Origin of the sequence: Plantactinospora soyae (assembly GCF_014874095.1) — a bacterium.
Classification (GTDB): Bacteria; Actinomycetota; Actinomycetes; order Mycobacteriales; family Micromonosporaceae; genus Plantactinospora; species Plantactinospora soyae.
On record NZ_JADBEB010000001.1, the window covers coordinates 7,689,371 to 7,802,447 of the forward strand.

A 113,077-nucleotide genomic window follows, 5' to 3' on the forward strand; every position below is an offset into this window, starting at 1 on the left:
GGGGAGACCGGTGTGCTGACCGTACGCACCGGGCGGAAGGACGATCGGATCGTGGTCGAGGTCACCGACACCGGACCCGGAATTCCGGCCGACGTCCGTTCGCGGATCTTCGAGCCGTTCTTCACGACGAAGCCGATCGGCGACGGCACCGGGCTCGGACTGGACATCTCGTACCGCATCGTGGTCAACAAGCATCACGGGGACATCCGGGTCGACTCCGAGCCGGGCCGTACCAGTTTCCGGGTCAGCCTGCCGATAGCCGGTCTCCGGGCCGAAACCCCGGACGGTACGCCGGGCTGAGCCGGCCTCGGTCGCCGCCGACGCCGAACGGCGGGTCCGCTCGTCGAGCGTGAGGTCAGCCGGTCCAGCGGAAGTCAGCCGGTCCAGCGGAAGTCAGCTGGTCGAGCGGAAGTCAGCTGGTCGAGCGGAAGTCAGCTGGTCGAGCGGAGCCGACGGCCGGTGCCGGTGCCGTCCGATCGCATGGCCGCGACAAGATCCTCGCGGGCACGGGCCACCCGGGACCGGATGGTGCCGACCGGGCAGTCGCAGACCTCGGCCGCCTCGGCGTAGCTCAGGCCGGCCACCTGGGTCGCGACGAACGCCTCCCGGCGATCGCGCGGCAGGTCCGCCAACAGCCGGGCGAGCTCGACTGCGCCCTCGAACCCGGTGCTCTCCCTGGCGAGTTCGGCGTCGGCGGCGAGTTGCCAGTCCGGCAACGACGCCACCCGGGGCCGCCGCATGGACATCCGGATGTGATCCGCGCAGGCCCGCCGGGCGATCGCCAGCAGCCAGGTCTTCGCGGCCGACCTGGCGGCGAAGCCGGGCAGGCCGCGCATCGCGCGCAGGTACGTCTCCTGGGTCAGATCCTCCGCCTCCCCGGCACCCACGAGGTGCGAGACGAACCGGTGCACATCGTGCTGGGTCGCCCGGATGAAAGCCGCCGCTGCCGACCGGTCGCCGGCCTTGGCGGCCAGTGCCCAGAGGGTGATCTCGTCGTTCTCGACGCCGGGGGAAGGCATGTCCCCCAAGCTACCTGGGCCGGCCGCCGGCACGAATACCCCCGGTGGGCATGTAAACGGCGAAACAACCGGTACCCCGCCGGGAACCAGGACCGGCCCGGGGCCGACTATGTCAGTGTGGGCTGCGAACAATATCGAGAAGCCTTGTCGGCACGGTTGGACGGCGAGGACCAGCCGGGCGAGCGGGCCGGGGCAGATCGCCATCTCGCCGGCTGCGCGGAGTGCCGAATCTGGCTGGACCGCGCGACGGCACTCAACCGGCTGGCCCGGACCAGCGTCGTCCCGCCGCCCATGGCGGTCGACGAGGACCTCCTCGCGGCCGCGCCGGGCCCGGGCCGGGCACGCCTCGCCGGTACGCTCCGGATCGCGCTCGGCGTCGTCGGCGTCGCCCAGTTCCTCCTCGGCGCGGCACAGATCGCCGGGATCGGTGATACCGGTCATCCGCACGGCCTCGATGTCGTCCTCGGCGGCGGCCCCAACCATCTGTGGCACGAGTCGGCCGCCTGGAACGTCGCACTCGGCGCCGGATTCACCTGGATCGCGATCCGCCGTACCCGGCCGGTGGGCCTGGTTCCGACGCTCACCGCGTTCGTCGCCGTACTCACCCTGCTCTCCACCAACGACGCGATAGCCGGACGGGTCGACCTCGGCCGGATCTTGAGTCACGGGCTGATCCTCGCCGGCTATCTCCTCATCCTCGGCCTGTCCCGACCGACCTTCGAATCGGACGGGCCGCCCACCTGGCAGGAACGGCGGAGCGGATCGGCGTGGCGGGCCACCTTCGAGGAGGACGAGGTCCCCGCGCCGCCACGGCTGCGGCTGGTCCGGAGTCGGCCGCGTACGGCGCAGGCCCGCAGCCACCGCCGGGCCGCCTGACGACCAACAGGCCTCCTTGCCGCCTGACGCCTGACGGGCCGCCTGATGCGCCCAACGGGCCGACCCGGAATCAGCGGACCCGCGTCCCCGGATCCGGAGGTCGGCGACGTGGATCAACTCGTGGCGACGAGCCAGCCGGCGCTGGCGATGCCGATCGTCAGGACACCGAGCCGGAGTACCCGGTCGGACAGGCGCCGGGCCAGCCTGCCGCCGAGGTGCCCACCGGCAAGGCTGGTGCTCGCGAGCACCAGCACGGCCGCCCAGTGCACCGGACCGAAGACCGCGAACGCGACGGCGGCCAGCGTATTGATCAGCAGTGACAGCCAGCCCTTGATCGCGTTGACCTCCTGCAAGGCCTGGTTGAGTACGGTGGCGAGCACCGCGAACAGCAGGACGCCGAGACCGGCACCGAAGTAGGCGCCGTACGCCCCGGCGACGAGAATGCCGGCGTACGCCCAGAGCGGGCGGGCCCCCTCGGCACCGGTACGGGCCCGCAGCAGCCGGGACAGCTTCGGCTGTACGACGATCAGGACGCAGCCCCCGACCAGCAGGAACGGTACGGCCCGGGTGAACGCGTCGGGCGGCAGCAGAAGCAGCAGCGCCGCCCCCATCCCCGCCCCGACCAGCGCGATGAGCCCGCCGAGCACGGCGAGCCGGCGCTGACCCACCAACTCCCGCCGGTACGCCACCGCCGTGCCGAGGTAGCCGGGAAGCAGCCCGACCGTGTTCGTGACGTTGGCGGCCAGCGGTGGCAGGCCCAGCCACAGCAACGCGGGGAAGGAGAGCAGCGAACCGCCCCCGGCCACGGCGTTGATCGTGCCCGCGACGAATCCGGCGACCGCGATCACCACGATCTCGGCCGGTGTCATGCCGTCTCCCCGCTCCGCTCGCCGGCGTCATGACCCGGCAGAGCGGCGCCATGACCCGGCAGAGCGGCGTCATGACCCGGCAGAGCGGCGTCATGACCGGGCAGACCGTACCGGCCGGTTTCCCTGGGCCGGGGCGGACCGGGGTGGCCCACGGGGCGCCACGCGGAGTCACGACCACCATTCATCGGCGGTTGTCGCCTTTCTCGTCAAACTTCCTGCTGCAATCCCGGCGGTTGGTCGCGACGGGCGGAGGGGTCGGCCCGGGACTGGTGGGGCAGCCGTCGGGCCGCCAACCGGACCCTGGCGGTCGCGACTTCCCGCCGCACGGCGAGTTCCCCCGCGCGTGCGCCTCCTTGATCAGTTTGACCGGCCCGAAAATCGGAGTGGACGGTGCCCCACGTTGACCGAGTCGCACGGCACACCGCCCCCGAGAGCCGGGGACTGGAGCAGGTCTTCATGCTGCCGCCGCGCGTCGGCGCCAACCGGTGTGGCCGGGTACTGGGACCGGCTCGGGAACCTTGGCGAGGTCGCCCGAGACGGTGCGCGCGGCGATCCTCCGTACCGGCAGCGGCGTCACCGACCACCCGGACCGCTCGGGGCGCTCGGGGCGGTGACGGGGCGGGCCCGGCGCGGCAACGGCGGCTCCTGCGGACGGGGCGGATCCGCAATTGGATCGAGCCGGATCGGACGACCCCGGTGGCGGTCTCGACGCGCAGATCTGGCACGCCGACCTGCGACGGGGGCGCAGCAACGCATTCCGAGCTGGCGCGCGGCGGGCGGCGTACCCGGTATCAGGCTGCCGGACCGGGCCCGGTCTCGATCGTCGTCGCGGGCAGCGGCGTGGAGGTGGACACGGTCGGCGCCGTCAGTCCGACGGCCGCCGGAGGGCGTCAGTGCGCCGGGTTCACCGTGTGCGGACGCTTGCCCAGCTGCCGCCAGTCGGACTCGGCGACCTGGATGTCGTAGTGCTTCGCCGCCGCGAGAATGTTCGCGAACGCCTGGTCGCGCTCGGCGTCGCTGACACCGTGGGTCTGGTCGAACCGGGCCAGGGCGTTTCGCACATGCGAGGCGTCGGTGAGCGGTTCCTTCCGCTTGTCCGGGAAGGCGAAGGCGCTGTCCGGCAACTCCCGGGACTGCTTACTGCTGATCGCGCCGTGCTGGTCGATCGGCTTCCAGGTGGTCTTCATCCGGTTCCTCCTCGCTCGTCGCTCCCGAACCGGTTCCTCCGGACCGAAATTCCTCCTACCCCGTGCCGCCTCCTCCTACCCGGTGTCGCCGGGGATAACCGGGCTGCCCGCCGTAGACGGCCAGCCCAACTCGGGAGCCGGCCAGCCCAACTCGGAAACCGGCCGGCCCGACCCCGCCCCGCGCGGCACCGCCACCCCGGTCGGAAGTTGGTCACCGTCGACGAACGGCATCCGGCGAAACTGCTGCACAACGATGCATTGACATTATTAGTTAACTTTCCTAATGTTTCAGCCACTCAGCCACATCGATCCCGACCCGCCCCGCCGGCAGAGGCGCCGGAACCTGCTCACCCCCGGCACCGCGCGCCTCGCCAGCACACCCCCGGGTCCGCTCGCCCACGCCGATGGGCGGGCGATCGCACACGGGTCGGATCGATCCACTGAGGTGCCAGCGACAGAAGGGATCGTTGATGTCATCCACCATGAGCGCCGAGCAGGCCCACCCGCCGGGACGTCGCCGCGGCGTCCGCTCCATGCTGTCCGTCGGGGCGCTCGCGCTCGCCACCGCCGCGGCCGGGACCACTCTCGCGATCGCCCCGGAATCCCCCGCCGAGGCCGTCGTGCTGCCCAACAACTTCAAGAGCGTCGGCTACATGCCGAGTTGGGCCGGCGACGTCAACACCGTCCAGTACGGCAAGCTGACCCACATCAACTACGCCTTCGTCCTGCCGAACGCGAACGGCACGCTGCGGGCGGTGGAGAACCCGAGCAAGCTCTCGGCACTGGTGTCCCGGGCCCACGGCAGCAACGTCAAGGTGTCGATCGCGATCGGTGGCTGGAACGACGGCGACGACTCGGCATTCGAGGCGCTGGCCGGCAACGCGTCGAGCCGGACCACGTTCGTGAACAGCGTGATCAGCTTCGTCAGCCAGTACAACCTGGACGGCGTCGACATGGACTGGGAGTACCCGGACCCGGGCACCTCGGCCAACAACTACACCGCGCTGATGCAGCAGTTGAGCGGCCAGTTGCGCAGTCGCGGCAAGCTGCTGACCGCAGCCGTCGTCTCCGAGGGCGGCACCGTGAACGGCGTGCAGCCGGCGGTCTTCGGCTACGTCGACTGGCTCAACATCATGGCGTACGACGGCGGCAGCCCGCACGCCAACTACGACTGGTCGATCAACAGCGTCAACATCTGGAAGTCCCGTGGCCTGCCGGCCAGCAAGGCCGTGCTGGGCGTACCGTTCTACAGCCGGCCCGGGTACTACACCTACTCCGCGCTGGTCGCGATGGACCCGGCGAACGCCAACCGGGACTGCACCACCGCCGGTGGGGCGCAACAGTGCTACAACGGCATCCCGACGGTGAAGCGTAAGACGCAGTGGGCCCTGGCCAACGCCGGCGGCATGATGAACTGGGAGCTGTCCCAGGACACCAACAACGCCACCTCGCTGGTCAGCGCCATCTACGACACGGTGATGGGCGGCACCACGCCACCGCCGACCGGCGGCCGGACCGGGCAGATCACCGGTATCGGCGGCAAGTGCGTCGACGTGGCGTCGGCCTCCAGCGCCAACGGCGCGGCGGTCCAGCTCTTCGCCTGCAACGGCAGCAACGCCCAGCAGTGGACGGTCGGCGCCGACAGCACGCTCCGGGCCCTCGGCAAGTGCGCCGACATCACCGCCGCTGCCACCACCAACGGCGCCAAGGTGCAGCTCTACGACTGCAACGGCACCGGAGCGCAGGTCTGGCAGGCGCAGAGCAACGGCACGTTGCGCAACCCGACCTCGAACAAGTGCCTGGACGCCAGCAACAACAGTTCTGCCGACGGCACCCGGCTGCAGATCTGGGACTGCTTCGGCGGCGCCAACCAGGTCTGGCGGCTACCAGCCTGATCCAGGCACCCGCACCCGGCCCGGCCGCCACAAGCGGCCGGGCCGGACTGCGTTCAACCCCTCCTGGGTACGACGAACACCTGCCTCTACGTCACGGATTCGACGTCCGGCAGCATCGCGGGGTCGGTGGCGGCGTCGTGCAGGCGCCTGCGGATGGCGGCCCTGCCCCGCTGGTACGCGGCGGGGTCGTCGTGTAGCAGCGAGACGGCGTTCGCGGTTTCCATGAACGCGATCAGCTCGAAGGCGAGTTGGTTGGCGTCGGTGTCGTCGACGAGTTCCCCGAGCTGGCGGGCGTCTTCGACGGTACGCGCCACCAGGCGGATCCAGTCCCGGCTGGCGGCGGCGACGGCGTCCCGTACCCGGCCCGGACGAGCGTCGAACTCGGCGGTGACCGTGAAGAAGAAGCATCCGCCGGGGAAGACCCGCCGCTGCGAGTAGCTCAGCCAGTTCTCGCACAGCCGCCACACCCGACCCAGGCCCGGCGGTACGGCCAACGCGGGCCGGACGACCTCGTCGAGGTAGATGCCCGCCGCTACTCGGATCGTGGCGAGTTGGAGCTCCTCCTTCGAGCCGAAGTAGCCGAACAGTCCGCTCTTGCTCACGCCGAGGTCGGTGGCCAACCGTCCGATCGACAGTCCCTCCAGACCGTCCATGGAGGCGATGTCCGCCGCCCGGCGCAGGACCACGTTCCGCGCCCGCTCATCTCGTGGTCGGCCCGCCATCCCGCTCCTTCCAGGTACGAACGTTCGGACAATGGTATGCCTCGGGCGGGAAAATCGCGCCTGGTAGGGTAATTTACAGCACGAACGTTCGTGCATTGAAGGGCGGGATCATGTTGAGAAGCGCGTGGGCGCCCGGACCAAGCACCGGCAGCGACGGCCCGATGCTGGTCAGCGTCACGGACTTTCAGGCCGACAGGCTGCGCGACCTGCCCGGGATCTTTCGGGCCGGGCTCAGGCTGCGGCGAGCCTGGCCGCAGCTGGCCGGCGCGGTGGGGATGTGGCTCTGGGCCGAACCCTTGGAGCGTAGGTGCGGTTCGGTGTCGATCTGGCAGGACGAAGAAGCCCTACGCGGGTTCGTGGCGTGGCCAGAGCACGTCAGAATCATGCGGCGGTACCGGAGCCGGGGACAGATCCGAGCCACCAGCTGGTTGGCCGCCCGATCCGATCCTGCCGCCATCTGGGCCCAGGCCCGCCCGTACCTCTCCGGCAAGGAACTCTGGCGCACAGCGCAGGTGGGTGAGGCTTGTCGTCCCCCGGATGGGCATCATGGGACGAGCCTGCGCGAATAGGTAGGGCACCCGTCCGCCTGGATGGCGGTCTGTGTGACGACGGATCTGGTCAGCGAGCCGGCAGGCTCCGGACGAACGCGCGCCACGCCTTCGGATCGAACCCGAGGGCCGGGCCCTGTCGATCCTTGCTGTCCCGGACGCCGACCACGCCGGGCAGGTTGTCGGCGACCTCCACACAGTCGCCGCCGTTGTTGCCGCTCCGCGTGCTCTTGCGCCAGATGGCGCCGGTCAGGTCCATGACGTCGCTACCTTCTTGATCAGTTCAAGCGATTGGTCCACCGGAAGCGCATAGCCTTTGATCCGCTCCCACCTACCGGCGAGGGTAGCAATCTCGTCGGCTCCGTCGACAATTCGCGCGGCGAGCTGGTTGTCCGCGTGGCCGACGCGCCGGTTGTCCGGCAGGTCCGCCAGGATGAACGGCCCGCCATATCCCGGGTACATCCCGACACCGGTCGGGACCACCTGAAGTTGGACGTTAGGCATCTGTGCGCAGGTCAGGATGCGTGCGAGTTGCTCGGACATCATCGACGCGGCCTCCTCCGCGCCCCTCTCGATCACCGCCTGATCGAGAACGGCAGTGATCAGCGGCGGGCGCTCCTTGGTGAGGATGGACTGTCGCTCAAGCCGGGCCGCGACAAGCTGGTCCACCTCGTCCGGTGTAAGCCGCTCCCCGGCCAGCGTCGCCCGCGCGTACGTCTCGGTCTGCAAGAGTCCTGGCACGTACGCCGGCCCGAACCAGCGGAGCGCGATCGCACGCCGTTCGATCTCCAGCCAGTCGCGGAACCACACGGGCGCCGTTCCGTCCCTGACCAACTCTTCCCACATCTCGACGAGCAGCCCGCCCGCGCCGAGCTCGTCGTCGACCGCCCGAAGGTAGTCCGCCTTGATGGGCTTGGCCCCGGTCTCCACCGCGCTCACATACGTGTCGGAGAAATGGATCCGTTCGCCGAGAGCCGTCTGCGTCAGGCCGGCAGCCACTCGGCGTCGCTTCATTTCGCGCAGCAGAAACTCCAAAGGTGACATTCCCACGATTCCCCCAGTTCCTCGGATCGGGCAGCACGATCCCCGGCGGTCCTCGGACTCCCCTGATGTGTCGTTCTCGCTACCGACCATAGGGCCTGTTCGTCCAGGGTGGAAGGTAGGCGCACCCGCTCGGAATCCGACAGGGACAAGGCTCGTTAATGGACGGGCGGGTGCTGTCGGCGGGGGCGACGCCAGGCTTATCGAACAGATCATGGCGTCGTCCCCGCTTCCATTTCGGCGACAGGAGACGACATGCGACGACCACGTCAGACCAAGCCGTACCATCGGCGCTATTGGCGCTATCTGTGGCGGTACTGCCGATGCGGGTACCGCTGGCGCTGCCCGGACTCGGTCGAGCGGGTGCCGATGCCCTACGAACCCACGGTGCCGCCACTCGACCGCCCCGCCCATCAGAAGATCGTCCGCGCGGCGGCGCCGGTGCCGACGAGGCCGGAGGCCCTGGCCCCGTTGGTGCCGGTGATGCCGGATGCTCCGGTTCCGCCGGGGCGCATCCGGCCGACCAATCGGCGCACCGGCGCGTACTCCTCGGGCCGGAATGCGCTGCTGACGAGCGCGCCAGCAAACCGGGCGCGGCATGCCGAGCGCGGCCAGGGCTGAGCGCGCCGTGCCCGGGGTCGGCACCACGCCTTGCCGGCCGGCGGACACGGGCACCGTGCTGCGGAAGTCGGCGTCGGATCTGGCCGCATCATGACGCTCCGCCCCTTCGCGCGATTCCGAGCGCACACCCATACCCGTCCGCTTTTCCTCTGTCGCGCCTGCGGCGGCCCCTGGCCGTGTCAGCCCGCGCGCCTGGCACTGTTGGCCATCTATCGCGAGGACCCGGCCGGCCTACGGAACTGCCTGACCGGGCGACTGATGATCGCCTTAGCCGACCAGCCCGGGACCGACCCGACCGCTCTGAGAGCCCGCTTTCTCGGGTGGATACCACCGGATCCCTGAAAGCCCGGCACATAAAAGCCCGCCCCGGTCTCACCCGGCCCGGGGCGGGTTGGGCCAGGTCGGTGAGCTGAGGCTCCACGTCAGCGACTGCATGCTGCCGCCGTACGCCGTTGCCGCTGGCGGCTATACACGAAGAGGTGCAGACCGTCGTTGTCCTCATGGCACTGTCGTTCGGGCGTACGTTCCTGGACCAGGAACTCCCGACCGGGGCGGTACACGTCGTCCCCGATCCAGACGTCAAACGGCACCGGGACCGGGAACTGGCCGGGCAGGTCGAGCGGATCCTCGCGACCGGTCGAGACGTGGTCGTCGACGCCCCTTCGCACGGCGGCCGACGCGCCGTCATGCTGGTCGCGGCGGACCGTGGCGCGCGGGTGGTCGGCTACTGGGCCCGGCCGCCGAAGGTCGGCATGCCCGGGCTCCTCGAGCTGCAACCGGAGTACAGCCAGCTGACCCGGCGACCACGCCGGGCCGACGGGTTCGACCTGCTCTACGAGGTGGTGGACCCGGACCGTGAGTACCACCTCAGGGAACTCTGAGGCGGTCCGACGACGGACCCGGTCACTTCTTGAGAATCGTGTACATCGCCGGAGTGTGGTTCGGCTTCGCCGCCGAAGACCCACTCGAGGTGCCCTTCCCGAGCGCCGAGGCTCTCGGCGGTGGACGACGGCAGCGTGGCGACGCCGAGCGCCTCGGCGTTGAAGGTGTCGCCTTGCAGGACGTACGAGCGGAGCACGACCTGCAGCGGCAGCTTCGAGCCGTCGTTGATGTACAGCATCGCGTTGAAGAAGTTGTTCCAGTACTGGACCGCGTAGAACATCCTGACCACCGCGATGACGGCCTTCGACAGCGGCAACACGATCCGCAGCAGGATGCGCGGATCACCCGCGCCGTCGAGGCGCGCCGCCTCGTGGAGCTCGTCCGGGATGCCCTGGAAGAAGGCCCGTACGACCGACTGGTTTACGCTCCAGCACTATGACCGGTTCGGCGGGAGGTACCCCCCGCCGATCGCGCAGGCGGACATCGAGATCCCCATCAGCGGCACGTTCTGACCTCGCCGACCTGATGCCCCACAGGCGCTCGCCGGGCCGGGTCCTGGTCGTCACGCTGCTCGTCGTAACGGCCGGGTGCCTGGCCTGGCGGGTCGCCGTCCTCGCGGGCCTGGAGGCCCACTTCGGCAGCGGCTTCGACGAGCAGCGCTTCAACCGGCTGCAGCAGGAGTACGACCGCCGCGAGGACGCCTTCGCCCAGGCCGACGCCCGGATGCGGAAGCTGATCGCGGAACACCCCCGCGCCGAACGCATCGACTGGAGCCGGTACCGGACCTGCGTCCGCGAGCCCGGCCGCCCCTCCGACACGTGCACGACGACGCCCCCGCGCGACCAGAAGGTGTACGACGCCCTCTGGGGCGTCAGCGTGATCCTCTACCAGCCCAAGGACGGGGGCCGCACGTTCTACCGCTTCTACCACGAGGACCCCCCGCGCTACACGATCATGCGCGCCCCCGAGGACACCGCGGAGGAGGCCGAGGAGTACGCGGACGCCCACGGCTTCCGCTCCACCCGCCCCCTCGGGCCCGGCTGGACGGTCCTCGGCCCGATCGACGACATCGGCCGCGAGGAGAAGCAGTTCCCGTAGGAGGGCTCGCGGAACGCTTCGCCGATGCAGCAGGGAAGCAGCAGGCACGAGAGGAGACCCCCACCCACGCCACACCCGCGACCTGCACGTTCAGGATGAACACACCTCGCTGGGCGTGCTCCGGACACACGCCGACGAGCCGACCGGTCAGCCGAGTCGGAAGTCGATGACCCGGATCGGGGACGGGGTGCTGCCGCTGGACGCCCGCTGGTACATGATCGACAGAATCGCGTCGCTCTCCACCCGGGTCCGGTCCACCACGATCTCGCCGAAGGCATTCAGGCCGGCGCCGTCGAAGCGTACGGTCCAGTCGGTGTAACCGCTGGCCTTGCTGGCGGTGACGATCCGGCCGTACGGCAGCACGACGTAGGCGTTGTCGGCGGCGTCGAGCACGAGTTGGGACCGGCCCATGGCGTTCAGCGCGACCGGGATCTCGACCTTTCGCCAGACTCCCGAGGAGTTGCGGAGCAGGTGGAAGGCCCTGCCGTTGGCGCGGCGCGCGGACGCGTACGAGGTGACGCAGGAGGTGAACCGGCCGGGCACGTAGCTGATGATCACGTGCGGGTTGCCCGCCGAGTCGACGTCCTGGCTCTCCTGGTTGATCAGGGCGTAGTTCGGCGGCAGCGGATCGATCACGAGTCCCGGGCTGGCGATCGAGACCAGGCTTCCCGAGCCGGTGCTGCCGACGACGGTCCCGGCGTTGTTGCGCCAGGTCCGGCCCTGGTCGTCGCTGTAGACGTATCCGGTGTCGTGGTTGGTGAGGCCGCCGCTGTTGCAGGTGACCGCCGAGTTGCCCTCCCGCCAGGTGAACGCGGCGTGCAGCCGACCACCCGGGCCGTAGGTGAGCCCGTGCAGGTACATGTTCCGGGTGGTGCTGGTGGCGCCGTTGGCGGCGTACGACCCGGTCGCCGACTGCCAGCGGCCGAGCCGGCGCCAGGTCGAGCCGTCGTACTCGGCGAGTTCGTTCGTGCCGTTGCCGGAACGGCCGGTGCGGTAGCTGAGCTGTAGCCGGTTACCGGGGGCGAGACGGAACTGCGGGTACGTCATGGCGCCCAGCCCGATGCCGTCGAGGCTGCGTTGCACCGCGCCGAACCGGCTGGCTACCCAGGTGCGCGAGCCCGGCGAGGAGGCGAGTCCGGCCTCGGACTTGAGGTAGTGGATGTCGGTGTCGTGGGTGTCCATCGCGATGTGCAGCCGGCCGTCCCCGGGAGAGATGCCCAGGGAGATGGAGTTGTGCGAGTCGTTCGTCGTCAACTGGTGCGACAGCCGGAGGGTCTGCCACGCTCCGGACGGGAGCTGGCGGCGGGCGATCACCGCGTGCCGGGTCGACGTGTACCAGGCGGCGTACTGGTATCCGGCGTGGCTGACCAGCCCGTCGGCGTAGGAGGCGTTGTTCACCAGGCCGTCGTACGAGACGAAGTAGAGCGCCGTGGCGTCGAGCTGGGTGTCGCCCAGCCGGGTGACCGGCGGAGCCGCCGCCAACGCCCGGCCCGGCGCGATCATTGTTCCGGCGACCACCGCGAGGGTGACGGACACGGCCAGCACGGCCCGGCGGGACGACGGGGCGGACATGGGAACTCCCTCGCGCCGGGCGCCCAGACGAGGGCGGACGCCATCAAATGAATGGATTCAAAGTACATCCACATCTGTCAATCTGGAAGTCGTCGACGCTGCCCTGCCGTTCTCCGGGACCGTCCGTTCGGCGTGGCCCTGCTGATCCGGCCGGCCCTGGCGTCAGGCCGCCCCCGCACGCTGGTTCGCGACAAGGGTCAGCAGGGCGGCATGCGTCTGCTCGTCGGCGGCGATGACGAGACCGCCCGCACCGGTGTCCAGCGGCTGGCCGTCGATCCCGGTCACCACGCAGCCGGCTGCCTGGCAGAGCGCGATGCCCGCCGCGAAGTGGACGCTGTCGTGCTGGTGTCCGTCGGTGACGTAGGCGGCACGTCGGCCGGCAGCGACCCAGGCCACCGCCAGGGTGGTGGAGACGACGCGTGGACGGAACTGCTCCACGAACCCCTTGTCGGCAAGTAACCGGGCGGCCTGGAAGCCCGGTTCGTTGGGGAACGGCGGATCGAGATTGACGTCCACCAGCCTCGACCCGGCCGACGGGACGAGCCGCTCGTCCACGCCCTCGCGCCGCACGTTCGAGCCGGCGCCGTCGGTCCAGAACACCTCGTTGCTGAACGGGTCCGCCGAGGCCGCCACGACGACCTGCGTTCCGGTTCGCAGGGCCACGTTGACCGATACCAGCATGTTGCGTACGGCGTAGTTCAGCGTTCCGCACAACGGGTCGACCAACCACATGCGTCCGTTTCCGCCGGTCCCCGTGCGTCCGCTCTCCTCACCCACCACGACGTCGTCCGGCCGGGCGGCGCGCAGGACGTCGAGGATGGCCCGCTCCGCCTCGATGTCGGCCGTCGTGGCGAAGTCCCCGCCCGACTTGTCGAAGCGGGTCAGCGATGTCCCGTAGTGGGAGCGCACAATGGCAGCCCCTGCCTCTGCCGCCTCGATGACCAGATCCCGGTCGTTGATCGCCATGAGACGTACGATATGCCGGGCGGCACCGGGCACGCACCGCCGGTGAACCCAACCGGCGTCAGTCGGGCGCCCCGGACACCGCCTTGATCAGGAAACGGCAGGGGTCTGCGACCTCGTGACGGACTCCGTGGTCGTCTATGTACTGGTAGCGGTCCAGGTAGCGGCAGTCGGCATCCCGGTATCCGAGCCGACGGTAGAGCGCCGCCGCCCGCGGAATGTGATCGTCGACGCCCATTCCGAGCCAGTGCCGGCCGCGCCGTACCGCGAGCCGCTCGGCCACCCGGATGATCGCTGTTCCGATGCCCTGAGACCGTCGGGCGGGAACAACGGCCAACCCGTTGATCTCCGGACAGTCGGGGAACCGGTCGCGGACCTCCGCCTCCTTGGCCCCCTGCCACAGGACCTCGCCCGAGCCGACCGGAACATCACCGGAGTAGGCGATCAGGAACGTGCTGAGACCCTCGCTCTGACGGCGGTAGCGGGCGTCGTGGTAGTGGTTCCGCCCGGTGGGGACGTGCCGCTCCAGTACGACGACATCCCGCTGTGTGCATTGTCTGACGATCGTCTGCGGAGGTTCCTCGCCCACGCCCGACCACGGTAGCGAAAGCCCGCTCCCCGCACCATCCGACCGTGGCCGGCGTTGTTCGTCGAGCGGGCTTCCGTCGCGTCACCTGGAGTCGAAGGGCTTCCGTCGCGTCACCTGGACTCGATCTGGCCCAGGCGATCGGTGTCCTGCCCCAGTTCGGCGCTCGCCGTGGCCCAACTGGTGTCCGCGGGGTAGAGCGCGCTGCGCAGGAAGGCCCACGAGAGCCGTTGGACCAGGGCGATCCGCTCGGGGCTCTCGTCCGTCGTCTCCGTGACGGTGTACCCGGAGACTCCACCCAATGAGTGTTCCGCCCCGAACAGGGTGAGCAGGCTCTTGGTGCCGGGGCTCAGGAAATAGGCATCCGTGAACCAGTCCGGCCCTCGTACGGTCAGGGCGGACTGGTCCTTGTCCCCCGCGACCACCAGGGCCGGCGTGGTCATCTCCGCGAAGCCCGGGTTCATGAAGGAGAAGTGTTCGGCGGCGAACGGTGTCAGGTCGGCGCCGCCCGTGCCCGGCACGGCAAGCAGCACCCCGGCCTTGACCCGTGGGTCGGACATGTCCTCACCCACCAGGCCCTCGGCGTCGAGGACCCGCGCGCCCAGCAGCATGCTCGCGGTCTGGCCACCCCAGGAGTGCCCGGCCGTGGCGATGCGGCTGCGGTCCAGCCGTCCGGCGAGGCCGGGAACAGCCGCTTCGATGAGGTCCAACTGGTCGAGGGTGCGGGTCAGATCCTGGACCCGGAAACGCCAGATCTCCGGATAGCGGGAGTCGTCAGGCGTGACGTTCAGCGTCCGCGAGTCGAGGTGGGTCGGCTGGATGACCACGAAGCCTCGGCCAGCCCAGAAGTCGACCAGCGGTGCGTAGCCGTCCAGCGACGAGCCGAAGCCGTGGGAGAAGACGAGAACGGGCAGATCGTCGCCGGTCGCCGGCGCGGAGACCCGTACCCGCAGGTCCTCGCCGCGGCCCGGCGCGGGCAGCAGCACCGGACGGACCGAGACGACGACTTCGTCGGGATGGTTCATGGGTGTTTCTCCTTGGAGAGGTGGTCCGAGGTAGGGGGCGTGGCCTGGCCACGGAGCGCGCGCTCTGGCATCATGAACAAGCGGAGCAGCGTTCCGTTAAGAACATACGGAACCGTGTTCCGCTTAGCAAGGTGAGTGACGGAGGTAACAACGCAGTGGCTGACCTCGGCAGCGGATCAGAACCGTCAGCCCCCCGGAAGCGGGCCGACGCCCGGCGCAACGAAGAGACGCTGCTGGAGGCGGCCGCGGCGACCTTCATCGCCGCCGGCGTCGACGCGCCCGTGCGCGACATCGCGGCCAAAGCTGGCGTCGGCGTCGGCACGATCTACCGCCACTTCCCCACCCGGGCCGACCTCATCGTCGCCGTCTACCGACACCAGGTCGAGGCATGCGTCGAGGCCGGCCCCGCCCTGCTGGCGAGCAGCAACTCACCACACGCCGCCCTGGCCCGGTGGATCGATCTCTTCGTCGACTTCCTGGTCACCAAGCACGGCCTCGCCGAGGCGTTGCAGTCCGACGACGCCACCTTCGTGACCCTGCACGCCTACTTCCTCGACCGCCTTCTGCCGGTCTGCGCCGAACTCCTCGACGCCGCCGTCGCGGCCGGCGAGGTCCGCCCCGACGTCGAGGCCTTCGAACTGATGCTCGCCGTCGGCAACCTCTGCATCGGCGCCAACAAGGATCCCCGGTACGACGTCCGTCGCGTGGTCGCACTCCTCCTCGCCGGACTACGCCTCATCCCACACCACTGACCGCAGCCCCGGAACCGCCGCAGTCGGATCTGAATCGCAGCCGGTACGGAGACCCTTACCACCCACCATCTCCGAGCCGGAATGGAACGCGTCGGTTTCAGGTAATGGGAGATCAGCTCCCCTTTCCCGCTCGTCGGTGCGCGTCGCTTCCCTCGCGGTAGAAGACGTAGCCCCCGTGGTGCAGTACGTCTCCGTCGAACGTCCCGTCGGCGCTGAACCCGGTGTCGTCGACGTACTCGATGCGAGTTCCGATGACCCGGTAGGAACCCGTGTAGGCGCTCTGTCGCTCTCCCCGGGCCTCGTCGTAGCGGCCGTTCGCGAGCAGCTCCTGCCGGATGTGCCCGTCGGCCGTCACCCACATTCCGACGTACGGGTGCGGCGAGGCGTCTCCGGCTCCGGTCGGCGGCGTACCCGTTGGCGGTGTGGGCGGCGTCGCCGTCGCGGATGGCGGCGGCGTCGCCGTCGCGGATGGCGGCGGCTCCTGCCCGGCGTCGTCGGGAGCCGCGGGTCTGCCGGGGTCGGGTCCCACGGCGCACGCGGCAAGGCCTCCGGCGAGGAGCACGGCGACGCTGACCACCGTTCCGAGGCGGGCCGTCACGAGACGGTCCCGCGCGAGTCGTCCCGGTGTCCGGGGCGGGTCGCCGCCAGCGAGCCGAGCAGCCGCAGCGCGTCCGCGGTCGGAGTGCCCTCCTGGGCGTGGTAGACGATCAGCTGCTGCCCCGGGGCGGAGCGGACGTCGAAGGTCTGCATGCGGAGGGTGAGCTCGCCGACCTCGGGATGCAGCAGGACCTTCGACGCATGGGACTTGCCCCGCGCGTCGCGTCGGCGCCACAGGTCGGCGAACTCGCGGCTGGTCCCGGCCGTCCGCAGCACTTCCTGGATCCGCGGATCGAGCGGCCGGGCGCCCTCGAGAAAACGGAATCCGGCGACCGCGTTGGCCGCGGCCGTTTCCCAGTCGGCGTGGAACGCGCGGACCGACGGGTCGAGGAACATCGCGAGCAGCAGGTTCGCGCCGGGTTCGAGGTGGTTGAAAACCGCACGGCCCAACGTGTTCGCGGCCAGGACGTCGTAGGCCCGGCCCAGGATCAGGGCCGGAGTGCGGTCCCACAGTTCGGCCATCGCCAGCAGTTGGGCGTCGGCCTGCTCGATGCCGCCCTCGCGGCGCGGAAGCGGAGTCATTCCCGCGAGCCGGTACAGGTGCAGCCGACCGTCGTCGTCCAGCAGTAGTGCCTCGCTCAGGGCCTCCAGGACCTGCGGCGACGGCCGCCGCTCACGGCCCTGCTCCAGCCGCAGGTAGTAGTCGACGCTGATCCGGGCCAGCATCGCGACCTCCTCGCGGCGCAGACCGGGTACGCGTCGCCGCCCGTCCTCGGACAGCCCGACGTCGAGCGGCGTCAGCTGTGCCCGCCGGCCCCGTAGGTAGTCGCCCAGCATTGAAGTCGCCATATCGGTCAGGTTAGGTGCCCGGTACGCCGGTAGCCTGGTCCCACTGCTCCCAGGTCCGTTTGAATTCGCACTCGGATTCGTCGCGGAAGACGCCTTGACCTCAAGCATGGTTGACGTCCTACATTGATCTTTATGAACGCGACATACCTCGATGAGGCCACCCGTGAGGCCGAGATCGAAGCGATCAAGCGGGTGGTGGCCACGGTCGAACACGCACAGAACAATGAGCTCCCCGACGAGTTCCTCAGCCTGTTCCGGGACGATGCGATCTGGACGACGGGTGGCGGCAAACGGCTCTTCGGCCTCGAGGCGATCTCGACCTTCACCCACCAGGTGCTTCCCGGCGGAATGCAGGACTCGACGGTCACCTTTGAGCTGGAACACGTCCTGTTCATCCGCTCCGACGTCGCGGCCGTCAAGCTGCGTCAGGTGTACCACACGCCCGACGGGCCGGACGTGGGCTCTCCGCTATGGATCATGGCGAAGGAAGACGGGCAATGGCGCCTGACCGCCAGCCAGAACATCGGCGTACCCGACGACGAGTTGTCCCCAACGACGACGAGCCGACCCATTTTCGGCCCCGGCAGATAAAACTGGACGTCGTAGCCGGATCGGCCGGGGTCAGGGGCGGCGGGCCGAGGTCTGCTCCCGGACCACGAACCGGATCGACTTCGCCTCGGTCATGCAGGCCCGCATCGGCCCGACCAGCTCGCGGTGCTCGGGGCTGCGCTCCCAGGCCTCGAAGTGTCCCAGCGAGACCCACTCGCTGGTGATCAGCCACTGTTCCGGATCGGTCGGGGAGGCACACACCTGATCGACCAGGTGTCCGTCGACGCCCTCGGCGACCTGGTAGCGAATCCGTTCGTACGCCTGAAGAAACGCGTCGGCGCGCTCGCGCGGCACCCGGATCAGGAACACCACCCGCGCCTTGGCCGTCTCGGTCAGGTTCTCTGCCATCTGGACACCTCCACCGGGCCGCGCCGCAGCGCCACGGCACTGTTGAAACCATCGAATCCGCGTGCGCACACCAGCGCGGTGTCCACCCGCCGGGGCCTGGACTCCCGGACGAAGTTCAACTCGCAGCCGGGCGCCGGGCGATCCGGGCCGGCGGTCGGTGGCAGCATGCCGTGCCGCATCGCCAACAGCGCGGTGGCGACGTCCAGCGCCGCTCCGCCCTGGTGGGCCCGACCCGTCAACGGCTTCTGCGTGGTGACCGGTGGCTGCCGCTGCCCGAACACCGTACGCAGCACGTCCGCCTCGCTCCGGTCGTACCGGGGCACGCCGAGCGCGTCCGGAAAGACGACGTCCACCTCGGCAGGATCGATGTCGGCCCGGGTCAGGGCGAGCCGGATCGCCCGCCCGTACTGGGTCCCGTCGACATCGGCACCGCCGCCCACGTCGCCGCCGTGCGAGGCGGCACCGCGCTGCTCGGTGTGTCGGGCGTCGTGGGTGGCGCCCCAACCGGCCACCTCGGCGTAGATGGTGTCCGCGCCCCTGGCCACGGCGTGGTCCAGATCCTCGACCACGAAGATCGCACCGCCCTCGCCGGGGACGTACCCGCTGGCCGCCACGTCGAACGGCCGGTACGCCCGATCCGGTTCGGGACAGACGCTGAGCAGCCCACCACGGAGCTGACAGGTCAGCGCGTACGGGCTCAGTGGACACTCCGTACCGCCCGCGAGCACCACCGGCGTACCCCGTCGGATCAGCCGGGCGGCGTGTGCCAGGCTGTCCAGCCCACCGGCGGTCTCCGCGGCGAGCACTCCGCACGGGCCCTTGAACTGGTGCCGGATGGAGAGCTGGCCGACGCTCGCCGCGTAGAACCAGGCGATCGACTGGTACGCCCCCACCGTGCGGGTGGTCCCCCGCCAGAGTCGCTGGAGTTCACGCTGACCGAACAGGTTGCCGCCGGAGGAACTGGCCAGGGTGACGGCGTACCCGTAGGGATCGTCGGCCACCTCCGGCAGGCCGGCGTCGGCGAGCGCGAGCCGGGTGGCGGCGAACCCGAGGTGGGTCCACCGGTCGGTCTGCACCACCTGGCGGTTGTCGGCGTGGTGCAGCGCGTCGAAGTCGGCCACCTCCCCCGCCAGTTGGACGGGGTAGCGGTCCGGATCGAACAGCGTGATCCGCCCGATCCGGTTCTGCCCGGCGAGTACGCACTTCCAGTGCGCGTCCGCGCCGATTCCGCTCGGCGCGACAACGCCGATCCCGGTGATCACGACCCGGCCGGTCATCGCGGCGACCCGCCGAACCGGCGCAAGACCATCGCCGACTGGAACCCGCCGAAGCCGCTGCCCACCGAGAGCGCCACCCGCACCGGCACCTCCCGGGCCACGTTCGGGATGTAGTCCAGGTCGCACTCCTCGTCCCGGTTGGCCCAGTTCGCCGTCGGCGGCACCACCCCGAACTCGATGGCCAGCGCACAGGCCGCCATCTCGATCGCGCCGATCGCGCCGAGCGAATGCCCGACCATCGACTTGATCGAACTGATCGGAACCTGGTACGCCGCGCTGCCCAGCGCCCGCTTGAAGGCCGCCGTCTCGTGCCGGTCGTTCTGCCGGGTGCCCGAACCGTGTGCGCTGATGTACGACACGTCCGCCGGATCGCACCGGGCCTGCGCCATCGCATCGTCGATCGCCAGGGCCATCTCGACGCCGTCGGGACGCAGGCCGGTCATGTGGTAGCCGTTGCTCCGGTTGGCGTACCCGGCGGCCTCGCAGTAGACCCGGGCGCCGCGCCGCCGCGCGTGTTCGGCCTCCTCCAGGACGAGCACGGCGGCGCCCTCGGCGAGCACGAACCCGTGCCGGTCCCGGTCGAACGGCCGGGAGGCGTGCCCCGGGTCGTCGTTGTCCGGGGTGGTCGCCTTGATCGCGTCGAACGAGGCGACCGTGACCGGTGAGATCGGGCTGTCCGAGGCGCCGGCGAGCATCACGTCGGCCTCGCCGTCCTCGATCAACTGCTGGCCGTAGCCGATCGCGTCGATCCCGGACGTACAACCGGTGGAAATCACCTGGGCCGGGCCGTACAGCCCGTGTCGGCAGGCGACGTCGGCGGCGAGGCTGCTCGGCATCAGTGCCTGGTAGAGATACGGTCCGGCCCGGTCCGGGTCGACCAGCCAGTCCGTGCCGGAGTCGCTGACTGCCACGTACTCCCGCTCCAGCAGCATGGTGCCGCCGACCGCGGAGCCGAGCGCCACCCCGGCGCGCTCCCGCATCGAGTCGGACAGCTCCAGGCCGCTGTCCGCCAGCGCCTCGATCGAGGCGGCCAGGGCAAACTGGACGTACCGGTCGGAGCGCTGTTGTTCCGCGTCGCTGAGGCCCGCGCGGACCGGGTCGAAGTCGCACTCCGCCGCGATCTGCGAGCGGAACGGCGACGGGTCGAAGAAACTGATCCGCCGGGTAGCCGTCCGGCCGGCGGTGATGGTGTCCCAGAAGCTTCGCCGGGTGACCCCGCCCGGCGCGACCACTCCGATTCCGGTCACCACGGTCCGCCGCCCGGTCACGGCGCGGCCTCGGTCCGGCCGCCGAGGACCCCGGCCTCCGGCCGGCCGCCGAAGGTCGCCGCCTCCGCCGCCGACTCGGTGTCGACGTGCCCGAGTTCCGGCCGAGGCGCGAGCGGGCCGAGCTGGAAGACCACCTCTGCGGGCTCGTCCGCCACGTTGCGCAGCCGGTGCCGGACATTCACCGGTACGTAGAGCGCCTCTCCGGTACGTACCGGCACCGGCTCGCCGTCGAGGTCGACGATCAGTTCGCCACGGGCGACGTACAGGAACTCCTCGCTGTAGGGGTGGTAGTGCTCGGCGATGCGCTCACCCGGGGCGAGGTTCGCCACGCCCATGAAGCCGGAGGTGCTGCCGACGGTACGCGGCCCGAGCAGCACCCGGATCTCGCCGCCACGGCGACGGTCCGGCGCGATGTCCCGGGCGGCCGTCAGCCGGCGGTCGTGCTCACTCATCGCCGACCCCGACCGTCGCGGCAGCCGTGCCGACCGGTCCGTTGGCCGGTGATCCGGCGGACGTGCCGGCCGCCGGCTCCTGCGGGGTGGTGGAGGCGAGTTCGGCGGCGATCCGCTCGATCTTGTCCCGGATGATGTCCAGTTGCACCCGGCTGTTGGCGTTGATCCGCTCCGTCATCTGGGCGGTGGTCACCGGGGCGGTCGGGCGCATCTCGAAGTCCTGGGTCCAGGTCATCCGGGTACCACCCGGCACCTCGTCGTACCGCCAGTGGATCCGCATGTACTCGAAGGGCCCGGTCTCGACCCGGTGGGCGTGCACCTCGCGGCGCACCGGATCGGCGGTGCGCTCGCTGATCCAGCTCCAGATCACGCCGTTCTCGTCCGGGTACATGGTCAGCCGGAACTGGACGGTGTTCCCATGTTGCTCGAGAATCTGCACCGACTGGTACTCGGTGAACAGGCCGGTCCAGGTCCCGACGTCGTTGGTCCGGTCCCAGACCAGTTTCGGCGGAGCCGCGATCACCACACTGTTCTCGGTGTGACCGGGCCGGCCGTCGGCACCGGCGGGGCGTCCGTCCTGGGTCCCGGCCGCTGTAGCGCCCGCGTCGGCCGACGCGGCCGCCGGGGTGGACTGCCGCGCGACGAGGTCGGAGATCTCCGCGATGCTGAGCGCTCCCGACTCCTCGGGAAGCTGTACCCGGTAGCGGTCCGCGACCACCGCCTGTAGCTCCAGCAGCGCCAACGAGTCCATCCCGAGTTCCTCCAGCGAGGCCGTCGGCGCCGCGGTCGCCGCCTCGGCGTCCAGGCCGCAGTGCCGGACCAGGATCGCGATGATCTCCGCCGCGGTCGCCGACGACGGCGCGCTGGGCTCCGCCACGCTCCGGACCGGCTCCCCTCCGGTGCGGGACGGTCCGGCCAACGCCGGGTCCTCGTGTCTCACGGTCATCTGGTCCTCCTCGAAAGATGCGCCGAACTGGCCGGAACGGGGTCCTTCGGCGAATCGGGTACGCCGAGCAGCCGGTCGACCAGTCCGGTCGAGTACCGCCCCTTGCGGAATCCCGCGTCGTCGAGGACCCGTCGGATGAACGGGATGGTGGTGTGTACGCCGGGACCGTCGACCTCGAACTCGTGCAGCGCCCGTTCCATCCGGCTGAGCGCCAGGTCCCGGTCCGGCGCCCAGACCACGACCTTGGCGAGCAGCGAGTCGTAGTACGGGCCGACCAGGTAGCCCGGATATCCGTGGGTGTCGGTCCGGGTGCCCGGTCCACTCGGCGGTGTGAACCTGGTCAGCCGGCCGGGGGTGGGTAGGAAGTTGCGGTCCGGATCCTCGGTGTTGACCCGGCACTCGATCGCGACACCGTGGAGTCGTACGTCCTGCTGGCGCAGCCGCAGCGGTACGCCCCCGGCGATGTGCAACTGCTCGTGCACCAGGTCGACCCCTGTGATCATCTCCGTCACCGGGTGCTCGACCTGGATGCGACAGTTGATCTCGATGAACTGGAAGCGCTCCGCCTCGTCGACCAGGAACTCGAAGGTCCCGGCCCCGGTGTAACCCGCCCGCAGCGCGCCGCGCAGGGCGGTCTCGGCGAGCGCGTCGAGGGTCGCGCCCGACAATGCCGGCGCCGGTCCCTCCTCGACGAGTTTCTGGTGCCGCCGCTGCACCGAACAGTCCCGGGTGCCGAGGTGCACCCCGTTGCCGTACCCGTCGCAGAGCACCTGGACCTCGACGTGCCGGGCCGGGCTGAGAAAGCGCTCGACGTAGACCCGGTCGTCGCCGAACGCGGCCTGCGCGACGACCCGGGTCCGGTCGTACGCCGAGGCGAGGTCGTCGGCGGAGCGGACCACCGACATGCCCCGGCCGCCGCCACCGGCCGCACACTTGATGATCACCGGGTAGCCGATCTCCTCGGCCACCGCCCTGGCCGCAGCGACCGTGTCGAGGGTTCCCAGGCTGCCCGGCGGAAGCGGAAGCCCGGCCTCGCCCATCAACGCCCGCGCCCTCGACTTGTCGCCCAGCGCCACCATCACCTCCGGCCGGGGACCGATGAAGACCAGCCCGTTGTCGGCGCAGATCTCGGCGAAGTCGGCGTCCTCGGACAGGAAGCCGTAGCCCGGGTGTACGGCCTGGGCCCCGGTCTTGCGGGCCGCCTCGATGATGGCGGCGGCGTTCAGGTAGCTCTGCCGCGCGTCCGGTGGCCCGATGCAGACCGCCTCGTCGGCCAGGCGTACGACGGCGGAGTCGCGGTCCGCGACCGAGTACACCGCGACGGACCGTACGCCCAGTTCGCGGCAGGCCCGGGCGACCCGGAGCGCTATCTCGCCACGATTGGCGATCAGGATCTTCTCGAACACGTCGGCACCGTCCTTGCGCTCACGCGGGTACCAGAGCGATCAGCGGTTGTCCGAACTCGACCGGCTCGCCGTCGTGCACGAGTACCTCGACGACCCGGCCGACCTGGTCGGCGACCACCTCGTTCATCAGCTTCATCGCCTCGACGATGCAGACCACCTGACCGGGCTCCACCTTGTCGCCGACCTCGACGAACGGTGCGCCACCGGGCTCGGCCGCCTGGTAGTAGGTACCGACCATCGGAGCGAGGACGGTTCGGCGACCATCGGTGCCGATGGCCGCCCCGGTGACCGCCGGTACGGCGAACGGAGCGGCGTTGGGCGCGCTGCCGCCCGGCGTTCCGGCACCGGTCCCGGGACCGCTGTTTGCCTCACCGCCGTGCCATTCGATCTCCAGCAGGGCGTCGCCGCTGCGCAGGCGGATCCGGCGCAACGGCCCGGCGGTCCGCGCCACCAGCCGGCCCGCCTGCCGGCACAACTCGGCGAGTTCCGCCGATCCACCGACCGGCTCCGACTTCCCGGTCGGCTCCACGAAGCCACCAGCCGACTCCGACTCCGGCTCCGGCTCCGGCTCCGGCTCCACCGATCCACCGACCGGCTCCGGCTCCGGCTCCCGGGTCAGCTCCACCGATCCACCGACCGACCCCGGCTCCCGGGTCAGCTCCATCGACCTACCGACCGGCACCGCCAACTTCGACTCTCCGATCGCCGCTGCCCTGGTCATCGGGGCTCCGTTCCGGCCGGGACGACGCTGGCCGCCGCTCCGTACCGGCGGAAGCGCTGGCGCCGCCGCCGGATCAGCTCCTCGGTGGGCACATCGAGCAGCGGTGTCAGGTTGTCCACCAGGGCTCGGCGGAGCAGCGCCGCCGCCCCGGTCGGGTCCCGGTGTGCACCGTCGGCGGGCTCGGCGACGATCGCGTCGGCGACACCGAGCCGGAGCAGGTCCGGCGCGGTGAGCCGGAGCGCGTCGGCGGCCCGGGGCACGGCCGCTCGGTCCTGCCAGAGGATCGCGGCGCAGCCCTCCGGGCTGATCACCGAGTAGACGGCGTTCCGCAGCATCAGTACCCGGTCGGCCACGGCCAGCGCGAGTGCGCCCCCGCTGCCGCCCTCACCGATGATCACTGCGACGACCGGAGTACGCAGACCGGTCATCGCCAGGATGCTCTGGGCGATGGCGCCGGCCTGGCCCTGCTGCTCGGCCTCGACTCCCGGGTACGCACCCGGTGTGTCGATCAGGGTGATCACCGGCAGTCCCAGCCCGGCGGCCAACCGCATGACCCGCAGCGCCTTGCGGTAACCGGCCGGGCTGGCCATGCCGAAGTTGCGGGCCCGCAGTTCGCGTGGATGGTGCCCCTTCTGGTGTCCGATCACGCCCACGTACCGGTCGCCGAGCCGGGCCAGGCCCGCGACTATCGCCGCGCAGTCGACACCCAGCCGGTCGCCGTGCAGTTCGACGAAGCCGTCGAAGGCGGTGGCCAGATAGTCCAGCGTGGTCGGCCGCCCGGCGTGCCGGGCCGAACGGACGATCCGCCAGGCGTCGGGTCGGCTGTCCGGGTCGGGGACGTCGATCCGGCTCTGCCGGCGGAGGCGCTCACCACCCGTTCCGGCCGGCAGCTCGGCTTCGGCCCCGGCCGGACGCCCGCCCGGGCCGGCGACGCCGCCAGCCGGGCGGGCGGTGCCGGCACCGGTCGGGCGGTGCCCCAGTTCTCCACCCGTGACCTCCGGGCGCTGTGTGGCGGCGAGCAGCCAGCCCAGCCGGGCCCGCAGGACGCTCCGCTCCAGCACCATGTCGACCTGGCCGTGCCGGAGCAGGAAGCCGGTGGTCTGGAAGTCTTCCGGCAGTGTCTGCCGGATCGTCTGGCGGATCACCCGGGGGCCGGCGAACCCGAGCCGGGACCCGTTCTCCGCCAGCACGATGTCCGTGCAGGTCGCGAACGACGCTGCCACACCGCCGTAGGTGGGATCGGTGATCAGACTGACGGTGAGCAGCCCGGCCTCGCGCAGCGCGGCGATCGCCTGGCTGATCGTGGCCATCTGCATCAGCGCCAGTACACCCTCCTGCATCCGCGCTCCGCCGGACGCGGTGACCAGGAGCAGCGGAAGCCGGCCGGTCAGGGCACACTCCGCGGCCCGGGTGATCAGCTCACCGGTGGCCGATCCGAGGCTGCCGCCGAGAAACCGGAAGTCCATGACGGCGAGTACGAGCCGATGGCCGCCGATGCTCGCCGTGCCGCAGAGCACCGCCTCGGCCAGTCCGGTCTCCGCACGCGCGGCGGCCAGCCGCTGCGGGTACGGCATCGAGTCGACGAATCCGATCGGGTCGACCTGCACCGCCACCTCGGGCAGTTGGTCGAACGTCCCCCGGTCGACGAGTTGACGGATCCGCTCCGGCGCCTCCAGTCGACGGTGGTCGCCACATTCGGGGCACACGTCGAGGTTGCGCCGCAGGCGTTTCCGGTACAGCAGTGCGCGGCAGGACCGGCAGCGGGTCCAGGGCTGCTGGTCGAGATCGGCGAAGACACTCCGGCGGATGGCGGCCCCGCTCGCCGTTCGCCCGGTCATCGCCGGCCCTGCGCGGAGTCGGCCGACGCGTCCCAGCGGTAGAAGCAGCGTGCCATGGCGTCCGCCGGCACCCGCCAGGTCGCCAGGTACGGCGAGATGTGCGGGGCCAGGCGCTCGCTCACCCGGACGAACTCCGGATGCCGGCGCGCACCTTCGACGGCGGCCCCACCGGGACTGTCGGTCTCGACAAGGTGGACATAGAGATCGTGCAACCGGTAGAGCGAGCGGTGCCGCACGCCCACCAGCCGGGGTAGTTCGGTCCGGTCCGACTCGGCGAAGATCTGTGCCACCTGCTGCTCCGCGGCCGGAACAACCTTCGCGACGATCAGCGAGCGATCCATGGGGTGGCCTCCCTGGGCGATTCCCGCGCTCCGCGTTCGGTGACACTGGGTTCCGGGCCGCGAACGGGTCTGCTCCCCCGACCACTCCCCCGACCGTCACCTAGTCCAATGACTGGTGACCACCCTGCCGAGGCGGTGTCAACGGATTGTCACCCGATCACGTACCACCGGAACCCGGTTCGGTGACGCTCCGGTGACGGTGATCGGGCAGAATGCGCGATCCGGACAGCGCCCCGTACCCCCGAGCGCTCCGTCGCGAACCCGAGCAGAGCCACTTATACCCAGCTCAGGGCAGGTGTGACCTGACCGGACGGGTACGTCGGAATGTCGACCAGCCGATTGACCCAGCGTGACGGTGATTGATAACCTTCGTCACGCTTTGCGGCGTCAGCCGCCGGCTGACGGAGGCGGCGTCCAGAGCACCGTCGGCGTACCGGAGTGCTGGACGGGGCCACCATCGGTGGCAGGGCGGACTTCGGGACACGGGTTCCGGGTGCAGGAGGGTGGGCCGTGACCTCGAAGGAGAGCGAGCCGCACGACGGGGTACGCCGGCCGCCGGCCCAACCGCCCGCTCAGACGATCCAACTGCTGCTCCTGGACGGGTTCAACCTGCTGCACGACGGGGCACCAATCGTCGTACCGCGTGGACTGCAACGGATCATCGCGCTGATCGGCCTGCGTCCGGGTGCGACCCGGGCCCACCTGGCCGGTCTGCTGTGGCCGGACACCGCGGAGGAACGGGCGATGTCGTCCCTGCGTACGGCGCTGTGGCGACTGCGGCAGGAGGGCAGCTGTCCGGTACTGACCGCCGGCGACACCGTCCGGCTCGACCCGGTGGTGATGCTGGACATCGACGACCTCGTTCGGGCCGCCGAGCGGGTCCGGGACGGTGCGGACCCCCGCTGGGCCGCGAAGATCCTCACCGCCGGCCGACACGACCTGCTACCCGGCTGGTACGACGAATGGGTCCTGCCCGAACGCGAGCGGCTGCGCCAGTTGCGGCTGCACATGCTGGAGGAGATCGCCCGTGGCCACCTGCGGGCCGGGCAGCACGGCGAGGCGCTGCAGGCGGCCCTCGAGGCGGTACGGGCCGAGCCGCTCCGGGAGACACCGCACCGGCTGATCGTCGAGACCCACCTCGCCGAGGGCAACGCCTACGAGGCGCTGCAGGCGTTCTACGTCTATCGTGACCTGCTGCTGCGGGAGCTCCAACTGGAGCCGTCCGAGGCGATGTGCGGCCTGCTCAGTGATCTTCTCGCCCCGATACCCAGGCCGACGATCACGCACGCGCCACGCCCGAAGCCCCAGTCCTCGCGCCCCGGGCCGTACGCCGGGCGGTCGGCCCTGCCGGCGATGCCGGGACCGCGCTGATCACCACGGAACGAGACCGGCCCGCTCCTGGGGCCCGATCCGTCCGACCTGCGTGATCCGTCTCCGTCGGCCGAGGGCAGCCCTGTCGATCCGTCGGCGTGCTTCCGTGCGGGCGACGGACCCCATCGTGGCGCCACCGGCGTCACCGGGGCGTCAACCGGGGCGGCGGACGCATGCGTACCGGTTGACATCCCCTTGACGTCGCGGGCGGCATGGTGACCGGGCCCGGGACGTGCGGTCGCACCGCCGGCCGAGCCGGCCGGGACCTGTCCGGTCGCCTGGGCCAACCGGGCCGACCCGTACCAGCCAGTGGGGAGACGACATGAATCGTGTGCTGATCGTGGGCAGGATCGTTCCGGGGACCGAGGAGGCGATCGCGAAGATCTTCACCGAGTCCGACGAGACGGACCTGCACACCGTCACGGGGGTACGACACCGCTCGCTCTACCAGCTGGGCGACCTGTGCCTGCATCTGATGGAGACGGAGGAGTTCTCGCCGGCCCGGATGGAGCAGGCGAACCGGCATCCGCTCTTCGCCAGCGTCACCGAACGGCTCTCGGCGTACATCTCGCCGTACTCGCCGAACTGGCAGTCCCCCCGCGACGCCATGGCCCGGTGCTTCTATCAGTGGGACGGTCCCGGATCGGCGACCGGCACCCCACGTTGACAGCGGAAGAGGGTCCGATGCCCGGCAGACCGTTACACGTGATCGTCATCGGGGCCGGCACCGGCGGCATGTGCCTGGCGCACGGCCTGCGACGCGCCGGCATCAGCGTCGCGGTCTACGAGCGGTACCGGACCCGCAGCGACGGGCTGCTCGGCTACCGGGTCGGGATCAACCCGACCGGTTGCCGGGCCCTGCGGGAGTGCCTGCCGCCGGAGTTGTTCACCACCTTCCTCGCAACCTGCGCCCGGGCGCCCCGGTTCTTCAACGTGCTGACCGGGCAACTGCACCGGACGGCGTCCTTCGCGCTGCGCCCCGATGCGGACCCGACGAGCATCGACCAGTCGGTCTCCCGGATGACCCTGCGCCAGATCCTGCTCACCGACATGGACGACGTGGTCCACTTCGGTAAGACCTTCACCTCTTACGAGCAGCACGACGACGGCACCGTCACCGCCCACTTCGGCGACGGCACCTCGGCGACCGGCGACCTGCTCGTCGCGGCCGACGGCACCCACTCGGCGGTACGCCGGCAGTATCTGCCGCACGCCGAGGTCAAGGACGCCGGAAGCATCAACATCGCCAGCAAGATTCCGCTCACCGAGTACACCCGGAGCCTGCTCTCCGACGAGATCCGGGGCGGAATCTCGCTGATCTTCGGTGCCGGGGGGCTGATGGGCGTCCTGCACGTGATGGAGTTCAAGTGGGACCAGCGCGGCTCGGTCAAGCCTGGCGTCGGGGTGACCGACGCGAGCCTGATCGGAAGCTGGCCGGGGCTGCTCTACGACAACACGCGGGACTGCATCAACCTGATCATCTGGAGCGCAGCGGACCGGTTTCCCGAGGACGTGATGGAGCTGCGGGGTGAGCGGCTCGCCAAGGTCGCGCTCGACCTGACCCGGAACTGGCACCCCACGCTGCGCGAGCTGCTCCGGCACAGCGATCCGGGCAGCGTCATCCCGATCAAGGTCGCCACCTCCGTACCGGTGGAGCCGTGGAAGAGCAGCAACATCACGCTGCTGGGCGACGCGATCCACACCATGACCCCCGGGCGGGGGGTCGGGGCCAACACCGCACTGCGGGACGCGGCACTGCTCCGCCGGCACCTGGTCGCGGCGGTGGCCGACGCCGGCCCCCTGGTCACGGCGGTCGCGGACTACGAGACCGAGATGATCCGGTATGGCTTCGCCCGGGTCGCCGACTCGCTGCGTACCAACGGCACCAACGGGGACGATCCGATCTACAAGCCGATCATCGGCCGGTTCGCGATGCTGGCCGCCCGGGGCTACTTCAGTGTGACCAGCAGGCTGCCTCCGCTGCGCCGGAAGTTCGTCGACGAGCTCTACAACTACCGGGGCGCGGAGAGCTGAGGTACCGCCGCGAGGGCCGCACCGGGCGACCGGAAGCGGGTCACCGCGCCGGCGCGCCTCGGGTCGGGACGGCGAGTTCCTCGATCACGCCGGTCAGGCCCTCGGTGCCGTGGCCCCGGTCGATGCGTCGCCGCACCGCCTCGTGCAGGTGGACGAGCTGCGTGTGGTGCAGACCGGCCGCCGACCGCAGTCGCGACAACTGCTCCAGTACCGGGGCGTGCTCGACCAGGCTGGCGGGGCCCCGGGGATAGCGGCGTTCGCGGACCTCGCGGGCCGTTTCGGCGGTCGCCCGCGAGACATGACTCAACTGCCGGCCGGCGAACGTGGCGAAGGCGTCCAGCGCGGTGTTGTCGGCGCCGCCCACCAGCGCCAACGCGTTCAGGTAGGCCAACTCGGCCTCGTACCAGAGGCCGAGCAGCGCCAGGTCGTACCGGCAGGCCTGACCCGCGTCCGGCCCGAGATGGTGGGTCGTGCCGAGCTGTTCCAGGGTCCGGCGATGGGCGACGAACGCCCGCTCGGAACCACTGTAGAGAAGGGTGGCCTCCGGGCCGCCGAGTTGCTCGGGGCCGGCCTGGACGACACCGTCGAGGTAGTCGGCCCCGACCCGCCGCGCCCAGTCGGCCACCTGCTCCGCCCGGTCCGGCGCCCCGGTGGTCAGGTTGACCACCACCCGGCCCGGTACGGCGTCCGCGACGGTGCCCAGCACCGCCTGCACCGCGTCGTAGTCGGTCAGGCTGAGCAGGACCAACTCGCCGGCGGCCACGGCGTCGGCGGGCGTGCCGGCCAGGACCGCTCCCTCTGCCACCAGGTCCCGGGCCTTGTCGGGGGTACGGTTCCAGACCGTCACCGGATGGCCCCGGACGAGCAGGACGTGGGCCAGTGCGCTGCCCATGGCGCCCAGACCGAGCACGCTGACGGAAGTGTCCATCGTCGACTCCGCTCTACCCAGTATCGTTCCGGACCGACTCGTAACGTATCAGGTAGGCTTCCATCGTGGAAGCCGGACAGTCTCCCCCGCCGCCGCGTGGCGGCCGGCCACGCGATCCGCAGATCGACCAGGCGGTGCTGGACGCCACGTCGGCCCTGCTCGACGAGGTCGGCTACGTCCATTTGACGTTCGAGGAGGTCGCCCGCCGGGCCGGCACCACCAAACCGGCGATCTACCGCCGCTGGCCGGGCCGTCCTCGGCTGGTACTCGCGGCACTGGCGGTACGGCTGGGCGCCGTACGTACCGCCGACACCGGCTGCACGCTCTGCGACCTGCACGAGGGCATCACCCTCTTCGTCGCGCTCTTCGACCGCATCCGGCCGGAGGTGCTGGGACCGTTGCTCGCCGACTGCGCACCGGAGCCGGCACTACGCCAGACGTTCATGACCACCCTGTTCGAGCCGCCCCGGGTCGCCGTGGCCCGGATGATCGACCGTGCGACCGCGCGCGGGGATCTGCGTACCGATCTCGACCGCGATCTCGTCCTGGACATGCTCGGATCGCTGGTGCACTACCGCGCCCTGTTCGGCCACGCGGCGACCGGCGACGCCGACGTCGGCAGGGCGGTCGAGGCGCTGCTGCGCGGCGTCGCCACCGACTATCCGGCGCTGGTCGAGCAGAGCCGCCGGATGACCGCGACCGCCCAGTCCCACGGCGGGCACTGACGGCCGGGCCCCGTCAGGCCAGGGTGGGCGTACTGTCCCGGACGACCACCTCGCCGCGGACCCGCCGCAGTCGGGGTCGCTCGGCCCGGGGCTGCATCACGAGTTCGAGCGCCGCCGCCCCGACCTCCTCCAGCGGCAGCCGGACGGTGGTGAGCGACGGCGTCACGTCCCGGAGCGTGACGATGTCGTCGAAGCCGGCCACCGCCATGCCGCCGGGCAGCGGTACGCCGTGGTCGCGCAACGCCGAGATCGCGCCGACCGCCATTACGTCGTTGACGGCGAACACACAGGTGGCGTCGAGATCCCGGGCGAGAAGGTCGCCCATCGTGGCGTAACCGCCGTCCCGGGTGAAGTCGCCGTGCACCACGTGCCCCTTCGGCAGGGTGATCCCGGCGGCGGTCAGCCCGGCCTGGAATCCGGCGAGCCGGTCCCGGGCGGTGAGCAGCGCCCGAGGTCCGGCGAGTACGGCGAACCGCCGGTGCCCCAACTCGACGAGTCTGCGCGCGAGCATCCGGGCGCCCTCGCGGTTCTCCATCAGCACCGTGTCCAGTGGCAGGACGTTCTGGCTCACCAGCGCGACCCGGGCACCGGTCTCCTCGATGATCCGCAGTTCGGCCCCGAGCCGGTCCCGCAGCGTACGGTCGGCGAACCGGCTGCCGGCCAGGATGACGGCCCGGGGACGCTGACTGCGCAGGGTGGCCAGGTAGTCGAGTTCGCGTTCGGCCCGCCCCGTCGTGCTGTACATCATCACGATGCTGCGGTGCTGCTCGGCTGCGCGCATCACACCGGCGGCGATGGACGAGAAGAACGGGTCGGCGATGTCGTGCACCAACAGCCCCACCACGTTGGTGTGGCCCCGGGCCATCGCCTGGGCCTGGGCGTTGGTGGAGTAGTTCAACGCGGCGGCGGCGGCGAGCACCCGGTCCGTCAGATCCGCCCGGACCTGCCGGGTGCCGCTGCCGTTGAGCACCCGGGAGGCGGTCGCCACCGACACACCGGCCTCGTGGGCGACATCCATCAGCGTGATCGTTCCGGATGAGCGCTTGGTCATGTTGGCGGCCCCCACGAGCTGATTCGGTGGCGACGTACGAGCAGGCCGCACGCCTGGCATCCGCACCTTAATGCCCACCAGTCGGCCTGTGGTGCTCGGCGAGCCGATCCGGCGGGGCGGGACCGGGGCGGAATCCGGATCGACGTCGGCGTGCGAGTCGTGCCGAGGGCGACGGTTGCCCGGCGGGCCGGCAGACCGTACAGTCGCATTATTGTATCGATCGACACAGAAATGGGGTACGCCGTGGGACCACTCGCCGGCAAGGTCGCGTTGGTGACGGGAGGGAGCCGTGGCATCGGTGCCGCGATCGCCCGCCAACTGGCAGGAGACGGTGCCGACGTGGCGCTGACGTACCTGCGTGCGGAGCATCGGGCCGCGCAGGTGGTGCGGGAGATCGCCGCGCTGGGCCGGCGTGGCCTGGCCATCGCCGCCGACAGCGCCGACCCGGAGGCCGTGACCTCGGCGGTCGACCGTACCGCGGCGGAACTCGGCGGGCTCGACATCCTGGTCAACAACGCGGGGACGTTCCAGTACGGGCCGATCGAGGAGACCACGGTGCAGGACCTCGACCACACGCTCGGGGTACACGTGCGCGGGGTCTACCTGACGATCAGGGCGGCGGTGCCGCACATGGGCGAGGGCGGACGGGTCATCAGCATCGGCAGCTGCTTCGTCGAGCGGGTTCCGTACCCCGGGGTCAGCCTCTACGCGATGAGCAAGAGCGCCCTCGTCGGCCTGACCCGTGGCCTCGCCCGCGACCTCGGCGGCCGGGGCATCACGGTGAACGTCGTACATCCGGGGTCCACCGACACCGAGATGAACCCGGCCGACGGCGAGACCGCCGAGACCGAACGCGGCTTCATCGCCCTCGGCCGGTACGCCGAGCCCGCCGAGATCGCCGCGACGGTGAGCCACCTCGCCGGGCCCGGCGGTCGGTACATCACCGGAACGTCGATCAGTGTGGACGGCGGTTTCGCGGCGTGAGCGGGCACAGCGCGCGGATCGGCGCTTCCGGCCGCCACCGGCACCACTCCGACCGTGCGGCGGGCACCCGCCTGGCGGGCGGCGGCCAGCGACAGCGAGCCGGTTCCGGGGACAGCGGGACATCGTGGCCTGGCTCCTGCTGATCATCGCTGGCCTGCTCGAGATCGTCTGGGCGCTGGCGCTCAAGCAGGCCGAGGGGTTCACCCGGCTCTGGCCGAGCCTGCTCGCCGGCGGGACGGCGCTGCTGAGCTTCGGGCTGCTCTCGCTGGCGTTGCGGGACCTGCCGGTCGGAACGGCGTACGCGGTCTGGGTGGGTGTCGGGGCGGTCGGGGTCACCATCGCCGGTATCGTCGCCCTCGGCGAGAGCCTCTCCCCGCAGCGTCTGCTGTTCGTCGCCCTGATCGCGGTCGGCATCATCGGGTTGAAGGCCTTCGAGACCTGACCAGGTGGGGTGCGGTGGGTGGAAGGCGGTGGCCGTTGACCAGGCGAGGGCGTCCCCGGACGTTCGACCGCGCGGTCGCGCTGGAGCGGGCCATGGAGGTCTTCTGGCAGCGCGGGTACGAGGGCGCCTCGATGACGGACCTCACCGCCGCGATGGGCATCGGCTCGCCCAGCCTGTACGCCGCGTTCGGCAGCAAGGAGGCACTGTTCCGGGAGGCGGTGGCCCTGTACGACGAGGTCGACGGGCGGATCCCCCGGCAACTGCTCCGGGACGCGCCGACCGCGCGGGCCGGCCTCGACGCGCTGCTGCGCCACTACGCGCAGGCGTACGTGGATCCGGCCCGGCCGACCGGCTGCATGGTGGCACTCGCCGCCACCACGATCAGCGCCGAGAACGACCAGGTCCGGGCCTTCCTCGCCGAGTGCCGCCAGGCCGACGTCGCCAACCTGGAGCGGCGGCTCGACCGGGGTGTCTCGGAGGGCGACGTGCCGAGCGGCACCGATACCGGCACGGTGGCCGAGTTCTTCTACGCCGTGTCGCTCGGGATGGCGCTGCGGGCCCGCGACGGCGCATCGGGGCAGACGCTGCGGCGCATCGCCGAGGCCACGCTCGCCGCCTGGGACGCGGTGCTGGAGTCGGCGACCCCGGCCGACTGAGTCCGGCGCGGCGGCTGCCGCGATCCGGGGACCACCGGATCGGCCGGCTGCCGTCGACTCGGCCGCCGGAACCGTGACGGACCCCGTGCGCACCGTGCTGACCTGCACCGAAAGTGTTTCAGCGGTTGCCGGATCTTGACGTCGCCGAGGGAAAGCGGTTAGCTCGGAAAGCGGTTACCGTCCTCCTCCGTCAACCCGATCAGTCCACTGGAGACAGTCAGCCCACTGCCCTGACGATCCGTCGGGTCGGCCCCCAGCGTCGTCCGGCCGACTTCGGGACAATGGTGGCCTCACCCACGACCGGCGCCGCGTCCAGTTCCGGAGGTGTACTCGCCGCACCCGCCTTCCCCCCGGCCGAGAGCCCTCGCACCCGTCCATCCCCGTGAAAGGCACGATCGCTGTCATGACCTCCGTAAACAGCACGGCCGGCAAGCTCGGCGTCACCCACGAGCACGGACGTCAGATCGTCGTCAGCGCCGCCGGAGTGGACATCGCCACCTACGTGTACGACCCGCCGGTGCCGGACTACGAGTCGCCCAAGCCGTACCTGCACCCGCTGCGGACGTTGAGCGGGGCACTCGTCTCGGCGTACCGGCCCAACGACCACCGGTGGCACAAGGGCATCCAGATGACGATCTCCCACCTGTCGGGGCAGAACTTCTGGGGCGGGCACTCGTACGTACGCGACCAGGGCTACACCCCGCTGGACAACATCGGCCGGATGCGGCACGACTGTTTCGATCTGGTCGAGGTCACCGACACCGAGCTGACCCTGCGGGAGTCACTGACCTGGATCACCTCGACCGACGAGCACTGGGTCGCGGAGCGCCGGGAGCTGCGGATCCACGGCATAGACGCCGACCGGGGCAGCTGGATGCTCGACTTCGACACCGAGCTGCGCAACATCCGCGGCGCGGAACTGCGCTTCGGCAGTCCGACGACACACGGTCGCCCGAACGCCGGGTACACCGGTTTCTTCTGGCGGGGGCCACGCGGCTGGACCGGCGGTCAGATCATCACCGCCGACGGCGGCGGCGGGCCGGAGAGCATGGGTCGGGAATCGCCGTGGCTGGCGTACACCGGGGAGCACGACGAGGTCGACGGCGGCGGCACGGTGCTGGTCTTCGCCGGCAGCACCAGCGCCCCGGTGCCGATCAAGTGGTTCGTCCGCAACGACCCGTTCCCCGCGGTGAACCCGTCGCCGGCCTTCGACGAGGAGGTGGTGCTCGCGCCCGAGGAGACCTTCCGGCTCGCCCACCGGGTCGTCTTCGCCGACCGTGTCTGGGACCGCGCGGAGATCGAGTCGTTCGCCGCGGAGCACCCGCGGTGACCGGCGGCGGCGCGGCGGCCACCGGCCCGGACGGAATGCCGCCCTTCCCCGGCGCGGTCGGGATCAGCGGGCTCCAGGTCTACCCCTGGCAGACCGACGACGGCCTGCACGGCGGCTCGCCCCACGTCCACCTCTGCTGCGCGGAGTGCTACGTCGTGGTCGCCGGCCGGGGCCGGCTCCAGACGCTGACGCCGCAGGGCTTCGACGAGTCGACGCTGACCCAGGGCGACGTGGTCTGGTTCACCCCTGGCACCATCCACCGCGCCGTGAACGACGACGGCGCACTCCAGGTCGTCGTGGTGATGCAGAACAGCGGGCTGCCGGAGGCCGGCGACGCCGTACTCACCGTGCCGCCGGCACACCTGGTGGACCTGCCGACGTACCGGCGCGCGGTCGCGCTGACCGGGCCGGACGGCTCCGGACCGCCGTCCGCCGAGCGGGCCCGGGCCCGCCGCGACCTCGCGATCGAGGGATTCACCGAACTCCGTCGCAGGTTCCAGGCCGGGGACACCGCCGCGCTCGACGAGTTCTACGCGGCGGCCACCGCCCTGGCGGGTCCGCAACTGGACGCCTGGCAGGCCCGCTGGGAGGAGGGGCCGGTGGCCGTCAGCCGGCAGACCGGGCAGCAGATCGACGCCCTCCGGCGTGGCGACCACCGCCACCTGGCCGCCGCCGCCGTCTCCCGGATACCCCGACCGGACCAGACGACCCTGGGCATGTGCGGCTTCCTCACCGCGTACGACCCCTCCCGTGCCGAACGCGGATAGCCCCGTCCGGCAACCGTCGAAGGAGCCCCTGTGGAACCCATCCGTGCCGCGATCGTCGGAACCGGAAACGTCGCCCGACTCCACGCCGAGTCCCTGCGCGAGCTGGGCGAGGACGTACGCCTGGTCGGTGCCGTCGACGTCGACGGCGACCGGCTGACGACGTTCTGCGACCGGCACGACGTACCGGCCCGGCACCGGGACCTGGCCAGCCTGCTGGAGAAGGACCGGCCCGACCTGGTGCACATCTGCACCCCGCCCGGCACCCATTACGACCTGGCGCTGGCCTGCCTGGAAGCCGGCAGCAACGTGCTGGTCGAGAAGCCGCCGACGCTGAGCCTGGCCGAACTCGACAACCTGATCGAGGCCGAGCGTAGGCACGGGGCGGCGCTGGCCACCGTCTTCCAGCACCGGTTCGGCACCGGCGCGCTACGGCTGCGCGCGATGCTCGACTCCGGGGTGCTGGGTCGACCACTGGTGGCGATCTGTCACACCACCTGGTTCCGGAACCAGGCCTACTTCGACGTCGAGTGGCGGGGCCGCTGGGACACCGAGGGTGGCGGGCCGACCATGGGACACGGCATCCACCAGATGGACCTGCTCTGCGCGATCCTCGGCGACTGGACCGAGGTCTCCGCGCTCGCCCGGCAGCAGGCCCGGCGGATGGAGACCGAGGACCTGAGCATGGCCCACGTCAGCTTCGCCAACGGTGCGGTGGCCAGCGTCGTGAACAGCTTGCTCTCGATCCGCGAGGAGAGCTACCTGCGCTTCGACTTCGAGCGGGCCACGGTCGAACTGACCCACCTGTACGGCTACGGCGACGACGACTGGCGGATCACCCCCGCGCCGGAGTACGCCGACGAGGTGATGGCGGCCTGGCAGGCCGGTTCCTCCGGGGTACCCAGCGCGCACCGCGCACAGTTCGCCGAGGTGCTGCGCAGCCTCCGGATGGGCACTCCGGCACCGGTGACCTCCGCGGAGAGCCGGCGCACGATGGCACTCGTCGCCGGGGTCTACGCCTCGGCGTTCACCCGCGCCCCCGTCCGGCCGGCCGAACTCTCCACCGACTCACCGTTCTACCGGAAGATGGAAGGCAACGGACCCCGATGGTGAACATCCCAGTCCCGGCTGTCGCCGTACCGGCGCCGGCCCCCGCCCCCGCCGCACTGCCCACCGGGGCGGGTTCCGGGGTGACGGCGACGCGGCCCAGCGGCGGGCTGACCGTCAGCCACGACGTCGGTCGTTCGGTACGGGTCGGCTGGCACGGGGCGGAACTCTTCGAGTACGTCTACACGCCGCAGGAACCCCGCGCCGAGTCCCCCCGCCCCTACCTCCATCCGATCCGGACCCTCGCCGGGAACGTGGTCAGCCTGTACCGCCCGCACAACCACCTGTGGCACAAGGGACTGTGCTTCGGGATCTCCAACTTCGGGCCGTACAACTTCTGGGGCGGATCGACGTACGTCCGGGGTCACGGCTACCGGTCGCTCGACAACATCGGGCTCGTCGCGCACGTCGACTTTCCGGCGCTGCACCGCGACACCGACGCCGTACGCCTGGTCGAACGGCTCCGCTGGGTTGGTCCGGACGGCGATCCGGTGGTCTCCGAGCGGCGTCGGCTGGCCGTGTCCGTGTGGGCGAACCTGAGCGCCTGGCGACTCCAGTTCGAGACCGTGCTCCGCAACGACACCGACCAGGTGATCACGGTCGGCAGCCCGACCACCCAGGGGCGGGAGAACGCCGGGTACGGCGGACTGTTCTGGCACGGCCCACGATCGTTCATCGGCGGACAGGTGGTGACCCCGGACGGCCCCGGCGCCGACGAGCTGATGGGTTGGCGCGGCCCGTGGATGGGCTTCGTCGGCCGGCACGACGGCCTGGGACCGCCCGCCGCACTCGCCTCCACCCTGGTCTTCCGGGACGACCAGGCGTTCCTCGGCGTTCCGACCCGCTGGTTCGTCCGCACCGAGCCGTACGCCTGCCTCGGCCCAGCCCCGTTCTTCGACCGGGAGTACGCCTTCGCGCCCGGTACCGAACTACGGCTGCGCTACGACGTCGTCATCGCCGACGGCGAGCGGGACGTGGCCGGATGTGCCCGGCTGGCCGACCGGGCCGGGCTGACCGACCTGTTGACCGGCGAACCCCTCGACCAACGAAGCTGAGGAGAACAGTGGCGGACAACCAGACCTCCCACCGCGTCGACGGCGAGCAGGGCTGGTCGTTGGCGGCGGCCATGCTGCCGTTCCCGGCCGAACTCCGACCCGGCGTACCGGTACAGGACGCCCCGGCACAGGTGTGGCGGGACATCCTGGCCGAGGTGGCGGCCGAGGGTTTCACCGAGGTCGACCTGACCGACTCGTGGGTCCGGGCCGGCGACCTCTCCCCGGCCCGGCTGACCGAACTGGGTGCGGCGGTCCGGGCGGCCGGGCTGCGGGCCGAGGCGATCTCGGTGATCCGGCGCAGCGTCATCGACCCGGTGGCGGGGGCGGAGAACCTCGACTACAGCCACCGGTCGGTCGACGCTGCGGCGGCACTCGGCTGCTCCGTGCTCAGCGTCGGCCTGCACCGTCCGCTCACCGCGCGGCAGCGCGAGGTGCTCTGGTTCTGGACCGTGGACGGGCCGCGCGACGCGGACGATCCGGAGACCCGCCTGTTGGCCGCCTCCCGGCTACGCGAGCTGGGCCGGCACGCGGCCGAGGTCGGCGTCGCGCTCTCCCTGGAGATGTACGAGGACACGCTGCTCGGTACCGCCGACTCCGCCGTCCGGCTGGTCGAGGAGATCGGGCATCCGAACGTCGGACTCAATCCCGACCTCGGCAACCTGGTCCGGCTGCACCGGCCGATCGAGCCGATCGAGGTGATGCTCGACAAGTGCCTGCCGCTGACGAACTACTGGCACGTCAAGAACTACCACCGGTTCGAGGACGGTACGACCGGAGCGGTGCTCAGCACACCGACCTCGATGGAGCTGGGCGTCATCAACTACCGCCAGGCGGTCCGCTCCGCCGTCGCGTACGGCTTCACCGGGGCGTTCTGCCTGGAGCAGTACGGTGGGGACGGGCTCGGCGTGATGTCCACGAACCGCCGCTACCTCACGTCGATCCTGCCCCCGAAGGAGGCACGGTGACCCGGCCCGGACCACTGCACACAGAGGACAGTCGATGAGCGCCCCGCCGTCGCCCGACGACCCGACTTCGCCGACGGTGGCCGTACTCGGACTGGGCGCGATGGGGCTGCCGATGGCACTCCGGCTCGGCACCGAACTGCCGGTACGGGCCTTCGACATCGCCGCCGAGCGCCGTGAACTCGCCGCCCTGGGCGGTGCGGTCGGGTCGGGAAGCCCGGCACTGGCCTGCCGGACGGCCGACGTGGCGGTGCTCGCCGTACGGGACGAGGCCCAGCTCCGGACGGCACTGTTCGGCGACGACGGCGCGATCCACACCCTGCGGGCGGGTGCCGTGGTGGTGCTGACCAGCACGGTCGGCCCCGAGGCGGCGCGCACGGTCGCGGCGGCGCTGGCCGAACGGGAGATCGACCTGATCGACGCACCGGTCAGCGGTGGACCGGTCCGGGCCGGCACCGGCGACCTACTGATCATGGTCGGCGCCACGGACCGGGCGCTCGCACGGGGGCGCCGGGTGCTCGACCTGCTCGCCTCCACCGTCCACGTCGTCGGCCCGCGCCCCGGTGACGGTCAGACCATGAAGACGGTGAACCAACTGCTCTGCGGCATCCACACCGCCGCCGCGGCCGAGGCGTTGGCACTGGCCCGCGCGCTCGGCCTCGATCTCGACACCGTGGTCGAGGTGCTCGGCTCGGGCGCGGCGGCCTCGTTCATGCTCGCGGATCGAGGCCCACGGATGGCCCGGGCGTACACTGGCGAGGTCGAGTTGCGGTCCCGGTTGGACGTGATCAGCAAGGACATGCACATCGTGGGCCGGGTCGCCTCGGCGGCGGGGGTGCCGACACCGGTCGCGGCCGCCGCCACCCAGCTCTACACCCTGGCGATGCGCCAGGGCATGGCGGCCGAGGACGATTCGACGCTCGTCACGCTGCTGGCGCCGGAAGCCGGGACAGCCGGGTCGGTACGGCCCGACGAGCCGACCGGAGGAGCTGGCCGATGACCCGACTGTACGACGATCCCGCCTCGTTCACCGAGGACATGCTCGCCGGCTTCCTCGACCTGCACCGTCGCTACGTCCGAGGCGTTGACGGCGGAGTGGTCCGGGCCGGGGCGACCCGCACCGGAAAGGTCGCGGTGGTGGTCGGCGGCGGATCCGGGCACTATCCGGCGTTCTGTGGTGTGGTCGGTCCCGGCTTCGCCGACGGCGCGGTGGTGGGCAATATCTTCACCTCCCCCTCGGCGCAGCAGGCGTACGAGGTGGCCCGGGCCGCCGACAACGGCGGCGGGGTGCTGTTCCTCTTCGGCAACTACGCCGGGGACGTGATGAACTTCGGGCTGGCCCAGCAGCGGCTGCGGGCCGAGGGGATCGACACCCGGACGGTGCTGGTCACCGACGACATCGCCAGCGCCGTTCCGGCGGAGGCGGACAAGCGCCGTGGCATCGCCGGTGACTTCGTGGTGTTCAAGACCGCCGCCGCGGCGGCCGAGGCCGGTTACCCGTTGGCCGAGGTCGAGCGGGTGGCTCGGGCCACCAACGAGCGGACCCGGTCGCTCGGCGTCGCGTTCGCCGGCTGCACCCTGCCGGGTCAGGATCATCCGCTGTTCACCGTGCCGGCCGGCACCATGGGACTCGGGCTGGGCATCCATGGCGAGCCCGGGGTCTCCTCCGACGACCTGCCCAGCGCCGCGGAACTCGCCCGGGTGCTGGTCGGGGGCGTACTCGCCGAACGGCCGGAGGGCGCCGGACCCCGGGTCGCCGTCATCCTCAACGGTCTCGGCGCCACGAAGTACGAGGAACTCTTCGTCGTCTGGAAGACGGTCGCCGAGGAACTTGCCCGGGCCGGGCTGGAGGTGGTCGATCCCGAGGTGGGCGAACTGGTCACCAGCCTCGACATGGCCGGCTGCTCGCTGACGCTCTGCTGGCTGGACGACGAGCTGGCGGACCTCTGGTGCGCGCCGGCCGACACTCCGGCGTACCGGAAGAACCCGCACCGGGTCGCGGACGTCGCCGACGGGATCGATCGGGCCGTGCCGGGCGCCACCGACGGCGGGCAGGTCTCCGACTCCGCGAACCGCGATCGGAACTCCGGCGCCGCGAACGGCGGGCAGGATTCCGACTCCGGAACCGGCGTACCGAAAACGGTCCGGAGCAGTCCGGACTCGCGGGAGTACGGTCGGGCGGTCGCCGAGGTGCTGGCGGAGGTCGCCGAGGCGATCGCGGCCGCCGAGGATGAACTCGGTCGGCTCGACGCGGTGGCCGGGGACGGTGACCACGGGCGCGGCATGCTGCGCGGGGTGCGGGCCGCCGTCGACGCCGCGCGGGCGAGCGTCGACAGTGGTCACGGCGTCGCGTCGGTGCTCGGCGCGGCCGGAGACGCCTGGGCGGGCCGGGCCGGTGGCACGTCGGGAGTGTTGTGGGGCGCCGCCCTCCGCTCGGCCGGCGGACAGCTGGGCGACGAACGGAGCCCGCTCGGTACGACCGACGTCCGGGCCGCGGTCTGGGCCGCGATCGAAACCGTGCAGGGACTCGGCGGTGCCGAGCCTGGCGACAAGACGCTGCTCGACGCGCTGGTGCCGTTCCACGACGCCCTCGACAGCGCGGCCGGGTCGGGCACCCCGGTCGGGGCGGCGTGGCAACAGGCGGCCCGGGTGGCGCAACAGGCGGCGGACGACACCGCCGGGCTGCGGCCCAGGATCGGCCGGGCCCGTCCGCTGGCCGACCGGAGCGTCGGCACCCCGGACCCCGGCGCCGTGTCGCTGGCGCTCTGCCTCCGCACCGTCGCGACGGCATTCGCGCGGCACGCCCACAACGCCCCGGAAGTCTCCCTCGTGGACGAGGGGTCGGACCGGTGACCGGCGACCGGCTGCGCATCGTCGTCGGCTGCGACGACGCGGGGCTGCACTACAAGGAGATCCTGCGAGCCGATCTGGAGGCGGACGACCGGGTCGCCTCGGTCGAGGACGTCGGCGTGGGCCGGGGCGACGCGACGGCGTACCCGCACGTGGCGGTGGCCGCCGCCCGGCTGGTCGCGCAGGGCCGGGCGGACCGGGCACTGCTGATCTGCGGTACCGGCCTCGGGATGGCGATCGCGGCCAACAAGGTGCCGGGAGTCCGAGCGGTCACCGCGCACGACGGCTTCTCGGTGGAACGCGCCGTGCTCAGCAACGACGCCCAGGTGCTGGCGATGGGGCAGCGGGTGATCGGGCTGGAGCTGGCCCGTCGCCTGGCCCGGGAGTGGCTGGGTTACCGCTTCGACGCCTCGTCGGCGTCCGCCGCCAAGGTCGCCGCGATCACCTCGTACGAGACGGTGGTCCCGACCGACGACGGCACCGGGACCGGCTGCGACTGACCGTACCCGTCGCAGTCGTGGCGTCCGGGTTGGTGCCGGACGCCTCGGTCAGGAGGCTGATCGTGGCGGCCTCGGCGTGCACCTCGATGCTCTGCGGGGCCGGTGGTCCGGCCAGCGGACTGCGCGAGTCACCGCGCCGGTCGTACGTCAGCACCGTGTACCGGTCGGCGAGCTGCCGGGCCAGGCCGGCGTACCTTCCGCGTCGTACAGTGCGCCGCAGATCAGCAGCAGGATCGGACCCCGGCCACGTACCTCGTAGTGCAGCCGCGCTCCGGGCACCTACAGCAGTTGTGTCCGGGCCTCCGCGTCGCCGGCCGTCATCGCTTCACCCGGTATCCGAGGTGGGCGACCCGCTCGCCGGTCGCCATGGTGATCCCCGGAGCCCCGGCGAGGTCGTCGAAGAGTCGGATCCCGCCACCGAGCAGGACCGGAGCCAGGTCGATGTCGAACTCGTCGACCAGGCCCGCCGCGAGATACTGGCGGATGAGGTTCGCGCCGCCCGAGATCCTGACGTCCTTGTCCCCGGCCGCCGCCCTGGCCTGGGCGAGAGCGCTTCCGATGCCGTCGGTGACGAAGGTGAAGGTGGTTCCGCCCTTTCTGATCCAGGGCTCCCTTGAGTGGTTGGTGACCACGAAGACCGGCCCCCGGAACGGCGCGTCCTCCGGCCAGGCGACCTCTCCCTCGTCGAACATCCGCCGCCCCATCACGTTGGCCCCGATCCGCTCGAACGTCCGCCGGACCCGGTCGTCGTCGGGTCCGGTCTCGCCAGCGCCACCGGCGAGGTGCAGCCGCTCCTTGAAGGTCGCCGTCCGGAAGACCCAGTCGTGGATTCGGGCGGCGCCGTCCCCCATCGGATTGTCCGGCCGGGCGTTCGGCCCGGCGATGTAACCGTCGAGCGACATACCTACCGTGAAGAACACCTTTGTCATCGTTCTCTCCTGCCTGTTCCGATGCTTCCACCAGCCAGACGGAGCCGTCGGCCGCCGCTCTACATCCAACGAGCGTCCGGCGGAGAATTTCTCGGTGGATCGGCCGAGCCGAGCCTTCGACTCCGACGATCAAGGCCGGACGGCACCACCGGCGGCGGCCGAGCACGATGGCCCGGCGCCGGGCCCGCCCTAACCGACCGGGTGTCGCGGCACGACGTCGGACGAGGCCGGGTCGACGTCGGGCGAAGCCGACACGATGTCGGACGAAGCCGACACGACGTCAGACGAAGCCGGGTCGAGCTCGGCGAGCACCTGCTCGACCTCGGCGCTGGACGGCATCGCGGCGGAGCAGGCGAGCCGGGACGCCACGATCGCGCCGGCCGCGTTGGCGAAGCGTACGACCCGGGCCAGCGGCCAGCCGGCGAGCAGCCCGTGACAGAGCGCGCCGCCGAAGGCGTCCCCGGCGCCGAGGCCGTTCACCACCTCAATCTCCACCGGCGGCACCTCGACCAGTTCGTCGGCGGTCCGGGCGAGCACCCCGTCCGGTCCCCGCTTCACCACGGCCAGTCGTACGCCCCGGGCCAGCAGCGCCTCGGCTGCGGCGTGCGGTTCACGTTCCCCCACGGCGGTGGCGCACTCGTCGAGATTGCCGACCGCGACGGTGGCGTACCGCAGCGCCGAGTCGTACGCGGCCTTGGCGTCCTGGCGGGAGGGCCAGAACGCCGCCCGGTAGTCGAGGTCGAAGACGGTGTTCTCGGCGCGTCCCCGGACCCCCAGCGCGGCGAAGTGCGCGTCCCGGCTCGGCAGCTCACACAGTCCGGTGCCGGTGAACCAGAAGACCCCGGCGGCGCGGATGGCGGCCAGGTCCAGTTCCTCTGGATGGATCTCCAGGTCCGGTGCCTTCGGATAGCGGTAGAAGTAGATCGGAAAGTCGTCCGGCGGGAAGATCTCACAGAAGGTGATCGGGGTGGGCAGGCCGGGAACCGCCGTTACCCACCGGTCGTCCACGCCGAAGTCGCCGAGCGCCCGGTGCACGTACTCGCCGAACGGGTCGGCTCCGGTCCGGGTGATCAGGGCGACCCGTCGACCGTGTCGGGCCGCCGCCACGGCGACGTTGGTGGCGCTGCCGCCCAGGAACTTGCCGAACGTCTCCACCTCGGGCAGGCGGGTGCGGGTCTGGAGTGGATAGACGTCGACACCCACCCGACCCATGGTGATCACCTCGAACGGGGTCACCGAATCATGTAACCCCGGTGCGTCCCGACCGGTCAAGATTGGACGGGACGCACCAGGGTCACGAATCAGCGGTGCATCAGTGCGAAGACTCCCCCGCCGAGGTACCCGCACTGGTACCTGACCTGCCGGACCACAGCGGAGGTGAGTTCCGCCCGCCTCCCGGCGGCCAACTCGTCGTCAGGACTGGCGTCGAGGCAGCGCCGGAACCGCAGGCGAGGGTTATCCATCCCACTGGGTGTCCCAGTTGCCGGCGGTCAGCGAGCCCTTGCCGACCACCAGCAGGGTGTCCGCCGCCAGATCGCGTAACCCGCCGACCTGCTGGTCGACGTGCACCCGGTCGACCACGGCACCGGTGGCGTCGACCAGCGACAGCGTGCCCGGCCGCACGGCGGCGAGAACGTACCCCGCTCCCGTTGGGACCACCCCGTCGGCGGTCGCGCGTCCGAGGTCGACCCGCCAACGCGGCTGGCCGGTCGCCGCGTCGAGCGCGACGACGCCGCCACCGACCTCCCGGACCCACACCGTCGGACCGCACGGGTACGGCGACGTGACGACCAACGCCCGGTCATGCCGGAAGAACTCGCCCGCCTCATCCGCACCGGGGCGGATCTGCCACACCGTCCGCTCCCCGCACCGGATCAGGAACCGGTCCTCGCCGACCGCGGCGAACGCCGGCCCACTGTCGACGGCGCAGATCGGCTCAGGCACCGCCCAGCGGGTGATCTCGGCACCGTCCCGTACGTCGAGTAGCCGCACCGAGTTGTCGTCGTGCCCTCCGGTCAGTACCTGCGGCCCATCGCCCACCCTGGCCGGCAGCACCGTGCGTACCCGATCCGGGCTCTTCCAGCGCGGCGTGCCGTCCCACCGGTCGAAGGCCCGCAGAGCGGTGTAGCCGCGCCAGCCGCCCACCAGGACGACGTCTCCGACCACCACCACCTGGGCGGTCCACCGGGGCAGTGCGGCACTCCACCGCACCTCGCCGCTGTGCAGGTCGAGACAGCGCAGTTCGTCGCGGTCCTGGCTGATGACCCAGCACTGGGTGCCGTCGACCACTACGTCCCGGGGCCAGGTGCCGATCGGTACTTCCCACCGCGCGACGCCGTCGGTCGGGTCCAGGTCGACCAGCCGGGTGTGGCGCTCGTGCACCAGCAGGTGCCCCGGCACGATCGCGAGGGCGCTCGCCGACCCCCGCTGGTGCAGCGGCCGACGCCACAGCGTCCGGAAACCCCGACCCGGCGTCACAGTGTCCGGAAACCCTGCCCCGACGTCACCGGGCCGAACTCACTTGGCGAAGATCTGCGACTCGTCACGGAATGCCTTGAACTCCAGGGCGTTGCCGGCCGGGTCGCGGAAGAACATCGTCCACTGCTCCCCCGGCTCCCCGGCGAACCGGAGGTACGGCTCGATCACGAACTCCGCACCGCCGGCCCGGATCCGATCGGCCAGGGCGTGGAAGTCGTCGATGGGAAGGATGAGCCCGAAGTGCGGCACCGGTACGTCGTGCCCGTCGACCGGATTGCGCCCCGCGTCCGCCTGCCGAGCCGCCGGTACGACATGGGTCACCAACTGGTGGCCGTAGAAGTTCCAGTCCACCCAGACGTCCGCCGACCGGCCCTCGGCGAGCCCGAGCACGCCGCCGTAGAAGGCCCGGGCCCGCTCCAGGTCGTCGACCGGGATCGCAAGGTGGAACCCGGGACGGTTGGTCACGGTCATCATGTGCTCCTTTCGCCGGCACGTCCGCCCGGACGCGCCACCATCCAAGCATGATCTTGTCCGAGCAGAGCGGTGAGGAAGGGCCCCCGCCTATCGTTTTCTGTATAAGAAGGGCCCCTTCCTTGCACCCTCGACGATCTGGAAGCGGATCGGGGTGCCGGGGGCGGCCTGGGCGGCCAGGGGTAGGTCGTCGGGGTGCAGCACGCCGATCACGGGGTAGCCGCCCACGGTCGGATGGTCGGCCAGGAAGATGACCGGGGTGCCGGCGGCGGGCACCTGGACGGCGCCGAGCACCACCCCCTCGCTGCGCAGTTCCCCGCCGATCCGCCGGGGCAGCGCGGGCCCCTCCAGGCGCATCCCCACCCGGTTGCTCAGCATGGACACCCGGTATCCGGCGCCGGTGAGGATCCCCGGCGCGTCGTCGGTGAACCAGTCGGCGCGCGGACCCAGCGTGACCCGCAGGGTCGTCTCCTCGGTCAGCGTCCCGGTCGGGGCGACGTCGACCGGGGCGGGCGGGCCGGCGACCTCACCGAGCGGCAGCCGGTCGCCGACCGCGAGCGGGGACGGCCCGAGTCCCGAGAGCAGGTCGGTCGACCGGCTGCCGAGTACCGCCGCGACCGCGATCCCGCCGGAGAAGGCGACGTAGCTGCGGAGACCGCGCTTCGCGGTGGCCACGTCGACCCGCGCGCCCGCCGGCACCGACACCGGTGCCGACCAGCCCACCGGCCGGCCGTTGACGGTCACCGGCGCCCACGCCCCGGTGACCGCGACGGTGGCGGCCTGGCCGACCCGGAGCGAGACACCGGTGATCGTCGTCTCGATCGTCGCCGCGTCGGCGGGGTTGCCGACCAGCCGGTTCGCCAGCAGGTGCGCCGGCCGGTCGAGCGCTCCCGACCGGGGTACGCCGAGGTGGGCATGGCCGGGTCGGCCGAGGTCCTGCACGGTGCTGAGCGCGCCGGACCGGACCACCTCGACGAACCGTCCGGTACTCATCGGCCGACGTCCCGGAACCGGACCCGGGTACCGGGGGTGAGCAGGGCGACCGGGTCCCGGTCCGGATCGAAGAGCACCAGGTCGGTCCGGCCGAGCAGCTGCCAGCCGCCCGGCGAGTCCCGTGGGTAGATCCCGGCGTAGCCGCCGGCGAGCGCGACCGACCCGGCCGGCACCCGGGTCCGGGGCACCGCCCGCCGGGGCAGGTGGTAGCGCTCGGGCAGTCCGGTGAGGTAACCGAAGCCGGGCGCGAAGCCGCAGAAGGCGACCCGGTACTCGGGAGCGCTGTGGATCCGCCCGACCTCCTCCTCGGGTACCTGCCAGGCCCGGGCGACCTCGGCGAGGTCGGCACCGTCGTACCGGACCGGCACCTCGACCAGCGGGCCGTCCGGCGGGCGGACCGACGTCGGCCGCCAGGCGGTGAGCTGCGCCGCCAGGCCCGCCGGATCGTCGAGCCCGTCGACCAGCACGGTGAGTTCCCCGGGTACGACGTCCTCGACGCCGGGCAGTTCCCCACGTTCCCGCCGCCGGTCGAGCTCGGCGACCAGCGCGTGGGTGTGCGCCGGCTCCGGCAGCTCGACCAGCAACGCGCGCAGGCCCACCGGGATGATCCGCACCGCCGCCCGCCCCTCGTCGACGCGGCTCACAGCCCGAGGTACGAGCGCCGTACCTCGTCGGACTCGGCGAGTTCGTCGGCCGGGCCGGACATCACCACCTCGCCGGTCTGGAGCACGTACGCCCGGTCGGCCAGTTCCAGCGCCGCCCGCAGGTTCTGCTCGACCAGCAGCATGGTGGTACCGGCACGACGGATCTCGGCGAGCACCTCGAAGATCATCTTGGTGAACTTCGGCGAGATGCCGAGCGACGGTTCGTCGAGCATCAGCAGCTTCGGCCGACTCATCAGTGCCCGGCCCAGCGCCACCATCTGCTGTTCGCCCCCGGAGAGCGTGCCGGCGCGCTGCCCGGACCGCTCGGCCAGGATCGGGAAGAGTTCGTACACCCGGGACAGGTCGGCCTCCCGCTCCGGCGTGCTGCGGTGGTACCCGCCGAGCAGCAGGTTCTGCAGCACGGTCTGGTGCCCGAACAGCCGCCGCCCCTCCGGCACCAGTACCGCACCCAGCCGGGCGATCCGGTACGCCGGCAACCTGCTGATGTCGGAGTCGAGGAAGGTCACCGTGCCGCGTACCGGTCGGTGCAGTCCGGAGACGGCCGCGAGCAGCGTGCTCTTGCCGGCCCCGTTCGCGCCGACCAGCGCCACCAGCTCGCCGGGTTCGACCCGCAGGTCGACGCCGCGCAGCGCGACGACCCCGGCGTAGTCCACATGGAGATCGCTCACGGTCAGCATCTACAGGGCCTTTCCGAGGTACGCCTCGACCACGGTCGGATCGTGCGCGACCTGCTCCGGCGCGCCCTCACTGATCTTCTCCCCGTAGTGCAGCACTACCAGCCGATCGCAGAGCGGCATGATGACCTCCATTACGTGTTCCACCATCAGGATGGTGACGCCGCCACGGTTGATGGTGCGGACGATCTCCACCGCCTCGCGCGCCTCGGTGGGTGTCAGTCCGGAGAGGACCTCGTCGAGCAGCAGCAGCTTCGGTTCGGTGGCGAGCGCCCGCCCCATCTCCAACCGCTTCTTCCAGGCCGCGGTGAGCGACGCGGCCGGCGAGTCCAGCACGGGCACCAGGCCGGCCAGTTCGGCGACCTCCCGGGCCCGCCGCCGGGCGTCCCGCAACCGGGGATGTCGGACGAAGGATGCCGTGGTCAGGTTGTCCAGCACGGTCATCGAGCCGAAGACCCGCATCAGCTGGAAGGTACGGCCGACCCCGGCCCGGGCCGCCGCGTGCGGCGGCCAGCCGGTGACGTCCCGGCCGTCGAAGTACAACCGGCCGGCGGTGGGGCGCTGGGCGCCGGCCACCATCGAGAAGAGCGTGCTCTTGCCGGCGCCGTTGGGTCCGATCAGGCCCATGATGGCGCCCTGCTCGACCTCGAAACTGACGTCGCGGTTGGCCCACAGCCCGCCGAACCGGCAGGACAGGTTGTCGACCTTCAACAGGCTGCTCGTCATGCCGGTCCTCCGGTGCGCTCCGTACCGGCCTGAGGCACACGCCCGGGCCCGCCGATCCGCTCGCTCATGCCTTCACCTCAGCAGACTCGGCCGGGCCAGGGTCGGTTTCCGCCCGGGACGTCCGGCCCAGGCGTCGGGCGATCGGCCCCCACAACCGTTGCAGAATGGCCAGCAGGCCGCCCGGCTCGGTGATCGACACCAGGACGATCAGCGCGCCGTAGAGCAGCAGGTCGACCGAGCGCCCACTTCCGGAGAACTCCTGCCGGGTGACGTCCTGGACGAAGACCAGCACCCAGGCGCCGAGCAGCGGCCCCCAGAACCGGCCGACCCCGCCGAGCACGGCCATCAGGGTGAACGACACCGAGAGGTCCAGGCCGAGTCCCGAGGGCGGGTCGACGAAGAGGACGTACATCACGTAGAAGCCACCGGCCAGCGCGGTGATCGCCCCGGACAGGGCCGCGGCCGCCAGCTTGTACCGGTGTACGTCGATCCCGACCGCCGCCGCGGCGGCCTGGTCGTCGCGGATGGCGCGTACGTAGTTTCCGGCCCGGCCGCGCAGGAACAGCCAGACCGCGAGCGCGGCCAGGCAGAAGAAGGCGAGCGCCACGTAGTAGTACGGCCGCTTGTCCAGCAGCGAGAACTGGAGGTTGGCCAGGGACGGCTCGACCACCGGCAACTCCCAGCCGTTCGCCTGTCCGAGGCCGGGCAGGTTGGTGACCAGGATGAAGACGATCTCGGCAACGGCGATGGTGGCGATCGAGTAGTAGTGGTGCCGCAGCCGGAAGCACGGCCAGCCGACGGCGGCGGCGAACAACGCGGCCAGCGGCAGCGAGAGTGCGATCGCCAGCCAGGGCGACCAGCCGTCGCGGACCAGCAGCGCGGTGGTGTAGGCGCCGGTGCCGAAGTACAGCGCGTGACCGAAGGAGACCTGACCGGCGTACCCGCCGAGCAGGTTCCAGCCGGTGGCCGCGATGCCGAAGGTCAACGCCAGGATGCCGATGTTGTGCGCCGCCGAGTCGGCGAAGACCAGCGGGTACGCGGCCAGCGCCGCCACGATCACCACGGCGGTGGTCCAGGACGGCAGCCGCCGTACCGGAAGTGCGCGGAGCCGGGCCGGCGACGGCTGGCACTGTACGGTCGGCGCGCTCATCGTCCTACCTCTCGTGATTGGCTCATCAAGATCCGCCCGAGGAACCCCTGGCCTCAGCCACGGGCAGGAAAGGGCGGTCAGGCGTGGTGGTGGTTTTCGGCATGTCGTCGTCTCCGTGTGAGCGGAACTGTCGGATGTGGCTGGGATGCTTTCGGATGTGGACGAGACGGTGCGGTACACCTACCGGTTGCGCCCCGGCGCGACCGCGGGAGCCGCGCTGCTCCACGAGTGGGGGCGGGGTCGCTGGTTTGTGGAACGAGGCCGTCCACCAGCAGCGGTCCTGTCGCAAGCCGACCTTCGGCAAGCTGTCGAAGCTGCTGACCGAGGCACGGGCCCGCTCGTCGTGGCTGCGCGACGGGTCCCAGGTCGCCCAGCAGCAGACGCTGCGCACCTACGCTCTCGCCTTCCAGCACTCTTTCCGGGTGAAGGGACGGGGCCGGCCGAGACCAAAGCGGCGTAAGGACACCTTGCCCAGCCTTGAATACACCACACGCGGCTTCTCGATCCGCGACCACCGACTGCGGCTGCCCGGCGGCGTCAGCATTCCGGTCGTCTGGTCCCGTGAGCTGCCGTCCGATCCGACCAGCGTCCGGGTCTACCAGGACTGCCTCGGGTACTGGCACGCCTCCTTCGTCGTTCGCCGCGACACCACACCCGCGCCCGAGGCCAACGGGACGATCGGTGTCGACTGGGGTGTCACGACGACCGCGACCACGACAGATGCCGTCTACGATCTGCCGTACCTCGGCCATCGGAAACGGTGTGCCGCCGAACTGGCCAAGGCGCAGCGTCGGATGGCCCGGCGACGGCGGGTGAAGGGCGCCCGGCCGTCGAACGGCTACCTGCGGGCCGAACGCCAGACGGCGAGAATAGCGAAGAAGGCAGCTCGACAGAACATCCACGATGCCCGGGTCTGGGTGAAAAGGGTCGTCGACAACCACGCCCTGATCGCTGTGGAGGACTTCCAACCGAAGTTCCTGGCCAAATCCCGGATGGCGCGCAAGGCTGCTGATGCGGCGATCGGGATAGCGAAGCGGGAACTGGTCGAGCGTGGTTTGCGGGCGGGCCGGAAGGTGGTGCTGGTGCCGCCCGCCTACACCACTATGACCTGCTCGCAGTGCGGTACGAGAGCCAAGAACCGCCTCGGGCTGGGTGTCAGAGTCTTTCGGTGCGACACCTGCGGGTACACCGCCTGTCGGGACCGGAACGCCGCGAGGACGATCCTCGCCACGGCAGAGCGTAACCGTGCTGGTGCCGACGACGTGAGACATGCGATCACCTCCTTCCGGGACGGTGCTCGGGTGCGGTCCGAGCCAGAAATCCCCCGGCTTCCAGCCGTGGGGAAGCGTTAACGAGTCCCCAGCAGCCCCTGCGGTCGTACCAGGACGACCACCAGATACAGCGCCAGCGCCGCCGCGAGGGTGTAGCTCGGGGCGTACAGCCCGACCACTCCCTGGACGACTCCGACCAGCAGCCCGGCCAGGGCAGCCCCGGTGATGCTGCCGAACCCGCCGAACGCGACCACCACGAAGGCCATCAGGACGAAGCTCACCCCGGCGGTCGGCGACGCGGAGTACGAGTTCATCAGCAGCGCCCCGGCGACCCCGGTGGCCAGTCCGGCGATCACCCAGCACAGGGCGTACATCTTGCGGGGGTCGATCCCCATCAGTGACGCCGCCGCCGGGTCCTCCCCAGCGGCGCGTACGGCGCCACCGAGGCGGGTCCGGTTCATGAAGTACGCCACCGCACCGGTGGCCAGCAGCGCGCCGACCGCCATGATGACCTGTGGTCCGCCGATCACCACCGGACCGATCTCCCAACGCAGGCCGGCGGCCCAGGGCCGGGGAACGGTCCGGGTGTTCGGCGTCCAGAGGAACTGGGCCAGGCCGCGCAGGAAGACCTGGAGTCCGAAGGTGACGATCACCTGTGCCAGCGGTGACTTGCCGAGCACCCGACCGACCGCACCGATGTACATCAGCAGGCCGGTCAGCGCGATCGACACCCCGGCGAGCGGGATCGACCACAGCGGGTCGAGGCCCAGCACCGACCAGGCGAAGAACGAGGTGTACATGCCGAGCATGACCATCTCGCCGTGGGCGAAGTTGATCACGTCCATGACGCCGTAGATGAGCGTCAGTCCGACCGCCACCAGCGCGAAGACCGCGCCGATCAGCAGTCCGTTGACGACCGACTGGAGGAGGTCACTCATGCCGCCTCCTCGGCGCCCAGCCGCTGCGCCCGCTCACTGCTGTGCCTTGTTCATCGGCCAGATCGGCTGCACCGAGGAGAGCTCGGCCGGGAAGACGACCCGGTACTTCCCCTCGATCATCTGCTCGACGACTCCGGCGGCGCCGGTGTTCTGGCCCTTGTCGTCGAACTTGATCCCGGTCCACGGCATGATCGTCTTGTCGCCGGGGATGTCCAGCGCGCGCAGCGCGTCCCGGATCGCGGCCGGTTCGGTCGACTTCGCGGTGTCGATCGCCTGGGCCAGGGCCAGCACGGCGGTGAAGGCCCGCGCCGAGTTCTCGGTCATCGGGGCGCCGTACCGCTGCTGGAACAGATCCGCCACGGTCTTCGCCGCCGGCCGCTTCGCGGCGATCTCGCTGGACCAGGCCGCCCGACTCGACGCGCCGTTGGCCAGCGGACCGAGCCCGGTGGCGAACGCCGGGTCGGCGAACCCACTGCCGTAGGCGAGCAGCGCCGGCGGATAGTAGTCGAGCTGGTCGAGCGTCTTCATCAGCTTGATCGCGGCGTCGGTGTAGGCGAGCACGAACAGTACGTCCGGGTTCTTGCTCCGGACCTGCGCCACCTGGGAGCCCAGGTCGGCCGCGGTCGGGTCGAACGCCACGTTGACCGTGACCGGAAGACCGACCTCGGCGGCGACCTTCCCGGTCACCCCGGCGCCGTCGTTGCCGAACTGGTCGTTGCTGTGGAAGATGCCGACGGTACGGATCTGGTCGCCGCCGGCCTGCCGGGCCTTGAGGTAGTCGAACATCGACCGGGCGAACGTCTCGTCGGTCGGTCCGGTCCGGAAGAACCACTTCAGGCCCCGCTCGCCGAGCGCCACCGACGACGAGGCCTCGTTCACGAACGGAACGCCGAGCCGCTCGGCCCGCTGGCTCGCGGTCAGGGTCACGCCCGACTGGTACGAGCCGATCACCGCGGCGACCTTCTCGGTGGTGACCAGCCGGTCCACCTCGCCGGCACCGATCTCGGGCTTGCCCTGGGTGTCACCGGTGATCAGCTTCACCGGCGCTCCGCCCAGCCCCGGCAGTCCGGTGCCCGGTCCCAGCGGCAGGTCCAGTCCGGGATGGTCGTTGTTGACGACGTCCACGGCCAACTCGGCGCCGTGCAGTACGTCCGTTCCCTGGGTGGCGTTCGGACCGCTGAGCGGCCACAGCCCGGCGAGCTTGACCTCGTCGGTGGAACCGGCGTCGTCCCCGCCCCCACAACCGGCGAGCCCGGCGACGAGAACAAGGGCGACCGTGATGCTGGCAATCTTGCGCATGGTCAGGCCTTTCTGCTCGGAGGTGCAAGGAAGGGCCCCTTCCTATCGTTTTCTGTAGAAGAAGGGGCCCTTCCTAACGCGTGGCCCGCCCGAGGGGGCTGGGCGGACTGGTCAGGAGACGGCGGCGCCGGCTGCCTTCACCAGGGCGACGGTCTGCTCGATGGTCTGCGCGCGGTCGGCGGCGAAGGGGCCGTCGATGATCGCGAGCGGATCCTGCGGGTACACGAGCGAGGAGATGTGCAGGTGCCCACCGGGTACGTCGGTCGCGCCGAGCGCGATCCGCAGCCGGTTCGAGCGGTACATGCTCTCGTTGGACAGATAGTTGCCGCCACCGCCCGCCTGCGCCTGTGCGCCCGGCGACGGGCCGTTGCCGTGGCAGGAGACCTTGGTCGGGTCGGGCCGGGTGTTGCCGGTCCACTCGCAGATCTGCGGGTTGAGCGCGGTCGGCCACGGCGTCGTACCGGCGTCGATCATCTGCTGGAACGGCAGGGTGGTCTCGATGAACTCGGGGTTGGTCGACGGCTGCGGCCAGTCCGTCACCGGCGGCACGAGTTCGGGGGTGCCCTCGTTGTTGTTGTCCGGGCTGCCGCCGCGCCAGGCGCCGGCCCACTGCTCGATCGCCATCCGGGCCCGGCCGCCCTGGCTGATCGTCATGATCAGGTCGGCGCGTTCCCTGCTGTTCCGGGCCAGGTGCGGTCCGAAGGCGTCCTCGACGTAGCCGAGGTCGAAGCCGCTCCAGGTCACCGGCAGCGAGAACGCCTGGATCTGGACGGTACGGTCACCGACCCGGTACTCCTGACCGTCGAGTTGCATCGCCGAGGCGCCGGACGGGTTGGAGCGCCGGATCTCCCCGTTCAGCTGGTACGGGTCGAAGCCGCTGACCAGCACCCGGGTCACCTGCCGGCTGGACGAGAAGTCGGTCGAGGAGATGCCCCGGGAGGCGTACTCGAAGGTCTTCAGCAACGAGGCGCGGGCGGCGGCGGTGACCGCGAACCGCGGGGTCCACTGCCGCAGGTCGCGGGTGCCGGTCAGGCGCGACCAGTAGAGCGGCCGGTCGTCGTACCGTTCGATGCTGCCCATCCAGCGCTTGCCCTGGGCCCGCTCGACGGCGGTGCGCCACAGTTCGGCGCCCCGGGACTGGAGCAGCTTGTCGGCCTCCTTGACCGACCGGACCCCGCACAGGTCCGCGCTGAGCCGCGTGACGAAGGAGGTGAAGCCACCGACCTCGACCAGTCGGCTCGGAACCTGTACGCCGCCCGGCAGCGCGGGCGTGTCGATCCGGGTCTCCTCGTACGTCGTGGGAAGGGTCCGGTCGTAGCACTGCGTGCTCGCCGGGGTCTGCCCGGTCGGGCTCGTCGGCTGGGCACCGGCACCGCCGGGCAGCAGCAGTACCAGGGAGGCACCGATGGCGGTGGCGGCGAGCAACCTGGCTCGGCCACGTACACTCTCAGTCAACTTCTGCACATGCAAGGTGATCTTCGACCTTCCTCGATAGCTGCGCCGGTTCCGACCGTCCAGGCCCAACCAGGTGGATGGAGCCGGCGCTTCACTGGGGGTTGGTGCTGCCCGCCCGCGGCATCGGGCGGCGGCGGTGAAGGTGTGGGAGCCGGTGACCGTCGGCCGGATGCGTCGCCGCTCCGGTCGGCGGGAACCGATCCGGGGTGACCCCTAACTGAAGGTGCTGAGCTGGACGCCCGCGTCCTGCAACGCGGTGCGCACCTGACGGGCCAGTTCCACGGCACCGGGTGTGTCTCCGTGTACGCAGAGCGACCGGGCCCGGACCGCGACCGTGCCACCGTCGACGGCGGTCACCTGACCGGTCGTCGCCATCTTGACGCAGCGTTTCGCCACCATCGTCGGATCCGTGACCAGTGCCCCCGGGCTGCCGCGTTTCGCCAGGCTGCCGTCGGACTGGTAACCACGGTCGGCGAAGGCTTCCCGCACCGTTTTGAGGCCCACCTCGTCGGCCTGCCGCAGCAGTTGCGAGCCGGGCAGGCCGAGCATCGGCAGGCTCGGGTCGTACGCGGAGACGGCGGCCACGACCGCACCGGCCTGCGCCGGGTCGGTCACGGTCCGGTTGTAGAGCGCGCCGTGCGGCTTGACGTAGCGGACCCGACCGCCCTCGCTCCGGGCGATCCCGTCGAGTGCGGCCAGTTGGTAGAGCACGTCGTCGGCGAGCCGGTCGGGCTCGATGTCCATCGCCCGGCGACCGAAGCCGGCCAGGTCCCGGTAGCCCACGTGGGCGCCGATCGACACGTCCCGGCTGATCGCCTCGGCGCAGACCCGTCGCATGATCGTCGGATCTCCGCCGTGGAACCCGCAGGCGACGTTGGCGCTGGTCACGATCGAGAGCAGGGCCATGTCGTCGCCCAACTGCCAGACCCCGAAGCCCTCGCCGAGGTCACTGTTCAGATCGAGGATGACCGACATTGCGCCTCCTGGGGGAAGAGTGCGACCGTGCGCCGTGAGTTCAGGTTTGCAGACTGTTGAACAATCCGTCAATGGTCATGTTGACTTGTAACCTCGTCGCAGCATGGACCTTCTCTCGATTGTGGGCCCGAAGGAATGAAGGACAATGATCGCGTGACGTGGCTGGCGAAGCTGCAAGATGACCGTGCGTTGATCAGCCGGGCGAGTACGGCGCAACGGGTGGCGGAGATCCTGCGCGCGCGGATCACCGAGGGCGCCCTGCTGCCGGGCACCCGACTCTCCGAGGAGATGATCGGTGCCGCGCTCGGGGTCTCCCGCAACACGCTGCGGGAGTCGTTCCGGCTGCTGATGCACGAGCGGCTCGTCGTACACGAACTGAACCGGGGGGTCTTCGTCCGGGTGCTCGACGTCGAGGACGTGATCGACATCTACCGGGTACGTCGGGTGCTGGAGTGCGCCGCCGTGGCCAACGCCCGGAACAGCCTCCCCGACGCGCTGGAGGCGATCGAGGCGGCCCTGCTCGAGGGTGAGCAGGCCGCGGCGGAACAGCGGTGGTTCGATGTCGGCACCGCCAACATGCAGTTCCACCAGGCCATCGCCGGCCTTGCCGCCAGCCCCCGGGTCGAGGAGATCATGCGGCAGACCCTGGCCGAGATCCGCCTCGCCTTCCACGTGATGGCCGCGCCGCAGACCTTCCACCAGCCCTACCTCGAACGGCACCGGGAGCTGCTGGGGCTGATCCGGGCCGGTGACGTCGAACGGGCCACGGCGGTACTCGACGACTACCTGCGAACCGCGGAACGGCAACTCGTCGACGCGTACGCCGAGCGGATGGTGGACAGCGCGCCGGCACCCCGGTAGCCGGCCGACGGCCGGTCAGACCGTGTGCAGCGCGTACACCCCGGTAGCCGGCCGACGGCCGGTCAGACCGTGTGCAGCGCGTACACCCCGGCGTCCGTTCCGGCGCCCGCGGGCCCGGCCAACGCCGACCACGCGGTGCCGTTCCATCCGGCCACCTGGTTCACCACCACGCCACCGGCCCGGCCGAAGAAGCCTCCGGCGACCAGCCGGCCGTTGTGGACGGCCAGGGACACGACGATGTCCTCGGTGCCGGCACCCGACGGCCCGGCCAGCGCCGACCAGGCACTGCCGCTCCACCGTGCCACGTAGTTCGCCGGCACCCCACCCGCCTCGGTGAAGGTGCCGCCGACGACCAGCGACCCGCCGTAGACGGTCAACGCCCGGCCCTCCGCGTCCAGCCCCGCGCCGAGCGTCGACCAACCGCTGCCGTCCCACTCGGCGACGTAGTTGGCGGCGGTCCCGCCGGCCTGGGTGAACCCACCCGTGGCCAGCAGCGAGCCGTCGAAGACGGTCAGCGCCAGGACGTCGCCGTTGAACCCGGTGCCCAGGGTCGACCAGGCGCTGCCGGTCCAGCGCGCGATCCCGTTGGCGGCGGCCCCGCCGGCCTGGCTGAACCCGCCCCCGACGATCAACGCGCCGCCGTAGACGGCCAGGTCCCAGACCGAGGCGACGTTCACCCCGGTGCCCGCCGGCCCGGTCAGCGGTGACCACTCGCTGCCGTCCCAGCGCGCGATGTGGTTGACGGTCACGCCGCCGGCCCGGAGGAACTGCCCGCCCACGATCAGGTCGCCGTCGAACACCGCCAACGCGTCGACGAAGTCGAGGGGGGTCGTCATCACGCCGGTACCGGACGAGCCGGTCAACGGGAGCCAGGCGGCGCCGTCCCACCGGGCGATGCCGTTCACCCGTACCCCACCGGCGGTCAGGAAGTTACCGCCGGCGATCAGGTCTCCGTCGTACACCGTGAGCGCGGTGACCGAGCCGTCCGGTCCGGCGCTCGACGAAGCACCCAGCCTCGACCACGCCGAACCGTTCCAGGTCGCCAGCCGGTCGACCGCGACCCCGCCGGCCTCGGTGAAGGTCCCGCCCGCGTAGAGGCCGGGGGCGGCGGCGGCCCGGGCCCCGCTCTCGCCTCCGGCCAGCACCTCGGCGCCCGGCCGCCCTCCGGACACCGGCGTCTGCGGTGCGAGGCTCCACCCGGTCAGCACCGCCAACACGAACACGGCGGCACGGCGACGCAGGGTGGACCTCCCAGGACCGAACATGGTCACGTTCCCTCCGCCAGGTCCGCCCATCCCGGTCGGATCCTGCCAGGAAACATATATCACCATCTATGTAACGGCAACGCGGCCGGCCCCGGCGACCGGCACCGGGGCCGAGAGCTGGGCGGACACCCACCCTGACCAGGTTTTCCGCAGATCCACGCCGGGAACGGGAAGCGGTCGAGGGACGAGGCTCCTGGGCCGGGGACGAGACCGGGACCTGAGCATCGGCCGGGCACCCGGCCGCCGGTGGCGCTCGGCGGATTCAGCCCGCACGCACGGTGGCGTCCGGCGGGTTCAGCCGGCACGCACGGTGGCGTCCGGCGGGTTCAGCCGGCACGGAGGGTCAGTACGGTGATCTCGCTCGGCGCGAAGATCCGCAGCGGCGGGCCCCAGAAGCCGGTACCCCGGCTCGTGTACAACTGGGTCCGGTCACCGTGCCGGGTGAGGCCGTGCACCGTGGGCTGGTCGAGGCGTACCAGGAAGTTGAAGGGCCAGATCTGACCACCGTGGGTGTGGCCGGAGATCTGCAGGTCGATGCCGTGCGCGACCGCCGCGCCGATCTGCTTCGGCTGGTGGGCGAGCAACAGCACCGGGAGGTCGGGGTCGGCGCCGGACAGCGCGGCGACGTGGTCGGCGTGGTGACCGGGGCGTCCCGAGGCTCCGGCGGTCGCGTCGTCGACGCCGGCCACGACGAGCCGGGCGCCGTCGCGCTCCACGACGACGTGCCGGTTGTGCAGCGGCTCCCAGCCCAGCTGACGCATGTGGTCGAGCCAGCCCTGGGCCTCGCCGAAGTACTCGTGGTTGCCGGTCACGTAGGTCCGGGCGAGCCGGGCCCGGACCTCACCCAGTGGTGCGGCCTGGTCCCGTCGCTGCGCGACCGTCCCGTCGGCGATGTCGCCGGTGTGGCAGACGATGTCGGGATCGAGTTCGTTGACGGCCGCGACGACCCGGGCCGACCAGCCGGCCCGGTCGATCGGACCGTAGTGGGTGTCGGTGAGCAGGACGACCCGGACGCCGTCCAGGCCCGCGCCGAGCCGACGGACCCGCACGTCCACCCGCCTGACCCGGGGCACCCGCATCGCCTCCACGTACCCCCAGAGCAGCAGCCCGACGGCGACGACGGCGACGGCCACGGCGGTGATCCGGGACCGGACCGGGTCGCCGACGCCGCCGACCGCCAGCCCGATCCGCAGCAGGTTGCCGAGAAGCGACCAGACGAAGAGCACCCAGACCACTCCGAGCAGGGTGTCGCCGGTCCGGGCCGCCCAGTCCTGGTGCCGGGCGCCGTGTCCGAGGTACATCAGCGCGGGGAACGCCACGAGGGCCGCGACGAAGATGATCGTGCCGGTGGCGGTCACGGGGGTCGGCCAGTGCGCGCCCGCGACGATCAGCGTCCACCACGGCACCCCGAACAGCAGCGCCGAGATCCCGGTGATCGTCAGGGTGAACAGGATCGGCCGTAGAGATCGCCTCGCCGGTGCCGCCCGCACCGCTCCGGTGGCTGACACAGCTTCGACTCCTCAGCTTGTCGCGGGAATTTCTCGGCTTCGGTCACCGACATCGCGAGTCCACGTCCGGCCCGTACGGGCACGCCGTCGGTCCGGTTCGTGCAGCATGACAGGCCGGGTACGCGATCGACCACGTTGCTGAGCACGGCCACAGGATCGACGGCCGCCGCTGAGAACGCCGCTGGTCGGACGGGGTGTCCCGGCGCACACGGCCGGCCTGGCGCCCGGACCCCGACCTAGAATTGGGCCGCACGATCGCCGCAGGCTCGGCGAACCCGCCCGGCGGCGCAGGCCCAGGAACTGGTCATCCCGGCAGCGGGCTGCCATGCGGCGGGTGGGTACGGAGCCGAGGGAGGACATTCGATGCCGAGTCGGTACGAATCCCCAGTCGAGCGCCAGATCCGGGAGGCGCAGGAGCGGGGCGAGTTCGACAACCTGCCGGGCGCCGGCCGGCCTCTACCCGGGTACGGCGGCACGGACGACGAGAACTGGTGGATCAGAGACTGGGTACGCCGGGAGAACCTCACCGGACTCGCACCGACCTCGCTGAAGATCCGCAAGGAGGTCGAGGACCTGCTGGGGCGACTGGCGAGGGAGTCGTCCGAACAGTCCGTACGCGCCGTCGTCACCGAACTCAACCAGCGGATCCGGCAGGCCCGTCTGGGACTGGTCGACGGGCCGCCGGTGGTCCTGCGTACCTTCGACGTGGACGAGGTCGTCGAGACCTGGCGACGGCGAAGGCATTAGAGCCTTCCCTAGAGTTGTTCACTAGCGAACGTCTCTAGACGTACGTTATAGCCGTGACGGATCTCAAGCGAGCGAACAAGCGGACCCAGAAGGCCGCGGAGACCCGGCGACGCATCCTGGAGGCCGCTCGCGATCTCTTCCTCGATCAGGGATACGGCGCGACGAACCTTCAGGAGGTCGCGGCCGCCGCAGGTGTCGCGGTGCAGACCATCTACTTCGTCTTCGGCAACAAGCGGACGCTGCTGAAGGAGCTCGTCGATGTGACCATCGCCGGGGACGACGAGCCGGTCGCGACGATGAACCGACCCTGGTTCCGGGACGCCCTGGCGACCGACACCGCCGCCGCCCACCTGGCCGCACACGTCCGAGGAACCCGGGAGATCCTGGAACGGGTCGCCCGAATCACCAAGATGGTCGGCACGGCCGCTACCACGGACATCGAGGTCGCACAACTCTGGCCACCTGGCCGGGATCCCCGGTTCCAGGTGCAAACGGCCGCCGCGAAGGCCATGGTCGTCAAGCCGGGTGCACGGCCCGGAGTCTCGGCGGAACAGGCTGCGGATCTCCTGTACGCCCTCCTGAGCCCCGAGCTCTACCTGCTCTTCGTGCAGGAGCGCGGCTGGTCATCCGAGCAGTGGGAACAGTGGACCTACGACACCCTGCTCCCCCAGCTCTGCTCCCCCTAGGACCCGGCTCGCCCATACCGGTCGCGATGCTGGACAAGATGAGTCGCCACTCACTATCTTTTTTTCATGAGTCAGCACTCATTTTAAGGAGCGAACCGCCATGGAGATCACTCCGCGCGACCTGTTCCACCGGATGCGGCGACAGTGGCTCGACCATCCCGCCGCACTGACCGGCGAGGACCTGGCCGACGACGTGGTCGTGGAACTTCCGTTCGCCCGGCCGGGCCAGCCGAGCAGGTTCGGAAGCAGGCAGCAGTTCCTGGAATTCGCCAACCCGCAGCGGGCCATGCTGCCGGTTCGATTCGACGACTGCCGCACCGTCGCCATCCACGACACCACGGACCCGCACACCATCGTCGTCGAGTACGAGCTGACCGGCACGTCCACGAAGACCCATCGGCAGTCCACGGCCGCCTTCGTCGGCGTACTGACCGTTCGCGACGGGAAGATCGCCCTCTGGCGCGAGTACCAGGACACCGCGGCCATCCTGGAAGCCGTCGGGTAGACGCCGCGGCAGCCATGCGTCGGCCGGCCGGATGTCTGCGACAGCCTTGGTGCGGTGGTCAGTGACGGCGGGCGGTGACGATCCAGGCACGCGAGTCGAAGCACACGCCGGCGTCGGTGGTGTGGGCGGCGAGGGTGGCGCGTAGCCGCTTGCGTGCCTGCTCGGCCGTCACGTCGTCACGGTTGGCAAGCAGGTCTTCGAACTCCCACAGGCGGACCACGGCCTCGAAGGCGGTGGCGCTGTCCGGGCCGTAGTAGACGGGCTCGTGCACGTCGGTGAAGCTGACTTCCGCGAAGCCGGCCGCCACCAGAATGCCTTCCGTGACGGTCGGGTCGGCGAGCGAGAACGGGTCCGGACCGCCGGTGGGAGGGGTGGGTGCGGCTGTCGCTGCGGTGAGAGCCCGGCGGATCGCGGTGGCCCATTCATTGGCGTCGCGGTCCTGCCAGACCAGCAGCACCAGGCGCGCTCCGGGGCGCAGGGCGCGCCCGATATTGGTGAACGCGGCGACCGGGTCGGCGAAGAACATCGTTCCGAACCTGCTGACGCAGAGGTCGAAATGCGTCGGTGGGAAGCGGTGGACCTGGGCGTCCGCCTGCTGGTAGGTGATGTTGGACAATCCCTGGTCGTCGCTGAGCTGTCGGGCCCGGTCGAGCATTCGTGCGGAGAGGTCCACGCCGACCGCGCTTCCGGCGACGGCGGCGCGGGCGGCCTCGCGTGTGGACTGGCCCGTGCCACAGCCGATGTCGAGCACCCGGTCACGGGAGCCGACCCGGGCAGCGACGCGGAAGAGCTCGTTGTGCAGCCGCAACTCTGCGTCGTAGTCGAACAGGTCGGCGTGCCTGGTTCCGTGCTCACCCGTGGTCGGCTCGGAGTTCGACCGCGCCTGGGTACCGTCCTCGTCGGACATCACCGTCACCGCATCCTCTCGATGGCGATTCGGTCGCCTCCGGTGTGCTGGATCAGAGCCGGTACGAACACGTCCCACAGCGGCTTCGGCAGGTCGTGCCCCGCGCCCTGGAGGATCAGCAGCTTCGCGCCGGGAATCGCGTCGCGCAGCGCCTGCCCGTGCGGGAGCGGGAAGACCGGGTCGCGGTCCCCGTGCACCACCAGGGTCGACGCCTTGATGCCGCCGAAGCCGCGGGACGGCCCGTCGAAGATCATCGCGAAGTGGTTGGCGAGGGTGGACGCGATGTTGCGGGTGCGGGCCACGTCCCGCTCGACCAGCACACGCGTGGCGGCTTCGTCGAAGTGGGGCGAGCCACCCGAGTACGCCCTCGCCGATGCGACGACGAAGTCCACCACCGCGGCGCGATCGGCGGGGTCCGGGGCGGCGGAGTTGTTGCCGGTGAGCTCGTCCGACGGCGGTGGGAGGCCGTCCTCGCCCGTGGAGGTGGAGACGAACGTCAGCGATGCGACCCGGTCGGGGTGGTCCACCCCGACGATGAGCCCGATTCCGCCAGCCATGGACCGGCACACGATGTGTGCGCGGTCGACGTTCAGGGCGTCCAGGATGCCGAGCGCGTCCCCGGCCAGGTCCGTGAACGTGTAGCCCGGCCGCCCGGGCGGGTAGCTGGTGGATCTGCCGGTGTCCCGGGTGTCGTAGCGGATCACGAACCGGTCGCCGCGCGCGATCTGCTCGCACAGCTCGGCTTCCCACCACAGCATCGAGGCGGCCGCACCATCGACGAGCAGGATCGCGGGGTCCCGGGGGCTTCCGAAGGTCTCGACGCACAGCTCGACATCGGCGACCTGTACGAGCCTCTCGCCGTGGGCAGGGTGATCGGTCATGATCTCCACGCTAGGCCAACCAGCACATCGACAAAAGCGATAGTTTCCGATCACGTCGATCGTTCCAGGCGATTGCTATTGGCTACGATGCGGTCCGGTGCGCCTGGCCCAACTCGACGGCGCACCGATGGGCACCTTCCGACCGGTATGCCACCAGCCCCGGGTGGAGCGGGCGCTCCGCCGAACCTGCACGGACGTCGATGGTCGGGCCGGACATGCGCCTGACGGCACCGCCGACATGGTCGCATCCGAATCCAGCATAGACATCGCCGCCGCTTAACGATTCGACGACTGTCCGGCGTTCGCTTCCGGATTTTACTGACTTCTCGATAGGACCGCACCACCCCACTGATACTGTCTGTTGTCGTTGACTTCCGGTATCCGTATGCGCTCTCTCCCATCCTTCGGGCGAAGCCTCGGGGCCACTGCTGCCTGAACCGGTTCACGGATCGTGACCACTGGGCGCCGCTGCCAGCCTTTCGCCTCAGGCAAGCCCTCTAGCAGGCCAAACAGGTGGTTCTGCCTGAACCGGTTCATGCACTTAACAGTTCAGCTCCCGCATGGCGTTGTCACGTCGTTGACACGGCTGTAACCCGCGTGTACGTTCCCCTGCAAGTCGCGACGCCTATCCCACCCTCCCCGAAGGCGCGCCTCTACACATCGTGCAATGTCCAATGTGGACACCGAAAGGTGGGACGCGCATATGAAAAAGTACGGAATCGCAGGCACCGCACTCGCACTTCTGCTGGCCCTGGCCGGCTGTGGCGGGGACGACGAGGGCGGCACCGACGGCGCCATCTCCGGCGAGATCACGGTGCTCACCCAACGCACCGACATCGTCAACACGGTCTTCCAGGATTACAAGAAGAAATTCGAGGCCAAGTATCCGGGCACCTCGGTCAAGTTCGAGGCGATCACCGACTACGAGGGCGAAGTCCGGATCCGGATGAACACCAAGGAGTACGGCGACGTCCTCCTCATCCCCAACTCCGTCACCGACGACCTGCTGTCGACCTTCTTCGAACCGCTGGGCACGGTCGACGAACTCAAGGACAAGTACCGGTTCGTCCGCAACGAGAAGATCCTCGACGGCAAGGTCTACGGCCTCGCCCTGACCGGCAACGCTCAGGGCTTCGTCTACAACAAGAAGGTGTGGCAGCAGGCGGGCATCACCGCGCCACCGAAGACGCCGGCCGAGTTCCTGGCGGCGCTGACCGCGATCAAGGACAAGACCGACGCGATTCCGCTGTACACCAACTACAAGGACGGCTGGCCGCTCTCCCAGTGGGAGAGTTTCCGGGGTGTGGTGAGCGGCGATCCCGACGCGGCGATCAAGCTGGCGAAGGACGACGCGCCGTGGGCTCCCGGCAAGGAGCACCACGTCATCGACTCGCTGCTGTTCGACATCGTGCAGCAGGGCCTGACCGAGCCGGATCCGACGACCACCAACTGGGAGCAGTCCAAGGGCATGATCGGCACCGGCAAGGTCGCCACGATGATGCTCGGCTCCTGGTCCATCGTGCAGATGCAGGACGCGGCCACCAACAAGGCCGACATCGGGTACCTGCCCTTCCCCATGCAGCCCAACGGCAAGTTCCACACCGTGATGGCGGGCGACTACAAGAACGCCATCAACATCAACTCCAAGAACAAGGCGACGGCCCGGGCCTGGATCGACTGGTTCACGGACGAGTCGAACTACGCCGTGGACCAGGGCGGCATCTCGGCACTGGTCAGCCAGCCGATGCCCAGCACCCTGGCCGACCTGACCGCCGCGAACACCGAGTTCATCGAGCTCAGTCCCCCGCCCAAGGGCGAGGAAGGGCTGGCCGACAAGATCGGCAACGCCGCCGAGATCGCCCTGAACGACGGCAAGTACCGGCAGCGGATCGTGGATGCCGCGCGGGGGGGCGAAGAAAGAGACCAAGGACGAGATCTTCGCCGACCTCAACAAGAAGTGGTCGGACGCCAAATCCAAGATCAAGTGAGCGGCTGAACCCGGGCAGCCGTTGCCGGTACGGCTCGGGCGCCACACACCTCGGACGTGCGGGCGGCGCGCACCGCCCGCACGTCCCGGCCGACACGACGACGTGCGGCCTGGCCCATGGGCGGAAGGTTTGCGTTTCCAGATGGCAACTCCGACGAACACCGCGAGTCGGGTCTCCGGGCTGTCCGGGGCGACCCCTGCGCGGCGCCTCGGACCCGGTGGCCGACGTCGGCAGGGGCTACGCAGGCGAAAGACCATCACCCCGTACCTCTTCCTGATCGCGCCCGTGGCACTGCTGGTGGTGTTCACCTACGTCCCGGTCGTTAACATGTTCGGCTACAGCGTCACCTCCTGGAACGGGCTGAGCCCGTCCAAGGAGTTCATCGGCGCCGACAACTACATCGAGATCGCGACCCGCCCCGAGCTCTTCGGCGTACTGCGGGTCAGCCTCTACTACATCGGTGCGTCGGTCATCCAGATCGTGCTGGCGCTCTACTTCGCCACGGTGCTGAGTTTCAACGTCAGGTTCAGGAACTTCTTCAAGGGGATCATCTTCTTCCCGTACCTGATCAACGGCGTCGCGATCGCGATGGTCTTCCTGTACTTCTTCGAGCCCGGTGGCACCCTCGACTCGACCCTGAACGCGATCGGCCTCGGCGACCTGTCCCGGCAGTGGCTCGGCGATCCCGGCACCATCAACTACTCCCTCGCCGGTACGTCCCTCTGGCGCTACCTCGGACTCAACTTCGTACTCTTCCTCGGCGCGATCCAGTCGATTCCGGCGCAGCTCTACGAGGCGGCCGAGATCGACGGCGCGAACCGGTGGCACCAGTTCCGCTTCCTGATCCTGCCCGGCATCAGGCCGATCGTCGGACTGTCGTGCATCCTCGCGATCTCCGGCTCGCTGTCGGTGTTCGAGATTCCGTACATCATGACCGGCGGCGCCAACGGCAGCGAGACCTTCGTGACCCAGACCGTCTTCATGGCGTTCAAGGCCTACAAGGTGGGGCTGGCCTCCGCGATGGCCGTCGTCCTGCTGCTGATCATCCTGCTGATCACCTGGGTACAGCGCCGGGTCGTGCCCGACGAGAAGGTGAACCTGTCGTGAGCCTGACCGACTTCCGCAGCACCGAGGCACCCGCCGCGCGACGCGCCCGGACCAACCGGACGGAGATCGTCGGCGGCCGGATCGCCGTCACCCTCAAGTACCTCTCGCTGGTCCTCGCCTCGGTGGTCGTCCTACTGCCGCTGCTGGTCCTGCTGATGGCGTCGCTGAAGACCAACGACGAGTACGTCAACGGCGAGCCGTTCGACGCGCCCGGCAACTGGTTCAACCTCGACAACTACGTCACCGCCTTCACCGAGGGCGGCATGCTGCGGGCCTTCGTCAACACCTCGATCATCCTCGTCGTCTCCCTCGTCGGCACCGTCCTGATCGGCTCGATGGCTGCGTACGCCCTCGACCGGTTCGAGTTCCGGCTCAGGAAGACGATCATCCTGCTGTTCCTCCTGGCCACCCTGGTCCCGGGGGTGACGACCCAGGTGGCCACCTTCCAGGTGGTGAACAATCTGGGCCTGTTCAACACCCGCTGGTCGGCGATCGCCCTGTTCCTCGGCACGGACATCATCTCGATCTACATCTTCCAGCAGTTCCTCCGGAGCATCCCCCGGGAGTTGGACGAGTCCGCCGCGATCGAGGGCGCGAGTTCCCTCACCATCTACTTCAGGATCATCCTGCCCCTGCTGAAGCCGGCGATCGCGACCGTCGTGATCATCAAGGGGATCACCATCTACAACGAGTTCTTCATCCCGTTCCTCTACATGCCCGACCGGGACCTCGGCGTCATCTCGACCTCGCTGTTCCGGTTCAAGGGGCCGTTCGGAGCGCAGTGGGAGGTCATCTCGGCCGGGGTGATCCTGGTCATCGTCCCCACGCTGGTCGTCTTCCTGCTGCTCCAGCGGTTCATCTACAACGGCTTCACCAGCGGGGCGACGAAGTAGGAACGGGCCGCCGGTCGTAGGCCGATCAGCGGGCGACGGGCCTGCCGGATCGAGGCGCGCGAACCGAGCGGTGTCGAGGCGGCCGCTGACTCACGCGTCGGGGCCGGTGTCGCCGATGTCATCGCCGAAGACGGCGGCGAGCGCCTTCGCGATCACGTCGGGCAGATCGGTCCGTCCGTCGTCCTCGGCCCAACGCACCAACGCCGTGTGCATGGCGGCCAGACAGGCACTGGCCGCCGCCTGGGCCCGGAAGGCCGTGTCGGGATCGGTGGTGTCGCCGCCGAGAGCGCCGACGATTGCCTGCTGAAGGGCGTAGTGGTTGTCCAGGTGCTTGGCCCGCAGGGCCGGCGTCGAGATCATGAGCCGGAGGCGGGCGAGCAGAAACTGCCCGCTCGCCGTCAGGTCGTTCCCGGAGCTGCCACCGGTCAAGGTCCCGGCCGATGCGATGAGCGCGCTGCCGATCCGTCGGACCAGGGGCTGCGCGGCCGACGACGCGGCGATCCGCTCGGCGACGAGCCGGCCGTGCTGGTCGACGAGCACGAGGTCTTCCTTGGTGGGGAAGTGCCGGTACACGGTCATGGCGGAGACACCTGCGGCTTCGGCGACGTCGGTGACGGTCGTGGCGTCGTACCCGCGCTCGGTGAACAGCCGTACCGCCTGCGCCTGGATCGTCCGCTGCGTCTCGACTCGCCGTTGCGCTCGCAGTGTTGGGTGCTGGTCGGGCATCTGGTAGACACTACCGCACTGGTAGTTACTAACAGATCGGTAGCAACTAACATGACAGAAGTGGTTGGCATGAGTGGTCTGACCGGCAGGACGGCCCTCGTGACCGGAGCGTCGCGCGGCATCGGGCAGGCAATCGCGACCCGGCTGGCGGCGCAGGGAGCAATGGTCGTCGTGCACTTCGGCACGGACAAGGAGGGTGCGGCGGCGACGGTCGACGAGATCGAAGGTGCCGGCGGAACCGCGTTCGCCGTCGGGGCGGAACTGGGCATGCCGGACGACGTCGAGACGCTCTTCGCGGGAGTCGAAGCCGGCCTGGCCGGGCGGCCACTCGACATCCTCGTCAACAACGCGGCGGCCGCGCCCGCCGGCCCACTCGGCGCCACGACGCGGGCGGAGTTCGATCATCTGTTCGCGGTGAACGTGCGCGCGCCGTACTTCATCATCCAGCGAGCATTGCCGCTGCTGCCCGACGGTGGCCGCATCATCACGATCTCGTCCGTGGCGACCCGGATGGCCAACCCCACCCAGACGTCCTTCGCCATGACCAAGGGCGCGGTCGAGACGATGAGCATGACCCTGGCCAACCAGCTCGGGATCCGAGGAATCACGGTGAACGCGGTCGCTCCCGGCGCCACCCGGACGGCCACCAACGGATCATCCTTCGAAGCGCCAGGGCTGGCCGAATTCGTCGCCGGCACGACGGCGCTCAACCGGCTGGGCGGACCCGACGACGTCGCCGACGTCGTCGCGTTCCTCGCCTCGGACGCGGCACGGTGGATCACCGGCCAGGTCATCGACGCAAGTGGTGGCCTGTTCCTCGGACCGCGCGCCTGAGCACAGCCGTCGACGCCGCTCGCGTGCTGGCCGCTCGGACACCGCCGAGTCCGTCGGCCCCGACCTCGGGTATATCGTCGTCCGGTGACTGCGGACAGCCCCAGCCGCGGCCCGGAACGCCGGTACGCCGCATCCTCCGGACGGACCGGTACGGCCGACCGGGGCGGCCCGGTACGAGCGGCGAAGACCCTGCGGGTCAGCTCCCGGAACGCGAACTTCCAGCAGTGGCTGGCGCTGTTGACCAACCGCACCAAGCGGCAGCGGGCCGGCGAGTTCCTGGTCCAGGGCGTCCGGCCGATCACCCTGGCCGTGCAGCAGGGCTGGCCGATCCACGCCCTGCTGTACCCGGACGGCGCGCCGCTGTCCCGGTGGGCGGAGGATCTGCTCGACCAGGTTCCGGCGGTCCGGGTCCAGATGGCGCCCGAAGTCCTCGCCGAACTCGGTGGCAAGGACGACGGGCTGCCGGAACTGGTCGCCGTCGTCGGGCTGCCGCCGGACCGGCTGGACCGGATCCCGACCGGTCCGGAGACACTGGTGGTGGTCTTCGACCGCCCCACCGCACCGGGCAACATCGGCACGCTGATCCGCTCGGCCGACGCCTTCGGCGCCGCCGGGGTGATCGTCGTCGGACACGCCGCCGACCCGTACGACCCGAGGGCGGTCCGGGCCAGCACCGGCTCGCTCTTCGCGGTACCCGTGGTCCGGACCGGTTCCCACCGGGAGGTCGTCGAGTGGGTCGAGACGCTGCGCGAGCAGGGTACGCCCGTCCAGATCGTCGGCACCGACGAGAGCGGTGAGGTGGAGATCGCCGAACACGATCTCACCGGGCCGACGCTGCTGCTGATCGGCAACGAGACCCACGGGCTGAGCGGCGCGTGGCGGCAGGCCTGCGACCGGATGCTCCGGATCCCGATCGTCGGATCGGCGAGTTCGCTCAACGCCGCGACCGCCGGCACCGTCGCACTGTACGAGGCGGCCCGGCAGCGACGTACCCGACCGTCGCCGCCCGGCTGACCGCCCCGGGTACGGGTAACGGTCGGCCGGGCGGCGACGGCGCGGTCGAGGGCCTGCGGTCAGCGGGCCGCCCCGACCGGGGCCAGGGATGGCGGCACCGGCTCGGTCGTCGTCCGGGCCGGCCGCCCGGGCCACCAGGTACGGGGGCCGATGTGCAGGGCCAGGGCCGGAATCAGCAGGCTGCGCACCAGGAACGTGTCGATGATGACACCGACGGCGATGATGACGCCGGTCTGCACCGAGGGCACCAGCGGAAGTACGCCGAGCGCGGCGAAGGTGGTCGCGAGCACCACGCCGGCGCTGGTGATCACTCCGCCGGTGACCGTGAGGGCGTGCAGGACACCCCGCCGGTGTCCCAGCACGGCGACCTCCTCCCGGGCCCGGGTCATCAGGAAGATGGTGTAGTCCACCCCGAGGGCGACCAGGAACAGGAACGCCTGCAACGGAATGCCGACCCACAGCCTCGGATGACCCAGCGCGTCGAGAACCAGGCCGGCGGCGCCCAGTGCGGCGACGTACGACACCACGACGCTGATCATCAGCAGCAGGGGGGCGACCAGCGCACGGAGCAACAGCACCAGGATGACGAAGACGACCGCCAGGATCAGCGGCATCACCACCCGGTTGTCCCGGTTGGTCACCTCCTCGGTGTCGAGTTGGAACGCGGTCTCCCCGGCGACCAGGGCGTCGGCGCCGGACACCGTCGCGAGCGCGTCCCGCAGCCGGTCCACGCTCTCCATCGCCGCGCGGGAACCCGGGTCGTCCGCGAGTACCGCCGGAACCCGTACCCACCGGCCGTCGGCCGAGCGTTGCGGCTCGCCGACCTCCGCGATCCCGTCGACCGCGCCGGCCACCCGTACCACGTCGTCGGCGCTGCCCGCGCTGGCCAGGATCTCGGCCGGGGCGAGCGTGCCGGCGGCCCAGTGCGTCTCGATCATGCGCTGCCCGGTGACCGAGCCGACCTCCTTGGTGAAGAACTCGTCGCCGGGCAGTCCGACGCTCAGGTTGCCGATGCCGAGGGTGAGCACACCGAGCGCGACGACCGTACCGATCCAGGTGGTCCGGGGTCGCCGGCCGACGAAGCCGGCCACCTTCGCCCAGCCGCGGTGGTCCTCGGCCACGTCATGGGTGACCTGGTCCGCCGAGTAACGCGGCACGAACGGCCAGAACAGCCACCTGCCGAAGAGTACGAGCACCGCCGGCAGCAGCGTGGTCATCGCGATGAGGGTGGCGGCGACCCCGACCGCGCCGACCGGACCGAGGCCCCGGGTCGAGGGAAGCTGCGCGGCGAGCAGGCACAGCAGCCCGGCCACCACGGTGGCGGCGGAGGCGCAGATCGCGGGGAACGACCGGCGCAGTGCCATTTCCATCGCCTCGTGGCGATCCCGGTGCCGCCGCAGCTCCTCGCGGTACCGCGCGATGATCAACAGTGCGTAGTCCACCCCGACCCCGAAGACCAGCACGGTCAGGATGTTCTGGCTCTGCAGGTCGATGACGAGTCCACCGTGCTTGGCGAGCAGGTAGACCACGGCACTGGCCACCTGACTGGCCACCCCGGCGGTGATCAACGGGATGAGCCAGAGCACCGGGCTGCGGTAGGTGATCAGCAGTAGCAGCGCCACCGCGCTGATGGTGGCCAGCAGCAGGGTGTGGTCCATCCCCCCGAACGCGTCGAACATGTCGTCGTCGGCTCCGGCGGATCCGGTCAGCGCGGTCCGCAGGCCGTCCGGCACACCGTCCGCCAACCGCTCCTTCACCTCACCGACTGCCGCCGACTGTGCGTCGCCGTCACCGGCGAGGGGAAAGGAGAGCAGCAGCGCCCGGCCGTCCTCGCTGGGCACCTCGGGTGGCACCACGCCACCGTCGGCGTACCGGACAAAGGCCGCCCGGTCGGTCGCGACCTTCGCCCGGTCCGCCTCGCTGAGACCGGCCTCCCGGGCGTAGACGACCACCGCCACCAGGCCGTCCGGCTCGGGGAACGCCGCCTCGGCCCGCTCGATCGCCCGGCTCGTCTCGGCCCCGCCGGGCAGCGCGCCCAGGTTGTCGTTGTTCTGCACCTCGCCGAGCTTGAGTGCGAGCGGGCCGACCAGTGCCGCGAGCACGACCCACAGGGCCAGCATCGCGAACTTGGCGCGCCGGCCGGATGGTATTCCGACCATTCGGTGCCTGGACATGAAGCGTTCCTCCCGGAACCTCGTAGGACTGCCTGCTGACCGGCGGAAGCGCCCAGGCCCTCGTGGCCACGGTCATGGCATCGATCCAACGGGCTCGTGGCGTCGGCGGCAGGGGTGTCACGTTCCCAACGGGGGTGGTCCTAGCACCACAGATCCGGGCCGACTGATCCACCAGAATGGGCCCATGCACAGCTCCCTCGCCGAACGGCTGGAACGGCTACAACCGTGGCTCCGCCGCCGCCTCATCCAGGGTGGCCAGGCGCTGCTGCTCGCCGTACTGTCGGTCAGCGCCAACATCGCGCTGCTGGTCCTGTCGGTGCTGGCACTCGCCTTCACCGTGCTCGGCGCCGGGCTGTTCGCCTTTCCGGCGGTGACCCTCGCGGTACGCGACCTCGCCAACCTGAACCGGCGGATCGCCGCGCAGTGGACCGGCACCGAGATCCCGGCGCCGTACCGACCGGAGCCGGCCGGGGCGGGCCTCTGGGGCCGGTACCGGTGGGTGGTCACCGACCCGGCGACCTGGCGGGACCTGCGCTGGCTGGTGGTGTCGATCCCGGTCGGCCTGGTGCTGGGCCTGCTTCCGCTCTGCCTGGTGGGCTACGGCCTGGAGGGCCTCATCGGCGTACCGGTGCTGCTCTGGTCCCTCGACGTCTGGTACGGGTACGCCACGACCTGGCCGATCGACAGCGTGTTCGAGGCGGTGCTCTCGGTGCCGCAGGGCGCCCTGCTGGTGTTCCTCGGCGGGTTCCTGGCCCAGCGGATCCACCAGTTGCACGCCGGGTTCATCCGCGCGCTGCTGGCCCCCACCCCGACGGCGCTGCTGACCCAACGGGTACAGCGGCTCACCGAGACCCGGTCCGACGCGATGGACGCGCAGGCCGCCGAGCTACGCCGGATCGAGCGGGACCTGCACGACGGCGCCCAGGCCCGGCTGGTGGCCCTGAGCATGAACATCGGGCTGGCCGAGGCGTTGATGGCCCGGGATCCCGAGGCGGCCCAGCAGCTGATGGCGGAGGCCCGGGAGGCCAGCGGCGAGGCGCTGGGCGAGCTGCGGGACCTCGTCCGGGGCATCCATCCTCCGGTGCTCGCCGAACGCGGGCTGGACGGCGCGGTGCGGGCCCTCGCCATGAAGCTGCCGCTCTTCATCGACGTCGACGTCGACCTGCCGGGCCGACCACAGGCCCCGGTCGAGTCGGCGGTCTACTTCGCGGTGGCCGAACTGCTGGCCAACGTCGCCAAGCACAGCCACGCCGAGGAGGCCTGGGTACGGCTCAGGCACGGCGACGGACGGCTCGTCGCGGTGGTCGCGGACGGTGGCCTCGGCGGTGCCGATCCGGCAGCCGGAAGTGGCCTGCGGGGGATCGAACGACGGCTCGCCGCCTTTGATGGCACGATGTCCGTGGCCAGCCCGCCCGGCGGGCCCACGACCGTGACCATGGAGCTGCCGTGCGAGTTGTCATCGCCGAAGACCTCGCCCTACTCAGAGACGGGATAACCCGACTGCTCCAGGCGTTCGACTTCGAGGTCGTCGCGGCCGTCGACAACGGGCCGGCGCTGCTGCCGGCGCTGATCGAGCATCGGCCCGACGTGGCGGTGGTCGACGTACGGCTGCCGCCCACCTTCACCGACGAGGGGCTCCAGGCGGCGATCCAGGCCCGGGCGCGGATTCCCGGGCTGCCGATCCTGGTCCTGTCCCAACACGTCGAACAGCTCTACGCCCGTGAGCTGCTGGCCGACCGCAGCGGCGCGATCGGCTACCTGCTCAAGGACCGGGTCTCCAACGTCGGCCAGTTCGTCGACGCGGTGCGCCAGGTCGCCAACGGCGGCACCGTGATGGATCCGGAGGTGATCGGCCAACTGCTGGCCAAGCATGCCGGCACCGAGCCACTGCACCCCCTCACCGCGCGGGAACGCGAGGTCCTCGGCCTGATGGCGGAGGGCCGCTCGAATGCGGCGATCGCCGGTCGGCTCTTCGTCACCGAGAAGGCGGTCAGCAAGCACATCAACAGCATCTTCAGCAAGCTGGGCATGCCACCGTCCGACGACGACAACCGACGGGTGCTGGCGGTCCTGACCTACCTGAACGCCTGAACGGTCCCGCCGGCCGCCCGCCCCGACGGTGCCGATCATCCACTGTGCCCAATGGTATTGATCAGCATAATTCGCTACCATCCGCCATCAGTGCCTTACTCGGCGCAGATGGTGTGATCATGCTGATCGTCGGTCACGGCGGTCACCGCCGCCCGTCCGCGCCGCAGACCACGCCCGCGTTCCGACGGAGGGATTCGTGATGACGGACAGCCGGCAGGTAACCGCCCGACCGTACCCGTTCGCCGCTCCCGACCGACTCAACCTCGATCCGCGCTACGCGCAACTGCGCCGGGACGAACCACTGTCCCGGGTACAGCTGCCGTTCGGCGAGGAGGCCTGGCTCGCCACCCGGTACGAAGACGTCCGGGTTGTGATGGGTGACGCCCGGTTCAGCCGCGCTCTCAGCGTCGGCCGCGACGAGCCCCGGACCATCCCACGGCAGCAGGACCTCGGCATGCTCAGGATGGATCCACCGGACCACACCCGGCTGCGCCGACTGGTGGCGAAGGCGTTCACCGCCCGCCGGGTCGAGCTGCTCCGCACCCGTGCCCAGCAGATCACCGACGAGCTGGTGGACGAGATGGTGAAGGCCGGTCCGCCGGCCGACCTGGTCGAGCAGTTCGCCACGCCGCTGCCGATCCAGGTCATCTGCGAACTGCTCGGGGTGCCGTTCGCCGACCGGGACAAGTTCCACACCTGGTCCGAGGCGATCGTCTCGACCACGTCGCTGGGAGTGGACCAGATCCAGGAGTATCTGAACAACCTCTGGGGCTACATCGGCGAGCTGGTCGCGGTGCGCCGCCGCGAGCCGGTCGACGACCTGCTCGGCGCGATGGTGCGGGCCCGGGACGAGAACGAGGACCGGCTCACCGAGGAGGAGTTGGTGCAACTCGCCGCCGGGCTGCTGGCGGCGGGACACGAGACGACGGTGACCCAGATCCCGAACTTCGTCTACGTGCTGCTGGAGCATCCGGCGGAACTGGCCCGGCTCCGGGCCGACCCCACCCTGGTGCCGTCCGCCGTGGAGGAGCTGATCCGGTTCGTACCGCTCGGCGTCGCCTCGGCCTTCCCCCGCTACGCGACGGAGGACATCGAGCTCGGCGGCGTGCTCGTCCGGGCCGGCGAGCCGGTGCTGCCCGCCGTCGGGTCGGCGAACCGGGACGGCGAGGTGTTCGCCGATCCGGACCGGCTGGACCTGGGTCGCGTTCCCAACCCCCACGTCGGCTTCGGCCACGGGGTGCACCACTGCATCGGCGCGCAGCTGGCCCGGATGGAGTTGCAGGTGGCGATCCACACCCTGGTCACCCGGCTGCCCGGACTGCGACTGGCGGTGCCGGAACCGGAGTTGACCTGGAAGAGCGGCCTGCTCGTACGCGGCCTGGCCGCGCTGCCGGTGACCTGGTGAGCACCGCCTGGCGGGTCAGCGTCGACCCGCACCGCTGCATCGGCGCGGGCATCTGCGCCGGCACCGCACCGCAGCACTTCCACCTGGTGGACGGGCTCTCGGCACCGCTGGCCGAGACGGTCCTCCCGGCCGATCCGGTGATCGACGCCGCGGAGTCCTGCCCGGTCGAGGCGATCACGGTGCAGGACGCCGGCGACCACCGGCTCATCGCACCCGAGCCGTGACCCGGGCCGGCGAACTGGTCCGACCGCGCCGGCCCGGAGCACTCCGGAGGATCGGCGCGGCCGGGCCGGTCGTCCGGCTCGGCACGACCGGGCCGGTCGCCCGTCGGAACCGCCGGCCGGTGGTCAGGTCAGCGCGTCGACCGGGGTCTTGATGAACTCGAGCAGCGCCTGGTTGACCTCGTCGGCGTGCGTCCACGGGATGCCGTGCGGCGCGCCCTTGATCGTCCGCAGTTGGCTGCTGGGCATCGCCGCGTGCATCCGCTGTCCGGTCACAGGGTACGGCAGGACCCGGTCCGCGTCGCCCTGGATGATCAGCGCCGGTACGTCGATCCGGGGCAGGTCCTGCCGGAAGTCGCTGAGCCAGGCGGGGATGGAGGCCACGGTACCGGTCGGCGAGGCGCTGACCGCGACGTTCCAGTTGGCCCGGATGACCTCGTCGCTGACCCGCTTACCCAGGTTCTCGTCGACGTTGTAGAAGTCGTTCATGAACGACGTCAGGTACGCGGGCCGGTCCGCCATCGCGCTCGTCATGAAGCCCTCGAAGAGGCTCTGGTCCACGCCCTCCGGGTTGTCCTCGGTCTTGAGCAGGTACGGCGGGATCGGCGAGACGAAGATTGCCCGGCTCACCCGGGCGGACCCGTAGTTGGCGATGTACCGGGTCACCTCCCCGGTGCCCATCGAGTGTCCGACCAGCACGATGTCGGTGAGGTCCAGCTCGTTGATCAGGATGCTGAGGTCGGCGGCGAAGGTGTCGTAGTCGTAACCCACCGCCGGCTGGCTGGACGTGCCGAACCCCCGCCGGTCGTAGGTGATCGTCCGGTAGCCCTCGTTGAGCAGGGCGGCGACCTGCTTCTCCCAGGCGGCGCCGCTGAGCGGGAAGCCGTGGATGAGCACCACCGGCTGCCCGGCGCCGTGATCCTCGTAGTGCAGATCAATGGGCGCGGAGTTCTCCACGCCGACAGTCAGATAGGGCACCCGACGCTCCTCTTCCCCCGTGTGTCCGCCCGGCGGGACGTCGTCGCGTCGACCGGCGGCGTGATGTGACGGGAGCCTCTCCCGCCATGGCGGCATTTACGCAGACAGTGGCATTTGCCGGCTTATCGCAGCGTATCGAGTCCACCCGGACGACAGCGGTGGGATACGGATATTCTCGGCGCCGATATTCGTTGGAGGGCGCGGCGTCGGTGCGCCTATGGTGGCGCCCGATGACACTTGCCCATGATGTCGAAGGCGACGGCCCCGCCGTCCTGCTGCTGCACTCCTCGGTCTGCGACCGGCGGATGTGGGATCCCCAGTGGTCCGCCCTGCGCGACGCCGGATACCGGGTGCTGCGCTGCGACCTCCGCGGTTACGGCCAGACCCCGATGGCCGACCGCCCGTACACCGACGCCGAGGACGTACGCGACCTGCTGGACGCGCTCCGGATCGACCGGGTGGTGCTGGTCGCCGCCTCGTACGGCGGCCTGGTCGGGCTCGAGGTGGCCGCCCGGTGGCCGGACCGGGTGAGCACGCTGGCGCTGCTCTGTCCCGGGATGCCCGGACACCAGCCCAGCGCCGAGCTGCGGGCCTTCGGCGCGCGCGAGGACGCACTGCTGGAGGCCGACGACCTCACCGGCGCCGTCGAACTCAACGTGCAGACCTGGCTGGGCCCGGAAGCCGACGACGCGACCCGTGACCGGGTACGACAGATGCAGCGGCACGCCTTCGAAGTCCAGCTCGCCGCCACCGAGGAGTTCCCGAAACCCGAGCGCGACGAGATCGACCTCGGAAAGATCTCCGCACCCTGCCTCGCCGTCTCCGGCCGGTACGACCTACCGGACTTCCGGCAGATCGCCGCCCGGCTGACCGAACTGCTGCCCGACGCGCGGCACCTCGAACTCCCCTGGGCCGGTCACCTGCCCAGCCTGGAACGGCCGGCCGAGGTGACCGCCCTGCTCACCGACCACCTCCGCGAGACCTCGCCGAGCTGACGTCCGAGGGACGGCTGGTCAGCCACGGGGCTCGAAGGGCGCGGTGCTCTCCCGCACGATCAGCTCGGTCACGAGGTCGATCCGGCTGGTCGACAGTTCGACCCCGCGGGCCAGGTCGAGAAGCATCTGGGTCGCGGTGCCGGCCATGTCGCGCAGCGGCTGGTTGACCGTGGTGAGGGCGGGTGCGATCCAGGCGGCCACCGGCAGGTTGTCGTAGCCGATCACCGACAGGTCCGCCGGAACGTCCAGACCGTGCTGCCGGGCGGCCCGCAGTACGCCCATGGCCTGCATGTCCGAGCCGGCGAAGATCGCTGTGGGCCGGTCCGGCCGGGGCAGGAGTTCCATCGCGTACTCATATCCGTCGTGCGCGGAGAAGTTGCCGTACACGACGAGGTCGGGGTCGACCGGCAGCCCGGCCTCGTCGTGCGCGAACCGGAAGCCGGCGGCCCGGGCCCGGCTGCACAGCATGTCCTGCGGACCCGAGATGCAGGCGATCCGCCGGTGGCCCAGTTCCAGCAGGTGGCGGGTGGCGAGCAGCCCCCCGCTCCAGTTGTTGGAGCCGACGGTCGGCACAAGGGCGGAGGTGGCGCTGTCGGTGTCGATGACCACGGAGGGAATCGACCGGCGTTGCAGCTGTTGGCGCTGGGGATCGGTCAGGTTGCAGAGCACGAGCAGCACGCCGAGGGGGCGGCGGAGCAGCACGCTCTCCAGCCACTGCTGCGACGGGCGGTGCTTGCCGTCCAGTTGGGACAGGACCACCCCGACCTCCGCGGCGGCGGTCACCCCTTCGACCCCGCCGATGATCTCCGTCGCCCAGACGGAATCGAGTTCGTGGAAGACTAGTTCGATCTGCTCCACCCCGACCGACTGTCGCTTGCCACGCCGGCGGTACCTGTGCCGCTCGAGGCTGGCCTCGACGCGCGCTCTCGTGCCGGGTGAGACGTCGGAGCGGCCGTTGAGGACCTTTGAGACGGTCGTCAGGGAAACGCCGACCTCTTCGGCGATGGTCGCGATCGTCGCTGGACCAGTTCCGACGATCGGACGAGACCTCACCATCGACCGCCTCCCGCAACTAGCCGAAACTTTCGGCACGAACTCTAGCACCGGGGTGGGTGATCAAGGTTCAATCGACGGGAAGACCCGACCGGCCGTCCAAAGTGTTCCTGAGAGCGCACTACGGGCAATCACCGATCTCAGCAGTGTAGAGACCCTTGACACACGCTGGTGACGGCGCTTAGGTTGCCCGGCACAGGTATCGCAGATATTACCGGAAGTTTTCGAAGACATACCGGCGTGAGCTACCCACTTGCCCGCGAGGGACGATGCCACGGCGGACTGAAGGGGTGGCATGAAGAGGAAGTTGCCCGTCGCCAGCAGCGCCACGTCGGGAAACGCCGCGCCGTGGCGCGATTCGCGCCGGTCTTCCGCCTGGCCGGCCGCCCCCGCCATCCCGCTGATGTCGCGCGCGGAGCGGGTCGCCCCGCCGCGCGACGGCGTCACCCGTCCCGGACCCGGCCGGTTGACCGGCCCGTTCGGCACCGCACCGGTCGTCCGCGCCCGGTCCCTCGCCGCCACCCGGTGAGGTGATGGCACCGTGCCGCTGAACCCTGCCAACGTCGGGCGCGAGGCTGACCGCCCGCGGCGACTGCAATCGCCGGAACTCCTCGAGCCCACCGCACCGCTGCTCCCCACCCCGCAGGAGGTCCGACAATGAGCGCGCCCAGCACGGCGGACCAGGCACCGCGCACCCGGAGCCCCGATCGGCCGGAGCCCGGATCCACGGGCCGATCCCGCTCCCGTACCGCTCGCCGTGGCTGGCGGCAGGCGTTCCGGCGGGACTGGCAGCTGTATTCGCTGGCGATCCTGCCGTTGCTGTTCTTCCTGATCTTCCGGTACCTGCCGATGATCGGGAACGTGATCGCGTTCCGCCGGTTCCAGCCGGGCGGCAACGTGCTCGGCGAGTACTGGGTCGGTCTGCGGTACGTCAAGATGTTCCTGAGCGATCCGACGTTCTGGAACGTCTTCACCAACACGGCCGTGTTGGGTGGGCTGACCCTGCTGGTGTGCTTCCCGCTGCCGATCGTGCTCGCGCTGCTGCTCAACGAGGTCCGGGCCCGGCGGCTCAAGCGGTTCGTCCAGTCGGTCTCCTACCTGCCGCACTTCCTGTCGATCGTGATCGTCGCCGCCATGGTGATGCAGTTGCTCTCGATCGACGGAACGGTGAACCAACTCGTACGGGCGGCCGGTGGTGACGCGGTTCCCTTCCTGCAACAGCCGGAGTGGTTCCGCACGGTCTACGTCTCGTCGGAGCTGTGGCAGACCCTGGGTTGGGGCACGATCCTGTACCTCGCCGCGCTCACCACGATCGACGAGAACCTGTACGAGGCCGCCCGGATCGACGGTGCCAACCGATGGCGACAGACCTGGCACGTGACTCTGCCCGGTATCCGGCCGACGATGGTGACACTGCTGATCCTGAACATCGGCACGTTCATGGCGGTCGGGTTCGAGAAGGTCCTGTTGCTCTACAACCCGTTGACGTACCCGACGGCGGACGTGATCTCCACGTACCTGTTCCGGATGGGCTTCCAGTCCAGCAACTTCAGCTACGCCGCCGCGATCGGGCTCTTCGAGGCCGTGATCGGACTGACCCTGGTCCTGTCGGCGAACGCAATCTCCCGCCGCACAGTGGGGACGAGCCTGTGGTGAGCACCGATGCCAGCACCGTCGACGCCGGCAAGGCGGTGGATGAGATCATCCGCCCCCGGGGACGACGGGGAATCCGGCCCACCCGGGGTTACCGGGTCTTCCAGGTGGTCAACGCGATCATCCTGACCGGCGTCGTGATCGTCACGCTCTACCCCTTCATCAACATCCTGGCCCGCTCGCTCAGCGACGAGGCGTACATCATCGCCGGCAAGGTCAGCCTCGTGCCACGGGGATTCAACGTGGACACGTACAAGCTGCTGATGTCCGACTCGCTGTTCTGGACGAACTACCGCAACACCGTGGTGTACACCGTCGTCGCCACGATCATCGCGATCGTCATGACCACCTGCTACGCGTACGTCCTGTCCAAGAGGCACCTCAAAGGCCGCGGTGCACTCGTCGGGATCGCCGTGTTCACGATGTTCTTCTCCGGCGGGCTGATCCCCAACTACGTACTGATCACCAGCCTGGGCATGAAGAACACCATCTGGGCGATCGTCCTGCCCAACGCTATCAGCGTCTTCAATCTCCTGGTCATGAAGGCGTTCTTCGAGAGCCTGCCGGTCGAACTGGAGGAGGCCGCCGCCGTCGATGGGCTGAACACGTACGGAATCCTGCTCCGGATCGTGATTCCGCTGTCCAAGGCGGTGATCGCCACGATGGTGTTGTTCTACGCCGTCTCCTTCTGGAACTCGTGGTTCAGCGCCTTCCTGTACATGGATAAGCAGGACCTGCTCCCGGTCACCGTCTACCTGCGCAACCTCATCGCCGGGGCCACCGGCGCGGAGAACGTCGGCGCCATCGCCGAGGCCGACGAGGTGCAGGCCGAGGCCACCCTCAAGGCCGTCACCATCGTGCTCACCACGCTGCCCATCCTGTTGGTCTATCCCTTCGTCCAGCGGTACTTCGTGTCCGGAGTCATGCTGGGCGCGGTCAAGGGATAGTCCTCGAAGACACAGTACGAGCTGTCCGACCCCACCGCCTTTCACCGCGAAAGGAAAATCCGATGTTCGCACGATCACGACGCCGAGTAGCGATAGCCGCTGCCGGTCTGCTCACCCTTTCCCTCGTCGCCTGTAGCGAGGGCGACGACTCGTCCGACTCCGACCTCTCGGCGAACCGCGTCGGCGCGATGGGCGACTACAAGGCCGGCGACCAGTTCAAGGCCACCGAGGCGGTGAAGTTCTCGGTGCTCTACAACAACCACCCGAACTACCCGCTCAAAGAGGACTGGCTGTTCTGGACCGAGCTGAACAAGCGGACCAACGTCACGTTCGAGCCGGTCGCCGTGCCGCTGAGCGACTACGAGCAGAAGCGCAGTCTGCTGATCGGTGCCGGTGACGCGCCGTTCATCATCCCGAAGACGTACCCGGGCCAGGAGGACGCCTACGTCTCCTCCGGCGCGATCCTCCCGGTCAGCGACTACCTCGACCTGATGCCCAACCTTCAGGACAAGATCTCGAAGTGGAGCCTCCAGCCCGAGATCAACACCCTGCGCCAAGCGGACGGCAAGTTCTATCTGCTGCCCGGCGTGCACGAGAAGCCCTGGCACGACTACTCGCTGGCGATGCGGACCGACATCCTCGAGCAGCTCAACCTCGAGGTCCCGAAGACCTGGGACGAGCTGTACACCGTGCTCAAGGCGATGAAGGCGTCGAACCCCGATCCCAGCTTCTACCCGTTCTCGGACCGGTTCAGCAAGCCCAACCCGGCCGGTAACCTGCTGAACGTCCTCGCGATGTCGTACGGGCTCGAGGGCGCCGGCTGGAACTTCCAGCACATCAGCTGGGACGCGAACGCCAAGAAGCTCTTCTACACCGGCGCCAGCGAGCAGTACAAGCAGATGCTGACGTACCTCAACAAGCTGGTGAAGGAGAAGCTGCTCGACCCGGAGAGCTTCACCCAGACCGACGACAACGCGCGTCAGAAGCTCACCAACGGCAAGTCGTACGTGATCAGCGCCAACGCCCAGACCCTGGTCAACGAGAACCGGCCGGACCTGGCGAAGACCAATCCGAAGGCGACGCTCACCAAGATCCCGCTGCCGATCGGACCGGCCGGTGAGATCAACCCCACCCTCCGGCTCGAGAACGGCATCATGATCTCGAAGTCCGCCCGGGACAGCAAGAACTTCGTCGCCATGATGCAGCTCGTCGACTGGCTCTGGTACTCCGACGCGGGGCAGGAGTTCGCCAGGTGGGGCGTTGAAGGGACCACCTTCACCAAGGACGGGTCCGGGAAGCATCAGCTGGCGCCCGACGTCAACGTCATCGGGCTGCGCCCCAACGCGCCCAAGCACCTGCAGAAGGACTTCGGCTTCTACAACGGCATTTTCGCCTATGCGGGCAAGCCCGAGCTGGTGCAGTCGTTCTTCTCCCCGGAGGAGCAGGAATTCCAGAAGGTGATGAACGCCCGGACGCCGCGGGTGGTGCCGCCGCCGTACCCGTTCACCGACGAGGAGCGTGAACAGGTGTCGCTGTGGGAGACGCCGCTGAAGGACTTCGTCTACCAGGCGGCGCTCCAGTTCATCCTCGGCCAGCGGGACCTCGCCCAGTGGGACGCCTACCTCGCCGAACTCAAGGCCAAGAACATGGACTCCTACATGGACCTCGTCACCAAGGCGTACGAGCGCTACCAGAAGGAACACGGCTGATCGACCGCCGGTCGGTCGCACCCGTTGTCGGGTGCGACCGACCGGCACACCGCACGGCACAGAGCAGAGGAACACAAGTGCAGATCCCCGTCCCAGAGCATTCCTCGGGCCGACTGAGCGACGCCTGGCGGGCCTGCGTCGGCACCGGTCGCTTCGAGCTGGCGCTGCGGCGCGACTACCAGGACTCGCTGGCGCTGATCCAGCGGGAGATCGGCTTCCGGCACATCCGCGGGCACGGGCTGCTCAGCGACGGCGTCGGCGTCCACCGGCCGTACGAACACCGGGGCGCACGGCACGTACGGCACGCCTTCACCTACGTCGACCAGGTGATCGACGCCTATCTCGAACTCGGCATCCGGCCCTTCGTGGAGCTGGGCTTCATGCCGTCCGAGCTAGCCTCCGGCGACCAGACGGTGTTCTGGTGGCAGGGCAACGTCACCCCGCCCCGGTCGTTCACCGAGTGGGCCGACCTGGTCCGGGCCACGGTGTCCCACCTGGTGGACCGGTACGGACTCGACGAGGTCCGCGGCTGGCCGATCGAGGTGTGGAACGAACCCAACCTGGAACAGTTCTGGCAGGACGCGGACCCCGACGCCTACCACCGGCTGTACGAGGTGACCGCGCACGCCGTCAAGGAGGTGGACGCCAGCCTCCAGGTCGGCGGACCCGCCATCTCCCCCGGCGCCGACGAGTGGCTGCCCCGGTTCGCCGAGTTCGTCTCCGCCCGCTCGGTACCGGTCGACTTCGTCAGCAAGCACGCGTACACCTCCGGTCCGGCCCAACACGTGCCGTTCGGGGTACACCAGACCCTGGCCCCGGCGACCGAACTGTTGGCGCAGTTCGCCAGCCCACGGCAGATCCTGCGGGACACCGCCCTGGCCGGCCTGCCGGTCCACATCACCGAGTTCAACTCGTCGTACCGGCCGGACAACCCGATCCACGACACCGCGTTCCACGCCGCGTACCTGGCCCCGGTGCTGGCCGCCGGGGGTGACCTGGTCGACTCCTTCTCCTACTGGACCTTCAGCGACATGTTCGAGGAGGTCGGCATACCCACCTCGCTGTTCCACGGCGGGTTCGGCCTGCTCACCCACCGGCAGATCAAGAAACCCACCTACCACCTGTACGCCTTCATGGCCCGCCTCGGCGACCAGATGCTCGCGCGGGGGGCGGACCACCTGGTCACCCGGGACGCCGCCGGCCGGGTCACCGTGCTGGCCTGGGCACCGGTGGACGTCACCGGCACGGTCCCGCCGGTCGATCGGCACGCCGTGTCGCTGTCGATCCCGCTCGGACCGTCGACGGCCGGGTCGGCGTTCGTACTGCGCTCGTCGGTGAACGAGGAGGTGGGCAACGCCTGGACGGCCTGGGGTGAGATGGGCCGTCCCCGATCGCCCCGGCCGCACCAGCTCGATACGCTGCGGGAAGCGGCCGAGCCGGCCCGGAGACATCAGAGTCTTCCGGTCGTCGACGGTCGCATCGACCTCGATCTCACCCTGGCCCGTCACGAGGTGACCCTGGTCGAGATCACGGCCGTCGTCGACGAGACGCCGCCGTGGTGGGACAACGACCGGATGCTCGGCCTGCCGCCCGGTCCGGGGCGTGACCGGAAGGACCAGTGATGAGCGACGCCATCGGCCGCCAGTTCGGGGACGGACCCCTCTCCCGGGGCGCGGCACTGGTCTACAGCCTGCTGGTCGTCGAGCTGCTGTTCCTGGTTACCACCGTGCCGGGCCTGGTCCCGCTCCTCCTGCTCGGCAACGACGTCAGCAACCTCCCGCTGGCCGCCGCCTGCGCGATCCCGATCGGCCCGGCCCTGTCCGCCGCGTTGTACGCGTTGCACCACCACCGCGGCGACCTGACCGACCTGACCCCCGCGACCGCGTTCTGGCGCGGCTACCGGACCAACCTCGCGGCGGTGCTCCGGATCTGGCTGCCGCTGCTCGGATGGCTGACGATCCTCGCGATCGGCCTCGTCCACTTCGACGCCACGGGACTGCCCGGTTGGTGGGCGGTGCTGCTGGTCGTCATCGCGGTGGCGGTGACCCTCTGCGGAACCAACGCGCTGGTGATCACCTCGCTCTTCCACTTCCGGACCCGGGACGTCCTCCGGCTGGCCCTGTACTTCCTCGTCCACACCCGTGGTGTCACGCTCGGCAATGCCGGCCTCCTGGTCGCGGCGGCGAGCGTCGTCTGGATGTCCTCCGAGGCGCTGCTCGCGCTGCTCGGTTCGGTGCTCGCCCTGGCCCTGCTGACCACCTGCCGCCCGATGACCAGCAAGATCCAGGAGGAGTTCACCGCATGAGCGAGCGAGGAGACGGCGTGAGCGAGCGCGGCCCGAAGTCGGCGACCCTGCCGGCCACCGCGAAGATCCCGTTCGGCGGGGACTACAACCCGGAGCAGTGGCCGGATGAGGTGTGGAAGCAGGACTACCGCCTGTTCGACGTCGCCCGGATCGACACCGTCACCCTCGGGGTCTTCGTCTGGGGTCTGACCCAGCCGGCGCCGGACGTCTACGACTTCTCGATGCTGGACCGGGTCGTCGAGCGGGCCAGCGCGGAGGGCCGGAACATCTGCCTGGCGACCGGTACCGGTGCCCACCCGGCCTGGCTGGCCCGGGCGTTTCCCGAGGTGACCCGGACGGACTTCGAGGGGCGCCGGCACCGGTTCGGCCAGCGACACAACTCCTGCCCCAGCTCACCGGTCTTCCGCCGGCTCTCGGCCGAACTGGCCCGACGCGTCGCGGCCCGCTACGCCGACAACCCCTCGATCGTCGCCTGGCACGTCGGCAACGAGTACGGCGGCGCCTGCTACTGCGACCGCTGCGCCGTCGGCTTCCGCAACTGGCTACGGAAGCAGTACGGCACCCTGGAGGCGCTGAACGCGGCCTGGTACACCACCTTCTGGTCGCACACCTTCTCCGACTGGGACGAGATCGAGCCGCCGTCGGCGCTGACCGAGCACTGGCGGGGGCCGAACCACACCGCGTTCCAGGGCATCACCCTGGACTACCTGAGGTTCATGTCCGACGCGATGCTCGCCAACTTCCGGGACGAGAAGGCCGCGATCCGCGAGTCCAGCGACCTCCCGGTCACCACGAACCTGATGGGCATGTACCGGCCGATCGACTACCACCGCTGGGCCGCGGACCTCGACTTCGCCTCCTGGGACAACTACCCGCCGGACGACAGGTCGCCCGCCCGGATGGCGCTGGCACACGACCTGATGCGCGGCCTGCGGGACGGCCAACCGTTCTGGCTGATGGAGCAGACGCCGAGCTACACCGCGTCGCGGGACGTGAACCCGCTCAAGCGGCCCGGGGTGATGGGGCTGTGGAGCTGGCAGGCGGTGGCGCACGGGGCCGACGCCGTGCTCTTCTTCCAGATGCGGGCCTCCCGGGGCGCCTGCGAGAAGTACCACGGCGCCGTCATCGGCCACGCCGGGCACGGCGACACCCGGGTCTTCCGCGAGGTGACGCAGCTGGGAACCGAGCTTGACCGGCTCGGCGACGCGACGCTCGGCGCCCGGACCCCGGCCCGGGTCGCGCTGCTGTTCGACTGGGACAGCTGGTGGGCCCTGGAGATCTCCGACGGCCCCTCCCGGCTGGTCCGCTACCAGCAGGTCGTACTCGACTACTACCAGGCGCTGTGGGACGCCGGTGTCGACGTCGACGTCGTCCCGGTGACCAAAGACCTCTCCCGGTACGACGTGGTCGTCGCACCGGCCCTGCACATGCTCAAGGGCGACCTGCCAGGGCGGCTGGAGGCGGTCGCCGAGCGCGGAGGCTCGGTCCTGACGACCTTCCTGTCCGGGCGGGTCGACGAGCACGACAACGCCTTCCTGATGGACGTACCGGGCCCGCTCGGGCCGCTGATGGGCATCCGGATCGACGAGTGGGACGCCCGCGAACCCGAGGTCGTCAACCCGGTACGGCTGCACACCGGGACCGGCGAGGTCGAGGTGGAGGTGGAGGCACGGCTGGTGTTCGAACTGGTGATCCCGCAGGGCGCCGAGGTGCTCGGCACCTACCAGGCCGATTTCTACGCCGGGACCCCGGCCGTCACCAGGAACACCTTCGGCGCCGGCCACGGCTGGTACGTCGCCGCCGGCCTCGACCAGGTCGGCGTCACCACGATCGTCCGACAGGTTCTTGCGCACCACGACCTGCTCGGGCCGTACCCGGACACACCCGACCTCGAGACGACCGTCCGGATCACTCCCGACGGCACCCGGCTGGTCTTCCTGCTCAACCACCGCGACCAGCCGGTCGAACTTCCCGCGCGCAGCGACGGTACCGACCTGCTCTCCGGTGAGCCGATCGCGTACGGCCAGCCCGTCATCCTCGACCCGCACGGCGTTCTGGTGCTGCGCGAGAGCGCGGGATGACCTGACCACCCGCCGTTCGAGCCGCCGCCGGCCGCCGCCTGGAACGGGTGCCGTTCGGACGACCGGGGTGTGCGGTACGTGACCGCACACCCCGGCGTCGCTGTGTTGTTGTCCGCTCGGGAAATCAGCCGACGCGGCAGCTGACCGATGGTCGAGCGCTGCTGTTGCCGTTGAACATGGTGGTGAAGCCGAACGAGTTCCCGTTGCCGTTCGGTCGAGCGGTCATGATGTTGCCGCCGCCGCTGAAGGTGGCCGTGGTGTTCCAGGTCGTACTGACCCGCTGGGGACCGGTGAGGGTCACCGTGACGGTCCAGGTGCCGGTGCCGGTCACGTTGACGGTGGTGTTGTAGCGGTCGCCCCACACGGTGCCTGGGACCGTGGTCGCGGTGCAGGACCCGGACGGCGGCGGCGTCGTGGTCGGCGGGACGACGGTGGGCGTCGGCGTAGGTGTGGGCGATCCGGTCGGCGGAGTGACGGTCGGGTTGCCGGTGGGCGACGGCCCGTCGGCCAGGGTCGGGGTCTGCCAGTTCCGCCACTGCGACAGGTTGCCCATCGCCTTACTCGCGATCCTGATCGTGCCGGCGGCGTTGCCCGTCTTCAGCAAATATTTCTGGATGTGCTGCTGCAACGGAGTCCGCCACTCCGATCGGTTGGCACAGTGACTGCCGTCCTGGACGTCGGACCAGTAGGTGATGTTCTCCCCCACACCGAGGGCCTTGTAGACCTCCGCACCACCCAGCGCCGCCACACTCGCCGACCTCGGACCCAGATTCGCGATATGCGGATTGTCCATGATGAACAACCCCCGCGGCGCCACCATCGCCACCATCTGGTGCGTGTCCACCGGCAGGTTGTTCGGGTTGCCCGTGAAGGAACCGAACGCGTCACCCAACCACGGCTGCTCCCCGTAGGCACTGCTCAGACTCTGCGCGCCCTCTCCCGGAATCCCCCGGAAAATCGGCGCACCGGCACTACCGGACTCGATCGGCATCGTCAACGCGATCCGCTGATCGAACGCACCGATCACGAACGCACCCTTCCCGAACCGCGAACACCCGGTGACCCCGGTCGCGTCCGGTCGCAGGATGTTGCCGCCCGACTGCTCGATCACATCGATGATCCGACTCACACCCCAGGACCAGGCCATCAACAACCCGGTACTGCTGGTGTTGCCATAGATGCTGTAGAACGCGCCCTGCTTGTTGTTCCGGGGCGTACCCTCCCGACCCACCGCGTACGGGTCATAGTTGATGACGGCGGCACCAGCCGACCTGATGGTGGCCGTGTCCGCGCCGAACCCGCCCAGCACCACCACCGCCGGGAACGGACCCGAACCACTCGGCAACTGCACACTCGCCGAGAAGCTGGAGCTCCGGCCGTTGTGCGACACGTTCACCGTGATGCTGGAACTCGACACCGTCCCCGTGACAGTCGCCGGCTTCGCCGGCTTGTCACCGTAGACGTACCTCTCCGCCAACTCCCGGGTCTCCGCCCGCCGACACCGCCAGTCCGCCTTCGAGGTGATCCGCGAGCCATTCAACTTGAGGAAAGGGTCGGGAAGCATGGAGTTCGACGTCGTCGAGCCCGGCAACGACACCGGACAGTCCGCACCCTCGTCCTCAACCGACGCCGCCGCCACGACAGTCCCCACCGGGGCAGCCTCGGCGACTGTGGTTTTCGCTACCACCGACACCGCTCCAGCGACCGCGAGCGCCGCTACCACCAGCGCCACGACCCCCGATCGGATCTTGGAATGGCCCGAGCCGGCAGTTGCCAGGGCCCTCCTCAAGGGAACGACAACCGCGATCGTCAGTCCCCTCGCTAGGACAGTTCGCATGCTGACTCCTTCTCGCCGCGGGTGGCGATGTCAGTTGGCGATACAGGTTGGCTGTGGACACGTCGCAGGTGCCACTCCGGACGCCGACGATCTCCGAGGGCGGCCATAGCAGCAGGTCAGAGCCGACGTTCCACCGACGCCTCCCGGCGTGCGCGCTCACATCCATCGATGACCGAGGCTGCCACAAGGTTTCGGGGATATCAAGGGAATGTTTCGGTAAACTTCCCGGAACCACGACCCCGTAGGTATCCTGATCCAGCCAAACTCGCCGATGATCACGACCGTGCTCCATCAGGGACGGAGCACGGCACCCCCATGGTCGGACCCGGTGCACTTCGTCAGGGCCGGCCGTCAGCAGCCTGGCCAGCATCATGGTCAACCAGGAATGATCACACCGACCGTCCGTCGCGACCGCGAGCCGAGGGTTGCCGCCCGGACCTCGAAAGGTTTCCGTTCATATTCCGAAAATTAGATCGATGATTGTCGAAGCAATCCGTCTGCACCCCCACACCGAGCGACCGCTGCAAGGAGAGTGTCGTGCTTCGATCCCCCGCCCTCGTGACCGCCATCGTGGCCGTGACCGCGCTTGCCGGATCACCGGCCCTCGCCGGCCCGTCAACCGGTCTGACCATCGACCGCACCGAGAAGCACCAGCCCATCGACGGCTTCGGCTACTCCATCGCCTTCCAGCGCTCCTCACTGGTCCACAACCTGACCGGGGACAAGCGGGAGGAGGCCCTCGATCTGCTCCTCGACCGCAGGACCGGCGCGGCGCCGAGCATCCTGCGGCTCGGCATCGGCTCGTCGGCCACCAACCCGTACGACTGGATGCTCTCCATCCAGCCGACCGATCCCGGCGGGCCGACGGCCACTCCGACGTACAGCTGGGACGGCTGGGACGGCGGCCAGGTGTGGTACACGAAAGAGGCCCGCAAGCGCGGCATCGATCGGTTCTACGCGGATGCCTGGAGCGCTCCGGGCTACATGAAGGACAACGGCACCGACATCAACGGCGGGGCCCTCTGTGGCCTGCAGGGTGTCACGTGCGCCAGCGGCGACTGGCGCGAGGCGTACGCGCGGTATCTCGTCCAGTACGCCAAGTTCTACCGGCAGGAAGGCATCAAGCTCGACGAGATCGGCTTCACCAACGAACCCGACTGGACCACCTCCTACGCCTCGATGCGGTTCACCCCGGCCCAGGCCGCCGAGTTCGTGAAGGTCCTCGGCCCCATCGCCAGGAAGGCCGGCGTGGACGTGGCCTGCTGCGACTCGTTCGGCTGGCAGCAGTCGGAGGCGTACGCCCAGGCGATCGAGGCGGATCCGGAGGCTCGCAGGTACCTCGACCTCTTCACCGGTCACGGGTACGCGAGCCCCTCGGACCACCCGCTGCCGACCACCGCACGCACCTGGATGTCGGAGTGGGCTCCGTCGAGTGTCGCGGACGGCTGGAACGAGGCGTGGGACAGCGGCAAGGGCACCGACGGCATCGCGCTCGCCGAACGCATCCATGACACGCTCGCCCTGGCCGACAGCAGCGCCTTCATCTTCTGGCTCGGGTCCTCCCGGGGCGGAACGGCGGCGCTGATGCAGATCGACGACGCGAACAACGCCTACCGGGTGTCGTCCCGGCTCTACGCCTTCGCCGCGTACAGCCGGTTCATCCGGCCGGGCGCCGTACGGATCGGCATCGACAATGCGCAGGACGGGCTGAAGGTGTCGGCCTACCGGAACGCCGACGGCACCGAGGTCGTGGAGATCCTCAACACCACGGGCGCGGCCGTCGAGACCGCCATCAACCTGAAGCGGCCGACGGCGTACGTCACCGACTCCACCCACAATCTGGCGGAGGTCCCCACAGTCGTGTCCAGGCGTGGTTCGCACAGCACGATCGAGTTGGCGCCGCGTTCGCTGACCACGCTGGTCGCCAAGCGCCCCGGGCGGGGCTGACGCCGGAGACTAAACTGCCGCCATGGATCGGCGGGCAGCGGATCGTGAACTTGACGAGGCGGAGGCCGGCCCGCTGGTCGTACTGGTGCACAGCCCGTCGGTCGGGCCGGCCACCTGGCAGCCGGTCGCCACCGAGCTGCGCGCCAGCGGCCGGGACGTGGCCGTGCCGTCGCTGCTCGAGGTCGGCGCGGGAGATCCCCCGTACTGGCCCCGGGTGGTGGACGCCGTCCGCGACGAGCTGTCGGGAATTGCCCCGGACCGACCGGTGGTCCTGGTCGCGCACAGCAACGCCGGACTGTTCATCCCGGTGATCCGCGCCGGGCTGGTGCAACCGGTCGTCGCCTCGGTCTTCGTCGACGCCGCCCTGCCGGCGACGAGCGGAAGCACGGCGGTGGTACCGCCGGACCGGCTGGACGCCCTCCGGGCACTCGCCGGTCCGGACGGTCGGCTGCCCCGCTGGACGGACTGGTTCGACGAGGTCGACGTCGCGCCGATGTTCCCCGATCCGGCGACCCGGCGTGCGGTCACCGACGAGCAGCCCCGGCTTCCGCTGGCGTACTACCAGCACCCGGTGCCGGTGACGCCTGGCTGGGACGACCACCCGTGCGGGTACCTGCGGTTCAGCCCGGCGTACGAGCAACCCGCCGCCGAGGCCGCCGGGCGGGGCTGGCCGGTGCTGACCGTACCCGGCCGGCACCTGCATCAGCTCGTCGATCCCGGCGCGGTCGGCAGCGCGATCCGCCGACTGGTCCCGATCCTGGTACCACCCGACTGACCGGTGTCGCCGGTCGGCGTGGGCGGGCGCCATCCCGGCCCGGGCGTAGCAAAATATCGCGGTGACGTCGACGCTTCCGCCCAGCGAGACCGGCTACCTCGGGGCGGTGCTGGACCGGCTGGCCGCCGTACTCGGGGACGACCTGCTCGGCGTCTATCCGACCGGCTCCCTCGCGCTCGACGGCTACACGCCGGGACGCAGCGACATCGACCTGATCGCCGTGGTCGAGCGGGCCCGGCCCGCCGTGCTGGAGACGGTCGCCGCCCGGCTCTCCCACGACGCGCTCCCCTGTCCCGCGACCGGCCTGGAGTTCGTCCTGTACGAGCGGGCGACGCTGGCCCTGGCCGGCACCGGGGCCGGCTTCGCCCTCAACCTGAACACCGGACGGGAACTGCCGGCCAAACGTAGCTACGGCCCCGGCGACGAGGCGACCTTCTGGTATCCGATCGACCGGGCGATCAGCAGCCAGCAGGGTGTCGCGCTGCTCGGGCCACCACCCCGGACGCTCCTCGCGCCGACACCGTTCGCGGCGCTGCTGCCGGTGGTCGTCGAGTCGATCGAGGCGCGCCTGCACGCGGACCTCGATCTCGTCGACAACGCGGTGCTCAACGGTTGCCGCTCGCTGCGGTTCGCCATGCAGCGGCAGTGGTACCCGAAGCGGTCGGCGGCGGAGTGGGCGATCGGGACGGTACCGGAGTTCGGCCCGCTGATCGGCGCGGCGCTGCGCAGCTACGACCGGGGACGGACCGTCGACGGAACCGTCGACCGCCAGGAGGTACGGGCCTTCCTCGCCTTCCTCCTCGGCCGACTCGCCCCGACGCACCCGCCGCTCGACCGGCACCGGCCTGCCGGGAGCACGGGCGGCCACCGGGGCCGGTAGCCGCCGCCCGGCGGAGTACCCGGTCGGTATCCCCGGGTCGGCCACGGTTCAGCCGACCTCGCCGGACCGGGCCGACCCGGCCGACCGGATCGCGAGCGCGGCCTGGACGAGCGTCGCATGGGTCAGGGTCTGCGGATAGTTGCCGAGGTGGGCGCCGGTGACCGGGTCCATCTCCTCGGCGTAGAGGCCGAGCGGGCTCGCCCGGTCGAGGAGCAGCCGGAACAGCTCGATGGCCTCGGCCCGCCGTCCGGTGCCGGCGAGGGCCTGGGCGAGCCAAAAGGAGCAGGGCAGAAAGGCCGCCTCCGAGCCGGGTAGGCCGTCGTGTCCGGGTGGATAGCGGTAGAGCAGCGGACCGCCCGCACCGAGTTCGGCGCGAATGGCCGCGATGGTGCCACCGACCCGGGGCGAGTCGGCGTCCTCGATCCCGAGCAGCGGCAGCACCAGCAGCGCCGCGTCGAGTTCCGTCGAGCCGTAGCCACGAACATAGCTCGACCGTTCGGGATCGAAGCCGTTCGTCCGGACCTCGGAGGCGATCGCCTGCCGGGCGTCCTGCCAGCGTCGCCGCCGCCGGGCCGCAAGCGGATGCGTCTCGGCTATCCGCAGTGCCCGATCCAGGGCGAGCCAGCCCATCAGTTTGGAGTGCACCTGGTGGCTGGGTTGGCGCAGCTCCCAGATGCCGGCGTCGGGTTCCCGCCAGCGGCGGGTCACCACGTCGGCGAAGCCGCGCACCGCCCGCCAGGTCTCGGAGTCGAGGTGGTGTCCGGCCTGGACGTACACCCAGACGGCGTCGACGACCCAGCCGTAGCCGTCGAGCTGGTGCTGGTCGGCCGCGCCGTTGCCGATCCGTACCGGCGTGCTGCCGGCGTAGCCGGGCCAGCCGTCGAGCTGCCGTTCCGCCGGCACGCGCAGACCGTCCAGGGTGAACAGCGCCGGCAGGCGGGGTCGCTGCAACCGGCTGGCCCGCAACAGCCAGGCGAGGAACCCGCGTGCCTGGTCGGGCTTGCCGACGCCGAGGAACGCGGCGACCCCGATGCTGGCGTCCCGGGGCCAGACGTAGCGGTAGTCCCAGTTCCGTACGCCGCCGGGCTGTTCCGGCAGCGAGGTGCTGGGCGCCGCGACCGGCGCGTGGGACGGCGAGTACGTCAACAGCCGCAGGGTGAGCAGGCTCCGCGTCACCGCCTCCCGGAAGGGGAGTTCCGGGTCCACCTCGGCGATCCAGGCCCGCCAGTGTGCCTCGTCGGCCCGCAGGAGTTCCCAGGCCACGGCCGGTTCGACGTCGATCAGTGGTTCACGGTGGGCCACGGTCAGCACGACGGTGAGCGGTCGTTCCGGCGCAACGGTCAGCACGGTCGACCGGCCCGGCTCGACGTTCAGGTGGGGAGCGCAGGCCAGCGACACGGCGAGCGCTCCCCACTCGCAGACGAGCAGCGACCGGCGACGGCGTACCCGAGGTGCCCGATGGTTGGTCCCGAGCCGGGGGTCGAAGTCGACGACGGCCTCGATCGGTCCCCCTTCGGCCGACAGGCGCCGGACGAGCAGGGTCGACGGCAGCAGCCGCCCGGCGACCTCGGCGACCATCCCCTCGGTGAGGGTGAGCCGCCGATCGCCCACCACCCAGGTAGTCCGGAGCGTGGTCGTGTGCTGCCGGTACCGCCGCTCGACGACCTCGGCCGGCCGGGCCGGTCCGATCCGGTACGTGCCCGCCTCCGGACCGCCGACGAGCCGACCGAACAGGGGCGCGCCGTCGAAGCGGGGTGCGCACATCCAGTCGATCGCACCGGTGCTGGAGACCAGGGCTGCGGTGCGGGTGTCCCCCAGCAGCCCGTAGTCCGCGATCGGTGGCGGCGCCGCGCCAGGGCCGACGGCCGGATCGTCGGTCATCGTGGTTCCCGCCGCGCATTGCGGGGCGCGACGATGGCCCGGCGGATCGCCCGGCCGGGGCCGACCGGGCTCACCGGGCCTGGAGGAGCAGGCCGAGGATGGCCCCGTAGAAGACGTGTACGACGCCCGTGATCACGGGCGTCTGCACGCCGTAGTTGAGGGCGAGCAGGCCCGGTGGCTCCAGCACCGCCGTGCTGGACGGGCCGGCCCGCGCCGAAGCCATCCGTGGGTGTACGCCCGGCAGCAGCGGCAGCAGCACCGTCAGCGCGACGCCGACGTGCAGTACCCCGATCAGCGCCCCGAGCCACCAGGTGGCGCGACCCAGCAGGGCGAACATCGCGGCGTAGCCGAGCGCGAAGCCCTGACCGGCCAGGAGGTGGATTCCGAACCCGGCCACCCGGGCCCGGTCCGGGTCCTCGGTGACCATGGTGCCGAGGATCAGCGGCAGGTCGACGCGGGTCAACCCGGCGAGTTGTGCCGTGATCATCGCAGCGGTGAGTGCGGCCGTGGCGACCACGCCGAAGAGTGCCCAACCGGCCCAGTCCATCTCAGCCGGCGCGACCGACCGCCAGGACACGCCGGCCCGGCCCGTTCGCCGGATCGCGTACCGGATCGGCCATCGGCCTGCCTCCTGATTCGTGTGGGGACGCGCCTCATCGGAGCACTGGCAGCCCCTGGTTCGTGCGTACACAACGGTATGCGTCGTGGTGGTCGGAAACCGTACGGCTCGCCGATCCGGCATTTTCGGAAACCATTCGGGTGCGCCTGCGCCCGCCCTTCCGTGCGTTTGTCGACCAGAACCATTGCCGAATGATTCCATTCCGATCTGGACGGAGAGACATGGACGGCGGAGGATGACCCGAAGGCAGAACGGCAGGAACGTCCAACAGTCCGTAAAAGGCCCGGACATATGGAGACGATAAACGTGAGTACTCTTCCACTAATTCTCAAGCGGCTCCGCGCCGAACCCGGCCGAGTGACCGCGCTCGATCGGATGTGGCACGCCATCAGTGCGGTAGCGTTGCCGTGCGATCAGTCACGCGACCTGATTTCGAGGATGGTGAAGGACCTGTGACGACCGACAGCCCGCGCTGGCGCACGTCGCGCCGCAGCAACCAGTCCGGCGGCGACTGCGTCGAGGTCGCCGACAATCTGCCCGGCCGGGTACTGGTCCGGGACAGCAAGGACCGCCCCGGACCGGTGCTGGCCTTCGCACCCGACGCGTGGCGCAGCTTCGTCCACGACGCCGCCGCCCGCTGACTTCCCGCTCCGGCACTACGGCGCCGAGACACCACCGGTGCAGGTACGAGACGTACCGGCCCGGCCTCGAATCCACCCGGGCACGGAGGCCGCGACCAGGTGGCCCCGAGACCAGGCCGGCGACCGAGTTACCGGGACGCTCCCGCGCGCCGCTTGGTCCAGACGTCGAAGGCCACCGCCGCCAGCAGTACGGCACCCTTGACCAGCATCACCTGCTCGCTGGGCGCCCCGATCAGCGACATGCCGTTGTTGATCACACCCATGATCAGGCCGCCGGTGATGGCACCGACCACCTTGCCGACGCCGCCCTGCACGGCGGCCCCGCCGATGAACGCGGCGGCGATGGCGTCGAGTTCGAAGGCGTTGCCGGCGGTCGGTCCGGCCTGGTTCAGCCGGCCGGCGAAGATGACCCCGGCGAGTGCGGCCAGCACACCCATGTTGACGAAGATCCAGAAGATCACCGACTTGACCTTGACCCCGCTCAGGGTCGCGGCCTGCAGGTTGCCGCCGACGGCGTAGATCTGCCGGCCGAACACGGCACGGCTGGTGACCAGCGAGTACGCCAGGATCAGCGCCGCGAGCGCCACCAGGACCCAGGGCAGGTTCTTGAACCGGGCCAGCTGCACGATCACGGTCATCACCACGACGGCGGCTGCGACGATCTTCAGCACGAACAGCGGCAGCGGTTCGACGGTCTGGTGATAGCCGAGCCGGGCCATCCGGCCGCGCCACTGCACCACGGCGAAGCCGACCACCGCCGCGATCCCGACCAGCAGGCTGAACAGGTCCGCCCCGCCCAGCGGCCCGAGCCCGATGTTGCCGAGGTACCCCTCGGTGAAGCCGTTGGCCAGGGTACGGACCGGGTCCGGGAACGGCCCGATGCCCTGGTTACCGAGGACGGTGAGGGTGAGCGCCCGGAACAGCAGCATGCCGGCCAGGGTCACGATGAAGGCGGGGATTCCGAAGTAGGCGATCCAGAAGCCCTGCCAGGCGCCGATGAGTCCGCCGACCACGAGGGTGATCAGCAGGGCCAGCGGCCACGGTACGTCGTGTTCGACCATCAGCACCGCGGCCACGGCTCCGGTGACCGCCACCACCGAGCCGGCGGAGAGGTCGATGTGGCCGGCAATGATGATCAGGATCATCCCGATCGCGAGGATCAGGATGTAGGAGTTCTGCACGATGATGTTTGAGATGTTCTGCGGTTGCAGCAGGGCACCGTCGGTGAGTACCGAGAACAGCAGAACGATCAGCGCGAAGGCGATGTAGATGCCGCTCTGCCGCAGGTTCACCGGCAGCCGGCGACCGGGTCCGCCGGCCGATGGCGACGGATCGCCCAGACCGGGCCCGCTCACCGCGAGATCGGCGTTGGTGGGTGCGGTGGCGCTCATCGAGGTCTACTCCCGTTCATTCGTCGTGTCGCTCTGGTCGGTCCCCGTACTCCGACCGTTGGTGGTGTCGGTCTGCCCCTTGGTCATGTACCGCATCAGACCCTCCTGGGTCGCGTCCTCCCGCGCCACCTCGGCGGTGACCCGACCGGCGGAAAGGGTGTAGATGCGGTCACACAGGCCCAGCAGCTCGGGCAGCTCCGACGAGATGACCAGGACCGCCTTGCCCTCGTCGGCGAGCCGGTTGATGATCGAGTAGATCTCGTACTTGGCGCCGACGTCGATACCCCGGGTCGGCTCGTCCAGGATCAGCACGTCGGGGTTCGTGAAGATCCACTTCGACAGCACGACCTTCTGCTGGTTGCCGCCGCTGAGCTTGCCGGTCGTACTCAGCACGCTGGGCGCCTTGATGTTCATGCTGGTGCGGAACTCGTTGGCGACCCGGTACTCCTGGTTGTCGTCGACCCAGCCGCGCCGAGCCAGCTTGGCCAGGCCCGCCGCCGAGATGTTGCGCTTGATGTCCTCGATGAGGTTGAGGCCGTACCGCTTACGGTCCTCGGTGGCGTACGCGATGCCGTGCCGGATCGCGTCCCGCACCGACCGTACGCTGATCTCCGTACCGTCCTTGACCAGCCGCCCGGTGATGTTCGTGCCGTACGAGCGGCCGAAGACGCTCATCGCCAGCTCGGTACGACCGGCGCCCATCAACCCGGCGAGCCCGACGATCTCGCCGCGCCGCAGCGTGAGGTTGGCGTTCGCCACCACCACCCGGCCGCGCTGGGTCGGACTGTGCACCGTCCAGTCCTCGATCCGCAGGACCTCCGTGCCGATCCGTGGCTCCCGGGGCGGGAAACGGTGGTCCAGGTCCCGGCCGACCATGCCGGAGATGATCCGGTCCTCGGTCACCTCGTCGGCCCGCATGTCCAACGTCTCGATCATCTGGCCGTCCCGCAGGATGCTGATCCGGTCGGCGATCGCCGCGATCTCGTTCAGCTTGTGCGAGATGATCACACAGGTGATGCCCTGGTCTCGCAGGCCCCGGAGCAGGTCGAGCAGGTGCGCGGAGTCCCGGTCGTTGAGCGCCGCGGTGGGCTCGTCGAGGATGAGCAGCCGGACCCGCTTGGACAACGCCTTGGCGATCTCGACGAGCTGCTGCTTGCCGACCCCGATGTCGACCACGGCGGTCACCGGGTTCTCCGACAGGCCGACCCGGGCGAGCAGCTCGGCGGCCTCGTGGTTGGTCCGGTTCCAGTCGATCAGACCCCGGGCCGCCCGCTCGTTGCCGAGGAAGATGTTCTCGGCGATCGACAGCTGCGGGCAGAGCGCCAGCTCCTGGTGGATGATGACGATGCCGCGTCGCTCGCTGTCCCGGATGTCGGAGAACTCGCACGCCTCGCCGTCGAAGGAGATCTCCCCCGAGTACGAGCCGTGCGGGTAGACCCCGGACAGCACCTTCATCAGGGTCGACTTTCCCGCGCCGTTCTCGCCGCAGATCGCGTGGATCTCCCCCCGGCGCACCGAGAGGCTGACCTCCTGCAGTGCCCGTACCCCGGGAAAGGTCTTGGTGATGTCACGCATCCGCAGAATGTCGTCGGTCATTGCCAACGGAACGCCTCCGTCGTGCGAGGTGGGTGTGGCCGGTGGTGCGGCGGCGGCCGCGCGGGAACCGCGCGACCGCCGCTGGAGGAGCGACTACTTGAGCTGGTCCTCTTTGTAGTAACCGGTGTCGACCAACGTCGCCTTGTAGTTGGCCTTGTTGACGATCACCGGCTGCAGCAGGAAGGACGGTACGACCTTGTTGCCGTTGTCGTAGTCCTTCTCGTTGTTCACCTCGGGCTTGCCGCCCTTGAGCACCGCGTCGGCCATCTTGACCGCGACCTCGGCGAGTTCCCGGGTGTCCTTGTAGATGGTCGAGTACTGCTCGTTCGCGATGATGGACTTCACCGAGGCGACCTCGGCGTCCTGACCGGTCACCACCGGGTAAGGCTGACCGCCGGTGCCGTAGCCGTTGCTCTTCAGCGCCGACAGGATGCCGATCGACAGTCCGTCGTACGGCGACAGCACGCCGTCGACCTTCGCACCGCCGTACGTCTTGGTCAGCAGGTCCTCCATCCGGCGCTGTGCGGTACCCGCCTCCCAGCGCAGGATCGCGACGGTCTTGAAGTCCTTCTGCCCGCTCTTGACCACCAGCGTGCCCTTGTCGATGTACGGCTGGAGCACCGACATCGCCCCGTTGAAGAAGAAGGTGGCGTTGTTGTCGTCCGGCGAACCGGCGAACAGCTCGATGTTGAACGGGCCCTTGGCCTCGCCGTCGGTGCCGTCGTCCTTCTTCAACTTCAGCCCGACCAGCAGCGAGGTCGCCTGCTGGACGCCGACCTTGAAGTTGTCGAACGTGGCGTAGTAGTTGACGTTCGGGCTGTTCCGGATCAGGCGGTCGTACGCGATGACCGGAATCTTGTTGTCCGCCGCGTTCTGCAACTGGGTGGTGATCGCGGTGCCGTCGATCGAGGCGATGATGAGCACCTTGGCGCCCCTGGTGATCTGGTTCTCGATCTGGTTCACCTGGGACGGGATGTCGTTCTCGGCGTACTGGAGGTCGACCTGGTAGCCGAGCTTCTCCAGTCCCGCCTTGACGTTGTTGCCGTCGTGGATCCACCGCTCGGAGGACTTCGTCGGCATGGTGACGCCGACGAGCGCGCCGGCGCTGTCGCCGGAGCCGCCCTCTTCGTCCACCGTCTTCGTGCTCGATCCACACGCGGTGAGAGCGGCGGCGAGCGTGATGGCGCCAGCCGCCGCCGCGAGCCGGGCGAATTTCATGTGCTCCTCCAAATTCCTGGTACGGCGTGCGGGTCTCCGCTGCGGGACACGGGCTTGCGCCGCGACCCGCGGGTCTCGTACGGGTGCGGGTCGCGCTGCGCGATCCGCGGGACCGGCCGGTGGCGTACGTCGGACATCCGTTACTCCACCACGGATCGATGGATCCGGCATGCCCGGGCCGGGCCGGTCGGGTCAGTTCCGGCCGGACAGTCCCTGGGCGAGCCGGTGGTAGGCCTGGTTCCAGCGCAGCCGGTCCCGGAAGTCCGCCGTCGTGGTGTTCTCGTCGATCAGCACCAGCTCGGTGTGCAGCATCTCGGCGAAGTCGCGCAGGGTGGCCGAGCCGACCGCCTGGGTGAGCACGGTGTGGTGCGGGCCACCGGCGGTCAGCCAGGACTCGGCCGACGTGGTCAACGACGGTGCCGGCTTCCATACGGCGCGCGCGACCGGCAGGTTCGGCATCGGCTCGTCCGGCGGCACGACCTCGATCTCGTTGGCGACGAGACGGAACCGTTCGCCGAGATCGGCCAGTCCGATCACCACCGCCGGACCGGGGGTGGCGTCGAAGACGAGCCGGACCGGGTCCTCCCGGTCGCCGATGCCGAGCGGATGGATCTCGCACGAGGGTTGCCCGCCCGCGATGGTGGGGCAGACCTCCAGCATGTGCGCGCCGAGGATCTTCGGCTCGCCGGGCCCGAAGTGGTACGTGTAGTCCTCCATGAAGGAGGTGCCACGGCCGGTGCCGACGCTCATCGCCTTGACCGAGGCCAGCAGGGTCGAGGTCTTCCAGTCGCCCTCGCCGCCGAAGCCGTAGCCGTCGGCCATCAACCGTTGTACGGCGAGGCCGGGCAGTTGGCGAAGGCCGCCGAGGTCCTGGAAGTTGGTGGTGAACGCCCCGAATCCGCCGTCGGTGAGGAACTGCCGCAGGCCGGCCTCGATCCGGGCCGCGTACCGCAGCGAGTCGTGCCGGTCGCCGTCCTTGGCAAGTTCGGGGGCGAGCCGGTAGGTGTCGGCGTAGTCCGCGACGAGCCGGTCGATCTCCGCGTCGGCGACCTGGTCCACGACGTCGACCAGGTCGTTGACGCCGTAGGTGTTCACCGAGACGCCGAACCGAAGTTCCGCCTCCACCTTGTCACCTTCGGTGACGGCGACGTCCCGCATGTTGTCGCCGAACCGGGCCAACCGGAGATTGCGCAGGTGGCCGTAGCCGAGCGCGGCCCGGGCCCAGTCGTCGATCCGGGACACCACGCTCGGGTCGGAGGCGTGCCCGGCAATGGTCTTGCGGGCCAGCCCGAGCCGGGTCTGGATGAAGCCGAACTCCCGGTCGCCGTGCGCGGCCTGGTTGAGGTTCATGAAGTCCATGTCGATGGACTCCCAGGGCAGCGCCTCGTTGAGCTGGGTGTGCAGGTGCAGCAGCGGCTTGCGGAGCGCGTCCAGCCCGCTGATCCACATCTTGGCCGGCGAGAAGGTGTGCATCCAGGCGATCACACCGAGGCAGGCCGGATCGGCGTTGGCCTCCAGCAGGATTGCGCGGATCGCCGACGCCTCGGTGAGTACGGGTTTCCAGACGATCTCCGCGACGACCTGACCGGAGCCGGTGAGCGTGCGCATGATCTGCTGCGACTGGCTCGCGACCTGGTCGAGGGTTTCCGGGCCGTACAGGTGCTGGCTTCCGGTGAGGAACCAGATCTGCGGTTGCTTGGCCGGCGGCATGTCCACCTCTCCTGCTGGGGGCACGGCTACCGCCTGCCCGGATGGATGTGGTCGCGATCAACTTCGCGAGCCGAGTGTTACCGCTAACATCAGAGCAGTCAAACCGTACACCGTAACGCTTCAATAACGGCAGAGCAGACATCCACGGCTCCCGTCGCCCGGGACGCGTCGGCAACCGGATGGCGCCCGACGAATCACCACCGAACCGGCGCCGAGCAGGACAGACGCCGTACGTCGGTGCCGGTCGACGGGTGCGGGGATGTCAACGATCTGTGGGCTCGGCCGGCGCGGACCGGAAGGACGACGACGGGTCGTACTCGTGATGGGCGACGACCTCGAATCCGTTACGGGACAGCAGCGCGGCCGTGACACCCATCCCGGCCGTCCGGTTACGTCGGAACGACCCGTCGCTGATCTGCCGGCAACCGCAGGAGGGGCTGTAGTCCTGGAGCACGGCTCCGGCCGCCCCGGTCGCCTGGGCGATCCGCAGTACCCGCCGGGCGCCCGACAGGTACGCCTCGGTCACGTCCTCGCCCTTGTGGGTCAGCACCCTCGCCCGACCGTCGAGCACGTCGAAGCCGTTCCCGCCGACGATCTCGGCGCGGTCGCGGGGCGTGCCGAGCCCGCCCATCACCTCCGGACAGACCAGCCGCACGGCGGCGGTATCGCCGACCGAGACCTCCTGGTTCGCGGCGCCACCGTCGTACGCGCACCGGGTGCCGGCGAGGCAGGCACTCATCAGGAACACCGCCGGGCCGGCGCCGCCGGCTGCCGGCACCTCGTTGTCGGAGTCATCCGCGCCGTCCACGCCCAACGCCCCTCTCGCCGGCCAGGCGGTGGCGGCGACCGCCGCCGAGTCGACCGATCGGACAGCACGGGTACCTGGCCGGAACCGCCCGCTCGTCCATCGATGTGCGCAACCCACATCGTAGGGCTGCGGAGCGGGGCCGACCCGGCCGGCGGGCCGGGAGGACCTCGCCCGGCGAATCCGCCCGGTCCGGATGTCGGGGACGAAAACCGGCGACGGACGGCGTACGCCTCCTCCGGTTCCGACGAATGTGCGCGGCCATTGCGGGTATGGCCAGACGGACGACCACCGATCCGAGGGGACCCGGCATGACGGCGACGACCCGGCCGATGCTGGCCACTTACCCGGGAGAGATCAACCTCGACCGGGACATGCTCTCCAGGACCATCGACGCCCTGCTCTCCTGCGGCCAGGCCTGTACCTCGTGCGCCGACGCCTGCCTGAGCGAGGCGGACGTCGCCCAGCTGGTCAAGTGCATCCGTACCGACCTCGACTGCGCGGACGTCTGCACCGCCACCGCCCGGGTCCTGTCCCGACACACCGGGTACGACGCCAACCTCACCCGCAGCCTCCTGGAGGCCTGCGCCACCGCCTGCCGGTCCTGCGGCGAAGAGTGCGAACGGCACGCCAGCATGCACGAGCACTGTCGGATCTGCGCCGAGGCCTGCCGGGTCTGCGAACGCGCCTGCCGGGAGCTGCTGGCCACCATCGGCGGCTGACCGCTCCGACGACACTCCTGCCCGGCCGAGGTGGCGCGGCGCGGTCCACCGGTCGACGGTGCTCCGGGGCCGGTCCCCCGGATCCGACTGCCGTTCCGGCCAGTCCTGCCGGCCGGCCGTACCGACCCGGACCCGACGTTCGCGCAGTGCGCCCGGTACGCCGAGCACCGGAGCGCCGAGCCGTTCGACCCGGGCGACACCGGGCAGATCGAGACCGTCGACGGGTACGCCCCTGGTCGGACGGCGAAACCGGCCCGTCTGCGAACTCCGCCGCGCCACCAACCCACCACCCCGAAGCGGCGCCCACTGTCGACATCGGCGACCACGTGAGCCTGAACACCCTCTGTCAGTGCACATGTACTATCGCCGGACTACTGCGGCGGCCCTGAGCACCGGACGGGCCCTTCGGAGGGGCCTCCGGTGCGTTGGTGCCGCCTCGTTAGGATCCGCACAGAACAAAGCGGGAGTGGGTTGGGATGCAGCCAGTGGGTCCGTACCAGTTCATCGAGGCGATCAGCCTGTGTCAGGTGGGCAGTGTCTGGTCAGCCATCGACGGGCAGGGAAACTCGTACACGGTGGCCGTGCTCGACGCCACCGTAGCGGGCGATCAGCGCTGGCGGGACGCTTTCACCGGCACGGCACACGGGTTGGCACAGCCGGGAGCGGGCGGGCCCCGCTACGCGCACGCCGACTTCGCGGCCACCGCCCCCTGGGTGGCGTACGCCAGCAGCGACGGTCCGGGGGCGGAACGGCTGTTCGCGGCGCTCGGGATGGAGTGCCGACCCACCCAGTCGGAGCTTGGCGGAATCGAGTCGGCCACCGTCAAGACCCCGGTGGTGGGTGCCACGCCCGGAGCGGACGACGACGAACTCGCGACGCCGACGACGCGGCTGACGCCGGGTCTGACGCCGCCCGGCCCGTGGCAGGCCGGGCCACCGCAGCCGGTCACCGGTGAACCGGTCGTCGGGGAGCCGACGTCAGCACCCCCGCACCAGGTGTCTGTGCCGCCACACCAGGTGTCCGTGCCGCCGCACCAGAGTTCCGGACCGCCCTACCAGGTTTCCGTACCGCCGGACCAGACGTCGGCGCCGCCGCACCAGGTCTCCGTACCGCCGCACCAGAGTTCCGGGCCGCCCTACCAGGTGTCGGTGCCGCCGCACCAGATCTCCGTACCGCCGGACTCGATCTCCGGGCCGCCGCAGCCGCTGCCGGAGATGCCCCGGCCGGGCGTGACCAGTGGGATCCCGGACGACCAGTCGTCGTACGACCCGCTCTACTCACCGGTCCGGCACATCGTGCCCTCCGAGCCAGCGCCGTCGCGACGTCGACTGTGGATCGGGATCGCCGCGCTCGTCGTACTCGTGCTCGGCGTCGGCGGAACAATCTTCGCGCTGACCCAGTCGGGCGGGAACGATCCGAGCCCACCGGTGGCGAGCGCATCGGCGACCAGCCAGCCTCCGGCGCCGCTGCCGACCGCGTCGGCCCTCAATCCGGGACTGGAGCCGCCGAGGCAGGGCACCTGGCCGGCGCAGTGGCCCAAGTTCGGGGCCGGGGACGGTGTCCGGACGCTGACCGATCTGGACGGTCTGGGCTTCACCGTCAAGGTGCCACGGGACTGGCAGTGCATCCCGGGCGGCAAGGCGGACGGCTTCGCCAAGCACTACTGCGGAGTCTCGCCGGGAGAGAGCCCGGAGATCGGTGGCGAGGTGGTCGTCCGGAACTGCCCGACCCCCTGCGGCCAGGACCAGCAGACCTCGATGCGGCGCGCCGAGGAGGCCTGGGGCCTGCAGTGGGTGGGCACCGGACGGTACGCCGCCTACGCCGAGCGCAGCTCGCTCAACATCGACGGCAAGGAACGGTACGTCCTGATCATCGTCGCGTACTGGCGTAGCGGCAGCGAGGGAGTCGTCGACCGGCAGGTCGTGTTCCGGATGACGGCGCCGCCCGACGGGGCGAACCAGTTGCGGCGGATCGCCAACTACATCCGCGACACGGTCGTCTTCTGAGTCGAGCCCCTTCCCGCCAGCCGCTGTTGCAGCGCACCCGCCGTACCGTTGCGCCAGCCGGCACCGGCCCATGACCGCCCGCCCCGATCCTGCCCGGTCGAGGCGGGCGGTGCGTCGCCGGCCGGCAGGCCGAGCAGGGCGATCACCATCAGCGGAAGCCAGGTCGCGTGTCCGGCCAGCGTGGTCGGCACGTGCGACGCCTCCAGCCACGAGACGTACAGGAAGGCGACCAGGAAGAGTGCCGCGGCCGGGAAGCCGGCCCCCGCCAGCGCGACCGACCTTCGCCAGGTGAGCAGGACGAGCAGCGCGACCAGCACTGTGGTGAGCAGCCCACCGACGACGAGAAACTGGACCAGAACGTTGTGCCCGTGGGTGAACTCACCACCCAGTTGCACCGTCAGGTCCGGTTCACGCTGGAAGTACCGGGGACCGTGGCCCAGCAGCGGATGCTCGGCCCACCGGTCCAGCAGGGTCCGCCAGATCCGGCCACGCCGGGTGAACGCCTCGGGGTCCGTCGTGACCAGCGGCACCAGCACGACCGCCGCGACCCCGCTCGCCATCACGCCCGACAGCAGCCAGGTCCGGGTCGGGAAGAGCCGGACCAGCAGGTACGTGCCCAGCACGGCGGCGACCGCCAACTGACTGCTGCGTGACCCGGTCCAGAACAGCGCGAAGAGCATGACGGCCAGCGCGCCCCAGCGCAGCGGCGGACGCGCCACGCAGAACACGAACGGGATGCTCAGGGCCAGTGCGATTCCGAGCACGTTGGAATGCAGGAAGGGGCCGGCGAGAAGGCCACCGAGCAACGCGCTCTTGTCTCCGGCCGCCGCCCCGGAGATGAGGCCCAGGTCGGGGCGGACCAGCGCCAGCAGGATCGACCCGGTCGCGGTGACGGCGCCGAGAACGCCGATCACCCCCAGGACCTCGCGCCGGACCGGCTGCAACCAGATGGCGACCGCGGCGAGCGGAAGTGCCAGCGACACCAGTCCGGGTCGCTGGTGGTTGAGGAGCCCGGACGCCTCGATCGCGAGGAAGGGGGCGAGGACGACGGCCAGCGACCACAGCCGCCCCGGTCGGCGCCGGTAGCCGCCGTGCGCCGCGAGGACCGCCGCGACCAGGATGAACGCCAGGCTGAGTGCGTCGCCGACCAGGTCGCTCGCCGGTGGGACCAGATCCTCGCGCGAGTTGAACTCCGGGCGTCCCGTATCGAGGAGCTGGATCAGCAGCGGCACCATCAACCGGAGCCAGGCGAGCACGAACAACAGGCCCACCCCGAAGGTCCCGACGTCGATCCGGCGTACCAGGGTGCCGAGCGCCCGCCGAGGTGGGGCTTCGTCCCCGCCGGACCCGGCCGGGTCCGAAGGCCCGGGCTCCGTCGTGGCCCGCTTCCGGAAGCGGCCGACGAACCCGATCGCCACCTCGCCGAGGGAGCGCAGGTCCTCCCGGTACGGCACCGTCAGTTCCCGCAGGGAAGGCAATTCCGGCACTCTCCTCACCATCGCGCCGGCGGCCACGACCGACACTCCGTAACCGACCAGGCTGGCGATCGCGGCCCCGACCGCGCCCATCGGGGCGAGCAGGAACAGGAACACGATGCCGAGAACGGAACCGGCGACCAGCGCACCGGAGGACCAGGCCGCCCTGCCGTTCGCCAACAGAACCGCGCTGAAGATCACCATGCTGGTGTAGAGGGTCGTCGCCGCGCAGAGGATGACCGTGGGCAGGACGGCCGGGGCGAACGCGGCACCGAAGACCCACGGCACGGCGATGCCCGCGATCGCCGCCAGGACTCCGCTCGCGACGATCGACCCCAGCACGGCGAGCCGGGCGACCGTACTGGCCCGACGCCGGTCGCCACTGCTCGGCCGGCCCATCAGTACCGTACGGGCCGCCGTCGCGATCACCATCGGAATCTCCGCGACACTCACCGCCACCGCGTAGAAGCCGAGTTCCCGCGCCCCGATCACCGGCAACCCGATGATCTGGTCGAGCCGGGCGGTGGAGATCGCCGCCAGCACACCGGGCAGACAGGTCAGCGAGTACGCCAGCAGTGAGCGGGTGGGTATGCCCGGATCCGGTGGCTCGGGTGGGTCCCCGGTCTCCTCCCCGGCCGACTCGACCCGCTCGGTCGAGAAGTGCAGCCGGACCAGTCCGAGAACGAGTCCGCCGCTCACCGAGGCGACGAAGAGCAGACCGGCCCAGTACGCGCTCAGGTCCAGCGTCAGGCAGGCGAAGACGACCAGCGCCGTCCGGAGCAGCGCGGGTACGACCTTCACCAGGTTGACGCCGCGAATGTCGGAGGCACCGGTCAACGCGCCGATGAGCAGGTTGGCGAGGATGTGCAGCGGCGCGAGCAGGGACAGCAGGAGGAACTGGCCGTAGTGCCCGTCGTCGCCACCGGGAAAGACGAAGAGCCCGAGCACGGCGAGCAGCCCGATCCCGAGCAGTCCGAGGGGTACCGAGGCGATCAGGCTCACCTTGGCGGCGGCCCTGGTCGACAGCCGGCCGGTGCGCAGGTGGTAGCTGAGCGCGTCCTGTAACCCGTACGTGCCGATCCAGCCGCAGACGACGATCGGCAGGGTGAGCGCGGCATAGAGGCCACGACCGGTGGGTCCCAGTTCCCGGGAGAGCAGCGGGCCGACGAGGAGCCCGCTGATCGGGATCAGCAGGTTCGCGAAGGAGGCGGAGACCAGTTTCCTCGTCGACATCACTGTCCCCCGCGTGATGCCGTACCGCTGACGTCGAGATAGCCGTGTACGGCGAGCGCGCCGATCAGACGCTCGGCGAACCGGTCCTCGGAGAACTGGTCACCGATCAGCACAGAGCCGGCGGCGGCCATCGTGTCCAGTTCGGCCGCCGACGCCCGCAGGATCTCCGCCGCCAGTGCCTCCGGGGTGTCGGCCAACCGGACGGCCGCCGTCTCCGGAACACCCTCGGCACCGACCGGGGTGGTGAAGACCGGGACGGAGTGCGCCAGCAGCGTCAGGGTCTTCAGTTTGACGCCGGCACCGCTCCAGACCGGAACCACCGCGGCCCGGGCCTCCGCGAGCACCGGCCGGAGATCCTCCAGGTAACCGCGCACGTCGAGACCGTCGACCGGGGCGAGACTCGCCTGTACCCGGTCGGTGAGGCCCGATCCGACCAGGGTCAGCCGGAAGCCGGCCCGGCGCAGCGCCGGCCAACCCCGGTCGAGGAAGTGCCGAAGCCCGGACAGGTTGGAGCGGTACGCGAAGCTGCTGAGCCAGACCAGGTGGCGCTCCTGCGGTCGCGGAACGTGCCCGACCGGCACCGGTACGCAGCTCGGCAGCGTGAAGTCCGCCGTCCGGCCGTGGTGCTCGGCGAGCCGGGCCGACTCCTGTGCGCTGGTCACCGAGACCGTCGCGCACCGCGACAGCGCCCGGGACTCGAACCGGGTCGAGATCCCGGCCAGGTACCGCGCCCGGAGCTGGTGTGCGAGATCCTCCGCCTCCGCGATGTCCCCCCGGGTGCTGCCGGCGAGCACGTTGGCCTTGTCCCAGTGCCAGCGCAGCCGGGTGCCCCGGAAGTACACCGCCGCCGCCTCGCCGATGGCGATCCCCGCACCGTCGCGGGACCGCAGGTCGTCGTGCAGCGGCTGGCTGTAGCGGCTCCGTACCCACGGTGGCAGTCCGTCGGCCATCGCCTCCGGGTAGCGACCGAGCGGCCCCAGCCGGTCCAGCCGGTACGGCGTCGCCGGATAGTCCCGGACCTCCACCTCGGGCAGCATCGCCCGCAACCGGGCCACCTGGTCGTCGGTGGTGTCGGGTCGGCGTACCACCGCCAGGGTGAACGGCCGGATCCGCGAGATCGCCCGGAGCATCATGAGTACCCGGACCGGATCGCCCCGGTCCGGGGGCAGCGGAAAGAACGTCGAGACGACTGTCAGCCCCATCGGTCTAGCGCCTCGCCTCGGTGGCGCTGGCGTCGGCCGCCCGCCGGCGATCCCCGGCCGGGTCGGCGAGTCGGTGCCAGGTGTCGAGCAGCCGCTCCGCCTGCCGCTCGGGGCGGAACTCCGTACGCAGGCGGGTGGCGAGCGTACCCGCGCGGCGCCGCGCCTCCGCCCGGTCCCGCACCACCCGCGCCACCGCGTCGGCGAGCGCGGCCGGATCGTCGGGCGCGACCAGCCAGCCACCGTCGTCGTCGACGAGTTCGGGGATGCCGGAGACGGCGGTGGTCACCACCGGAACCTGCCGGCTGGCCGCCTCCATCAGGAAGACCGGAATGCCGTCGAGATCCCCGTCGGCGCCGCGCGTACAGGGCAGCACCGCGACGTCCGCGCCGGCCAGTGCCTCGGTCGCCACCGCGTGCGGCACCGCGCCGTGGAACGTCACGGCGGCGGAGACACCGTTCTCCTCGGCCCGGCGTTCCAGGCTGGACCGCAGCGGCCCGTCACCGTAGACGTCGTACTGGACGTCGAGGCCGGCGGCCACCAGCCGGGCCACCGCGTCGACGCCGGTGCCGACGCCCTTCTTCTCGACCAGGCGGGCGACGGTGACCAGCCGTACCGTGCCGTCCGGAGCACGCGGCGCCGGGTCGGGCAGTTCGCCGTCGTACGCGGCCCGGACGATGCTGTGCGGGATCGTCGCCATCGCCACGCCTCGCGCCTCGAGCTGGCGGACGGTCGCGGCCGAGATGACGAAGAGGTGCCGGAGCAGCCCGAGTCGCCGGGCCAGCCCGACCGGGTTCCGGTCCAGCAGGAAGTCGGCGGCGTGTGCGATGGCGGTCGCGGGCCTGCCGACCTCCTTCGCGACGAGTGCCGCCACCGAGGTCGGCAGGTTGACGAAGTGCGCGTGGACGACGTCCGGCGCGAAGGACCCGACCTGCTCGGCGAGCGCGATCGCGTGGCTGCCGGCCAGCACCGCCCGGCGCAGGTCGGTGGCGCCGAGCGTACGTACCTGGGCGAACAGCCGGACGGGATGACGGAACACCGTACGGACGACCCGGGCGAGTTCGGCGCGCCGGCCGCCGGGGCGGGCGACGAAGACCTCGACGGTGGCGCCGGCGGACCGGACCGCGCGGATCTCCGCGGAGATGAACGTCTCGCTGTAGCTCGGCGGGCGGAGCAGGATGTACGCGACCCGTAGACCAGGCCGACCCTCCGTCATCGGGCTCACTTCCCGCCCGCGTTCGGTCGCGCCTGCCGGACCGCCTGGAAGAACCCGGCGTGGAAGCTCCGGCACTCCTCGTCGGTACGGATCCCCGGCGTCGCCGCCGCGCCCGCGGCCAGCCCGGCCCGCAACTGCGTCGAGTCCGCCAGCCTCAGCAACGCCTGGCCGAGCGCCTCGGGATCGTTCGGGGGTACGAGGAGGCCGTTGACGCCGGACCGGATCCACTCCCCCGGCCCGCCGCCCTCGGTGGCGACGATCGGCAGTGCCCGGGCCAGTCCCTGGATGACGGTCTGTCCCAGCGGTTCCGGTCTGGTCGACGCGTGTACCAGCACATCGATCGAGTCGAGGAAGCCCGGTACGTCGTCGACGTGACCGAGCAGATCCACCTGGTCCACGATGCCCAGTTCGGCGACGAGGCGACGGATCTCGGTCTCGTAGGCCGTCTCGGCGAACAGCGGTGCTCCGGCGATCCGGGCCCGTACGTCGGTGCCCCGGAAGGCCAGTGCGAACGCGCGGAGGAAGACGTGCTGACCCTTCCACCGCTGTAGCCGCCCGACCATGCCGATCCGCCGTACCGCCGGGGCGGGACGGGGAACGGTGACCCGCCGATCGATGCCGACCGGGCTCTGGATCACCATCCTGGGCAGTCCGGGCCGGAGCCACTGCTCGGCCGAGGCCAGCGTCGTACGCGAGTTGGCGATCACGCCGTCGGCCCGGCCCAACGCGATCCTGGTGAACGCCCCGAAGCCGAACCGGCCCAGGCTCTCGGCCGTGACGAGGTCGCGCAGGTGCACGACCAACGGTTTGGTCCCGCCCCGGTCGGCGAACGCGGAGCAGATCGCCGCGGCGGCCGTGTTGGCGTGCACGAGATCGGCGTCCCGGAACAGCCGGCTGCGTCCCAGCACACCGGCGCCGGCCTGTAGGGCACGCAGGTAACGCGCCGCGAGCAGGAGGCTTCCGCCCCGGGTGCCGCCGGTGGGCAGCGCCGGCAGGTTCCGCTCCAGTACCACGCCGTGCGCGGTCAACGCGTCGAAGGCGGTGCCGTTACCGGGCGTGCAGAGCCGGGCCAGCCAGTGCCGCTGCTGCTGGCTGAGCAGCCGGGCGAGGGCCAACTCGGCGCCGCCGCGCTGCGCGGTGTGGCTGACGTGCAGCACCGTCATCGCCGACGGTCCGGCCGGGTCGCCGTCGGCCGGGCCGAACAGTTGGTCCGGCACCGGGCTGTCGCCGTCAGCGAGACTCATGGTCGATCCACGCTGACATCCTCGCCGCGAACTCCTGGCCGGAGAAAGCGGTGGCAT

General features: G+C 70.4%; 111 protein-coding genes (2 of these 111 cut by a window edge). 52 read left to right on the forward strand and 59 right to left on the reverse strand.

Annotation, left to right across the window (positions count from 1 at the left end):
- Positions 1-300, forward strand: the final stretch of a protein-coding gene (locus H4W31_RS44530; protein WP_192770311.1) for an ATP-binding protein. It extends 1,155 nt beyond the left edge of the window; the window shows 300 of its 1,455 coding nt (coding positions 1,156-1,455); its start codon lies off the left edge, out of view; the stop codon is at positions 298-300.
- 131 nt (positions 301-431) lie between these two features.
- On the opposite strand, the gene H4W31_RS33745 is transcribed toward H4W31_RS44530, so the two are convergent.
- The gene (locus H4W31_RS33745) at positions 432-1,019 is read right to left on the reverse strand and encodes a sigma-70 family RNA polymerase sigma factor (RefSeq protein WP_192770312.1); all 588 of its coding nucleotides are present in this window, start codon (positions 1,017-1,019) and stop codon (positions 432-434) included.
- Positions 1,020-1,136: 117 nt separating this feature from the next.
- Here H4W31_RS33745 and H4W31_RS33750 point away from each other — a divergent pair, with 117 nt between their 5' ends.
- Positions 1,137-1,895, forward strand: coding sequence for a zf-HC2 domain-containing protein (locus H4W31_RS33750; protein ID WP_192770313.1), 759 nt, complete (start codon positions 1,137-1,139; stop codon positions 1,893-1,895).
- 113 nt (positions 1,896-2,008) lie between these two features.
- On the opposite strand, the gene H4W31_RS33755 is transcribed toward H4W31_RS33750, so the two are convergent.
- Positions 2,009-2,764, reverse strand: a complete 756-nt coding sequence (locus tag H4W31_RS33755) for a sulfite exporter TauE/SafE family protein (RefSeq protein ID WP_192770314.1) — start codon at positions 2,762-2,764, stop codon at positions 2,009-2,011.
- A gap of 890 nt (positions 2,765-3,654) precedes the next feature.
- Complete coding sequence (locus H4W31_RS33760; protein WP_192770315.1) at positions 3,655-3,951, reverse strand: DUF6582 domain-containing protein; 297 nt, start codon at positions 3,949-3,951, stop codon at positions 3,655-3,657.
- Positions 3,952-4,484: 533 nt separating this feature from the next.
- Between H4W31_RS33760 and H4W31_RS33765 the strand changes: the two genes are divergently transcribed.
- Positions 4,485-5,846: a glycosyl hydrolase family 18 protein gene (locus H4W31_RS33765; RefSeq protein WP_404825741.1), complete on the forward strand. Its 1,362-nt coding sequence runs from the start codon at positions 4,485-4,487 to the stop codon at positions 5,844-5,846.
- 86 nt (positions 5,847-5,932) lie between these two features.
- Here the strand turns inward: H4W31_RS33765 and H4W31_RS33770 are convergent, their stop codons facing one another.
- The 3 genes from H4W31_RS33770 to H4W31_RS33780 all read right to left on the reverse strand — a co-directional run bounded on the left by H4W31_RS33770 (position 5,933) and on the right by H4W31_RS33780 (position 8,160).
- Positions 5,933-6,568 (reverse strand): TetR/AcrR family transcriptional regulator, encoded by a 636-nt coding sequence (locus H4W31_RS33770; RefSeq protein WP_192770316.1) that lies wholly within the window; start codon positions 6,566-6,568, stop codon positions 5,933-5,935.
- 618 nt (positions 6,569-7,186) lie between these two features.
- A complete protein-coding gene (locus H4W31_RS33775) occupies positions 7,187-7,375 on the reverse strand; it encodes a DUF397 domain-containing protein (RefSeq protein WP_192770317.1) in 189 nt (62 codons plus the stop codon).
- Entirely contained in the window at positions 7,366-8,160 is a 795-nt protein-coding gene (locus H4W31_RS33780) for a helix-turn-helix domain-containing protein (RefSeq protein WP_225945816.1), read from the reverse strand. The genes H4W31_RS33775 and H4W31_RS33780 overlap by 10 nt, the downstream gene beginning before the upstream one ends.
- Before the next feature lie 252 nt (positions 8,161-8,412).
- Here H4W31_RS33780 and H4W31_RS33785 point away from each other — a divergent pair, with 252 nt between their 5' ends.
- Both H4W31_RS33785 and H4W31_RS33790 read left to right on the forward strand, forming a co-directional pair.
- Positions 8,413-8,778, forward strand: coding sequence for a hypothetical protein (locus H4W31_RS33785; RefSeq protein ID WP_192770318.1), 366 nt, complete (start codon positions 8,413-8,415; stop codon positions 8,776-8,778).
- A 479-nt stretch (positions 8,779-9,257) separates the two neighbouring features.
- The gene (locus tag H4W31_RS33790) at positions 9,258-9,659 is read left to right on the forward strand and encodes a hypothetical protein (RefSeq protein ID WP_192770319.1); all 402 of its coding nucleotides are present in this window, start codon (positions 9,258-9,260) and stop codon (positions 9,657-9,659) included.
- On the opposite strand, the gene H4W31_RS33795 is transcribed toward H4W31_RS33790, so the two are convergent.
- Complete coding sequence (locus tag H4W31_RS33795) at positions 9,611-10,048, reverse strand: ABC transporter permease subunit (protein WP_404825742.1); 438 nt, start codon at positions 10,046-10,048, stop codon at positions 9,611-9,613. The genes H4W31_RS33790 and H4W31_RS33795 overlap by 49 nt on opposite strands.
- Positions 10,049-10,185: 137 nt before the next feature.
- Between H4W31_RS33795 and H4W31_RS33800 the strand changes: the two genes are divergently transcribed.
- Positions 10,186-10,758, forward strand: coding sequence for a hypothetical protein (locus H4W31_RS33800; protein ID WP_225945817.1), 573 nt, complete (start codon positions 10,186-10,188; stop codon positions 10,756-10,758).
- A gap of 147 nt (positions 10,759-10,905) precedes the next feature.
- On the opposite strand, the gene H4W31_RS33805 is transcribed toward H4W31_RS33800, so the two are convergent.
- The 4 genes from H4W31_RS33805 to H4W31_RS33820 all read right to left on the reverse strand — a co-directional run bounded on the left by H4W31_RS33805 (position 10,906) and on the right by H4W31_RS33820 (position 14,904).
- Entirely contained in the window at positions 10,906-12,330 is a 1,425-nt protein-coding gene (locus tag H4W31_RS33805; RefSeq protein WP_192770321.1) for a BNR repeat-containing protein, read from the reverse strand.
- 162 nt (positions 12,331-12,492) lie between these two features.
- The gene (locus H4W31_RS33810) at positions 12,493-13,296 is read right to left on the reverse strand and encodes an inositol monophosphatase family protein (RefSeq protein ID WP_192770322.1); all 804 of its coding nucleotides are present in this window, start codon (positions 13,294-13,296) and stop codon (positions 12,493-12,495) included.
- Between the two features lie 58 nt (positions 13,297-13,354).
- Positions 13,355-13,882 carry a GNAT family N-acetyltransferase gene (locus H4W31_RS33815; protein WP_318783554.1) on the reverse strand — a complete coding sequence of 176 codons (528 nt, stop codon included), beginning with the start codon at positions 13,880-13,882 and terminating at the stop codon, positions 13,355-13,357.
- Positions 13,883-13,992: 110 nt separating this feature from the next.
- Positions 13,993-14,904 (reverse strand): alpha/beta hydrolase family protein, encoded by a 912-nt coding sequence (locus tag H4W31_RS33820; RefSeq protein ID WP_192770323.1) that lies wholly within the window; start codon positions 14,902-14,904, stop codon positions 13,993-13,995.
- Positions 14,905-15,059: 155 nt separating this feature from the next.
- Between H4W31_RS33820 and H4W31_RS33825 the strand changes: the two genes are divergently transcribed.
- The gene (locus H4W31_RS33825; RefSeq protein WP_192772603.1) at positions 15,060-15,656 is read left to right on the forward strand and encodes a TetR/AcrR family transcriptional regulator; all 597 of its coding nucleotides are present in this window, start codon (positions 15,060-15,062) and stop codon (positions 15,654-15,656) included.
- A 112-nt stretch (positions 15,657-15,768) separates the two neighbouring features.
- Here the strand turns inward: H4W31_RS33825 and H4W31_RS44535 are convergent, their stop codons facing one another.
- The gene (locus H4W31_RS44535) at positions 15,769-16,254 is read right to left on the reverse strand and encodes an Atu4866 domain-containing protein (protein ID WP_318783555.1); all 486 of its coding nucleotides are present in this window, start codon (positions 16,252-16,254) and stop codon (positions 15,769-15,771) included.
- Positions 16,251-17,102: a helix-turn-helix transcriptional regulator gene (locus H4W31_RS33835; RefSeq protein ID WP_192770324.1), complete on the reverse strand. Its 852-nt coding sequence runs from the start codon at positions 17,100-17,102 to the stop codon at positions 16,251-16,253. The genes H4W31_RS44535 and H4W31_RS33835 overlap by 4 nt, the downstream gene beginning before the upstream one ends.
- A gap of 132 nt (positions 17,103-17,234) precedes the next feature.
- Between H4W31_RS33835 and H4W31_RS33840 the strand changes: the two genes are divergently transcribed.
- Complete coding sequence (locus tag H4W31_RS33840; protein ID WP_192770325.1) at positions 17,235-17,693, forward strand: SgcJ/EcaC family oxidoreductase; 459 nt, start codon at positions 17,235-17,237, stop codon at positions 17,691-17,693.
- A 30-nt stretch (positions 17,694-17,723) separates the two neighbouring features.
- Here the strand turns inward: H4W31_RS33840 and H4W31_RS33845 are convergent, their stop codons facing one another.
- Genes H4W31_RS33845 through H4W31_RS33885 form a run of 9 tightly spaced genes read right to left on the reverse strand, consistent with a single transcriptional unit; the run spans position 17,724 to position 26,308 of the window.
- Positions 17,724-18,059 carry an antibiotic biosynthesis monooxygenase family protein gene (locus H4W31_RS33845; RefSeq protein ID WP_192770326.1) on the reverse strand — a complete coding sequence of 112 codons (336 nt, stop codon included), beginning with the start codon at positions 18,057-18,059 and terminating at the stop codon, positions 17,724-17,726.
- Positions 18,044-19,336: a beta-ketoacyl synthase N-terminal-like domain-containing protein gene (locus tag H4W31_RS33850; protein WP_192770327.1), complete on the reverse strand. Its 1,293-nt coding sequence runs from the start codon at positions 19,334-19,336 to the stop codon at positions 18,044-18,046. Before H4W31_RS33850 ends, H4W31_RS33845 begins: the two co-directional genes overlap by 16 nt.
- A complete protein-coding gene (locus tag H4W31_RS33855) occupies positions 19,333-20,604 on the reverse strand; it encodes a beta-ketoacyl-[acyl-carrier-protein] synthase family protein (protein ID WP_192770328.1) in 1,272 nt (423 codons plus the stop codon). Before H4W31_RS33855 ends, H4W31_RS33850 begins: the two co-directional genes overlap by 4 nt.
- Positions 20,601-21,056: a cupin domain-containing protein gene (locus H4W31_RS33860; RefSeq protein ID WP_192770329.1), complete on the reverse strand. Its 456-nt coding sequence runs from the start codon at positions 21,054-21,056 to the stop codon at positions 20,601-20,603. Before H4W31_RS33860 ends, H4W31_RS33855 begins: the two co-directional genes overlap by 4 nt.
- Positions 21,049-22,002, reverse strand: coding sequence for an SRPBCC family protein (locus H4W31_RS33865; protein ID WP_192770330.1), 954 nt, complete (start codon positions 22,000-22,002; stop codon positions 21,049-21,051). Before H4W31_RS33865 ends, H4W31_RS33860 begins: the two co-directional genes overlap by 8 nt.
- Positions 21,999-23,408 carry an acetyl-CoA carboxylase biotin carboxylase subunit gene (locus H4W31_RS33870; protein ID WP_192770331.1) on the reverse strand — a complete coding sequence of 470 codons (1,410 nt, stop codon included), beginning with the start codon at positions 23,406-23,408 and terminating at the stop codon, positions 21,999-22,001. The genes H4W31_RS33865 and H4W31_RS33870 overlap by 4 nt, the downstream gene beginning before the upstream one ends.
- Positions 23,409-23,427: 19 nt before the next feature.
- Positions 23,428-24,129, reverse strand: a complete 702-nt coding sequence (gene accB / locus H4W31_RS33875; RefSeq protein ID WP_225945818.1) for an acetyl-CoA carboxylase biotin carboxyl carrier protein — start codon at positions 24,127-24,129, stop codon at positions 23,428-23,430.
- Positions 24,126-25,967, reverse strand: coding sequence for an acetyl-CoA carboxylase carboxyltransferase subunit alpha (locus H4W31_RS33880; protein ID WP_192770332.1), 1,842 nt, complete (start codon positions 25,965-25,967; stop codon positions 24,126-24,128). The genes accB and H4W31_RS33880 overlap by 4 nt, the downstream gene beginning before the upstream one ends.
- Positions 25,964-26,308 (reverse strand): TcmI family type II polyketide cyclase, encoded by a 345-nt coding sequence (locus H4W31_RS33885; RefSeq protein ID WP_192770333.1) that lies wholly within the window; start codon positions 26,306-26,308, stop codon positions 25,964-25,966. The genes H4W31_RS33880 and H4W31_RS33885 overlap by 4 nt, the downstream gene beginning before the upstream one ends.
- Positions 26,309-26,818: 510 nt before the next feature.
- On the opposite strand from H4W31_RS33885, the gene H4W31_RS33890 reads away from it, so the two are divergent.
- The 3 genes from H4W31_RS33890 to H4W31_RS33900 all read left to right on the forward strand — a co-directional run bounded on the left by H4W31_RS33890 (position 26,819) and on the right by H4W31_RS33900 (position 29,713).
- Entirely contained in the window at positions 26,819-27,679 is an 861-nt protein-coding gene (locus tag H4W31_RS33890; protein ID WP_404825645.1) for an AfsR/SARP family transcriptional regulator, read from the forward strand.
- 322 nt (positions 27,680-28,001) lie between these two features.
- Positions 28,002-28,346, forward strand: a complete 345-nt coding sequence (locus H4W31_RS33895; RefSeq protein ID WP_192770334.1) for a TcmI family type II polyketide cyclase — start codon at positions 28,002-28,004, stop codon at positions 28,344-28,346.
- A gap of 17 nt (positions 28,347-28,363) precedes the next feature.
- The gene (locus H4W31_RS33900) at positions 28,364-29,713 is read left to right on the forward strand and encodes an FAD-dependent oxidoreductase (RefSeq protein WP_192770335.1); all 1,350 of its coding nucleotides are present in this window, start codon (positions 28,364-28,366) and stop codon (positions 29,711-29,713) included.
- Positions 29,714-29,753: 40 nt separating this feature from the next.
- Here the strand turns inward: H4W31_RS33900 and H4W31_RS33905 are convergent, their stop codons facing one another.
- Complete coding sequence (locus H4W31_RS33905) at positions 29,754-30,641, reverse strand: NAD(P)-dependent oxidoreductase (protein WP_192770336.1); 888 nt, start codon at positions 30,639-30,641, stop codon at positions 29,754-29,756.
- Between the two features lie 65 nt (positions 30,642-30,706).
- On the opposite strand from H4W31_RS33905, the gene H4W31_RS33910 reads away from it, so the two are divergent.
- Positions 30,707-31,366 carry a TetR/AcrR family transcriptional regulator gene (locus H4W31_RS33910; protein ID WP_192770337.1) on the forward strand — a complete coding sequence of 220 codons (660 nt, stop codon included), beginning with the start codon at positions 30,707-30,709 and terminating at the stop codon, positions 31,364-31,366.
- A 13-nt stretch (positions 31,367-31,379) separates the two neighbouring features.
- Here the strand turns inward: H4W31_RS33910 and H4W31_RS33915 are convergent, their stop codons facing one another.
- Positions 31,380-32,417 carry a LacI family DNA-binding transcriptional regulator gene (locus H4W31_RS33915; protein WP_192770338.1) on the reverse strand — a complete coding sequence of 346 codons (1,038 nt, stop codon included), beginning with the start codon at positions 32,415-32,417 and terminating at the stop codon, positions 31,380-31,382.
- Positions 32,418-32,648: 231 nt separating this feature from the next.
- On the opposite strand from H4W31_RS33915, the gene H4W31_RS33920 reads away from it, so the two are divergent.
- From H4W31_RS33920 to H4W31_RS33970, 11 genes are all read left to right on the forward strand, one after another.
- On the forward strand, positions 32,649-33,401 hold the full coding sequence (locus tag H4W31_RS33920) for an SDR family NAD(P)-dependent oxidoreductase (RefSeq protein WP_225945819.1): 753 nt from the start codon (positions 32,649-32,651) through the stop codon (positions 33,399-33,401).
- A gap of 124 nt (positions 33,402-33,525) precedes the next feature.
- Complete coding sequence (locus tag H4W31_RS33925; RefSeq protein WP_192770339.1) at positions 33,526-33,843, forward strand: DMT family transporter; 318 nt, start codon at positions 33,526-33,528, stop codon at positions 33,841-33,843.
- A gap of 35 nt (positions 33,844-33,878) precedes the next feature.
- Complete coding sequence (locus tag H4W31_RS33930; protein WP_192770340.1) at positions 33,879-34,499, forward strand: TetR/AcrR family transcriptional regulator; 621 nt, start codon at positions 33,879-33,881, stop codon at positions 34,497-34,499.
- A gap of 403 nt (positions 34,500-34,902) precedes the next feature.
- Positions 34,903-35,829 (forward strand): DUF6807 domain-containing protein, encoded by a 927-nt coding sequence (locus tag H4W31_RS33935; RefSeq protein WP_192770341.1) that lies wholly within the window; start codon positions 34,903-34,905, stop codon positions 35,827-35,829.
- A complete protein-coding gene (locus H4W31_RS33940; RefSeq protein ID WP_318783556.1) occupies positions 35,826-36,596 on the forward strand; it encodes a cupin domain-containing protein in 771 nt (256 codons plus the stop codon). Before H4W31_RS33935 ends, H4W31_RS33940 begins: the two co-directional genes overlap by 4 nt.
- A gap of 30 nt (positions 36,597-36,626) precedes the next feature.
- On the forward strand, positions 36,627-37,706 hold the full coding sequence (locus H4W31_RS44540; RefSeq protein WP_192770342.1) for a Gfo/Idh/MocA family protein: 1,080 nt from the start codon (positions 36,627-36,629) through the stop codon (positions 37,704-37,706).
- Positions 37,700-38,755 (forward strand): DUF6807 domain-containing protein, encoded by a 1,056-nt coding sequence (locus H4W31_RS33950; RefSeq protein ID WP_192770343.1) that lies wholly within the window; start codon positions 37,700-37,702, stop codon positions 38,753-38,755. The genes H4W31_RS44540 and H4W31_RS33950 overlap by 7 nt, the downstream gene beginning before the upstream one ends.
- An 8-nt stretch (positions 38,756-38,763) precedes the next feature.
- The gene (locus H4W31_RS33955; RefSeq protein WP_318783557.1) at positions 38,764-39,720 is read left to right on the forward strand and encodes a sugar phosphate isomerase/epimerase family protein; all 957 of its coding nucleotides are present in this window, start codon (positions 38,764-38,766) and stop codon (positions 39,718-39,720) included.
- Positions 39,721-39,754: 34 nt separating this feature from the next.
- The gene (locus H4W31_RS33960) at positions 39,755-40,717 is read left to right on the forward strand and encodes an NAD(P)-dependent oxidoreductase (protein ID WP_192770345.1); all 963 of its coding nucleotides are present in this window, start codon (positions 39,755-39,757) and stop codon (positions 40,715-40,717) included.
- A complete protein-coding gene (locus tag H4W31_RS33965; RefSeq protein WP_192770346.1) occupies positions 40,714-42,570 on the forward strand; it encodes a dihydroxyacetone kinase family protein in 1,857 nt (618 codons plus the stop codon). The genes H4W31_RS33960 and H4W31_RS33965 overlap by 4 nt, the downstream gene beginning before the upstream one ends.
- On the forward strand, positions 42,567-43,067 hold the full coding sequence (locus tag H4W31_RS33970; RefSeq protein ID WP_192770347.1) for a ribose-5-phosphate isomerase: 501 nt from the start codon (positions 42,567-42,569) through the stop codon (positions 43,065-43,067). Before H4W31_RS33965 ends, H4W31_RS33970 begins: the two co-directional genes overlap by 4 nt.
- Before the next feature lie 317 nt (positions 43,068-43,384).
- Here H4W31_RS33970 and H4W31_RS33975 read toward each other — a convergent pair whose 3' ends face one another.
- From H4W31_RS33975 to H4W31_RS34020, 10 genes are all read right to left on the reverse strand, one after another.
- Positions 43,385-43,996 carry a dihydrofolate reductase family protein gene (locus tag H4W31_RS33975; RefSeq protein ID WP_192770348.1) on the reverse strand — a complete coding sequence of 204 codons (612 nt, stop codon included), beginning with the start codon at positions 43,994-43,996 and terminating at the stop codon, positions 43,385-43,387.
- A gap of 189 nt (positions 43,997-44,185) precedes the next feature.
- Positions 44,186-45,232 (reverse strand): 5-dehydro-2-deoxygluconokinase, encoded by a 1,047-nt coding sequence (gene iolC, locus H4W31_RS33980; protein WP_318783558.1) that lies wholly within the window; start codon positions 45,230-45,232, stop codon positions 44,186-44,188.
- A gap of 65 nt (positions 45,233-45,297) precedes the next feature.
- A complete protein-coding gene (locus tag H4W31_RS33985; RefSeq protein ID WP_192770349.1) occupies positions 45,298-45,459 on the reverse strand; it encodes a hypothetical protein in 162 nt (53 codons plus the stop codon).
- Positions 45,452-46,474 (reverse strand): outer membrane protein assembly factor BamB family protein, encoded by a 1,023-nt coding sequence (locus H4W31_RS33990; protein ID WP_192770350.1) that lies wholly within the window; start codon positions 46,472-46,474, stop codon positions 45,452-45,454. Before H4W31_RS33990 ends, H4W31_RS33985 begins: the two co-directional genes overlap by 8 nt.
- A gap of 39 nt (positions 46,475-46,513) precedes the next feature.
- On the reverse strand, positions 46,514-46,948 hold the full coding sequence (locus tag H4W31_RS33995; protein ID WP_225945820.1) for a VOC family protein: 435 nt from the start codon (positions 46,946-46,948) through the stop codon (positions 46,514-46,516).
- Between the two features lie 87 nt (positions 46,949-47,035).
- Positions 47,036-47,938, reverse strand: coding sequence for a 5-oxoprolinase subunit C family protein (locus H4W31_RS34000; RefSeq protein ID WP_192770351.1), 903 nt, complete (start codon positions 47,936-47,938; stop codon positions 47,036-47,038).
- Positions 47,935-48,552, reverse strand: coding sequence for a 5-oxoprolinase subunit PxpB (gene pxpB, locus H4W31_RS34005; RefSeq protein ID WP_192772611.1), 618 nt, complete (start codon positions 48,550-48,552; stop codon positions 47,935-47,937). Before pxpB ends, H4W31_RS34000 begins: the two co-directional genes overlap by 4 nt.
- Positions 48,553-48,578: 26 nt before the next feature.
- Positions 48,579-49,280, reverse strand: a complete 702-nt coding sequence (locus H4W31_RS34010; protein WP_192770352.1) for an ABC transporter ATP-binding protein — start codon at positions 49,278-49,280, stop codon at positions 48,579-48,581.
- Entirely contained in the window at positions 49,281-50,003 is a 723-nt protein-coding gene (locus H4W31_RS34015) for an ABC transporter ATP-binding protein (RefSeq protein ID WP_192770353.1), read from the reverse strand.
- A 64-nt stretch (positions 50,004-50,067) separates the two neighbouring features.
- Positions 50,068-51,153 (reverse strand): branched-chain amino acid ABC transporter permease, encoded by a 1,086-nt coding sequence (locus tag H4W31_RS34020; protein WP_192770354.1) that lies wholly within the window; start codon positions 51,151-51,153, stop codon positions 50,068-50,070.
- A 248-nt stretch (positions 51,154-51,401) separates the two neighbouring features.
- On the opposite strand from H4W31_RS34020, the gene H4W31_RS34025 reads away from it, so the two are divergent.
- Entirely contained in the window at positions 51,402-52,505 is a 1,104-nt protein-coding gene (locus H4W31_RS34025) for an RNA-guided endonuclease InsQ/TnpB family protein (RefSeq protein WP_225945821.1), read from the forward strand.
- Here the strand turns inward: H4W31_RS34025 and H4W31_RS34030 are convergent.
- The 4 genes from H4W31_RS34030 to H4W31_RS34045 form a co-directional block, all read right to left on the reverse strand.
- Positions 52,502-53,362, reverse strand: coding sequence for a branched-chain amino acid ABC transporter permease (locus tag H4W31_RS34030; RefSeq protein ID WP_192770355.1), 861 nt, complete (start codon positions 53,360-53,362; stop codon positions 52,502-52,504). The genes H4W31_RS34025 and H4W31_RS34030 overlap by 4 nt on opposite strands.
- Positions 53,363-53,395: 33 nt before the next feature.
- Positions 53,396-54,661 carry an ABC transporter substrate-binding protein gene (locus H4W31_RS34035; RefSeq protein ID WP_192770356.1) on the reverse strand — a complete coding sequence of 422 codons (1,266 nt, stop codon included), beginning with the start codon at positions 54,659-54,661 and terminating at the stop codon, positions 53,396-53,398.
- Positions 54,662-54,772: 111 nt separating this feature from the next.
- Entirely contained in the window at positions 54,773-56,116 is a 1,344-nt protein-coding gene (locus tag H4W31_RS34040) for a hypothetical protein (protein ID WP_192770357.1), read from the reverse strand.
- A gap of 213 nt (positions 56,117-56,329) precedes the next feature.
- Positions 56,330-57,091 carry a LamB/YcsF family protein gene (locus H4W31_RS34045; protein WP_192770358.1) on the reverse strand — a complete coding sequence of 254 codons (762 nt, stop codon included), beginning with the start codon at positions 57,089-57,091 and terminating at the stop codon, positions 56,330-56,332.
- Positions 57,092-57,244: 153 nt separating this feature from the next.
- Between H4W31_RS34045 and H4W31_RS34050 the strand changes: the two genes are divergently transcribed.
- Complete coding sequence (locus H4W31_RS34050; protein WP_318783559.1) at positions 57,245-57,952, forward strand: GntR family transcriptional regulator; 708 nt, start codon at positions 57,245-57,247, stop codon at positions 57,950-57,952.
- 62 nt (positions 57,953-58,014) lie between these two features.
- Here the strand turns inward: H4W31_RS34050 and H4W31_RS34055 are convergent, their stop codons facing one another.
- Together H4W31_RS34055 and H4W31_RS34060 are read right to left on the reverse strand one after the other, a co-directional pair.
- Positions 58,015-59,217 carry a hypothetical protein gene (locus H4W31_RS34055; RefSeq protein ID WP_192770360.1) on the reverse strand — a complete coding sequence of 401 codons (1,203 nt, stop codon included), beginning with the start codon at positions 59,215-59,217 and terminating at the stop codon, positions 58,015-58,017.
- A 326-nt stretch (positions 59,218-59,543) separates the two neighbouring features.
- Positions 59,544-60,725, reverse strand: a complete 1,182-nt coding sequence (locus H4W31_RS34060) for a metallophosphoesterase (RefSeq protein ID WP_192770361.1) — start codon at positions 60,723-60,725, stop codon at positions 59,544-59,546.
- Positions 60,726-61,088: 363 nt separating this feature from the next.
- Here H4W31_RS34060 and H4W31_RS34065 point away from each other — a divergent pair, with 363 nt between their 5' ends.
- From H4W31_RS34065 to H4W31_RS34075, 3 genes are all read left to right on the forward strand, one after another.
- Complete coding sequence (locus H4W31_RS34065) at positions 61,089-61,472, forward strand: DnaJ family domain-containing protein (RefSeq protein ID WP_192770362.1); 384 nt, start codon at positions 61,089-61,091, stop codon at positions 61,470-61,472.
- Between the two features lie 53 nt (positions 61,473-61,525).
- On the forward strand, positions 61,526-62,158 hold the full coding sequence (locus tag H4W31_RS34070; RefSeq protein ID WP_192770363.1) for a TetR/AcrR family transcriptional regulator: 633 nt from the start codon (positions 61,526-61,528) through the stop codon (positions 62,156-62,158).
- 100 nt (positions 62,159-62,258) lie between these two features.
- Positions 62,259-62,663, forward strand: coding sequence for a nuclear transport factor 2 family protein (locus H4W31_RS34075; protein WP_225945822.1), 405 nt, complete (start codon positions 62,259-62,261; stop codon positions 62,661-62,663).
- Positions 62,664-62,721: 58 nt separating this feature from the next.
- On the opposite strand, the gene H4W31_RS34080 is transcribed toward H4W31_RS34075, so the two are convergent.
- Positions 62,722-63,570 carry a class I SAM-dependent methyltransferase gene (locus tag H4W31_RS34080; protein ID WP_192770364.1) on the reverse strand — a complete coding sequence of 283 codons (849 nt, stop codon included), beginning with the start codon at positions 63,568-63,570 and terminating at the stop codon, positions 62,722-62,724.
- Between the two features lie 5 nt (positions 63,571-63,575).
- Entirely contained in the window at positions 63,576-64,451 is an 876-nt protein-coding gene (locus H4W31_RS34085; protein WP_192770365.1) for an alpha/beta fold hydrolase, read from the reverse strand.
- A gap of 703 nt (positions 64,452-65,154) precedes the next feature.
- On the opposite strand from H4W31_RS34085, the gene H4W31_RS34090 reads away from it, so the two are divergent.
- From H4W31_RS34090 to H4W31_RS34100, 3 genes are all read left to right on the forward strand, one after another.
- Positions 65,155-66,447, forward strand: coding sequence for an ABC transporter substrate-binding protein (locus tag H4W31_RS34090; RefSeq protein WP_225945823.1), 1,293 nt, complete (start codon positions 65,155-65,157; stop codon positions 66,445-66,447).
- A gap of 133 nt (positions 66,448-66,580) precedes the next feature.
- On the forward strand, positions 66,581-67,546 hold the full coding sequence (locus tag H4W31_RS34095; RefSeq protein ID WP_192770366.1) for a carbohydrate ABC transporter permease: 966 nt from the start codon (positions 66,581-66,583) through the stop codon (positions 67,544-67,546).
- Complete coding sequence (locus tag H4W31_RS34100; protein WP_318783560.1) at positions 67,543-68,439, forward strand: carbohydrate ABC transporter permease; 897 nt, start codon at positions 67,543-67,545, stop codon at positions 68,437-68,439. Before H4W31_RS34095 ends, H4W31_RS34100 begins: the two co-directional genes overlap by 4 nt.
- Positions 68,440-68,529: 90 nt before the next feature.
- On the opposite strand, the gene H4W31_RS34105 is transcribed toward H4W31_RS34100, so the two are convergent.
- Positions 68,530-69,165: a TetR/AcrR family transcriptional regulator gene (locus tag H4W31_RS34105; protein ID WP_192770367.1), complete on the reverse strand. Its 636-nt coding sequence runs from the start codon at positions 69,163-69,165 to the stop codon at positions 68,530-68,532.
- A gap of 69 nt (positions 69,166-69,234) precedes the next feature.
- Between H4W31_RS34105 and H4W31_RS34110 the strand changes: the two genes are divergently transcribed.
- On the forward strand, positions 69,235-69,999 hold the full coding sequence (locus tag H4W31_RS34110) for an SDR family oxidoreductase (RefSeq protein ID WP_192770368.1): 765 nt from the start codon (positions 69,235-69,237) through the stop codon (positions 69,997-69,999).
- Positions 70,000-70,188: 189 nt separating this feature from the next.
- A complete protein-coding gene (locus tag H4W31_RS34115; protein ID WP_225947473.1) occupies positions 70,189-71,013 on the forward strand; it encodes an RNA methyltransferase in 825 nt (274 codons plus the stop codon).
- 59 nt (positions 71,014-71,072) lie between these two features.
- Here H4W31_RS34115 and H4W31_RS34120 read toward each other — a convergent pair whose 3' ends face one another.
- The gene (locus H4W31_RS34120) at positions 71,073-73,187 is read right to left on the reverse strand and encodes an MMPL family transporter (RefSeq protein WP_192770370.1); all 2,115 of its coding nucleotides are present in this window, start codon (positions 73,185-73,187) and stop codon (positions 71,073-71,075) included.
- 184 nt (positions 73,188-73,371) lie between these two features.
- Here H4W31_RS34120 and H4W31_RS34125 point away from each other — a divergent pair, with 184 nt between their 5' ends.
- The 4 genes from H4W31_RS34125 (at position 73,372) to H4W31_RS34140 (ending at position 76,907) form a co-directional block, all read left to right on the forward strand.
- A complete protein-coding gene (locus tag H4W31_RS34125; RefSeq protein ID WP_192770371.1) occupies positions 73,372-74,682 on the forward strand; it encodes a sensor histidine kinase in 1,311 nt (436 codons plus the stop codon).
- Positions 74,634-75,278, forward strand: coding sequence for a LuxR C-terminal-related transcriptional regulator (locus H4W31_RS34130; RefSeq protein ID WP_192770372.1), 645 nt, complete (start codon positions 74,634-74,636; stop codon positions 75,276-75,278). Before H4W31_RS34125 ends, H4W31_RS34130 begins: the two co-directional genes overlap by 49 nt.
- A 199-nt stretch (positions 75,279-75,477) precedes the next feature.
- Positions 75,478-76,683, forward strand: a complete 1,206-nt coding sequence (locus H4W31_RS34135) for a cytochrome P450 (protein WP_192770373.1) — start codon at positions 75,478-75,480, stop codon at positions 76,681-76,683.
- On the forward strand, positions 76,680-76,907 hold the full coding sequence (locus H4W31_RS34140; protein ID WP_192770374.1) for a ferredoxin: 228 nt from the start codon (positions 76,680-76,682) through the stop codon (positions 76,905-76,907). Before H4W31_RS34135 ends, H4W31_RS34140 begins: the two co-directional genes overlap by 4 nt.
- Positions 76,908-77,030: 123 nt before the next feature.
- Here the strand turns inward: H4W31_RS34140 and H4W31_RS34145 are convergent, their stop codons facing one another.
- A complete protein-coding gene (locus tag H4W31_RS34145) occupies positions 77,031-77,882 on the reverse strand; it encodes an alpha/beta fold hydrolase (RefSeq protein WP_192770375.1) in 852 nt (283 codons plus the stop codon).
- A 230-nt stretch (positions 77,883-78,112) separates the two neighbouring features.
- Here H4W31_RS34145 and H4W31_RS34150 point away from each other — a divergent pair, with 230 nt between their 5' ends.
- On the forward strand, positions 78,113-78,877 hold the full coding sequence (locus tag H4W31_RS34150; RefSeq protein WP_192770376.1) for an alpha/beta fold hydrolase: 765 nt from the start codon (positions 78,113-78,115) through the stop codon (positions 78,875-78,877).
- A gap of 18 nt (positions 78,878-78,895) precedes the next feature.
- Here the strand turns inward: H4W31_RS34150 and H4W31_RS34155 are convergent, their stop codons facing one another.
- Positions 78,896-79,933: a LacI family DNA-binding transcriptional regulator gene (locus H4W31_RS34155; RefSeq protein ID WP_192770377.1), complete on the reverse strand. Its 1,038-nt coding sequence runs from the start codon at positions 79,931-79,933 to the stop codon at positions 78,896-78,898.
- A gap of 292 nt (positions 79,934-80,225) precedes the next feature.
- Here H4W31_RS34155 and H4W31_RS34160 point away from each other — a divergent pair, with 292 nt between their 5' ends.
- The 7 genes from H4W31_RS34160 (at position 80,226) to H4W31_RS34190 (ending at position 88,625) form a co-directional block, all read left to right on the forward strand.
- Entirely contained in the window at positions 80,226-80,459 is a 234-nt protein-coding gene (locus H4W31_RS34160; RefSeq protein ID WP_192770378.1) for a hypothetical protein, read from the forward strand.
- A 128-nt stretch (positions 80,460-80,587) separates the two neighbouring features.
- The gene (locus tag H4W31_RS34165; protein ID WP_192770379.1) at positions 80,588-81,586 is read left to right on the forward strand and encodes an ABC transporter permease; all 999 of its coding nucleotides are present in this window, start codon (positions 80,588-80,590) and stop codon (positions 81,584-81,586) included.
- Positions 81,583-82,530 carry a carbohydrate ABC transporter permease gene (locus H4W31_RS34170; RefSeq protein ID WP_318783561.1) on the forward strand — a complete coding sequence of 316 codons (948 nt, stop codon included), beginning with the start codon at positions 81,583-81,585 and terminating at the stop codon, positions 82,528-82,530. The genes H4W31_RS34165 and H4W31_RS34170 overlap by 4 nt, the downstream gene beginning before the upstream one ends.
- Positions 82,531-82,592: 62 nt before the next feature.
- Positions 82,593-84,239, forward strand: coding sequence for an ABC transporter substrate-binding protein (locus H4W31_RS34175; protein ID WP_192770380.1), 1,647 nt, complete (start codon positions 82,593-82,595; stop codon positions 84,237-84,239).
- A 77-nt stretch (positions 84,240-84,316) separates the two neighbouring features.
- Positions 84,317-85,861: a GH39 family glycosyl hydrolase gene (locus H4W31_RS34180; protein WP_192770381.1), complete on the forward strand. Its 1,545-nt coding sequence runs from the start codon at positions 84,317-84,319 to the stop codon at positions 85,859-85,861.
- Positions 85,861-86,544, forward strand: a complete 684-nt coding sequence (locus H4W31_RS34185) for a DUF624 domain-containing protein (protein ID WP_192770382.1) — start codon at positions 85,861-85,863, stop codon at positions 86,542-86,544. Before H4W31_RS34180 ends, H4W31_RS34185 begins: the two co-directional genes overlap by 1 nt.
- Positions 86,541-88,625 carry a beta-galactosidase gene (locus H4W31_RS34190; protein ID WP_192770383.1) on the forward strand — a complete coding sequence of 695 codons (2,085 nt, stop codon included), beginning with the start codon at positions 86,541-86,543 and terminating at the stop codon, positions 88,623-88,625. The genes H4W31_RS34185 and H4W31_RS34190 overlap by 4 nt, the downstream gene beginning before the upstream one ends.
- A 124-nt stretch (positions 88,626-88,749) precedes the next feature.
- Here H4W31_RS34190 and H4W31_RS34195 read toward each other — a convergent pair whose 3' ends face one another.
- The gene (locus H4W31_RS34195; protein WP_318783562.1) at positions 88,750-90,276 is read right to left on the reverse strand and encodes a glucuronyl esterase domain-containing protein; all 1,527 of its coding nucleotides are present in this window, start codon (positions 90,274-90,276) and stop codon (positions 88,750-88,752) included.
- A 723-nt stretch (positions 90,277-90,999) separates the two neighbouring features.
- Here H4W31_RS34195 and H4W31_RS34200 point away from each other — a divergent pair.
- The 3 genes from H4W31_RS34200 to H4W31_RS44545 all read left to right on the forward strand — a co-directional run bounded on the left by H4W31_RS34200 (position 91,000) and on the right by H4W31_RS44545 (position 94,064).
- Positions 91,000-92,409, forward strand: coding sequence for a glycoside hydrolase family 30 protein (locus H4W31_RS34200; RefSeq protein ID WP_192770384.1), 1,410 nt, complete (start codon positions 91,000-91,002; stop codon positions 92,407-92,409).
- 22 nt (positions 92,410-92,431) lie between these two features.
- Positions 92,432-93,184, forward strand: a complete 753-nt coding sequence (locus H4W31_RS34205; protein ID WP_192770385.1) for an alpha/beta fold hydrolase — start codon at positions 92,432-92,434, stop codon at positions 93,182-93,184.
- 61 nt (positions 93,185-93,245) lie between these two features.
- Complete coding sequence (locus H4W31_RS44545) at positions 93,246-94,064, forward strand: aminoglycoside adenylyltransferase domain-containing protein (protein WP_192770386.1); 819 nt, start codon at positions 93,246-93,248, stop codon at positions 94,062-94,064.
- A gap of 48 nt (positions 94,065-94,112) precedes the next feature.
- On the opposite strand, the gene H4W31_RS34215 is transcribed toward H4W31_RS44545, so the two are convergent.
- Positions 94,113-95,945: a glycoside hydrolase family 15 protein gene (locus tag H4W31_RS34215; RefSeq protein ID WP_192770387.1), complete on the reverse strand. Its 1,833-nt coding sequence runs from the start codon at positions 95,943-95,945 to the stop codon at positions 94,113-94,115.
- A 70-nt stretch (positions 95,946-96,015) separates the two neighbouring features.
- Positions 96,016-96,522 (reverse strand): hypothetical protein, encoded by a 507-nt coding sequence (locus H4W31_RS34220; RefSeq protein ID WP_225945825.1) that lies wholly within the window; start codon positions 96,520-96,522, stop codon positions 96,016-96,018.
- A 494-nt stretch (positions 96,523-97,016) separates the two neighbouring features.
- Between H4W31_RS34220 and H4W31_RS34225 the strand changes: the two genes are divergently transcribed.
- Positions 97,017-97,205: a DUF397 domain-containing protein gene (locus tag H4W31_RS34225; protein WP_192770388.1), complete on the forward strand. Its 189-nt coding sequence runs from the start codon at positions 97,017-97,019 to the stop codon at positions 97,203-97,205.
- A 128-nt stretch (positions 97,206-97,333) separates the two neighbouring features.
- On the opposite strand, the gene mmsB is transcribed toward H4W31_RS34225, so the two are convergent.
- From mmsB to H4W31_RS34250, 5 genes are all read right to left on the reverse strand, one after another.
- The gene (mmsB, locus tag H4W31_RS34230; protein ID WP_192770389.1) at positions 97,334-98,596 is read right to left on the reverse strand and encodes a multiple monosaccharide ABC transporter permease; all 1,263 of its coding nucleotides are present in this window, start codon (positions 98,594-98,596) and stop codon (positions 97,334-97,336) included.
- Between the two features lie 6 nt (positions 98,597-98,602).
- On the reverse strand, positions 98,603-100,192 hold the full coding sequence (gene mmsA, locus H4W31_RS34235) for a multiple monosaccharide ABC transporter ATP-binding protein (RefSeq protein WP_192770390.1): 1,590 nt from the start codon (positions 100,190-100,192) through the stop codon (positions 98,603-98,605).
- Between the two features lie 93 nt (positions 100,193-100,285).
- Positions 100,286-101,410: a multiple monosaccharide ABC transporter substrate-binding protein gene (chvE, locus tag H4W31_RS34240; protein WP_192770391.1), complete on the reverse strand. Its 1,125-nt coding sequence runs from the start codon at positions 101,408-101,410 to the stop codon at positions 100,286-100,288.
- A 192-nt stretch (positions 101,411-101,602) separates the two neighbouring features.
- The gene (gene araA / locus H4W31_RS34245) at positions 101,603-103,120 is read right to left on the reverse strand and encodes an L-arabinose isomerase (protein WP_192772617.1); all 1,518 of its coding nucleotides are present in this window, start codon (positions 103,118-103,120) and stop codon (positions 101,603-101,605) included.
- 262 nt (positions 103,121-103,382) lie between these two features.
- Positions 103,383-103,928 (reverse strand): DUF523 domain-containing protein, encoded by a 546-nt coding sequence (locus H4W31_RS34250; RefSeq protein ID WP_318783563.1) that lies wholly within the window; start codon positions 103,926-103,928, stop codon positions 103,383-103,385.
- Positions 103,929-104,236: 308 nt separating this feature from the next.
- On the opposite strand from H4W31_RS34250, the gene H4W31_RS34255 reads away from it, so the two are divergent.
- The 3 genes from H4W31_RS34255 (at position 104,237) to H4W31_RS34265 (ending at position 106,653) form a co-directional block, all read left to right on the forward strand.
- Positions 104,237-104,647, forward strand: a complete 411-nt coding sequence (locus tag H4W31_RS34255) for a four-helix bundle copper-binding protein (protein WP_192770392.1) — start codon at positions 104,237-104,239, stop codon at positions 104,645-104,647.
- Between the two features lie 30 nt (positions 104,648-104,677).
- Positions 104,678-104,977, forward strand: coding sequence for a hypothetical protein (locus H4W31_RS34260; RefSeq protein ID WP_192770393.1), 300 nt, complete (start codon positions 104,678-104,680; stop codon positions 104,975-104,977).
- Positions 104,978-105,123: 146 nt separating this feature from the next.
- Positions 105,124-106,653: a ribosomal eL19 family protein gene (locus H4W31_RS34265; RefSeq protein WP_192770394.1), complete on the forward strand. Its 1,530-nt coding sequence runs from the start codon at positions 105,124-105,126 to the stop codon at positions 106,651-106,653.
- On the opposite strand, the gene H4W31_RS34270 is transcribed toward H4W31_RS34265, so the two are convergent.
- The 5 genes in view from H4W31_RS34270 to H4W31_RS34290 are tightly spaced (at most 5 nt apart) and all read right to left on the reverse strand, a layout consistent with a single transcriptional unit that may run on beyond the window.
- A complete protein-coding gene (locus H4W31_RS34270) occupies positions 106,626-109,361 on the reverse strand; it encodes an O-antigen ligase family protein (RefSeq protein WP_192770395.1) in 2,736 nt (911 codons plus the stop codon). The genes H4W31_RS34265 and H4W31_RS34270 overlap by 28 nt on opposite strands.
- Positions 109,361-110,563 carry a glycosyltransferase family 4 protein gene (locus tag H4W31_RS34275; RefSeq protein WP_192770396.1) on the reverse strand — a complete coding sequence of 401 codons (1,203 nt, stop codon included), beginning with the start codon at positions 110,561-110,563 and terminating at the stop codon, positions 109,361-109,363. Before H4W31_RS34275 ends, H4W31_RS34270 begins: the two co-directional genes overlap by 1 nt.
- A gap of 4 nt (positions 110,564-110,567) precedes the next feature.
- Positions 110,568-111,776, reverse strand: coding sequence for a glycosyltransferase (locus tag H4W31_RS34280; protein WP_192770397.1), 1,209 nt, complete (start codon positions 111,774-111,776; stop codon positions 110,568-110,570).
- Positions 111,777-111,781: 5 nt separating this feature from the next.
- Entirely contained in the window at positions 111,782-113,020 is a 1,239-nt protein-coding gene (locus tag H4W31_RS34285; protein ID WP_192770398.1) for a glycosyltransferase, read from the reverse strand.
- Positions 113,007-113,077, reverse strand: partial view of a glycosyltransferase gene (locus H4W31_RS34290; protein WP_318783564.1) — the end only. It continues 946 nt past the right edge of the window; only the last 71 of its 1,017 coding nucleotides appear in the window; the start codon falls outside the window, past its right edge; its stop codon occupies positions 113,007-113,009. Before H4W31_RS34290 ends, H4W31_RS34285 begins: the two co-directional genes overlap by 14 nt.

What these genes read in the sequence shown, in the direction of transcription:
- H4W31_RS33745 (WP_192770312.1), bottom strand. Translation starts at nt 1,019, where the DNA reads ATGCCTTCCCCCGGCGTCGAGAACGACGAGATCACCCTCTGGGCACTG.
- H4W31_RS33755 (WP_192770314.1), bottom strand. Translation starts at nt 2,764, where the DNA reads ATGACACCGGCCGAGATCGTGGTGATCGCGGTCGCCGGATTCGTCGCG.
- H4W31_RS33760 (WP_192770315.1), bottom strand. Translation starts at nt 3,951, where the DNA reads ATGAAGACCACCTGGAAGCCGATCGACCAGCACGGCGCGATCAGCAGT.
- H4W31_RS33765 (WP_404825741.1), top strand. Translation starts at nt 4,485, where the DNA reads ATGCTGTCCGTCGGGGCGCTCGCGCTCGCCACCGCCGCGGCCGGGACC.
- H4W31_RS33770 (WP_192770316.1), bottom strand. Translation starts at nt 6,568, where the DNA reads ATGGCGGGCCGACCACGAGATGAGCGGGCGCGGAACGTGGTCCTGCGC.
- H4W31_RS33775 (WP_192770317.1), bottom strand. Translation starts at nt 7,375, where the DNA reads ATGGACCTGACCGGCGCCATCTGGCGCAAGAGCACGCGGAGCGGCAAC.
- H4W31_RS33780 (WP_225945816.1), bottom strand. Translation starts at nt 8,160, where the DNA reads ATGTCACCTTTGGAGTTTCTGCTGCGCGAAATGAAGCGACGCCGAGTG.
- H4W31_RS33785 (WP_192770318.1), top strand. Translation starts at nt 8,413, where the DNA reads ATGCGACGACCACGTCAGACCAAGCCGTACCATCGGCGCTATTGGCGC.
- H4W31_RS33800 (WP_225945817.1), top strand. Translation starts at nt 10,186, where the DNA reads ATGCCCCACAGGCGCTCGCCGGGCCGGGTCCTGGTCGTCACGCTGCTC.
- H4W31_RS33805 (WP_192770321.1), bottom strand. Translation starts at nt 12,330, where the DNA reads ATGTCCGCCCCGTCGTCCCGCCGGGCCGTGCTGGCCGTGTCCGTCACC.
- H4W31_RS33810 (WP_192770322.1), bottom strand. Translation starts at nt 13,296, where the DNA reads ATGGCGATCAACGACCGGGATCTGGTCATCGAGGCGGCAGAGGCAGGG.
- H4W31_RS33820 (WP_192770323.1), bottom strand. Translation starts at nt 14,904, where the DNA reads ATGAACCATCCCGACGAAGTCGTCGTCTCGGTCCGTCCGGTGCTGCTG.
- H4W31_RS33835 (WP_192770324.1), bottom strand. Translation starts at nt 17,102, where the DNA reads ATGGCGACTTCAATGCTGGGCGACTACCTACGGGGCCGGCGGGCACAG.
- H4W31_RS33840 (WP_192770325.1), top strand. Translation starts at nt 17,235, where the DNA reads ATGAACGCGACATACCTCGATGAGGCCACCCGTGAGGCCGAGATCGAA.
- H4W31_RS33845 (WP_192770326.1), bottom strand. Translation starts at nt 18,059, where the DNA reads ATGGCAGAGAACCTGACCGAGACGGCCAAGGCGCGGGTGGTGTTCCTG.
- H4W31_RS33850 (WP_192770327.1), bottom strand. Translation starts at nt 19,336, where the DNA reads ATGACCGGCCGGGTCGTGATCACCGGGATCGGCGTTGTCGCGCCGAGC.
- H4W31_RS33860 (WP_192770329.1), bottom strand. Translation starts at nt 21,056, where the DNA reads ATGAGTGAGCACGACCGCCGGCTGACGGCCGCCCGGGACATCGCGCCG.
- H4W31_RS33865 (WP_192770330.1), bottom strand. Translation starts at nt 22,002, where the DNA reads ATGACCGTGAGACACGAGGACCCGGCGTTGGCCGGACCGTCCCGCACC.
- accB (WP_225945818.1), bottom strand. Translation starts at nt 24,129, where the DNA reads ATGACCAGGGCAGCGGCGATCGGAGAGTCGAAGTTGGCGGTGCCGGTC.
- H4W31_RS33880 (WP_192770332.1), bottom strand. Translation starts at nt 25,967, where the DNA reads ATGACCGGGCGAACGGCGAGCGGGGCCGCCATCCGCCGGAGTGTCTTC.
- H4W31_RS33885 (WP_192770333.1), bottom strand. Translation starts at nt 26,308, where the DNA reads ATGGATCGCTCGCTGATCGTCGCGAAGGTTGTTCCGGCCGCGGAGCAG.
- H4W31_RS33895 (WP_192770334.1), top strand. Translation starts at nt 28,002, where the DNA reads ATGAATCGTGTGCTGATCGTGGGCAGGATCGTTCCGGGGACCGAGGAG.
- H4W31_RS33900 (WP_192770335.1), top strand. Translation starts at nt 28,364, where the DNA reads ATGCCCGGCAGACCGTTACACGTGATCGTCATCGGGGCCGGCACCGGC.
- H4W31_RS33905 (WP_192770336.1), bottom strand. Translation starts at nt 30,641, where the DNA reads ATGGACACTTCCGTCAGCGTGCTCGGTCTGGGCGCCATGGGCAGCGCA.
- H4W31_RS33915 (WP_192770338.1), bottom strand. Translation starts at nt 32,417, where the DNA reads ATGACCAAGCGCTCATCCGGAACGATCACGCTGATGGATGTCGCCCAC.
- H4W31_RS33920 (WP_225945819.1), top strand. Translation starts at nt 32,649, where the DNA reads ATGGGGTACGCCGTGGGACCACTCGCCGGCAAGGTCGCGTTGGTGACG.
- H4W31_RS33935 (WP_192770341.1), top strand. Translation starts at nt 34,903, where the DNA reads ATGACCTCCGTAAACAGCACGGCCGGCAAGCTCGGCGTCACCCACGAG.
- H4W31_RS33950 (WP_192770343.1), top strand. Translation starts at nt 37,700, where the DNA reads ATGGTGAACATCCCAGTCCCGGCTGTCGCCGTACCGGCGCCGGCCCCC.
- H4W31_RS33960 (WP_192770345.1), top strand. Translation starts at nt 39,755, where the DNA reads ATGAGCGCCCCGCCGTCGCCCGACGACCCGACTTCGCCGACGGTGGCC.
- H4W31_RS33965 (WP_192770346.1), top strand. Translation starts at nt 40,714, where the DNA reads ATGACCCGACTGTACGACGATCCCGCCTCGTTCACCGAGGACATGCTC.
- H4W31_RS33975 (WP_192770348.1), bottom strand. Translation starts at nt 43,996, where the DNA reads ATGACAAAGGTGTTCTTCACGGTAGGTATGTCGCTCGACGGTTACATC.
- H4W31_RS33985 (WP_192770349.1), bottom strand. Translation starts at nt 45,459, where the DNA reads ATGGATAACCCTCGCCTGCGGTTCCGGCGCTGCCTCGACGCCAGTCCT.
- H4W31_RS33995 (WP_225945820.1), bottom strand. Translation starts at nt 46,948, where the DNA reads ATGATGACCGTGACCAACCGTCCCGGGTTCCACCTTGCGATCCCGGTC.
- H4W31_RS34000 (WP_192770351.1), bottom strand. Translation starts at nt 47,938, where the DNA reads ATGAGTACCGGACGGTTCGTCGAGGTGGTCCGGTCCGGCGCGCTCAGC.
- H4W31_RS34010 (WP_192770352.1), bottom strand. Translation starts at nt 49,280, where the DNA reads ATGCTGACCGTGAGCGATCTCCATGTGGACTACGCCGGGGTCGTCGCG.
- H4W31_RS34015 (WP_192770353.1), bottom strand. Translation starts at nt 50,003, where the DNA reads ATGACGAGCAGCCTGTTGAAGGTCGACAACCTGTCCTGCCGGTTCGGC.
- H4W31_RS34020 (WP_192770354.1), bottom strand. Translation starts at nt 51,153, where the DNA reads ATGAGCGCGCCGACCGTACAGTGCCAGCCGTCGCCGGCCCGGCTCCGC.
- H4W31_RS34030 (WP_192770355.1), bottom strand. Translation starts at nt 53,362, where the DNA reads ATGAGTGACCTCCTCCAGTCGGTCGTCAACGGACTGCTGATCGGCGCG.
- H4W31_RS34035 (WP_192770356.1), bottom strand. Translation starts at nt 54,661, where the DNA reads ATGCGCAAGATTGCCAGCATCACGGTCGCCCTTGTTCTCGTCGCCGGG.
- H4W31_RS34045 (WP_192770358.1), bottom strand. Translation starts at nt 57,091, where the DNA reads ATGTCGGTCATCCTCGATCTGAACAGTGACCTCGGCGAGGGCTTCGGG.
- H4W31_RS34055 (WP_192770360.1), bottom strand. Translation starts at nt 59,217, where the DNA reads ATGTTCGGTCCTGGGAGGTCCACCCTGCGTCGCCGTGCCGCCGTGTTC.
- H4W31_RS34065 (WP_192770362.1), top strand. Translation starts at nt 61,089, where the DNA reads ATGCCGAGTCGGTACGAATCCCCAGTCGAGCGCCAGATCCGGGAGGCG.
- H4W31_RS34075 (WP_225945822.1), top strand. Translation starts at nt 62,259, where the DNA reads ATGGAGATCACTCCGCGCGACCTGTTCCACCGGATGCGGCGACAGTGG.
- H4W31_RS34080 (WP_192770364.1), bottom strand. Translation starts at nt 63,570, where the DNA reads ATGTCCGACGAGGACGGTACCCAGGCGCGGTCGAACTCCGAGCCGACC.
- H4W31_RS34085 (WP_192770365.1), bottom strand. Translation starts at nt 64,451, where the DNA reads ATGACCGATCACCCTGCCCACGGCGAGAGGCTCGTACAGGTCGCCGAT.
- H4W31_RS34090 (WP_225945823.1), top strand. Translation starts at nt 65,155, where the DNA reads ATGAAAAAGTACGGAATCGCAGGCACCGCACTCGCACTTCTGCTGGCC.
- H4W31_RS34095 (WP_192770366.1), top strand. Translation starts at nt 66,581, where the DNA reads ATGGCAACTCCGACGAACACCGCGAGTCGGGTCTCCGGGCTGTCCGGG.
- H4W31_RS34105 (WP_192770367.1), bottom strand. Translation starts at nt 69,165, where the DNA reads ATGCCCGACCAGCACCCAACACTGCGAGCGCAACGGCGAGTCGAGACG.
- H4W31_RS34110 (WP_192770368.1), top strand. Translation starts at nt 69,235, where the DNA reads ATGAGTGGTCTGACCGGCAGGACGGCCCTCGTGACCGGAGCGTCGCGC.
- H4W31_RS34120 (WP_192770370.1), bottom strand. Translation starts at nt 73,187, where the DNA reads ATGTCCAGGCACCGAATGGTCGGAATACCATCCGGCCGGCGCGCCAAG.
- H4W31_RS34125 (WP_192770371.1), top strand. Translation starts at nt 73,372, where the DNA reads ATGCACAGCTCCCTCGCCGAACGGCTGGAACGGCTACAACCGTGGCTC.
- H4W31_RS34135 (WP_192770373.1), top strand. Translation starts at nt 75,478, where the DNA reads ATGACGGACAGCCGGCAGGTAACCGCCCGACCGTACCCGTTCGCCGCT.
- H4W31_RS34150 (WP_192770376.1), top strand. Translation starts at nt 78,113, where the DNA reads ATGACACTTGCCCATGATGTCGAAGGCGACGGCCCCGCCGTCCTGCTG.
- H4W31_RS34155 (WP_192770377.1), bottom strand. Translation starts at nt 79,933, where the DNA reads ATGGTGAGGTCTCGTCCGATCGTCGGAACTGGTCCAGCGACGATCGCG.
- H4W31_RS34160 (WP_192770378.1), top strand. Translation starts at nt 80,226, where the DNA reads ATGAAGAGGAAGTTGCCCGTCGCCAGCAGCGCCACGTCGGGAAACGCC.
- H4W31_RS34165 (WP_192770379.1), top strand. Translation starts at nt 80,588, where the DNA reads ATGAGCGCGCCCAGCACGGCGGACCAGGCACCGCGCACCCGGAGCCCC.
- H4W31_RS34175 (WP_192770380.1), top strand. Translation starts at nt 82,593, where the DNA reads ATGTTCGCACGATCACGACGCCGAGTAGCGATAGCCGCTGCCGGTCTG.
- H4W31_RS34185 (WP_192770382.1), top strand. Translation starts at nt 85,861, where the DNA reads ATGAGCGACGCCATCGGCCGCCAGTTCGGGGACGGACCCCTCTCCCGG.
- H4W31_RS34190 (WP_192770383.1), top strand. Translation starts at nt 86,541, where the DNA reads ATGAGCGAGCGAGGAGACGGCGTGAGCGAGCGCGGCCCGAAGTCGGCG.
- H4W31_RS34205 (WP_192770385.1), top strand. Translation starts at nt 92,432, where the DNA reads ATGGATCGGCGGGCAGCGGATCGTGAACTTGACGAGGCGGAGGCCGGC.
- H4W31_RS34215 (WP_192770387.1), bottom strand. Translation starts at nt 95,945, where the DNA reads ATGACCGACGATCCGGCCGTCGGCCCTGGCGCGGCGCCGCCACCGATC.
- mmsB (WP_192770389.1), bottom strand. Translation starts at nt 98,596, where the DNA reads ATGAGCGCCACCGCACCCACCAACGCCGATCTCGCGGTGAGCGGGCCC.
- mmsA (WP_192770390.1), bottom strand. Translation starts at nt 100,192, where the DNA reads ATGACCGACGACATTCTGCGGATGCGTGACATCACCAAGACCTTTCCC.
- chvE (WP_192770391.1), bottom strand. Translation starts at nt 101,410, where the DNA reads ATGAAATTCGCCCGGCTCGCGGCGGCGGCTGGCGCCATCACGCTCGCC.
- araA (WP_192772617.1), bottom strand. Translation starts at nt 103,120, where the DNA reads ATGCCGCCGGCCAAGCAACCGCAGATCTGGTTCCTCACCGGAAGCCAG.
- H4W31_RS34255 (WP_192770392.1), top strand. Translation starts at nt 104,237, where the DNA reads ATGACGGCGACGACCCGGCCGATGCTGGCCACTTACCCGGGAGAGATC.
- H4W31_RS34265 (WP_192770394.1), top strand. Translation starts at nt 105,124, where the DNA reads ATGCAGCCAGTGGGTCCGTACCAGTTCATCGAGGCGATCAGCCTGTGT.
- H4W31_RS34270 (WP_192770395.1), bottom strand. Translation starts at nt 109,361, where the DNA reads ATGTCGACGAGGAAACTGGTCTCCGCCTCCTTCGCGAACCTGCTGATC.
- H4W31_RS34275 (WP_192770396.1), bottom strand. Translation starts at nt 110,563, where the DNA reads ATGGGGCTGACAGTCGTCTCGACGTTCTTTCCGCTGCCCCCGGACCGG.
- H4W31_RS34280 (WP_192770397.1), bottom strand. Translation starts at nt 111,776, where the DNA reads ATGACGGAGGGTCGGCCTGGTCTACGGGTCGCGTACATCCTGCTCCGC.
- H4W31_RS34285 (WP_192770398.1), bottom strand. Translation starts at nt 113,020, where the DNA reads ATGAGTCTCGCTGACGGCGACAGCCCGGTGCCGGACCAACTGTTCGGC.